We start from the raw sequence: 114,110 nt of genomic DNA, 5'->3' as shown, positions 1-114,110 counted from the left end.
GACATTCCGGAACGCTCCTTCGGCAAAAGAATTGCAACTTTCACTGTCTTTCAGCATTGAAGGACGAGATATGGCGCTTTGGTGGCGTCGTTACGGTTGAGGCGGCAATCCTGTGGGGCGAAAGGAATAAACCTTGTATCGCGCCCAAAAAAATCGTCTTTTCCTGCTTGACGTTCACTTTATAAGAACCACGGCAATATTAATTGCCCAAGAAACGAAAAAGCCAAAAAATCTGAAGGGATGATCTCCATGATGGAAGATTTTATCGGCGCTTATGGAAACCGTCTCATCGTCGCCGTCGTCGGCGTGGGTGTGGCCCTGCTTGTTCTGGCGATTGCGCTGTGGCTTCTGCGCAGGCGCAGCGGTTCTGCCCCTTTCATCCGGGGCGGGCGCAACCGGCAGCCGCGACTGCAGGTTCTCGATGCAACGGCCGTGGACGCACGCCGCCGTCTGGTGCTGGTGCGCCGCGACAATGTCGAGCATCTCGTCATGATCGGCGGTCCGACGGATATCGTCATCGAAAGCGGTATAGGCGCGATCCCCATTGTCAGGGACGTGCAGGAGCCGGAATTGAAGGCGCTGCCGCGCCAGGAAAGCGAGCAGAAGAGAGCCGAGCCGGCGATCCAGCAGGAACGTCGCCCCGCCCTGCCGCAACAGCAGCCCGTTGCGGCTGCGGCTCCCGGTTCCGTGCCTGAAGAACCCGTGAAGCAAGCACAGCGGCCGGAGCCGCCGGCACCTGTGCCCTCCCCGCGTCCAGCACCCGTTGCGGCAGCCGTGGCACAGGTTCCGCCACGCCCATCGACCCCGCCGCAACCCGTACCCACGCCTTCAACGGCGCGCGAAACCGCGCCGCCGGCAAGACAGGCGGCACCCGAGCGGGAGACAGCGCGCCCCACACCGCCGCCGATACCGGTTGCAACGGCTCCGGTCGCTGCCGTCTTGCCGATGGCGGCTGCATCGCTCGACATGGCTGCGGCCCGAACGGAACCCAGGCGTGCCGAGCCCGTCGTGCCGGCTCCGGCACCTGTCACACCGCCGATCCCTGCACAGGCGCCCGTCGAGGCAAAGGCGGAAGAACGGACTGCGGAATTCGCCCCGCCCGTCTTTGCCGCGCGCGAGCCGGTGATCGACCAGTCCATCGCCGCCGATTTTCTCGACGCTGCACGGGAGCGCGTCCTTCCCGACCTGAAGCCGGGACAGACAACGCCGCCCGCACCTTTCCCGCCCAAGCCTGAAAATCCGGCTGTGGCTTCGAACGACGCCGAGCCGAAATTTTCCGATGAGCTCGCCAGCGATTTCGAAAGCTTCCTCGAGGCGGAAATCGCCAAGAGCAAGGAGGCGGATAATGAGCCGTCCATCGCCCCTGTCGCCGAAAAGCAGGTGAAGAGCCAGCCAGCTTCCCCACCTGTCACCGGCGCTTCACCGGATGGAGACATGCAGAAGGAAATGGCGCGTATCTTCGGAGAGCTTTCCGTGACCCGCGACCGTTGACGCGCGCGGGTCTTCCGACCAGAACTTTGAAATAGAAAAAGGGCACGGAAGCGATTTCCGTGCCCTTAATTTATTTGTCATGCGATTTGCCGACCTGCCGGCCGCAGCGCCTTATTCGTCGCGATAGACTTTTTCGCGACGCTCGTGACGCTCCTGCGCCTCGATGGAGAGCGTTGCAATCGGGCGGGCGTCCAGACGCTTGAGGCCGATAGGCTCGCCCGTTTCCTCACAGTAACCGTAAGTGCCGTCTTCGATCCGCTGAAGAGCTGCATCGATCTTTGAAATCAGCTTGCGCTGACGGTCGCGAGCGCGAAGTTCGATCGCCCGGTCCGTTTCGGAGGAAGCCCGATCGGCGAGATCGGGGTGGTTGGCGCTTTCTTCGGCGAGATGTCCGAGGGTCTCGCGCGCTTCTCTCAGGATGTCATTTTTCCAGGCGACCAGCTTCGCGCGGAAGTAAGCCCGCTGGCTGGCATTCATGAACTCATCGTCTTCCGAGAGCACATATTTGCTAAGATCGATCTTCTCACTCAACGCGATTCTCCTCGAAGAACATCTCAATGCGGCGGTGTATACTCCAATGATAGTGGCCGATTCAAGTCTGCAGATCAGTTTTCAGGCATTTTTAAAACTGACACAAAAATCATCTAAATGACTAATTTTTATCCTTTATTCGTATTGAAGCGAACTCTTCTTCAATCACTTCAACGCGACTTACCAACAGGAAAGAGGACTTGCGGTCCTGCAACCCTATCCTGTAGCATTCAACCCGTGCCCTGACATTCGAACGCCGGTCCCCGCCCTTGACAGCATCTTCCCCGAGCCGAGTTTATCTTCTGCGCCACGCCAAGGCCGCCTGGGCGGCGCCGGGAGAACGGGATTTCGACCGGGGATTGAACGAAGCCGGTTTTGCCGAGGCGGAGGTCATCGCCGACCTTGCCGCCGACCGGCATTACCGCCCCGATCTGCTTCTGTCATCCACCGCCGCGCGCTGCCGGCAGACCACGCAGGCTTGGCAGCGTGCCTTCAACGAGGGCATAGACATCTTCTACGTCGATGAGATGTATAATGCCCGCAGCGAAACCTATCTTTCCCTCATCGCCGCGCAGGCGCAGGCGCAATCGGTGATGCTGGTGGGCCACAACCCCACCATGGAGGCGACGCTGGAAGCGATGATCGGCGAGGATTTGCTGCATGCCGCCCTGCCCTCGGGCTTTCCCACATCGGGCCTTGCGGTTCTCGACCATGATGACAGCGCCGCAAACGGTAAAAACAGCTGGCGGCTGGTCGATTTTCTCGCGCCGGGCAAATAATCGCTACGGCCCTTCGTAAGAATTTTGCAAAGCCGCCCTGCTGAAAATCCGCTGGAGCGCTTCTTTTTTGGGCAGCCATACCTTCCTATATTGCAGCCGTGACCGTTAAACACAGCCAGGAAACTGCCATTGCCGCCTTCTCTTACGTCCCTGACAGACAGCGCGCTTATCGCATTCGATAATCTGGCCGACCGTGCGAGCAACCTCACCCACCCGACATTGCGGCTTGGCGTTACCGGCCTTTCGCGGGCGGGCAAGACGGTTTTCATCTCTTCCCTCGTCCACAATCTTCTGAATGGCGGCCGGCTGCCGCTGTTCGAGGCGATGCGGTCCGGACGCGTCTCGAATGTGCGGCTGGAGCCGCAGCCGGATGACGCCATTCCGCGTTTTCAATATGAGGATCATATTCAGGCGCTGGTGCGCGACCGGCTATGGCCGGATTCGACACGGGCGATCTCGGAACTCAGGATAACGCTGGATTATCAGAGCGCCAGCGGCTGGGGCCGATGGTTTTCGGCCGGCAAGCTTTCCATCGATATCGTTGATTATCCCGGCGAATGGCTGCTCGACCTGCCGCTTCTGTCGCAGGACTATAAACAGTTCAGCGACGCGACCGTCGCCCTTGCCGGAAGCGGCATTCGCGCCGAACTGGCGCAGGAATGGCTGGCGATCGCCTCTTCTCTCGACATCAACGCACCGGCTGACGAGATGACGGCCCGACGTTTGGCCGAAAGTTTCGCAGCCTATCTGAAGGCCTGCAAATCCGATGAAAGATCACTCTCGACCCTGCCGCCCGGCCGTTTCCTGATGCCCGGCGATCTGGAAGGATCGCCCGCGCTGACCTTCGCACCGCTTCCCGGCCTGACGGATGAGAAAGCGCCCAAGGGCTCGCTGCGCGCCATGATGGAACGGCGCTATGACGCCTACAAGTCGATTGTGGTCAAACCCTTCTTCCGCGAGCATTTCGCCCGCCTCGACCGGCAGATCGTTCTGATCGACACGCTGCAGGCGGTCAATCGCGGCCCGGAAGCCGTCCAGGATCTGGAGCGGGCGCTGGGCGATGTTCTCGCCTGTTTCCGCCCCGGCACCAACAGCCTGCTGTCGTCGCTGATCGGCCGTCGCATCGACAAGGTGCTGATCGCCGCCACCAAGGCCGATCACCTGCATCACGAAAGCCACGACCGGCTGGAGCGCCTGACCCGCCGTCTGGTGGACCGCGCCATCACCACCATCGGCATGAATGGCGCCGGCATCGAGGTCATGGCGCTCGCTTCCGTGCGCGCTACCAGAGAGGCAAGCGTGCGGCAGGACGGCCACGAGCTGCCCGTTATCGTCGGCACACCCATGGCCGGTGAAACCATCAATGGCGAGACTTTCGACGGCAATCGCAAGACAGCGATCTTTCCCGGCGATCTGCCTGAAGATCCCGAGCCGCTTTTCCGCAGCATCGACAGGGATGGCGACAAGGCGTCGCTGCCGGACGTCAATGTCGTGCGCTTCCGCCCGCCGAATATAGACGAGCCGGGCAGCGGCGGCATCAGGCTTTCCGTTCCCCATATCAGGCTCGACCGCGCCATGCAGTTCCTGTTCGGAGACAAGCTCGCATGAAGCTTCCCACACAAAACGATCCGCAGGCGCGCCGCCCGGCCGCTTTCACGCTTGAAACCGAAGAGACGGCACGACCGTCCGCCGCACAGAAACGCGCGCCGCGCAGCTTCGACGCCGAGATTTCGCTGACACCCGACGAGGACGATCCGTTTCTGGCGCCTGAGGAGATCGATGCCGCCGCCTTGCCGGTGGCGTCTCCGAAGAAAAGCCGCTTCTCCTTCGGCAAGCTTGCGCTCGGCGCGCTTGGCGTCTTGTTCTCGCTCGCCTTCGGGCTCTGGGCGGATCAGCTCATCCGCAACCTGTTCTCCCGTTCCGACTGGCTGGGTTACACGGCCACTACCGCTCTTATTGTAGCGCTTTTCGCCGTTCTCGTTCTCGTCGGCCGGGAAGTCTTCGGCATCATGCGGCTCAATGCCGTGCAGTCCCTCAAGGCGGACGCTGAAACAGCGAGCCTCGATAAGAGCCCGAAACCCGCACGCGCCATCGTCACCCGCCTGAATGCCGTTCTCTCCCACCGGGCCGAAACGGCCAAGGGGCGTGCGGCGCTGAAGGAAACCGAAAACGATGTGATCGACGGCCCACATCTGATCGAGCTTGCCGAACGTGAGTTGCTCGTGCCGCTCGACAGGCAGGCCCGCGCCCTCATTCTCAATTCGTCCAAGCGCGTCTCCGTCGTCACCGCAGTCAGCCCGCGCGCGGTGGTCGATCTCGCTTACGTGCTGTTTGAAGTGACGCGGCTGGTGCGCGCCATGGCGGAGCTTTATGGCGGCCGTCCCGGTACGCTCGGCATGCTGAAGCTGCTGCGCGATGTCGTCGCCCATCTTGCCGTCACAGGCTCGATCGCCGTTGGCGACGGGCTTGCCCAGCAGGTTCTCGGCCACGGTCTTGCCTCGAAACTCTCGGCGCGACTCGGCGAAGGCGTCATCAACGGCCTGATGACGGCGCGAATCGGCATTGCCGCGATGGATCTGTGCCGTCCGCTGCCGTTCAGGGCGGTGAAGCGGCCGGGGATCGGCGATTTCATGTCCGACCTCACACCCGATTTAAGCGGTGGAAAAACCGGTGAAAAAGCCTGATTGCCCGGGCTTGGACGGTTCAAAAGGTTACGAACGAAGCCGCAAATGAGAGCGAAATAAACCAAGCATTAACCATTCCGCCGGTAGATTGCAGCCTATCGAACAGGCATCTTCGCCGGGGAAAGTATCATGTATTCGCGCTTCTTTTCGCTTGTGGGCGGGCTTGCCGCCATATTGTCCGTCAGCGGCGGTTTCGGCATGTCTGACGTCCATGCCGCATCGCGCGATCGCGACGACGTGTTCTTCCGCTCCGTGGCCGGTGTCTGGAAAGGCCCGGGCGAAATCGTCGCCGGTAAATACAAGGGCACGAAATTCACCTGCGATCTGACGGGCGAGCCGCTCGACGACAAGCAGACCGGCATCAAGCTCGGCGGCACCTGCCGCGTCGGCGTCTTCAGCCAGCCCATGTCTGCCGTCATCAGCCAGAAGGGCAACTCTTACGAGGGCAAATTCCTCGACGGCGCCGAAGGCAAGGGACTGGACATCACCTCTGGACAGGTCAGCGGCGACAAGGTCGTCGTCGGCATCAACCGCGCCAAGCTCAACGGTGCGATGGTCGCCCGCGTCTCGAACGACAATTCGATGAACATCACCATTTCGGTCAAGGTCGCCGACCAGATGATCCCGGTCATCGGTGTGACGCTGGCGCGCGATATCGACCAGCTCGCCGTCGGTTCGATCAAGCCGTAAAAGCCATACTCTTCTCAGCCATCGCCAAGCGGGAGTGTCCACCACTCCCGTTTTTCGTTTGCGCTGACAATGCCCGTCTTGTCCGCCTGCTGAAGCCATTCCCGCACGGGCTTGCCTTTTACCTCAAGGTCGGGCGCGATATCGGCAAGCGGCATCAGCACGAAAGCGCGCTCCGTCATGCGTGGATGTGGCACTTCGATGCTTTCCGTAACGAGAGAATCATTCCCATAGGTCAGCACATCGATATCGATGGTGCGCGGACCCCAGCGTTCCGTGCGCACCCGCTTCATGCCCTTTTCGATGTCGAGGCATAGTTGCAGCAGCGCGGGCGCTGAAAGCGAGGTTTCGACCAAGGCGCAGCAATTGAAGAAATCCGCCTGATCCGTCTTGCCCCAGGGCGGCGTGCGGTAAAGGCCGGACACGGCCAGCAGGCGGCAATCGTCACGCGCATCGAGTTCGCGGAGCGCCCTTGCCATGGCGGCGGCGGGATCGCCGATATTGCCGCCGAGCCCCAAAGCGGCGACGGTCATCTTTTCAGGCACGGTGTTCAACGCTCACCTGCGCATAATCGAGAATGCCGGGAACCGGCGCCGAGGGTTTGCGTACCGTGATCCTGAGCCAGACGATCTGCGGATAACGGGCGCGAAGCGCCTTGGCGATGTCATTCGCCAGCGCCTCGATGAGATAGCGGCGCTGGCCGACGACGATTTTTTCGATGACGGCGAAAGCCACGCCATAATCGACGGTGTTTTCGATATCGTCGGTTTCCAGCGCATCACCCGCCTCGACTTCCATCTCGGCATCGACGAAAAAGCGCTGGCCCAGCACCTCCTCCTGCTCGAGAAGACCATGACGGGCGAAGAAAGAACAGTTTTTCAGGATAATGGTATAGCGGCTCATCGCATCGCCTCCATGGCAGGACTGTTTCGCCAGAAAGCCGCGCCACCTTCGGGACACGGCGTTCCGGCACTCGTTGATCTACGCATCGGCCTTTGCCGACGTTTTGGCAAGAACCGCATCGGCGATTGCCAGCGCATCGCGGGTTGCGGCGACATTATGCACGCGAAAAATCGAAGCGCCGGCAAGCCTCAGGATCGCGGTGGTCGCAGCCGTTCCGATATCGCGTTCATGGGCCGCATCCCGGCCCGTCAGCGACCCGATGAAACGCTTGCGCGACGTGCCGGCCAGAACCGGCAGGCCGAAAGCGGCAAGTTCGCCGAAACGCGCCATCAGCGCGACATTTTCGCTCTCGTCCTTGGCGAAACCGAAACCGGGATCGAGCACGACGGCGTCACGGGCAATACCCGCATCCTCGGCGATCTCCAGCGAGCGATTGAGAAATTCGAACTGGTCGGCGATGACATCGGCAAGCTTCTGCCGGTCGCGGCCGGTATGCATGATGCACACGCCGGCGCGGGTGGCGGCGACCACACCGGCCATCTCCGGGTCTTTCTGCAGGCCGAAGACATCATTGACGATATGTGCGCCCGCCCCGACCGCCAGCCGCGCTGTCGAGGCGCGATAGGTATCGACGGAAATCAGCACATCCGTCTCGCGGCGCAATTTTTCGATGACGGGAAGCACCCGGTCCTGTTCCTCGGCTTCCGTTACTGCGGCCGCACCCGGCCGGGTGGATTCCCCGCCGATATCGATGATGTCAGCACCCTCCTCCACACAGGTCAGCGCGTGGGAAAAAGCCGCATCGACGGCAAGATAACGGCCGCCATCGGAAAAGGAATCGGGCGTTGCATTGACGATGGCCATAATACGGCCACGCCCATCAAGTTTCAGGGAGCGGCCATGGGCCGCTTGCCACGCGTTGCTGCCGGCTGTTATCACGTAACACGCGCCTTTCGGGAATAACGGAGTGTTATGCCAATTCTTATAAGTTCCGCTCCGCCTATGCAGCAAACCTTTTTCAAGTTCAACCGGAAGGCCGGGTCATGACCAAATCATCACGTGCTCTTTGCGCCGCTTTAGCGGCCGCAGTGGCACTTTCCCTACCCGGATCGGCTTTTTCCGAAACCATCGTCCGCAAGACCTATTCCTATTTTTCGATCAGCGGCAAGACCGCCGCCGACCTCGATCAGCAGCTTTCCAGGCACGGCCCGCTGACGCGCAATACCGGCGCGCGCCATCCCGGCGCCACCGAAATCAAATTCGGCGGCGAGCTCACCTATGTCGAGAAAAACGGCCTTTGCAGCGTCGGAACGGCCAAAGTGGTGCTGAATACCCGCATTCTCCTGCCGCAATGGAAAAACCGCCGCCGCACCACGGCGGAACTGGCCTTCATCTGGGATACGCTGCTTGCCGATATCAAGCGCCACGAGGAGCGCCACGCGGAAATCGCCCGCACCCATGCCCGCTCGCTTGAAAGACAGCTGACGTCGCTTCGCCCGCAGAAAAGCTGCGAGACGCTGCAGGAAATGGTCGGCAAGATCACCCAGACGGTGATGGACGAACACGACCGCGATCAGTTGCGCTTCGATGTGGTGGAATCGAAAAATTTCGATGCCCGCATGACACGGCTTTTGAAGAACCGGCTCGAGCAGGGCCAGAACCGCCGCTGACGGTCGCTGGACGTACCTCCCCCAAATCCAAACGAACAACACGGGACATGACGTAACGTCATGTCCGATATCACCCGTGAATTCTCGTCATGGTGCGGCCGGCAAGACTCATTGTAGCTTGTTCATACGGTTTGAAATGGTTGCGGCCCACGGCGGGTCCGACGGTTGCAACCGTCTCCGGTTCTCCCGGTGCGCGCTTGAGGGCTCGCAGGTGTTTCCTCCCTCGCCTGCATGCTGCGTACCCGCCTCGCCCCGCTCCCCGCTACCAGGTGAGCGGGGCTTTTTCTGCGTTTAGCAATGACGAAAGATTTCAGCCCTGACGTTCGGGAACATGAACGACGAGACCATCGAGCTCGTCGTTCATCTTGATCTGACAGGAAAGACGCGAGGTGGGGCGCACGTCGAAGGCGAAGTCCAGCATGTCCTCTTCCATCGGTTCCGGTCCGCCGACACGCTCCGACCAGGCGTCGTCGACATAGACATGACAGGTCGCACAGGCACAGGCGCCGCCGCATTCCGCATCGATGCCGGGAATGGAGTTGCGCACCGCATTCTCCATGACGGTGGAGCCATTGCTCACGTCGAGTTCATGGGGCGTGCCATCAAAGGCAACGATGGTCAGTTTTGTCATGCCGGAAATCCAAAATGTGATCTAAGAACTGTTCTAAACACATAGAAAGGCCGGTCCGCCTTGGCAACCCGCTTCAAGGGCGCACAGACGCAACCGGCCTTGCAAAATGACAAATTTGATGCGTTACGCCTCAGCGGCAGAGCTTGAGGATGAAATTTTCGGCCTCGACAATGGTTGCCGCGAGTTTTGCGATCGCCGCGCTGTCATTGCCCTTGTCTTCCACCACGGCTGCGGCCGCGGAAACGGCCGCGGCGCCGACAGCCTGCGCAGACCCCTTCAAACGATGGGCCGTCGCCATGACGGCCTTGTCGTCGGCGCTTGCCATTTCATGCAGGGCGGCGCGGGCGTTGCGGCTGAAGAGTTGCAGCACCTCGATCTCCAGATCCTTGTCGCCCATCGTCTGCCGGGCGAGATGATCGAAATCGATCGGTTTTTTACCGGCGGCGGGCGCACCGCCGCAATTGTCGGGAGCTTCGAAAGCAATACTGACCGCTGCCATGGCTGAAATTCCTGTCTCGCCGTTTCCTGTTTCGTGTCACATCTGTGTCGTATTCACGCATCCGGGCCGCTGCTATCGGCTTAAATTACGGCGTGACGCGGGCGAAAATCTTCTGCTATGGTTAATTTATGTTAAACTTATGCGAAACAAGGCGTTCAGCGTGAAACTCAGGTTTAAAAACTGTTAAAAAGCCGACACTTCGCCACCGCCGCAAATCCGCATTAATTGTTTCGAACACCTAAATGTGTCACTACGGTACTGCCGTTCCCACGAGGCTTAAGCTCAAGCTTTGTTATTGCGGCACAGTGATGTAATTTCGCCCGAAAGCTGGACCACCAGCAATTCGGGATTTGGTAAATGGCGGAATTGTTCTCTCTTCAAGGGATAATGTTCCGCTGGCATGATGGCGGCAGTCCGCTTGCGGAACGCAAGTGGTCAACGGCATGAAGCCGGGCGTATGTGTAACGAGGCGTAACCGCATGGCGAATAACAAGATCAGCGACTCTGTCGACGAGACTGCATTTCAGGCGTTGGAAGACGCCCTGCAGCTTGGCGCTTTCGAAGAAAAGCCGGAGACGCGGAAAACTGCAGCGCCGAAGCAGCCGGAGGCCAGATTGAAGGAAGCAAGCAGACAGACCCCTGCTCCCGAGGCCGCCCGCGCGCCCGCCGAACAGACGCCCAGATCACCCAATCTCGAAGCGGCCAATGACGGCTCCAAGCGCAGCCCGGCCATGATCCTGAAATCGCTGGAAGGCGGCTCCATCGGCGGCGCGCTGCGCAACGCCACGATCATGTCGGTCATCTGGGCGCTCGGCGGTCTTGGCATCGCACATCTTCTTTATGGCAACGCGCTGTGGAACATCGCCTCGCTGGCCGATCTCACCGCGATCCCCGGCCTGATGGCTATCGTCGTCGGCATCCTCGTTCCCATCCTGCTGTTCTTCGCCTTTGCGATCATGATGGCGCGTGCCCGCGATCTGCGGAACGCCGCCCGCTCCATGGCCGAAGTCGCCCTTCGCCTTGCCGAGCCGGAAACGGTCGCGTCCGACCGCATCATGTCCGTCGGCCAGGCGGTTCGCCGTGAAGTCTCGGCCATGAATGACGGCATCGAGCGCACAATCGCCCGCGCGACGGAACTCGAAACCCTCGTGCATTCCGAGGTCAACGCGCTTGAGCGCAGCTATGCCGACAATGAACTGCGCGTGCGCAGCCTCGTGCAGGAACTGACCGCCGAGCGTGACGCTATCGTCAATCACGCCGAGCGTATCCGCTCCTCCATCGTCGGCGCGCAGGAGCAGATCAAGGAAGAGCTTTCCATCGTCGGTGAAGAGCTTTCGATGCGGATCGCCACGACCGGCGAGGCTTTCGCCTCGATGATCGACACCCGCTCGGCCGCGCTTTTGGAAAAATCGCGCGCCTCGACCGAAGCGATGGGCAGCCTGATCGCCGCCAAGACCGAAAACCTGCTTCAGGCGCTGAATTCCTCCGGCGCGACGCTGTCCAACGAATTCGACATGCGCCTGCACAACCTCACTTCGACGCTGGATGAGCGCGGTGAAGTCCTGCTCGAGCGTTTCGCGATCCATGCCTCGACGCTGGATAGCGGTGCGGAAAGCCTCAACAGCGCGCTTGAAGAGCGCACCCGCCAGCTCAACGAGACGCTGTCCACGCGCACGCTCGAACTCAACCGCAATATCGATCGCGGCCAGCAGATCATCGGCGGTTCGCTGGATACCGTTCTCGACAAGCTGTCCACGACGCTTGAGGAAAAGGGTCTCTCCTTCCGCCAGAGCCTGCAGAGCACGGCGGACGACGCGATCATGGATCTCGATCTTCGCTCCGGCCTCTACGAAGAGCGGATGCAGGCGACGGTCGGCCAGGTCAACTCTGCCTTCGACGAGCATGTCGCGCAGTTCGCCAGCGCCTTCGACCAGCGCGCCGGCAGCCTCGACAGCAAGCTGATGGAGAGCCTCGCCCGCATCAACGAGACCGTTGCCGGCGGCTCCGAAGCGCTCGACACCATGCTGAGCGCCGGTCTGGAGCGCATCGGCACCACCATGACCGATCAATCGCTGGCGCTCGCAACTGCGCTCGGCACGGGTCAGGAAATGCTGGAAAGCGCGCTTGAAAGCCGGACGCAGGCCTTCAGCGACGCAATCGGCCAGCGTACCGCCGAAATCACCGATGCCTTCACCAGTTCGCACGAGAAGATCGACGCCGTGCTGGCGGAACGCAGCAATGCCCTCTTCGGCGCGCTTTCGGCCAGCCAGAACCGTTTCGACGAAGCGCTCGCCAGCCGTTCGATGGCGATTACCGGCTCCGTCTCCGGCACGGCCGAACGTCTCGCCGCCATGCTCGACGAACGTGCCGCCGCAATCAACAACGTCGTCGCCGATGTCGAGCGCCGTCTTGCCGAAACGCTCGAAACCCGGGCGGCAGCCATCACCGGCGCGGTTTCCGGCATCGAAGACCGCATTTCCGACACGCTGGAAAGCCGCACGGCTGCCCTGCACGACGTCGTCTCCGGCGCGGAGAGCCGTATCGCCGATACGCTTGACGGCCGCACGGCCGCGCTTTCCAGCGCCATTTCCGGCGTCGAGGAACGCATCGCCGACACGATGGACAGCCGCACGCTGTCGCTCGACATGACCTTTGCCAACGTCGAGGAAAGACTTTCCGAGACGCTCGACAACCGTACCTCTGCCCTCACTGGCATTGTCGCAAGTGCTGAGGAAAAGATTGCCGGCGCGCTCGACAGCCGCACGGCCACCTTCGGAGACGTGGTCGCCGGTGCTGAAACCCGCATCGCGGAAACGCTGGATGGCCGCACCGCAGCCCTCAACGCCGTGGTTTCGGGTGCTGAAGAACGCATCGCCGATGCGCTCGACAGCCGTACCATGGCGCTCGACATGGCATTCTCCGGCGCGGAAGAAAAAATCGCCGAAGCGCTCGACACCCGCACCGCAGCCCTTGGCGAACTGGTGGCCGGCGCCGAGACCCGCATCGCCGGGGCGCTCGACAGCCGAACCGAGTCGCTGAAGACCGTCGTTTCCGGCGCGGAAGAGCGGATCACCGATGTGCTCGACAGCCGCACCATGGCACTCGATATGAGCTTCTCCGGCGTCGAGGAAAAGATCGCCGATATTCTCGACGGTCGCACCACAGCGCTGCAGAATGCCGTTTCCGGCGTCGAAGACCGCATTGCCGGCGCGCTCGACAGCCGTACTGCGGCCCTCTCGGGCATCGTCTCCGGTGCGGAGGAGCGCATCGCAGACGCGCTCGACAGCCGCACCATGGCGCTCGACATGGCGATTTCCGGCGTCGAGGACCGTATTGCCGAGGCTATGGATGCCAGAGCATCGTCGCTTTCGCTTGCCGCAGCCGGCGTCGGCCAGCGCCTCGAAGCCACCGCATTCACGCTTGAAAACGCGCTTGCCAGCGGCCATGAACGGCTCGAAACCATGCTCGGTTCGCAGGCTGAACGCATTGCCGGATCGCTGGAGCGCAATAGCGGCCTGATCGAGCAGAGCGTCTCGGGTGCGGCCAACCGCATCGAAAGCGTCGTTGAAGACGGCAGCACCCGTTTTGCCCAGACGGTGGAAGAAGGTGTGTCCCGCCTCGAAAGCAATCTGTCGCAATCGCATGAGGATATTCGCACCGCGCTCGATCAGCGCCAGGCGGATCTTGCCGCGACGCTCAGCTCCGCCACGACCCAGATGGGCGACATGCTCTCCGAACAGGCGATGATGATCGGCACCACGGTCGCCTCCAGTGCCAGCATGCTCGAACTGTCTCTCGAAACCCAGCAGGAAACGCTGCAGAAGGCGATCGACGGCAGCGCGCAGACGCTGGAAGAGCGCCTGCGCAACAGCGCCGGCGACATCGCCGTCAAGATCGGCGAGGCTGCCCGCGAAATCGGCGGTGCGACGGATGCCCTGTCCTCGAAAATCGAGACCTCCATCGGCAATGTCACCACCCGTCTCGACGAGACCGGCGCCCGTATCGAGACCTCGCTCGATACGCTGCAGGCACGCGTCGGCGGCGATCTGGCCAATGTAAACACCTCTATCGAAGATGCCGGCCGCCGCTTCGCTGAAGCGCTGGAAGACAAGACGGCTGTGTTCGCCCGCGCCAGCGACGAGGCGGCCGAGCGCATCACCGGTATTCTGGACGAACAGACCACGCGTGTCGCGGACACGTTCGAAAACCGTACCAGCCGTCTGGCAGAGACCTTCGATACCGGCACGGCCCGCATCGATGAACGCCTCGGCACCATGGACCGGGCGTTGACCATCGGTCTTGAAAACGTCAACCGCACCATTGAAGGCAAGGCGAGCGATCTCGCTGTCAGCCTGCGCGGCGCGGTCACCTCCGCCACCCAGAGCATCGGCGAAGAAGCCGTGCGCTCCACCTCCCTTCTCGCCAAGTCCGGTTCGGAATTCGCCGAACAGGTGCAGGCGCAGAACGAGGCCTTCACCAAGGCCATCGAGGAACGCTCCGGCGAGATCGTCAACCGCATTTCGGATGCCCAGACCCGTCTTTCCGGCCAGGCCGCCGCCGTGGCCCAGACCTTCTCCGAGGCAGGCAACATCATCGTCAACAAGGTTGCCGAGGCTGAAGCCGTCGTCCGCTCCCAGGTCGGCGTCATTTCCGAGACGCTCACCGGTGTCGAATCCGCCCTCGACGCGCGCGGCGAATCCATTCGCTCGGCGCTGGACAACCGCACCCGCGAACTCAATTCGATGCTGGCCAGCCGCTCCGCCGAGCTTTCGCGCCTGATCGAGGAGAAGGCCAAGCCTGTCGTCGACGAATATGCCACCATCGGCCGCGAAGCCGCCGAAAAGATCGTTTCCGCAGCCCAGCAGAGCGCGGACCTTCTGTCGCAGAGCAACAGCGGCATGGTCGGCATGGTGGAACAGGCGATCAGCGATTATGCCGCTGCCGGAACGGATGCGGCAAGCAAGCTCGTCGCGGCCACCCGCCAGAGCACCGACATGCTGTCCGAGACGCATACGGCCATGGCGGACGCCGTCGAACAGGGCATCGACAAATATGCCCGCGCCGGCAGCGATGCGGCCAACAAGCTGGTGGCCGCCACCCGCCAGAGCACCGATATGCTGTCGCAGACCCATAACAGCATGGCGGAAATCGTCGAACAGTCGGCAACCAACTTCAACTCCGCCGTCGAGCGCGCCGCACAGGGCTTCGGCGCGGCAGACGAGGCATTGAACGCCTCGGCGACCCGCTTCTCCGAATCCGCCTCGCAGGCCGCCGACATGGTGTCCAGCTCCAGCCGTCTGCTCGAAGGAAAGATCGACCGCCTGTCGAATATTTCCGGCCAGACGCTGGCGCAGGTCGCCGGTATCGTCGGACGCTTCGAGGAACATTCGAAGGTGCTGAGCCAGGCGTCCGAACTGCTCAATGCGGCGCAGTCAAGCCTCGTCGGCACGCTGGAAGAGCGCCAGGACGCCCTGCGCAGCCTGTCGGTCGGCCTCGTCAAGCGTTCCGAGGAAATCGAAAGCGCCATGCGCAATGTCATCGGCGTGGTGGAAACCACGCTCAACGACGCCGAAGAGCGTTCGCAGAACGTCGCCGGCAATCTGCGCGACAATCTGCAGGCCTCCTTCTCCGATATCGGCCGTTCGCTCGATGAGACCGAACAGCGCGCCCGCTCGGCGGCACAGACCATGCGGGGCGCCCTGCTGTCCGCCGGTCAGGATGCCAGCCGCTCGATTGAAAGCACGCTGTCCGACGCGCAGAAATATTCCGACGAGCTGGTCAATCGCCTGCGTGGCGGCGTCGAATCCTCGCTTTCGGAAGTCGACAATCTTCTCGGCAGCGCCTCGGAAAAATCGAATGCCGCCGCAGCCAGCCTCAAGGAGACGCTGCGTCAGGCCGTGGAAGAAGCCGTCAGCCGCTTCGCCGGTGCAACGGACGAAATCCGCCGCTCGAGCCACGACATCCGCCGCGAACTGGATGCGACCCGTGCGGAACTGAAGCGCGGCGCCTTCGACCTGCCGGAAGAAGCCAAGGAAAGTGCGGCCGCCATGCGTCGCGCCGTTTCCGAACAGATCAAGGCCCTGCAGGATATTTCCCAGCTCGTTGGTCGTTCGACCCACCAGATGGAAGTCTCCGAACCGGTTGCCCGCGCCATCGCCGCAACCCAGCCGGCGGCCGAGCGCCGTGTCGAGACGCGTCCGCAGCCGGCAGCTCCGGCTCCGGTTCAGCAGCAGCGCCCGGCCCAGCCGCAGCCTGCTCCCGCACCGGCCGCATTGCGCGGCACCCTGCCGCTTGAGAACCGTCAGGTCGAGAACCGTCAGGCGCCTGCCCCGGCCCAGCCGGGTGCTCCGGCCGGACGCCGCGAAGAAGGCGGCGGCTGGATCAGCGATTTGCTGCGCGGCGCATCGCAGGAAACGCCAGCGGCGTCCGCACCTCGCGCCGGCGCGGAACAGCAGCCGACCCGTGCCGCCGACACCCGCAATCCGCGCCACATGGTGGAATCGCTGAACTCGCTCTCGGTCGACATCGCCCGCGCCATCGATCACGACGCCTCCGTGGAGCTGTGGCGGCGTTACCAGCGCGGCGAGCGCGACGTCTTCACCCGTCGCCTCTATACGCTGAAGGGTCAGACGACCTTTGACGAAATCAAGCGTAAATATGAGCGGGAAGCGGAATTCCGCACCGCCGTGGACCGCTACATCACCGATTTCGAGAAGCTGCTTGCCGACGTGGCCCGCACCGACCGCGACCGGACCGTGACACAATCCTACCTCACCTCCGATACCGGCAAGGTCTATACGATGCTTGCCCATGCGGCGGGCCGGTTCAACTGAGCCGATTGACGCTGAAATGACAAAACCCCGGTCAAGACCGGGGTTTTTCTTTTGGCTCTGCTCGCTGTTTTATCGCTCTTCGACGACATCGAACTGAGCGGGTGACGCTGAAATCAAATCTCGAACGTGCCCGAGGCAACGCGCACCGCGTGGCCGCCGATGCGGGCGCGGGCGATTTCGCCGTCCTTGATGTCCATACGCAAATGGATATGGGACGGTCGTTCCATCTCCACGCCCTGCTCGATGAGCAGCGGATAATGGCCGTCGGTCAGGCCGTCGAAATGGTGGATGGCGCCGGAAAGGGCGGCGGCGGCGGAACCGGTGGCGGGGTCTTCCGAAATGCCCATATCCGGAGAGAACATGCGGGCGTGGAACTTCGCCGCGTGATTGACGCCGCCGCGACAGTAGATATAGGCCGCCGCCAGGCGTCCTTCGACCAGCGGCGCGGTGCGTAGCCACAGATTGGCATCGAAATCCATGTCCCTGATGGCGGCGATATGTGCAGCGGTACGATGAGGAACGGTACCCCGGCCGTCCAGATCGACGGTACATGGTTTTCAAAGCCGAGATGCGCCTCGCTGACGCCCAACGCATCGGCAAGCGCGGTGTGATCGAGCGGTAGTTCCACGCGAGACGATTTGCGCGGCAGGTCGAATTCCGCGAAGCTGACCGCGCCGGCACGCATCTTCACCGCGCAACGCACCGGACCCACCTGCTCTTCCAGCACGCAGACCATATCGATATCGTCATCGCCCTCGCCGCGATTTCGCTCGGCGATGGCGACCGCCGCGCCGACTGTCGGATGGCCGGCGAAGGGCAATTCACCCGATGGCGTGAAGATGCGCAGCGAAGCCGCATGGGCCGGATTGCTGGACCGGTTGACGAAAACCGTCTCGGAGAGGTTCATTTCCCGCGCGATCGCTTGCATCGTGGCCTGGGGAAGATCGTCGGCGTCATACATGACCGCCAGCGGGTTTCCCGCCATTTTCGTCTCGGTAAAGACATCGTAGATATCGTAGTTCAGCGCCACATCCGTCTCCTGCCACTCGTCATTCCGACTGCCTTGGCAAACTGCATCAGGCCGTCCCGCATCGCAACCCTTGTCGGCGGGCGCAAATCAAGAAGCTGTGGACCGGAGCGGTGCGGTCCGCCGTCAGGGAACGCCTGCGTCTTCGAAAGGCCTTGTCGCCAGCCGCCGTCTTCATGTACCAAGGGTGCGTCTGGCGGCTTGTTATCGACCTTCCTGTCGAGGTTTAAAGATTTCGAGCCGCTTCAACGGGTTACAGCGCCTTGCGTGGACGGTTTCCGGTCTGCGCGTTGTCGAGGGAAGCGGATGTCGCATTCTACCTATTCACTGTCCTTCGTCGCCTCCGCAACCGAGGAGGCGCAGACGGCGCTGAAAGAGCTGAAAGGCATTTACGGCGATACGCCGTTCGAAGAGGCGGAAGTGATCGTCGCGCTCGGCGGCGATGGCTTCATGCTGCAGATTCTCAACGAAACGATGAATTCCGGCAAGCGGGTCTATGGCATGAACCGGGGGTCCGTCGGCTTCCTGATGAATGACTACCGGGTGGACGGCCTGCTGGAGCGCATCGCGGTGGCGAGCGGCAATGATTTCCATCCCCTGCGCATGACGACGACGGATTCCGACGGCGACGAGTTTACGGCACTCGCCATGAACGAGGTCAGCCTGTTTCGCCAGTCGCATCAGGCCGCCAAGCTTCGTGTGGAGGTGGACGGCAAGGTACGGCTGGAAGAATTGATCTGCGACGGCATGATGGTGGCGACCCCGGCAGGGTCGACAGCCTACAATTTCTCCGCCCATGGACCCATCCTGCCGCTGGAATCGCCGCTGCTTGCGCTCACCCCGGTCAGCGCTTTCCGCCCGCGGCGCTGGCGCGGCGCGCTTTTGCCGAATAAGGTAACGGTTGATATTCATGTTCTCGAACGCGACAAGCGCCCTGTGAATGCGGTGGCCGACCACACCGAGGTGAAATCCGTTCGTCACGTTCGGATCGCACAATCGCAGGACAGGACGGCCAGAATTCTCTCGGATCCGGATCGTTCATGGTCGGACCGGGTTCTCGCCGAACAGTTCAACAATTGACGCCCACAATCGACAATGGCCATGCAACTGACAAGACCTATCCTCGCTGCCTTTCTTTTCGCCGCCGCCGCGCTTCCCGCGCGGGCGCAGACGGAAGCGATTGACGCGCTGCCGGTTTCGGCGATCTTCGTCGTCAGCAGCGGCATGTGGGAAGATCGCAATCTTGAGCCGGTGAAAGGTCCCGACGGGCAGTTGCGGCCACCGCCTGCCTCGCCCACGCGCGGCTATTACAAGGTTATCGCCATCCGCCAGGGCGACGGCACGGCGAAAATCTACCTGCAACGCATCGTCTTTACCGCCGACGGGCCGAATCTCCTGGAAAATATCGAGCTGGAAGAATTCAACCAGATGAAGTCCTATGTCACGGATATTCGCCCCGAAAGCTCGAATGGCGCACCTGCCTCGCCCGGCCTGTTCGTGACCGTCTACCTGAAGACGGACCCGATAGCCAAGGAAGCGGAAAGCTGGACGATCCTGATCGACGAGCTGGGCGAGATGAAGATCGAGAAAGCGTCCAACTGATCGGCCCGATGCGCGGGCCGGGCAAGTTTACGCTTGCAGTGCCTCCGCCCCGGCAAGAACCGCACCGAAATGATGTTTCCACAATCTCGCCCCGAGTTCACCACTGCGGTCGAGACTGGAGCCCACCGTCAGCCACGGCAACAGCGTGGGATGCAGCCCCGCATCGAAGAGGGCAAAACCGGCGGCCAGCACGCAGGTATCGGCCTGAATGCCGCAGACCAGCACCCTGTCGAGTTTCAGCGACAGAAGATGGTCGATGACCTCCCGGGGTGGCGCATAGCCGTGTTTGATGAATATGCGATCTGCCGCAACAAGCGACTCGTCGTCCCTCCCAGGTTTCCAGCCGAGTTGCCGCTCAAAGGGTGTCACGCTTTCATCATGGCGCTCGACGGTGGCAATGCTGTGCATCGTCAGGGCGAGAGCGGATATTTCCGCCACCAGCGCAGCCGGCGGATTGAAGCTTGGCTGGACGTCGACGATATAGAGCGCCTGTTTCATGCTTGTCCTCCAACGAAAAACCCCTCGCAATGGGTTTGCGAGGGGTAATCTTTTCAATCGACGCACTTGGCGCGTCAGTCGATATCCGCGACTTCCACATCCGCGCCGCCGCTGATGCGATGCGCGAGGGCCGCTTCCATGAACTCGTTCAGATCGCCGTCCAGCACGTTGCCGGGTGCGGTGCTTTCCACGCCGGTGCGCAGATCCTTGACCAGCTGGTAAGGCTGCAGAACGTAGGAACGGATCTGGTGGCCCCAGCCGATATCGGTCTTGGATGCGGCCTGGGCGTTTGCCGCCTCTTCCCGCTTCTGCAGCTCCACCTCGTAGAGGCGGGCGCGCAGCATGTCCCACGCCTTGGCGCGGTTCTTGTGCTGGGAACGCTCCTGCTGGCAGGCAACGGCAATACCGGTCGGAATATGCGTGATACGCACGGCCGAGTCGGTGGTGTTGACGTGCTGGCCGCCTGCGCCGGACGAACGATAGGTATCGATGCGGCAATCGCTCTCGTTGATGTCGATCTGGATCGAATCGTCGACCACCGGGTAAACCCAGACGGAAGAGAACGATGTGTGGCGACGCGCATTGCTGTCATAGGGCGAAATACGAACGAGGCGATGCACGCCCGATTCCGTCTTCAGCCAGCCGAAGGCATTGTGGCCCTTGACGAGGATCGTCGCGGACTTGATGCCGGCTTCTTCGCCGTCGTGAACTTCGAGCACCTCGACCTTGAAACCTTCGCGGTCGGCCCAGCGGGTATACATGCGCAGAAGCATGTTCGCCCAGTCCTGGCTTTCGGTGCCGCCGGCGCCGGAATGCACTTCGAGATAGGTATCGTTGGTATCGGCTTCGCCTGACAGCATGGCTTCCACCTGACGGCGGTTCGCCTCGCTCTTCAACGCTTTCAATGCGTCTTCGGCGTCCTTGACGATCTCGTCATCGCCTTCCATCTCGCCGAGTTCGATCAGCTCGATATTGTCCTTGAGCTGCTGCTCGAGCGCCTTGACGCCGTTGATGCTGTCATCCAGCTGCTGGCGTTCGCGCATCAGCTTCTGGGCTTCAGCTGCATCGTTCCAGAGGGTCGGGTCCTCTGCCTTGTTATTCAACCAGTCCAGTCGTCTTATCGCCTGGTCCCAGTCAAAGATGCCTCCTCAGCAGGCTTATGGCCTGCTTGATTTCGTCGACTACGTTCACGATTTCATTGCGCATTTCGCTGGTTCTTCACCTTCATTGAAACTCGTTGCTCAAATAAATGCGGGGGGCGCGGATGTAAAGACCCGCGCCCCCGCCAAACGTCAGGAGTGATATCAATAAAGACCGCCGCCACCGCCGGTGATGGCCTGCTGCGCCTGCGGCGAGGTCTTTAGAATGTCTTCCTGCGACATGTATCCGTCATCGCCGATGACAGAGAAGGTGGAAGCAGGACCCGTGCCGGGCTTAAAGGCTTCCATGATGGTGTCGGGCTCGCCCTCGACCGCCGCCATGCCGGTCTTGCGGTTGACGGCGACGAAGTTCATGCCGCTCGGTACGATGAACTTGCTCGGCTCCATGTGCTTGGCCGCATCGGAGATGAACTCGCCGAAGATCGGCGCGGACAGCGAGCCACCGGTGCCGCCACGGCCGAGCGGCGCCGGCGAATCGAAGCCGATATAGAGGCCGGCGACCATGTCCGGCGTGTAACCGACGAACCAGGCATCCTTTTCATCGTTGGTCGTGCCCGTCTTGCCGGCAACCGGCAGATCGACCTTGATCTTGCCCGCCGCCGTGCCGCGCTGCACGACGCCTTCCAGCATCGAGGTCGTCTGATAGGCGGTCATCGGGTCGAGAACCTGTTCGCGATTGTCGACGATGACAGGCTCATCCTGGTTCTGCCAGCTTGTCGCGTTGCAGCCCTCGCAGGCGCGCTCCTCATGCCGGAAGATCGTCTTGCCGTAGCGGTCCTGAATGCGGTCGATCAGTGTCGGCTTGATCTGCTTGCCGCCATTGGCGATGACCGAATAGGCCGAGACCATGCGCATCACCGTCGTTTCACCCGAACCGAGCGACATGGACAGAAGCGGCGGCATCTTGTCGTAGATGCCGAAGCGTTCGGCATATTCCGCCACCAGATTCATGCCCATGTCCTGCGCCAGACGCACCGTCATGAGGTTACGGGACTTCTCGATACCGAGACGCAGGGTCGACGGACCGGCGGAACCGCCGCCGTAATTCTGCGGCTTCCAGACCTGATTGCCGGAAACCACCTCGATAGGCGCATCGAGAATGACCGACGCCGGCGTATAGCCGTTATCGAGCGCCGCAGCGTAGATGAACGGCTTGAAGGAGGAGCCCGGCTGGCGCATCGCCTGTGTCGAGCGGTTGAATTCCGACTGCGCATAGGAGAAACCGCCGACCATGGCCAGAACACGGCCGGTATGCGGGTCCATCACCACCATGCCGCCCTGCACTTTCGGCGGTTGGCGCAGGCGATATTCATTGCCGGAATTGGCAAGCGGCTGCGCATAAACGACGTCACCGGCCGACAGGACGCCAACCGGCGACTTGGCGGTCGCCTTCTTGCCAGTCGCATCGCGGAAAGCCCAGCGCATGTTTTCAGCGGAGATATGGCCGCGCGTGCGCTTGTCGCCATCTTCCGTTTCCGTGTCCGGCTGTACGCCGATATCGACGCCATCGGCAGCGACGGCAAGCACCACAGCGACTTTCCATTCCGGAACGTCGCGCAGGCCCTTTACCTTGGCGAGCGCAGCCGTCCAGTCACCCGCAGTCTCGATCTTTTCGACGGGTCCGCGGAAACCGCGACGCTCATCATATTGCACCAGACCGTCCTGAAGCGCCTTGCGTGCTTCCATCTGTATCTGCGGATCGAAAGAGGTGCGAACCGAGAGCCCGCCTTCGAGAAGCGCTTCCTCGCCGTATTTCTCGACGATCTGGCGGCGGACTTCTTCGGCGAAATAATCGGATGCGAAGATATGCGCGCCACCGCGACGCAGATTGACGCCAAGCGGCTGCTTTTTGGCATCCGTGGCGTCGGCGACGGTGATATAGCCGTTTTCGGCCATGCGATCGATCACCCAGTCGCGGCGCTCGAGAGCCGCCTTTTCGCGGCGGATCGGGTGATAGTTGGCCGGACCCTTCGGCAGCGATGCGAGATAAGCCGTCTCGGCGATTGTCAGTTCCGTCACCGATTTATTGAAATAGGTGAGCGCCGCACCGGCAATGCCGTAGGAATTCAGGCCGAAGAAAATCTCGTTGAGATAAAGCTCGAGAATCTTGTCCTTGGAATAGGTCTGCTCGATGCGGAAGGAGAGAATGGCTTCCTTGAGCTTGCGGTCGATGGTCTGGTCGTTGGTCAGAAGGAAGTTCTTCGCCACCTGCTGGGTGATGGTGGATGCGCCGACGGGACGGCGGCCGGAGCCGAGATTCTGGATATTGACGAGAATGGCGCGGCCGAGACCGAAGACGTCGACACCCGGATGGTTGTAGAAATTCTTGTCTTCCGCCGAAAGGAAGGCCGCCTTCACCCGGTCGGGTATGGCCTGGATCGGCAGGAACAGGCGCTTTTCATGGGCGTATTCCGCCATCAGCGCACCGTTGCCGGCATGCACGCGGGTCGTCACCGGCGGCTCATACGTGCTCAGAACTGCGTAATCCGGCAGGTCCTTCGTCACGCCGTGCAAATAAATCGCACCGGCGGCGGCGGCGCACAGGAAGAGCACGCTGGCCAAGCCGAAAAAATATCCAATCAGTCTGATCATACCAAGCTACCGATAATTCGAATCGTAACCATCAACGCCCGACGATTTACGGGCGCATCCTTGCATATCGCGTGCCGTTTTGCACACCATACCTTCGATGACAAGCCGGATACGGCAGCATTCGCTGATATGTTACCGGGCGGCAGGCCCGCAATCGCGCTGCGGACGCTTTGCGGATCGCCACCGAATCCGCTTTCCGAGTAACGCGGCGAATGTGAGTAAAATAGGGCTTCGCCTTCGTAATCGTCCGCAAGACCCAAGAATTGAACAGCTTTTCGGCGGTCAATGGCAGGGCGGCAACAGCATTGCCGCTCCGCCGACTGGCCTCTCAGCCGCCATTTGCCATGGCCTTGGCGCGGTATCGCCCAACGGCGGTTGCCAGCGTATCGGCCACTTTCTTGCGCCATTCCCCATCGAGAAGCAGCTTTTCGTCGTCCGGATTGGAGAGAAAACCGAGTTCCAGCAGCACCGACGGCACATCATGGGCGCGCAGCACCATGAAACCGGCGTAACGGTGCGGATTGTTGATGAGCCCAACCTGCCCCTCGAAGGAGGAGACGATGTTTTCAGCCAGTGTCACCGAAAAGGCCTGCGTTTCACGGCGGGTGAAATCGAGAAGAATATCGGCCACTTCCGGCGGCTCGCTGGAGGCAGCGACGCCCGCGATCTGATCGGACTTGTTTTCGCGCTCCGCCAGTTCCTGCGCCTGCCGGTCCGATGCCCGGTCCGACAATGTATAGACGGTCGCGCCTCGGATGCCCTTTTGCTTCAACGTATCCGCATGAAGGGAAATAAAGAGATTGGCATTGTTCTGGCGGGCGATGGTCACCCGTTCCGACAAGGCGAGAAAAGTATCGGAATCACGCGTCAGGAAAGCCTTGATACCGGGTTCGCGGTTCAGCCGCTCGGCAAGTTCCTTGGCGAAAGTCAGCGTGATAACCTTTTCCTCGGTGCCCGTGGTGCCGCCGGTGGCGCCGGCATCGATGCCGCCATGGCCGGCATCGACCGCGATGACGAATTCCGCTGGCCGCGACGTCTTGTCATCCGGCGTGATCGCGGCAGTCGTCACCGGGGCCGCCGCCTGCCACTGCTGATCCTTCACCAGTTCCGCGAACTTGCCCTTGGTGGTGATTTCCGTATCGAGCACGAAATGGAAAGATTGGCCGTTATCGGTCTTTTTGGTTTCGGCAACCGCCACCTGAACCGGTTTTTTCGCCGTCAGCACGATGCGGGCGCTGTTCTGCCCCATGCTGCCGAAACGGATATCCGAAAAAAGACCGGTCGGCTTCAGGTCGGATGCGGGGAAGCTGAAATTCACCGCCGGAAAGTCCACAACGATGCGGGCGGGCGAATCGAGATAGTGAACGTCGAATTCCGGCTCTTCGGCGAAGTCGAGAACGATGCGCGTGCGCGCCTCATCGCCGATGATCCGCGCCTGATGGACGACGAGCGGCTCCACCGCATAGGCTGCCGGCGCGGCGGAAACAAAGGCGACGACGGAAAATGCCAGAGCCGCCGCAAGCCGCGCGATTCGCGCGCCAAGCCGCCCTCTCCCACCGAATATCGCTGCGTTGCGCGTGAAATTCATGGTCTTCAAGAAATTCCGTATTTCAGTCATTTTCGATAAACGGCGAGGAAAAACGCCGGCAACAGTGCCGTTTCAACCACGCCGTACGATAGTTTGCGCGTTTGCGCCCCACAATCGCAGGCCTTGGTGAACCAATTGTTAACCCGGAAATTCCACCAATAATATGGCATATTTAGCCAGCCTATTGCTATTATGACAGAGAAAACATACAACACGGATGAGGGTTAAAAGTGTTGACGGGATAGATGCCCGCCGGCTGCCAATCGAAAAAGACGCTGGCGCTGCAAATCGGGCAATCATCTGCCGTCGTTACATTTATCCTGAAACTCGATCAATTCCGGCCGTGGCCGGAGACCTACCCGGTGGCGCTGCCACCGCCGCTCTGAGGAGAGCAAATTCATCGGATCCCAAGGGGTCTATATATTATTGTCGTTCCGCCTGGCCAATGATGTCGCAGCAGTTTTCACATGAACCGGATACCAGGAGCAGGCCAAGCGCCTCGCCGTCGGTCCGGATGCTGCCAGTTTACAGACGCCCGGCAGGAGACTTCATTTCCGGCACATCCTTGCACTCATATGAAAGGCTCGTCCGTGTGGCGGGCCTGTTCTCGTATAAAACAAGGCTGCGCCGAGGAGCACAGCTTACATGGCAGACAAAATGCTTATCGACGCCTCCCACGAAGAGGAGACACGCGTAGTCGTTGTCCGTGGGAACCGGATCGAAGAATTCGATTTCGAATCGGAGCACAAGAAACAGATCCGCGGCAATATCTACCTTGCCAAGGTCACGCGGGTTGAACCCTCGCTTCAGGCGGCCTTCGTCGATTACGGTGGAAACCGCCACGGCTTTCTCGCTTTTGCGGAAATCCACCCGGACTATTACCAGATTCCGCTTGCCGACCGTCAGGCCCTCCTGAAAGCGGAAGCCGAGGATCATCGCCGCAGCGACGATTTCGAATCCGCTGATGCACCCGAGCCCGGCGCCCCCATGATCGACCTTTCGCAGGTGGATCAGCCGGATGTCGGCATTGTTTCCGCAAGCGAAACCACTGAAACGGTCGTCGTGGAAGAAACCGCGACCGTCGCGGAAGAGGTTTCCGAGGCAATTGCCGTCGAGGCCGTAGCCGAAGAAGCGCCCGCCGAGGAAGAAAAGCCGAAGAAGCGCACCCGTCGCCCCCGCGCCAAGAAGAAGACGGCGGAAGAAGAAGCCGCAGCGGCCGAGGCCGCCGAAGCTTCCTCCGAAGATGACGGCAGCACCGGCGGCGAAATGGCCGCCATGGTCGATACCGACACGATTTCCGAGGAAGTCGAGGGTCTTCGCCGTGGCAATGACGATGATGACGACGACGATGACGATCACCACGAAAAGGAAGTGATCGAATCCGTCGGCGCCGAAGACGCCATGGAAGAGGTTCCGGACCGTGTCGCCCGCAAGCCGCGCAAGCAGTATCGCATTCAGGAAGTCATCAAGCGCCGCCAGATCCTTCTGGTGCAGGTTGCCAAGGAAGAACGCGGCAACAAGGGCGCGGCGCTGACCACCTATCTGTCGCTCGCCGGCCGTTATTCCGTTCTGATGCCGAATACGGCGCGTGGCGGCGGTATTTCCCGCAAGATTACCCAGCCGGCCGACCGCAAGCGCCTGAAGGAAATCGCGCGCGATCTGGAAGTGCCGCAGGGCATGGGCGTCATTCTGCGCACCGCCGGCGCCAACCGTACCCGCGTCGAAATCAAGCGCGACTTCGAATATCTGATGCGCCTGTGGGAAAATGTCCGCACGCTGACGCTGAATTCCACAGCCCCCTGCCTCGTTTACGAGGAAGGCTCGCTCATCAAGCGTTCGATCCGCGATCTCTACAACAAGGATATCGGCGAGATCATCGTTTCGGGTGAAGACGGCTACCGTGAAGCCAAAGACTTCATGAAGATGCTGATGCCGAGCCACGCCAAGGTGGTTCAGCCTTACCGCGACATTCACCCGATCTTCTCGCGCTCCGGTATCGAAGCCCAGCTCGACCGGATGCTGCAGCCGCAGGTCACGCTGAAGTCCGGCGGTTACCTCATTATCAACCAGACGGAAGCGCTGGTTTCCATCGACGTCAACTCGGGCCGTTCGACACGCGAGCACTCCATCGAGGAAACCGCGCTGACGACGAACCTCGAGGCGGCGGAAGAAGTGGCGCGCCAGCTGCGCCTGCGCGACCTTGCAGGTCTTGTCGTCATCGACTTCATCGACATGGAAGAAAAGCGCAACAACCGCGCTGTCGAGAAGAAGCTCAAGGATTGCCTGAAGAACGACCGCGCCCGCATTCAGGTCGGCCGTATCTCGCATTTCGGCCTCCTGGAAATGTCGCGCCAGCGCATCCGCGCTTCGGTGCTGGAATCGACCACGCAGGTCTGCCAGCATTGCGGCGGCACGGGCCATGTTCGCTCGGAATCCTCCATCGCCCTGCATGTGCTGCGCGGCATCGAGGAATATCTGCTGCGGAACACCACGCATAACATCACGGTGCGCAGCACGCCTGAAACGGCGCTCTACCTGCTCAACCACAAGCGCGGCACGATTGTCGATTATGAAGGCCGTTTCGGCGTGTCGATCATCATCGCCGCCGATTCCGGCGTCGGTGCGCAGCATTTCGCCATCGATCGCGGTGAAGCCGTCGAAAACCCGGTGAAGATCGAAAGCCTCATCCAGATGCTGCCGAACTTCGTGGAAGAGGAAGACGATTTCGTCGCCGAGGTGGAAGAGGACGAAGACGAGGAAGAAATCGTCAAGGCGCAGACCTCTGAGCCACGCCAGCAGCAGCAGGGCGACAATGGCGAGGAAGGCAAGCGCAAGCGCAAGCGTCGCCGCCGCCGTCGCGGCAAGGGCGGTCAGGGCGAGCAGAACGGCGCGCTCGACGCCCAGTCCGGCGATGCGGAAGGCGATGATGTCGAAGGTGACGACGATGGCGTCGAAACCGATGAAGCCGATGCTGAAACCGAAAACGGTGCAGCCGAAGCGGTAACCTCCGAAGAGGACGGCAAGCGCAAGCGCCGCCGTCGCGGCAAGCGCGGCGGACGTCGCAACCGTGCGGAAGACGAGGCTCTCGATGCCGCCGGCTCGGAAGCCGAAGGTGAAAGCGAAGAGGCTTCCGCCGAAGCATCCGTAACCGAAGAGCCGACCGCCGCCGAGGTGGTGGAAGGTGCGGTTGCCGAGGTCGCGGAAGAGGACGTGCCGAAAAAGCCGCGCCGCACCCGCAAGGCAAAAGCCAAGACTGAAACCGAGGAAGCGCCGAAGGCCGAGGCCGTTGAAACGGTGGAGCCGGTGATCGTCGAGGAAACCGTCGTAGACGTTGCGATTGAAGAAGTGGGTGAGGCTTCGGCCGATCTGGCTTCGGAAGCGGAAGCACCGGCCACGGAAGAAAAGGTCCGCGCGAACCGGGGCAGCAATGTCTCGAGCTCGGAGCCGGTGGTCACCTCTTCCGGTTCCTCCACGCCCGCCGATGGCGACGAGCCGAAGCCCCGCAAGGGCGGCTGGTGGCAGCGCAAGGGCTTCTTCTGAGAGAAGCCACATCCTGAATAAAAGACGCCCGCAACGATGTTGCGGGCGTTTTCTTTTATCGGCGCAAAGAACGGGCGTTTTTTCGAGCCGCTGACATTTCCTCATTCCTGTGCTTGTCACAGGAATGAGAAGTGGGAAAGGCCAACCCGTCAAACAGACCGCGTCAGCCCGCCATCAACGCGGATATTTTGACCGGTAATATATCCGGCCCCCTCAGAGACAAGGAATGCCACGGTGGCGGCGATTTCCTCGCTCTTGCCGTAACGCTGCATCGGCACGCTCTCGCGGCGTTCCTCCGTCGCCGGCAGGCTGTCGATCCAGCCGGGCAGAACATTGTTCATGCGCACATTGTCGGCCGCATAGGTATCGGCGAAAATCTTGCTGTAGGAGGCAAGTCCGGCGCGGAAAACGGCGGATGTCGGGAACATGCTGCTCGGTTCGAAAGCCCAGGCGGTCGAGATGTTGACGATGGCGCCCGCCTTCTGTTTCACCATGACGGGGGCGACGATCCGTGTCGGGCGGATGACGTTCATGAGGTAGACATCGAGGCCGGTGTGCCATTGCTCGTCGGTGATATCGAGAATGGAGGCGCGCGGGCCATGGCCGGCGCTGTTGACCAGCACATCGATACGGCCGAATTTTTCGAGCGTCAAATCCGTGAGCCGCTGGAGATCGTCATTGGACTGGTTTGAACCGGTAACGCCGATGCCGCCCAACTCCTGCGCCAGCGCCTCCCCCTTGCCGGACGAAGACAGGATTGCGAGCTTGTAGCCATCCGCGGCCAGACGTTTCGCCACGGCAGCCCCCATGCCGCTGCCGCCTGCCGTTACAATCGCTACTTTTTCTGCCGACATCGCTTTTCTCCTTGTCCAATCCTAAGGGTGTCCTGCACCACATTGGCCTATCTATAACGGGTTTCAAAGGCGAGTTCGAACCAGAAAGCCTTGCAACGGCATGCAGAAAAACTGATGCTGGAAATATCAGCCTAGGCCATTTCCCTCTGCCGGATGGGCTTTCCGGCTGTCGGCTGGCGCTTCCTACCTCTCCTCTAGGCCATAGTCGCGGATCACCTGCGCGATACGCAGCCGGTAATCGGAAAAAACGCCGGAGCGGCCCAGCGACTGCGCGGCGCGATGCGGCAGGGTGTTGCGCCACGCCCTCACCGCCTCCTCATCCCGGAAAAAGGACAGAGACAGCATCTTGTCCGGATTGCCGATGCTTTGAAACCGTTCGACGGACAGGAAGCCGTCGATGGTTTCCAGTTCCGCCCGCAGGCCTGCCGCAATGTCGAGATAATGCTGCTTCTCGCCTTCAGCCGGCCAGACCTCGAAAATAACGGCGATCATTGTCCACCTCCGGCATGCGGAGCGGAGGCGAGACGCAGGAAAAGCCGGTCCTCGCGGCGGATGAACTGTTCGCGGCGGGCGAATTCGTAATTTTCCCGCCCCGCAGGATCGGCGGCGAGCCGTGCCCTGTAGGCTTCGTAAGCGGCGAGATTTTCGATGTTGTAGACACCGTAGGCAATGGTGCTCGATCCCTCCTTCGGCGCGTAATAACCGATCAGATCGGCCCCGCAGCGTGGTATCGCCTCACCCCATGTGCGGGCATATCGTTCGAAGGCGTCGACCTTGAAAGGATCGATCTCGTAGCGGATGAAACAGGTCAGCATCGTTTGTCTCCTCGTGGTTTGCTTCTCTCCTTTAAGCCATTGCCTTGCATCAATGCTTCGGCTACCATCGAAGCATGAAAGACGGACCTCTGATCGCCAATGTTGCCGCGCTGATCGGCGACCCTGCCCGCGCCAACATCCTGACGGCGCTGATGGACGGACGCGCGCTGACCGCAAGCGAGCTTGCCGAAGCCGCCGGCGTGACCCTGCAGACCGCCAGCGGGCATCTATCGAAGCTCTCCGAGGCGCAGCTCCTGAAAGCGGAAAAACAGGGACGTCACCGCTATTTCCGTCTTTCCGACGAGGATGTGGCGCATGTTCTGGAAGCGTTGATGGGTCTTGCCCAGCGCACGGGCGCAGTCCGCGTCCGCACGGGACCGAAGGACAAAGCGCTGCGGGAAGCGCGCATCTGCTACGATCATCTGGCCGGGGAGAGCGGCGTGGCGCTGCTTGCCGCCATCACCGCAAAAGGGCTCGTGACGTTAGGTGACGATCCTGCTCTTACGGAGAGCGGACGCGACTTCTTCTCGAACTTCGGCATAGACCTTTCGCCGCTCGAGAAGGCCCGCCGCCCGGTCTGCCTGCATTGCCTGGACTGGAGCGAACGCCGCCATCACCTCGGCGGCGGGCTTGGCGCATCGCTTCTCGAAGCCATGCAGCAGCGCGACTGGCTGCGGCGTGGAAACGGCCGTGTGCTGACCTTCACTGCAAAGGGTGAAAAGGCGTTCAACAGCACATTCGGCTGCACGCCCGCCTGATTTCCCCGACCTGATTTCCCCGAGCGGACGATCCCGGCTTATTTCAGCCAGCCGGCAATACGTCCAACGGCCTCGGCGATATCCGACACGGAACCCGCATAGGAAATGCGCAGCGCCCTGTGGCCTTCCTCGGGGTCGAAATCCATGCCGGGCGTCGCCGCCACATCGATTTCCGCCAGCATGCGCTTGGCAAAATCCATGCTGTCATTAGAAAAACGGCTGGTATCGACATAGGCGTAAAAAGCGCCATCCATGGGGGATGCCAGCGGTAGGCCGATCTCCGGCAGGCGCGCCATCAGGAAATCGCGGTTGGTGCGATAGCTTTCCCGGTAGACATCCAGTTCCTCCGCCGCCGAAAAGGCCGCTGTCGCCGCAAGCTGCGACAGTTCGGGCGCGGAAATATAAAGGCTCTGGGCCAGACACTCGACGGGGCGGACAAGGTTCTCGGGCAGCACCATCCAGCCGATGCGCCAGCCGGTCATGCAATAATATTTGGAGAAGGAGTTGATGATCACGGCATTGTCGGTGATTTCGAGCGCACTCGTCTCTTCGCCGACAAAGGTAAGGCCGTGATAGATCTCGTCGGAAATGAAAGCCATGTCGCGGCTTTCGCAATAGCTGGCCAGCCGCTTCAGCGCCTCGCGGCCGGTAACGGTGCCGGTCGGGTTGGCCGGGCTTGCCAGAAGCACGCCCTTCAGCTTGCAGCCGGCCTTGGTCTCCGCCCGCTCCAGACTTGCCGGCGTCAGCGTATAGCCGGTTTCGGCGGTGACCGGCACTTCCACGACATTGAGGCCGAGAGCCTTCAGAATATTGCGATAGGCAGGATAGCCGGGCCTTGCGATGGCGACATAATCGCCCGCATCGAAAAGGCTGAGGAAAGCGAGGTTGAAGGCCGCAGATGAGCCCGTGGTCACGGCGATGCGGGCCGGATCGATGGCGACCTGGTGGCGCAGCCGATAATGGCCGGCAATCGCCTCGCGCAGCTCGCGCAGACCCAGCGCATCGGTATAGCCGATCCGCCCATGCTTCAGCGCGGCCTCAGCCGCCGCAAGCGAGGCTTTCGGCGCGGGATGGGAGGGCTGGCCGACCGCCATGGAAATGACGGGGCGGCCCGCCTGCCTGCGCCGATTCGCTTCCGCCAGGATGTCCATGGCGTGAAAGGGTTCGACTGCGCTCCGCTTCGACATCGTAATCAAGGGCATGCTCTTTCCTGAACCGTATTTCAGAGACTTGCCGTAGAATCACAATCTTCACAATCATGCGATCATAATGCGGACAAGTATTTTTGCCGTATGGCATTTGGCTTAAAGTAAGGTAATTGCCTTCATAAGATTTGAAGAGGCTCCGGCCGCACAGAATGAGGACCGATATGGCGCATTTTCTCCGTTCCACCCTTCTCGCCAGCGTGACGGCCCTTTCGACGGTATTCGCCTCCCTGCCCGCCCATGCGCTCGACGAGCAGCAGAAGAAGGAAATGGGCGAGTTCATCAAACAATATCTGATCGAGAACCCGGAAATCATGCTTGAGGTTCAGGATGCGCTTGAGCGCAAGCAATATGCGGCGCGCAATGCCAAGGCGGCGGAAGCCGTCGCCGACAACAAGAAGGCCATCTTCGAATCGAAATTCGATCTGGCGCTCGGCAACCCGGATGGCGACGTCACGCTGGTCGAGTTTTTCGACTACAATTGCGGTTATTGCAAACGCGCCATGGGCGACATGGACAATATTCTGAAGAGCGACAAGAAGGTGCGCGTCGTCCTCAAGGAATTCCCGATCCTCGGACCGGAATCGGTTGCGGCCCACCGTGTCTCCAATGCCGTGAAGCTGCTTGCGCCGGCCAAGTATCCCGAATTCCAGCGCACGCTCCTCGGCGGCCGCGGACGCGCGAATGAGGACAGCGCCATGGAAGTCGCGACCTCGCTCGGCCTCAAGGAAGCCGATATCCGCAAATCGATGGCGGAGAACCCCAATGACGAGCAGGTGCAGGAGACTTACAAGCTGGCAACCAGCCTCGGCATCACCGGAACGCCGTCCTATATCGTCGGCGACGAGGCGGTTTTCGGTGCGGTCGGCGCCGACCCGCTGAAGGAAAAAATCGCCAATATGCGCAGCTGTGGAAAAGCCACCTGCTCCTGATTGCTAAAAAAGCCACTGCATTCCCTGTGAGATGCCTGCCAAGCGGCCGGTTTAGGGCTTGCGGGGGCTTTTCCTTGACGGCTGCGCAGTCTATAGGTGTCGCTGATTTTCTTATGGAAACGTGAATGAGCAACATCATCATCGTCATCAACGGCCCCAATCTCAACATGCTGGGAAAAAGGGAACCGGGTATCTATGGTGGCAAGACGCTGAAGGACATCGAGAATGATTGCCTTCAAGCCGGTGCCGATCTCGGTTTCGCAGTGGAATTCCGCCAGTCCAACCACGAAGGTGTGCTCGTGGACTGGTTGCATGAGGCGGGTGAACGGGCGGTGGGCGTCGTCATCAATCCCGGCGCCTACAGCCACACGTCCATCGCCCTGCACGACGCCATTCGCGCGATTTCCACGCCGGTCGTGGAAGTGCACATTTCCAACATCCACGCCCGCGAGGAGTTCCGTCACAAATCGATGGTATCACCGGCGGCGAAGGGCATGGTCTGCGGTTTCGGACCATATGGATACATCATGGCGCTTCACGCGCTGAAAAACATCACGGCATAAAAAGAAACAAAGAATAGGGTTTGTCATGTCTGAAAAGAAACAGGGTATCGACAAGGAACTGATCCGCGAACTCGCGAATATCCTCAACGATACCGACCTTTCGGAAATCGAAGTGGAGCAGGACGACCTGCGCATCCGCGTTTCCCGCGCCGCTCCCGCCGCCACGGTCTATGCCGCAGCGCCTGCTGCTTATGCGCCCGCACCGGCAGCAGCCCCCGTTGCTGCACCGGCCGCAGCCGCGCCGGCCGCCCCTGCGGCCTCCGCAGCGCCTGCCCGCAACCCGGCCAACACCGTGTCCTCGCCGATGGTCGGCACGGTCTATCTTTCGCCTGCCCCGGGCGCACGTCCCTTCATCGAAGTGGGTGCAACCGTCAAGGAAGGCCAGACCATCCTCATCGTCGAAGCCATGAAGACCATGAACCAGATCCCGGCCCCCAAGTCCGGCAAGGTCGTGGAAATCGTCGTCAACGACGCTCAGCCCGTGGAGTATGGCGAAGCCCTCGTGGTCATCGAATAAAGGCGGTTCAGCATGGTTTCGAAGATCCTCATAGCCAACCGCGGCGAGATCGCGCTACGCGTCCTGCGCGCCGCCAAGGAACTTGGCATTCCGACGGTGGCCGTGCATTCCACGGCCGACGCGGACGCCATGCATGTGCGCCTTGCCGACGAAAGCGTGTGCATCGGCCCGCCGCCCTCGCGTGACAGCTACCTCAACATCCATCAGATCGTTGCGGCCTGCGAAATCACCGGTGCGGACGCCGTTCACCCCGGTTACGGCTTCCTGTCGGAAAATGCCAAGTTCGCCGATATTCTCGACGCGCACGGCATCACCTTCATCGGACCGACCGCCGAACATATCCGCATCATGGGCGACAAGATCACCGCCAAGCAGACGGCGCAGGAACTCGGCATTCCCGTGGTTCCCGGTTCCGATGGCGAAGTGAAGCCTGAAAACGCGCTCGAAATCGCTCGCACGATCGGCTTCCCGGTCCTCATCAAGGCGACGGCGGGCGGCGGCGGTCGCGGCATGAAGGTGGCGAAGACCGAAGCCGATCTGGAAGAGGCCGTTGCGACGGCCCGCTCCGAAGCGGCAGCAGCCTTCGGCAACGATGCCGTCTACATGGAAAAATACCTCGGCAAACCGCGCCATATCGAAGTGCAGGTTTTCGGCGATGGCGAAGGCAATGCCGTTCACCTCGGCGAACGCGATTGCTCGCTGCAGCGCCGTCACCAGAAAGTGCTGGAAGAAGCCAATTCGCCGGCTCTGACCGTCGAACAGCGCATGAAGATCGGCGAGATCTGCGCGAGCGCCATGCGTAAGCTGAAATATCGCGGTGCCGGCACCATCGAGTTCCTTTATGAAAACGGCGAGTTCTATTTCATCGAAATGAACACCCGTCTGCAGGTGGAGCATCCGGTGACGGAAGCCATCACCGGCATGGATCTCGTGCAGGAACAGATCCGGGTCGCTTCCGGTCAGGGCCTGTCGGTCACGCAGGCGGATATCGAATTTCATGGCCATGCCATCGAATGCCGTATCAATGCCGAAGACCCGCGCACCTTCGTTCCCTCACCGGGCACGCTGACCTATTTCCATACGCCGGGCGGCCTTGGCGTGCGCGTCGATTCGGGCGCCTATCAGGGCTATAAGATCCCGCCCTATTACGACAGCATGATCGGCAAGCTGATCGTTCACGGTCGCGACCGTGACGAGTGCATTCGCCGCCTGCGTCGTGCGCTGGATGAGTTCGTCGTCGACGGCATCAAGACCACGCTGCCGCTTTTCCAGGACCTCCTCCAGAACGAGGACATCCTGAACGGCGATTACGACATTCACTGGCTGGAAAAATATCTGGCCGGTGACGCGTCTCACTAAGACGATATGGTTGGGCGGCGCAGCAGAAATAACGGCATAACGGTCGATATCCTGCTGCGTGCCTATTCCGCCGGCCTGTTCCCAATGGCCGATTCGGCTGACGATCCCGAGCTTTTCTGGGTCGAGCCGGAAATTCGGGGAATCATCCCGCTCAATGGTTTTCACGTTTCCAAAAGCCTCGCCAAAGCGATGCGCAGGAAGCCGTTCGAGATTCGCTTCAACACCGCGTTCGAAGCGGTGATGGCCGGATGCGCGGCGGAAGCGCCGGACAGGCCAAGCACCTGGATCAACGCCACCATCCGCAGGCTCTATACCGAGTTGCACCAGATCGGCCACGCCCATAGCGTCGAGGCGTGGGAGGGCGAGGAGCTCGTCGGCGGGCTCTACGGCGTCTCGCTGGGCGCCGCCTTCTTCGGCGAGAGCATGTTTTCCCGCCGCACCAATGCATCGAAGATTTGCCTCGTGCATCTGGTCGAGCGTTTACGGCAGCAGGGATTTACGCTGCTCGACACGCAATTTACGACCGAACATCTGAAGACATTCGGGGCAATCGATATTCCAAAGTCGGAATATGCCACGATACTTGAAGCGGCTGTCGACAGGCCGGATGTGCCCTTCGAAAAATTGTCGGCGCAAGAAAATCCACACTGAAAACAACCTGAGATTTTGCTTGCAACCCTCAAAAACATGACCTATCCGATCATGATATATGGTTCACCGGGGATTGTCATGCGCTGGATTGCGGCCTTGTTATTGATGTTGACGCCGGCGGCGAATGTCACCGCTGCCGAACAGCGCCCCAACCCGCAGGCCGCCTGGCGGGGCGAAATTTCCCGAGCCTTGACGGGCGTAACCGGCCGCCCGGAATTCAAGGTCGTGCGGACGAACAAGAAGCAGGTGCTCCTTGTTACTTTCCGCGTTGACCCGGCGGGAAAGACGCAGGCTGTTCAGGTCAAAAACATAAGGGATAGCACCTATCAGACAAGAACGGCCGTGAAGAGGGCGTTCTCGGAAATCAGGTTCCCCTCACCTCCCGCCGGCGATCAGCCCAACAAGTTCACCGTTCCGATCGTGATCGAGCCCGAACTGACACGGGAGGAAATGATCGAACAACTGGAAAGCAAAAGCAAAGCCCTGGCCGATTTGGCCGAGAAGCTCAGACGCCAGAAATAGGCGCGGTCGTGGGTTAATTACTTGCTTGCCGTAGAGGGAGCGGGAACTTCCGAGTCCTGCTTGCAGCCCGTCAGCCACACGTCGTAAATCGGGTGTTCCACGGCGTTCAGGCCTGGGCTGTCGGCGAACATCCAGCCCGTGAAAATCCGCTTGATCTTGCGGTCGAGCGTGATCTCATCGACCTCGACAAAAGCGTCGATCTTCTGGGTTTCCGTCTGGTCGCGGGAATAACAGACTTTCGGCGTCACTTGAAGCGCGCCGAACTGCACGGTCTCGTCGATATAAACATCGAAGGAAGTGATGCGGCCGGTGATCTTGTCGATGCCGGAAAACACCGCCACGCGGTTTTCGAGACGGGCAGCAGAAACGGGCGAAATGAGGATGACAGCAGAGACCGCTGCGAACAGCGAGACTGTCAGCGCACGCAAAGAACGATCCCGCGTGAATTTCCTCATACGATATGTCTCCAAATATTTGCCTGTGTCGAACCGCCGACCGGATCAACGCCTAAGGGCGGAATGTGGCAAAAACCGGTGAGGCCGGATGCAAGCGCGGCGTTTTGCACAACACCGCGCATCGCAAGATGCTTAGTTGCCGGGGGTCCAGGCGTCGTAGTCGCCGGTCACGCGCGGGCGCTCACCGGCCACGGCCAGCGATCCCTGCGGGCGATAGGCCTTGGACGAACCGGTGAGGTTCGGCTGGTGCGGCTTCTGCCAGTCGCGCGCAACGTAGCTTTCCTGGCTCGGCGGCACGTCGGTGCGGTAATGCATCCAGCCATGCCAGCCGGGCGGAATGGCCGACGCTTCGGCATAACCATTGTAGATCACCCAGCGGCGCGGCATGCCCCAGGAGGTGGTGCCGCCTTCGTAATAGGTATTGCCCAACTCGTCCTGTCCTACCTTCTTGCCGAAACGCCAGGTATGAAACCGCGTTCCGATCGTCTGGCCGTTCCACCAGGTGAAGATTTGCGTCAGGAGAGTCTTCATTCTACGTTCCTCGGGCTTGAATGCGCCGCAGCGATTTTCCGTGCACGGCACAAGACATGCTTATGCCGCCCCTCACGGCAATTGTCCAGCATTTCGAGATATATCCGCGCTATTTCAGCTTCATCCTGAAGCCTAAATGCCGCTTCTCGAAACCCAGCCGCTCATAGAAGCGGTGAGCGTCCAGCCGGGCCATGTTGGACGTCAGCTGCGCGGCGTTCAGGCCCTGCCGGCGGGCTTCTTCCAGGCAATGATTGATCATCACCGCGCCGATGCCGCGACCGCGCATGTCGGCGCGCGTCTGCACCGCCTCGATCACCATGGACTTCGCCCCTCGCCCGACGAGCTTGGTCAGAATCGCCGTCTGGAAGGTGCCGACCACCTCGCCTTCCAGTTCCGCTACATAGAGCGTTTCGCTCGGCGATGCCTCGATAGCGCGGAAAGCCGCGAGATAGTCCGGCTGCGCCGATTCTTCCGCCGTATCGCCGTGGCCGCCGATCTCATCGGCGGCAAAAATGGCGGCGAGCGCCGGGAGATCGTCTTCGCGCGCTGCGCGGATGATCAGCTTCTGCAATGTCTCATTCATCGGGTTAGGCTCTTTTCCATAACGATGCCGGGCAACCCCTCGATGCCCGCCATGCGCTCGATTCGGTCCACCTCGACAAATCCGACGCCTTCATAAAAGGCGATTGCGACAGTATTTTTAGGTTCGACTTCCAGCCGCATGATTTCCGCATCCGGAAAGCAGGTTTCGAGTTCGGCGAAGAGATCGCGGCCGATGCCCTGCCGCTGGAGGTCGGGCGCGACATAGAGCTGGTGCAGCAGGGCCGTTTTCGCCATTTTTGTGGACATGGAGCCATAGGCCATGCCGCCGATCCGCTTGCCGTCGTCAGCCACCAGAAACTCTCCGCCCTTTTTCTCGATGCGATCCTTCATGGCCTGCGGCGAATGCCATGCAAGGATCAGCTGGTTCACCTTGTCCACGCCATAGATCGCATCATAGGTCGCGTGCCACGTCGTGGCGAGCAGGGTGCGCACCGGCTCGATGTCACGCAGGCTTGCCGTGCGGATGAAGAACATGATTTGGCTCCGTCTTGAAACAGAAATGCCGGGCGTTGATCCCGGCAGAAGTGATGTCAGTCCCTCGTACCCGACGTCATCCTCGGGCCTGTCCCGAGGATCTGAGCACGTTGGACCTTGTGGGTCGTTAGATCCTCGGGACAAGCCCGAGGATGACGGATGAGAGCTTTCTGCCTCGATACCTATGAGCACGAGGCAGCGTCCGCTTACTCTTCTTCGATACCGAGCTTGGCCTTCACCAGCGCCTGAACCGCCTGCGGGTTGGCCTTGCCGCCCGTCGCCTTCATGACCTGACCGACGAACCAGCCGGCAAGCGTCGGCTTTGCCTTCACCTTCTCGACCTGATCCGGGTTGGCGGCGATGATCTCGTCCACGGCCTTTTCGATGGCGCCGGTATCGGTCACCTGCTTCATGCCGCGAGCTTCCACGATTTCCGCCGGGTTGCCGCCCTCGTTCCAGACGATTTCGAACAGGTCCTTGGCGATCTTGCCGGAAATGGTCTCGGCCTTGATGAGATCGATGATACCGCCGAGCTGTTCCGGCGAAACCGGCGTCGTCTCGATATCCTTGCCCGATTTGTTCAGCGCGCCGAGCAGATCGTTGATGACCCAGTTGGCGGCAGCCTTCGCATCGCGACCGGCGGCCACGGCCTCGTAATAATCGGCAATCGCCTTTTCCGAAACGAGGATCGAGGCGTCATAGACCGACAGGCCGAGATCGGCCACGAAACGCGCCTTCTTGTCGTCAGGCAGTTCCGGCAGATCGACCTTCAGCGCCTCGACGAAAGCATCGTCGAATTCGAGCGGCAGCAGATCCGGATCGGGGAAATAACGGTAATCATGCGCATCTTCCTTGGAGCGCATGGAACGCGTCTCGCCCTTGCCAGGATCGAACAGGCGGGTTTCCTGATCGATCACGCCGCCATCTTCCAGAATTGCGACCTGGCGGCGCGCCTCATATTCGATGGCCTGACCGACGAAGCGGATGGAGTTGACGTTCTTGATTTCGCAGCGCGTGCCGAAACCTTCGCCCGGACGGCGCACGGAGACGTTGACGTCGGCGCGCATCGAGCCTTCATCCATATTGCCGTCGCAGGTGCCGAGATAACGCACGATGGAACGCAGCTTGGTGAGATAGGCCTTGGCTTCGTCCGACGAGCGCATGTCCGGCTTGGAGACGATTTCCATCAGCGCCACGCCCGAACGGTTCAGGTCCACGAAGGACATGGTCGGGTGCTGGTCATGCATGGACTTGCCGGCGTCCTGCTCCAGATGCAGACGCTCGATGCCGATCTCGATATCTTCGAAATTGCCCTGACGGTCCGGGCCGAGCGAAATGGTGATGGTGCCCTCACCGACGATCGGGTCCTTGAACTGCGAAATCTGGTAGCCCTGCGGCAGGTCCGGATAGAAGTAGTTCTTGCGGTCGAAGATCGAGCGATGGTTGATCTTCGCCTTCAGGCCAAGACCGGTGCGCACCGCCTGCTTCACGCATTCCTCGTTGATAACGGGCAGCATGCCGGGCATGGCGGCATCCACCAGCGACACGTTGGAATTCGGCGCGTTGCCGAAAGTGGTCGAAGCACCGGAAAACAGCTTGGAATTGGAGAGAACCTGCGCATGCACCTCCATGCCGATCACGATTTCCCAATCGCCGGTGGCGCCGGGAATGAAGCGTTTCGGGTCGGGGGTGCGCACGTCTACAAGGGTCATCTGAAGCTCACGATATACGGGTTCTTTGGCCTTGGTGGGTAGAACAAATGGAGCGCGGGCGCAAGACATCTTGCACCCTCTCACGCCAGGCCCGGGATTTTCGCCGATACAGGATACGCGTTTTTTACGCTTCCCGGTTTCAATTCACGTCATGGTGACGGTCGCTCTCTGTTTCATAACCTATATCGCCTTCAATCTTTTCGTCTTTCTTGCCTATTGGTGGGACAAGGAAGCGGCGAGAAATGGCGCATGGCGCATCCGGGAAAGCACGCTGTTGTTGCTTGCGCTCATCGGCGGCAGCCTGGGCGCAATCTTGGCACAACGTCTGCTGCGGCATAAAACGCGCAAGGAACCGTTCCGCAGCATCCTGATATCGATCGTGATATTGCAGATAGGCCTTGTCGTATCGCTCGCCATCATGCCGGATTGGCCGATGCAGCTGGTGGAGGCTTTGCAAACTCTGTCTCAGAAAGCCGGCCCATAAAGACCGCTCTCGACCTCGGCCAATTGCTTCTGCAGGCCTACCGACTGCACTTCGCGGTCGAGCTTCGGCGCATAGGAGACGGAGAGCCAGCGGACGCTATAGCCATGGTGGCGGAAAAAAGCGACGGCCGGCTCATTCTGGGCATGGGTTTCAAGCCGAATGGTCTCGAAACCCCGGTCCTCTATCAGCCTTTCGACATCGCCTAACAGGTGGGTGCCGACCCGCCGGCGCTGAAAATCAGGATCGATCCAGAAATCGGAAATCGTCTCGTCGAAATGCTCCCGCGCCGCCCATCCGGCAACCGAGCCGCCAAACTCCGCCACCCTGATCGCCAGCCATGACGAGCGGGTAAAATTGGAAAAGGCGCTGGCCGCATTGTCATAAAGGGTCGGGGTGATGCCGAGAGCCGCGGTTGCCTGCCGCCATGCCCTGAGGCCGATGGCCGCCAGAACCTCCGCTTCCTGCTCATGCGCATTGCGAATGACGATCAAGCCGCACCCTCCATGGCCGTTGAAATTAAACCATTGCCAGCGCGATTCGACCAGCATGGTTTTCTCACGCCTGGCGGGACTTGACCGCGCCGGGTTCGCCCGCTACCCAAAAGGAGCAAGAACGGAGTTTTTATGTTCGCTCAATCGGAGTCCCGGTAAAGGCCCTGCCCGCAAGTTTATTGCGCGCCGGGCCATGCTGAAACCGAGCCGGTTGCCTTAACGGCACCCGGATTTGTTTTCACGCGTCTATATGACGCCGACCGGACTTCCAAAAATGGACATTTCCCGCGCCGAACAGCGCATTCTTCACCTGCTCGCCCAGGGCGGCAGAATTGAAATCGTTCGAGATGACGCCCACAAAATCGAAAAACTCGCGCTTTATACGCGTGACGGCTGGATTTTCAGCGGCCTCAATCTCCTCACCTTCCGCAAGCTGAAACGGAAGAGAGCGATCGCCTCCTCGGGCGGCAAACCTTACCGCATTACCACGCGCGGGCTGGAACTCGTGAGGGGTGAGTTGGACAACAGATAAATCGACCGGGCGGCGGCAATGCTGTCGCCCGGCATTTCGCCGAGAATCAGCCTCGACCGTAAAAGCGGGTTATGGCGAGAGCCTGCGCTCGAGCTTCACCTTTTCAAGCTCGACTTTCATGATGTCGGACCATTCCATGCCGCGCCAGACGATCTCAAATCCGCAACGCTCGTAAAGACCGATGGCTGCGCGGTTTCTGGCATGGGTGTCGATGGTGGCAAGCGGCAGGCCTTGCGCGCGCATCTTGTTGAGAAAATGAAGGATCAGGGCTTTGCCGATCCCCTTGCCTTGCCAGTTCGGGTCCACCCAGAGATCGGAAATGTGATGCGGCGCCGCATCGCATGCGCCCCAGCCGGCAACCACGCCTCCCATTTCAGCGACGACAACATCACCAGTTGGAGACTTGGCGAAACTCTCGAATTCGCCCCTCACCCGCTCGATGACATCAGGATCGAGATAGCTGTCGTCGAAGGCCTCGCCGGAACGCCAGGCGGCAAAACCGACAAAGCCGACCGCATCGCGATCGGCTTCGTTCATCTGTCTAAGCTTGAGGCCGCTTACCACCACTTGGCGGGGGTGAACTTGCCGGCTGCCTGCTCGATGGCGTGGGCCGTCTTGAACAACGTTTCTTCGTCGAATGGCTTGCCGATGAGCTGCAGGCCAAGCGGTAGGCCCTTGCCGTCAAGGCCGGCCGGAACCGAAAGGCCGGGAAGGCCGGCCATGTTGACGGTGATGGTAAAAACGTCCTGCAGATACATCTTCACCGGATCGGAGGCGAGTTCCTCGTCGCCGACTGCGAAGGCGGAGGACGGGGTGATCGGCGCCAGAATGGCGTCGACGCCTTCGTGGAAGACGTTTTCGAAGTCACGCTTGATCAGCGTGCGAACCTTCTGCGCCTTCAGGTAATAGGCGTCGTAATAACCGGCCGACAGCACATAGGTGCCGACCATGATGCGGCGCTGCACTTCCTTGCCGAAACCGGCGGCGCGGCTCTTTTCGTACATGTCGGCAATGTCCTTGCCGTCGACGCGCAGGCCGTAACGCACGCCGTCATAACGGGCAAGGTTGGACGAGGCTTCCGCCGGTGCGACGATGTAATAGGCAGGCAGCGCGTATTTGGTATGCGGCAGCGAGATATCGACAACCTCGGCGCCGGCATCGCGCAGCCATTCCACGCCCTTGGCCCAGAGCTTTTCGATTTCTTCCGGCATGCCGTCAACGCGGTATTCCCTGGGGATACCGATCTTCAGGCCCTTCAGCGACTGGCCGATGGCCTTTTCGTAATCCGGCACCGGCAGGTCGACCGAGGTCGTATCCTTGGCGTCAACGCTTGCCATGGTCTTCAACAGGATAGCGGCGTCGCGCACGTCACGGGCGATCGGGCCGGCCTGATCGAGCGAGGAGGCATAGGCAACGATGCCGAAGCGTGAGCAACGGCCATAGGTGGGCTTGATGCCAACGGTGCCGGTAAAGGCTGCCGGCTGGCGAATGGAGCCGCCCGTGTCGGTTGCGGTGGCGCCGGCGCAGAGATGCGCGGCCACGGCAGCGGCCGAACCGCCGGAGGAACCGCCGGGCACGAGCTTCTGCTCTGAGCCGTTGGCGCGCCAGGGATTGATGGCCGGACCGTACCAGGAGCTTTCGTTGGACGAGCCCATGGCGAATTCGTCCATGTTGAGCTTGCCGAGCATGACGGCGCCCTGATCCCAGAGATTCTGGGTAACGGTGGATTCATATTTCGGCTTAAAGCCATCGAGAACATGCGAACACGCCTGCGTGTGGATGTCACGGGTGGCGAAAAGGTCCTTCACACCAAGCGGAACGCCTTCCAGCTCGCCAGCCGAACCGGACGCGATACGGCCATCGGAGGCTTTCGCCATGTCACGCGCCTTTTCAGGCGTGGTTACGACATAGGCGTTCAGCGCGCCGTTCGCCGCGTCGATGGCGGAGAGATAGGCGTCGGTCAGCTCAAGGGCGGAAAACTCTTTCGCCTTCAGCTTTTCGCGGGCTTCGGCAATGGTCAGGCTCGTCAGGTCGGTCATGATCGGCAACGGCTTTCGAAATCTTGGAAAAATCGGGCGGCAAACGGCGGTCGGCTTATTCGACCACTTTCGGGACCATGAAGAAATCCCGGTCGGTCGCAGGCGCATTGGCGACAATGTCTTCCGCCTTGTTGCCGTCGGTCACCACGTCGGCACGCTTTTTCATCTCCACCGGGGTGACTGATGTCATCGGCTCGACGCCGTCGACATTCACTTCCGAAAGCTGCTCCACGAAACCGAGTATGCCGTTCAGCTGGCCGAGCATATTCTGTGCTTCTTCTTCGCTGACGGCGATACGGGCAAGGCGCGCAACGCGCTTTACGGTGGCGAGATCGACGGACATGGTTCTACTCCGGTAGGAATTTTCCTACCCGCTATAATCACCATGTCCGCCATTCGCAACGGTAGAAAGCATGTCGCGTCAAAGTGTGAGGTGCTTTTGCGTCACGACATGCCTGAGCAAAACGTCAGAAGGACAGCGTATCGCCCGCCTTAGGCGTGTGGACACGGGCTTCCGACCCCTCCATGCCGGTCACGAACTTCTCCGGCGTCTGGTCGATGATCGGGAAGGAGCCATAGTGGCAGGGAATGACATTCTCGAACTTGAAGAAGCGCTGGCAGGCGAGCGCCGCGACGGCTCCGCCCATGGTGAAGCGGTCGCCAATCGGCACGAGGCCGATATCCGGCTGGTGCAGTTCATTGATGAGCTTCATGTCGGAAAAGATGTCGGTATCGCCCATGTGATAAACGGCCGGACCGTCTTCGAAATGCAGCATCAGGCCATTGGCACTGCCGAGCGAATGGGAGACGCCATCCTCGGTGATCTGGGCGGAGGAATGCAGTGCATTGGTGAAGGTGACGGAAAAACCGTCAAAATGCACCGTGCCGCCGGTATTGCCCATATCGATCTTCGCGACGCCCTTGGCGGAAAGCCAGGCGGCGAGATCGGCATTCGCGAGCACGGTCGCGCCCGTCTCGCGGGCAAGCTGGACGGTATCGCCGACATGGTCGCCATGGCCGTGGGTCAGGAGAATATGGGTGATGCCTTCGGCTGCCGACTTCCCATCCTGCCCCGCAAAACCGGGGTTACCGGTGAAGAACGGATCGATGAGGATCTTCGCGCTACCGTTTTCAAGGCGGAAGGCGGAATGGCCGAGCCAGGTGATTTTCATGGAAAGTTCTCCTTTGTATTGCCGGTATATTATGACATAGGACGGCCTGAACAACCGCACTACCAATATTTAAGAGAGGCGACCATGGCCGCAAATGATGACGAGTACGTGTATGACGAGGCGACCGGTGAATGGCGACCGGCCTCCGAGCTGGCTGCAGAAGCGGCGCGCGCGAATGAAGTGCACGATGCGGCGGGCAATGTGCTGGCGGATGGCGATTCCGTCACCCTCATCAAGGATTTGAAGGTCAAGGGCACCAGCACGGTCATCAAGCAGGGCACCGTCATCAAGTCGATCCGCCTGACCGATAATCCGGAAGAGATCGATTGCAAACATGATGCGGTGAAGGGTCTGGTGCTGCGCACCGAATTCGTCCGCAAACGATAAAGGCAACACGCGACATGGCAACACTCACCATTGAGGAACTGGCGCAGGCGCTTCAGCCGGGACAGGCGATTGCCGGCCTCGACCTTGGCACGAAGACGATCGGGCTTGCCATGTCGGACCTGTCGCGGCGTTTCGCAACGCCGCGCCCCGTCATCAAACGGGTGAAATTCACGCAGGATGCGGAAGTGCTGCTGGCCTTCGCCGAAAAGGAAAAAGTTTTCGCCTTCATCATCGGCCTGCCGATGAACATGGATGGTTCGGCCGGTCCCCGCGTGCAGGCGACGCGCGCCTTCGTGCGGACGATGGGCGAAAAAACCGCCCTGCCCTTCATTTTCTGGGATGAGCGGCTTTCGACGGTCGCGGCCGAGCGCGCATTGCTGGAAATGGACGTCTCACGCGCAAAGCGCGCCGAACGCATCGATTCGGCAGCCGCAAGCTTCATTCTTCAGGGCGCGCTGGACAGGCTTTCCGCACTCACCCGCGCGGCCGACTGACGGCCCTGCCACCAGACCGCAATCTGCTTTCTCTTGCGGAAGGCGAGAATCGCAAAAACGATCAGGCTGTCGACGGCGATGGCGCGCGCCACCAGCGGCGGCAGGCTTTCCGGCGGCAGGCCGAGAATATTGCCGTAAATCTCGAACACCAGATCATGGGTCTGGCGTGTGAGCATGTAGAAGCCGAAGCTCATGTCGTAATAGGAAAGCCAGTACCAGCTGCCCAGCAGCGCGACGGGACCGGCCCAGAGGATCAGAAACCACTTCATGCCGCCTGCCCCCGCACAAACCTCGTATCGGGAACGCCGGCAAGCACCGCCCAGCGCACCACGGCCATAAGGCAGAGGTTCAGCGCCGGCGCGTCGATATCCAACGGCAGCATCACAAAAAACGTCATCATGACGCCTAAAGCTGTCCAGCGGCTCACTTGCGGCTCCCTTGTGCGCAGTCATTGCGCATGGTTAACATTTCGTTAATCCACACTGGACCGGCAGCCATGGCGAGGCAAACGAAAGCTGTCATTATGGTTAACGACGGGCGGCCGGTATGTGGAAAAGAACGTGATCGCGTGAACGGCCGGCTGCGCCGGGCGGTTGCCGGCCCGGTGAAAACATGACTGATTTTTCTTTAATGCACAGGCCCAAGCGCGACTGTCTTCCGCCTGCGGAAACCGGTTCAGCCGTAAACGCCGCGCACCAGCCTTTTGACGGCAGTGGCGATCTTGTCCCAGTCCCGGTCCGATTTGAGCGGTACGCCAGCGAACTGACCGCTGGTGGCAGCGGAAATGACGAGGTGCTGAATGGCAGCGAACAGTACGGCATTGACCGCCGCTGTATCCACCCCCTTCGGCGCCGCCAGCGAACCGCGCATACGCTCCAGCCATTTGCCCAGCGATTTGGCGCGGGCTTCGGCCAGTTGCCGCACCTGCGGCGAACCGTCAGACACTTCCCACGCGATGATCTTGCAGACGAGAGGATCGCTGCGCAGCGCATCCATGAAATAAAGCGCCAGCTTTTCCATGAGGTCGCCATAGGTCAAAAGGAACATGCCGCCGGTATCTTCCGGAATTCGATCCTTCACCCAGGAACCGAGGTCCTCGCCGATCGCCTCGATCAGACCATCGAGGCCGCCGAAATAACGGTAGATGAGCTGCTTGTCGCAGCCGGCGCGGCGGGCAACGGCATTGATGCCAAAACCCTGAAATCCCTCTTCGGCAAGCAGCGACCGCGCCGCATTAAAAATCGCCTTCTCGGTCTGAGCGCGATCCTTGATGCGCTTTTCCGGTCTGTCGGCTGAAATCGCCTCTGCGGTCGCCAGCATGATTCCCTACCCGTGTTTTGAAAGGCCTTCCTCAACGGGTTAACAAAGCATGAAGGGAAGAACAACGTGGCGGAGAGGATGGACGGAAGGTTTTTGTGGATGAAGGGTACGCCATGCCGTTCAGGCGCTGACACCTCCATAGCTAACCGGGAGATGCCGCTCGATTTCCATGGAATCATGAAGAATGCGACCGATGCCCACCAAATCGGGATTCAACACGCGATACAGCAACAGATGCCTCGGATATTTAACCAGGCCGGTTTCACTTCTCGCCCTCTCCCGGCTGTAACGGAGATGGTAGCTGCGCACATCGTCTGCCACTTCCGGGCGGAGACTTGTTCCGGAACGAAACGGATCCCGCGCAACATCACGCAGCGCCGTGACAAGCAATTTTTCGTAGCGTTTTCTCGCTGCGGCCCCAAATGTCGCGTGGGTCCATCCAAGAATTTCAATAATGTCCGATTGCGCGGCTTCGGACAGACGATACCTCGTCATGCCTTATCAGATTTGGCAAGGCGCGCTTCAGCGTCGCGTCCGAGAGCGGAAATGAAGTCGTCGAGATCATCCTCCGCCACATCCGTAAAACGGCCTTGATCAAGGTCGGCGAAGCCCTGTTGCGCCGCCACCCTCAAGGCTTCCAATCTGGTCACCTCAAGGCGCTCGCGCCTTTCGATCAATCGTAAGCCCTCGCGCAGCACTTCGCTGGCATTTTGATAGCGGCCAGATTTGACGAGTTCGTCTATGATCTCTTCGTGATGCTGTGTCAGAACGACGTTACGCGTTGGCATCGGAGCCTCCACCAGACACTAGAATTTTTCCGCTTTTCTTCGAATCGCGAAAACACTCTAACTCTTTATTTTAGCGCATTTCCGGACGGAAAACCGGGTTCCACTTTTCCTGGAAATGCTCTAGCGACATCCAACAATACCATCGATTGGCATAATCTGCCAATATTACTCCAGCGCCATGCCGAACCAGACGCTGCCCGGCGTTTCGTGGCTTTCGAGGCGTTTGAACCCGCGGGTTTCCCAGAAGCGCATGCCCGCATGGTTGCGTTCGCTGGCGCCGAGGTGGATGCCGTAGACGTTGTTCTGTCTCGCCATATCGAGCCAGCGCGACAGAAGCCGGGTGCCGCCGCCCTTGCCCTGGGTGCGCGGCAAGAGGTTCATGTGGATATGGGCCGGAAACGGATCGGTGAGCCAGGCGGGTGTGCGGCGCGGATAGTGGATGAACTGGGCGCGGCGCTGGTCGGCGTCCCATGTCTGCTGGTCGCCGCCGGGATCGGGGTAAAGGCTGCGCAGATGCGGCCACCATTCCCGCTCCAGCCGCTCTTCGTGCAGCGCCGTATCGAGAGCGCCGACGATATAACCGCACACACCTTCCTCATCCTCCGCCACGAAAACGGCATCGGGCCAGAGATGCAGATAGGGCGCTGAATAGATGTGCCCGACCATGCGGCCGTCATTGTAAAGGGCGGTGGCGTCCTGCCCGGCATCGCCGGTGGCGAGACTTATGGCGTAGAGCGCGTCTTCATCCTCGGAACGGGCGGAACGGAAGGTCAGCATTGGCAACCGCCTTCCCTTGCCGCGCATCGATGCGCGAAAATGTCACGACAGATCAGAACACGCTTTACGCCATTGCTGTTTTTCAAATCCGAGACCCCTCCCGCCGGGACTGCAAAACCTTCATCCGCATGCATCGGTCAAGATGCAGGCGGATAAAGAAGATCGATTATATAATTCGGATCGAAGCGGGAATCGAGCATGCCGTAAGTATGCCGCCAGCCGCCGGCCAGACGGGTCTCGAGGAAGGCATCGGCAATCTTGCCGGCGCCGAGACGGCAAAGCTCGGCGGCAGCGGCCGCAAGCGCGAACTGCTCCACCAGCAGGCGGGCCGCTCCCTCGTCACGCTCAGCAAGGGCGATTGCGGCACGCAGCACGTCGGTGGTCTTCTTGCCGGCCGCACCCAGATCACGCTCCAGCGTCTGGAAGACGAGATCGAACAGATCCTTGCCGCGCTGGAGAACCCGCAGCACATCCAGCGCCATAACGTTGCCGGAGCCTTCCCAGATGGCGTTGACGGGGGCTTCGCGATAGTGGCGGGCAATCGGCCGCTCTTCCACGTAACCGTTACCGCCAAGGCACTCCATGGCCTCATAGATAAGCGCCGGCGCGATCTTGCAGCACCAGTATTTCACGATGGGCGTCATCACCCGCGCATAGGCGGCTTCGGCCGGATTGTTGCGGGCGGCGTCGAATGCCGTCGCCAGCCGGAAGGAGAGCGCAGTGGCCGCCGCCACATCCAGCGCCATGTCGGCGAGAACGCGCGTCATGATCGGTTGCGTGACCAGCATCTTGCCGAAAACCGAACGGCCGCGGGCTAGTGCACGGCTTCGGCAAGCGAGGCGCGCATCATGCCAGCGGAGGCAAGCGCGCAATCGAGCCGCGTCAGCGTCACCATGTCGAGAATGGTGCGGATGCCGCTGCCGGGATCGCCCAGCAGATAACCGAAGGCGTCGGTGAATTCGACTTCGGCGGATGCGTTGGAGCGGTTGCCGAGCTTGTCCTTCAGGCGCTGGAAATGCAGGCCGTTCTTCGAACCGTCTTCGAGATAACGCGGAACGAGGAAGCAGCCCATGCCGTCGCCCATCTGAGCGAGCATGACGAAACCGTCGCTCATCGGCGCGGAGAGGAACCATTTGTGGCCGGACAGGCGATAGATGCCCTCGCCCACCCGCTCCGCCGTCGTGCGGTTGGCGCGCACATCCGTGCCGCCCTGTTTTTCCGTCATGCCCATGCCAATGGTGACGGCGGTTTTCTGCAGGGCCGGTTTCTGCGAGGAATCATATTTGCGCGATAGGATCTTCGGCGCCCATTCCTTCTGCACGCGCGGCGAAGCCATGATGGCCGCGACGGAGGCGTTGGTCATGGTCAGCGGGCAAAGATGCCCGGCCTCGAGTTGCGAGGTCAGGTAGAATTTCGTGGCGCGGGCCTTATGCTCATTGCCGCGTGTATCGGGAGAATTTTCCCAGACGCTGGAATGCAGGCCTGACGACATGGAACGACGCATCAGCGCATGCCAGGCGGGATGGAATTCCACCTGATCCAGACGTTCGCCGCGCGGGCCGTGGGTATGCAGTTGCGGCACGCCCTGATTGGCCATGCGTGCCAGTTCCTGCGCCTCATGCGACGTGACGTAACGGCCGAGCTGGTCGAACTCGTCTCTCAGATTGCGCGACAGGCCGGAGGTGAGATCGACGATCAGCGGATCGGAACGATAGGCGTTGATACCGGACCAGAGGCTTGGCTGGTTCAGTTCGGCGAGCGTTTCTTCTGTCCGGGAATTCTGGGTCATCCGCTGCTTCTAGCTGTTTTGTACTGGCGTTGCATAGTGGGGTGATATTGCATAATTCCACCCGCAGGAAGCGATTGAGACGATTAAACCGCCGCTTTCAGCATTTTTCGGGAGTGATCCTGATTTAGGTATCCGGCCCGCAGAATACCAAACACGTTTCCGGCAAGATCAACGACAGTCCCAAAAAAAGCCGCGCAGAAGTTGCGGCAGCAACCGGCGGGCATGCGGATAAACGCATTCTCCATAATCTGCGGCCTGACGTGGAACCTGCGGCAGGCTTTTTCGGTTGGCGACTTTGCTGAACGGCTGCATAGGGAGGAGACCATGGAGGCCAGCGTAAGAAAGCTCTTCGAGCGATATGAGCGATTTTTCAACAAGTCCCTCAAAGGTGATATGGATATGGAGGAGGTCGCCTCCCTCTACGCCTCCGACTTCATCGCCGCCTCCCCCGCCGGCGTGATGACCGGAAAGAACGATGACCACTTGAAGCAGGTCATGATGAAGGGTTACGAGCGCTACCGGACGATCGGAACGAAAGAGATGCGGATACGCGCCATCCGTATCTCGCCCATCGACGACCATCATTGCCTTGCCCATGTTGCCTGGACGGCGACCTTTGATCGCAAGCGGCAACCGGATGTCGCAATCGATTTCGATGTTCATTACTTCGTCCAGAGGCTGGATGGGGCGCCGAAAGTTTTCGGCTGGGCGTCAGGCGACGAACAGGCGCTTTTGAAGGAGCATGGCATCGTCTGATGCCTGCGCCTTCCATCGTCAGGCCGTTTGCCCTCGAGGGTTGGGGAAACATCGTCATGTTTTCATTTCAGGAGTTGCGGGCGCTTGCCCCGCGACCATGCAGTCTCTATAGAGCGCAGGACCGAATTCCGCCGCACTCCTGAGGCGTGTTCACAGCGAATGGGAGCGCGCGGATCAGCATTCGGGCGTTCCGGGCATTTTCACGGGAAAATGCGGCGCCCGTCAGGAGGCAAACCGCATGGTCTTCTTCCCCCATCGCCATCTCCTCGGCATCAAGGGGCTTTCCCACCAGGATATCACCCTGCTTCTCGACAAGGCCGACGAGGCGGTGAAAATCAGCCGCCAGCGCGAGAAAAAGACCTCGACGCTTCGGGGCCTGACGCAGATCAACCTGTTCTTCGAAGCCTCGACGCGCACGCAATCCTCCTTCGAACTCGCCGGAAAGCGTCTCGGCGCAGACGTGATGAACATGTCGGTCGGCAATTCCTCGGTGAAGAAGGGCGAAACGCTGATCGATACGGCGATGACGCTAAACGCCATGCGCCCGGATGTGCTGGTCGTGCGCCATTCCTCCGCCGGCGCCGCCGCGCTGCTCGCGCAAAAGGTCGCCTGCTCCGTCGTCAATGCCGGCGACGGCCAGCATGAGCACCCGACGCAGGCGCTGCTCGACGCACTGACCATTCGCCGCGCCAAGGGCGAACTGTCCGGCATCACGGTGGCAATCTGCGGCGACGTGCTGCATTCGCGCGTTGCCCGCTCCAACATCATCCTGCTCAACCAGATGGGTGCGCGCGTTCGCGTCGTCGCGCCAGCCACGCTGCTGCCCTCCGGTATCCGCGACATGAGCGTCGAAGTCTTCCACGACATGAAGGAAGGGCTGAAGAACGCCGATGTGGTGATGATGCTGCGCCTGCAGCGCGAGCGCATGTCCGGCTCCTTCGTGCCTTCAGTGCGCGAATATTTCCATTATTACGGCCTCGATGCCGAAAAGCTGAAGGCGGCGAAGGAAGATGCGCTGGTCATGCATCCCGGCCCGATGAACCGCGGCGTGGAAATCGCCTCCGACGTGGCCGACGGTCCGCAGAGCGTGATCGAAAGCCAGGTGGAAATGGGGGTTGCCGTGCGCATGGCGGTCATGGAAACCCTGCTTGTCTCGCAAAATCAGGGTGAGCGCGTATGAGTGCCGTTACCGTTCTCAACAATCTCCGCATCGTCGATCCGTCCCGTAACCTCGACGAGACCGGCAGCATCGTTATCGGTGCCGACGGCACCATTCTCGCGGCCGGCAAGGACGCCCATAATCAGGGCGCTCCCGAAGGGGCGACCGTTCGCGACTGCAAGGGTCTGCTGGCCGTTCCCGGTCTGGTGGACGCCCGTGTTTTCGTGGGTGAGCCGGGTGCCGAACACCGCGAGACCATCGAATCCGCCTCGCGCGCGGCAGCGGCCGGCGGCGTCACCAGCATCATCGTCATGCCCGATACCGATCCCGTCATCGATGACATCGCACTGGTCGAATATGTGAAGAAGACGGCACGCGACAAGGCGCTCGTCAATGTGCATCCCGCAGCAGCACTCACCAAGGGTCTGAACGGCGAGGAAATGACCGAATGCGGCATGTTGAAGGAAGCCGGCGCGGTGGCCTTCACCAATGGCCGCAAGGCGCTTTCCGATACGCTGGTGTTGCGCCGCGCCATGACCTATGCGCGCGAACTGGGCGCAGTGATCGCGCTCGAGACGCGCGACAAATATATCGGCGGCGGCGACATGAACGAGGGGCTTTTCGCAAGCTGGCTCGGGCTGTCGGGCGTTCCGAAGGAAGCCGAGATCATTCCGCTGGAGCGCGACCTGCGCATTGCCGGGCTGACACAGGCGATCTACCACGCCGCCAAGATTTCCGTGCCCGAATCGGCAGAAGCGATCCGCGTTGCCCGGCAGCGGGGCGTAAAAGCCACCTGCGGCATCTCGATCAACCATCTGACGCTCAACGAGAACGATATTGGCGAATACCGCACCTTCTTCAAGCTCTCCCCGCCGCTGCGCGCCGAAGACGACCGCAAGGCGATGGTGGAAGCACTGAAGGACGGCACCATCGACATTATTGTCTCCTCGCACGACCCGCAGGATGTCGACACCAAACGCCTGCCGTTTTCGGATGCGGCGAGCGGCGCGGTCGGGCTCGAAACCCTGCTGGCGGCGGCGCTGCGCCTGCACCATAGCGGCGAAGTTCCGCTGATGCGGCTGATCGATGCGCTTTCCACCCGCCCTGCGAAGATTTTCGGACTGGATGCCGGAACGCTGAAGGCGGGCGCGAAAGCCGATATCACGCTGATCGACCTCGACGAGCCGTGGCTCGTGGCAAAGGAGCAGCTGGTCTCGAAATCCAAGAACACCCCGTTCGAGGATGCCCGTTTCAGCGGCCGCGCGGTTGCCACTTATGTGGCTGGCAAAGCCGTTCATTCCTTGGCATAAGATCACCAACGGAGATCACGCGGCCAGCGCGACAGAGGGGACGTTTGAATGAGTGCTTTGACTGACTGGCAGACGGCGCCTGCCCTTCTCGCGCTTTCGGCGCTGATCGGCTATCTGTTCGGTTCTATTCCCTTCGGCCTCATTCTCACCCGCATGGCGGGGCTGGGCGACGTGCGCAAGATCGGCTCCGGCAATATCGGCGCGACCAATGTGCTGCGCACCGGCAACAAGAAGCTCGCCGCCGCAACCCTGCTGCTCGACGCGCTGAAGGGCACGGCGGCGGTGCTGGTCGCCAATGCGCTCTGGGGTTACGAAGCGTCGCTGGTCGCCGGTTTCTTCGCCTTCCTCGGCCACCTGTTTCCGGTGTGGCTCGGCTTCAAGGGTGGCAAGGGTGTGGCGACCTATATCGGCGTGCTTTTGGGTGCCGCACCGCTGATGATGCTGGCCTTTGCGCTCATCTGGCTCGCAACCGCCTTCATCACCCGTTATTCCTCGCTCTCGGCGCTTTTGGCCATGCTGGTCATTCCCGTGGCTCTCTGGGTGCTCGGACCTGAAAAGACGGCGCTGCTGGTGACGCTGCTGAGTGCGATTTCATGGTGGAAGCACCGCGAGAATATCGCGCGCCTGCTGGCGGGCACTGAAAGCAGGATCGGGCAAAAGGGCTGAGACCCATTTAAGGATATGCCATGCCGCATGAGGAAACGACACGGCAGGGCATAGAGCTTTCCGCGCGGCAGCGGGTCGCGTGGCTGAGGCTGATCCGCAGCGACAATATCGGTCCCGTCACCTTCCGCGAACTCATCAATCATTTCGGCAGCGCCGAAAAGGCGCTCGACGCCCTGCCCGAGCTTTCAAGGCGCGGCGGCTCGTCGCGCAGCCCGCGCATCGCCACGCAGGCGGAGGCAGAAGGTGAGATCGAAACGGCCGAAAAATTCGGCGCGTGTTTCGTCGGTATCGGTGAGCCGGATTACCCGCCTGCCCTGCGGCAACTGGATGGCGCGCCGCCGCTGATCGCCATGAAAGGATCGGCAGCGACCGCGACAAGACCGAGCATCGGCATCGTCGGCTCCCGCAACGCCTCCATCAACGGCGCGAAATTCGCCGCCATGCTGGCGCGCGATTGCGGCCGCGCCGGCTATAGCATCGCTTCGGGGCTGGCGCGCGGCATCGATGCGGCGGCGCACCGGGCAAGCCTTGCGACGGGCACGGTTGCCATGCTGGCCGGCGGTCTCGACCGCCCCTACCCGCAGGAAAATTTCGGGCTCTTGCAGGAGATATACGATCAGGGCGGCGCGACGATCAGCGAAATGCCCTTTGGATGGGAACCGCGCGCCCGCGATTTTCCCCGCCGCAACCGATTGATCGCAGGCGTCTCCCTCGGTGTTGTCATCGTCGAAGCGGCGGAGCGCTCCGGCTCGCTGATAACGGCAAGGCTTGCCGGAGAAGCGGGACGGCTGGTTTTCGCCGTGCCCGGCTCCCCGCTCGATGCACGCTGCGAGGGCACCAACCGGCTGATCAAGGAAGGTGCGATGCTGACCACGGGCGCGGCCGATATTCTGGAAGCGCTGCGACCGCTGATGGAGCCGCAATTGCCCTATGAACGCAAGATCGAGGAACCGAGATCCGACACCGAGATGTCACCACCAGGGGACGACGAGCGCAGCATCATCGCCGCCGCTCTCGGTCCCTCGCCCGTGGAAACGGACGATATCATCCGTCACACAGGTTTTTCCGCTGCAACCGTTCATCTGGTGCTGCTGGAGCTTGATATCGCAGGACGTCTAAACCGGCATGCCGGGGGGCGTGTGTCGCTCTTCATCGCGGATTGACAGCTTGCGCCGCCCGCTCTGGATATCGCCGACTTCGACATAGGCCATCTCGATCAGATAACACAGCATGTCGGCCCCCTCACGGTTTGCGACCTGCCGCAATTCCGCGAGCATCTGGCGAATGTAAGCCAAGTTCTCTCTGGTCCCTTCATTATCGGCATTATTGTTTGTTGCGTTGGGGACCATATATCTATCCTGCAAAATTTGCCTGAAACGAAGAGCAATAAGTCGATTCAAATGATGTTGCCCATCATAACCAATTTACCAAAGATTGCAATACAACAATAGATTATCCATAGGTTGCATTCACCTTGAAGCGATAAAATCGGCCTTGCCTCTTGACCCGCGCGCATTACCTGTCCATGTCGAAATATAAAGAAGGCGAATTGCGGCATTGCGCCGTGACCCGGCCACGTTAACGGACCAGTTCCAGAGAAAAACAATATGAATGTCGTCGTCGTAGAATCTCCTGCCAAAGCCAAGACGATCAACAAGTATCTTGGCTCGGGCTACAAGGTTCTTGCATCCTTTGGCCACGTCAGAGACCTTCCTGCCAAGGACGGATCGGTGCTGCCCGACCAGGATTTCGAAATGTCCTGGGAGGTCGACAGCGCATCCGCCAAGCGCATGAAGGATATTGCCGATGCGGTAAAATCCTCCGACGGCCTCATTCTCGCAACCGACCCGGATCGCGAAGGCGAGGCCATTTCCTGGCACGTTCTCGATCTTTTGAAGAAGAAGCGCGTCCTCGGCGACAAGCCAGTGAAGCGCGTGGTCTTCAACGCCATCACCAAAAAGGCCGTGCTGGACGCCATGGCGAACCCGCGCGACATCGATGTGCCGCTGGTCGACGCCTATCTCGCCCGCCGCGCGCTGGATTATCTCGTCGGCTTCAACCTGTCGCCCGTGCTGTGGCGTAAGCTGCCCGGCGCGCGTTCCGCCGGCCGCGTTCAGTCGGTTGCGCTGCGTCTCGTCTGCGACCGCGAATCCGAGATCGAGCGTTTCGTCTCCGAAGAATACTGGAACATCAGCGCGCTTCTGAAGACACCGCGCGGTGACGAGTTCGAAGCCAAGCTGGTTTCGGCCGATGGCAAGCGCCTGCAAAGCCGCTCGATCAAGACCGGAGACGATGCGAACCGGCTGAAGGCGCTGCTGGAAGGCGCGAGCTATGTGGTCGAAAGCGTCGAGGCGAAACCCGTCAAGCGCAATCCCGGCCCGCCCTTCACCACTTCGACGCTGCAGCAGGCGGCCTCCTCGCGCATGGGCTTTTCCGCCTCGCGCACCATGCAGGTGGCGCAGAAGCTTTACGAAGGCATCGATATCGGCGGTGAGACCGTCGGTTTGATCACCTATATGCGTACCGACGGCGTGCAGATGGCCCCGGAAGCGATCGATGCCGCCCGCCGCGCCATTGGCGAGCAGTTCGGCGGCCGGTACGTGCCGGAAAAGGCGCGTTTCTATTCGACCAAGGCCAAGAACGCCCAGGAAGCGCACGAAGCTATCCGCCCGACCGATTTCAACCGCACACCGGATCAGGTGAAGCGTTACCTCGATCCCGATCAGCTGCGTCTTTATGACCTGATCTGGAAGCGCGGCATAGCGAGCCAGATGGCCTCGGCGGAAATCGAGCGGACCACGGTGGAAATCCTCGCCAGCAATGGCGGCGAAAAGGCAGGCCTGCGCGCCGTCGGTTCGGTGATCCGTTTCGACGGTTTCATCGCCGCCTATACCGACCAGAAGGAAGATGGCGAACAGAGCGATGACGGTGACGACGAAGGCCGTCTGCCGCCGATCAACGAGCGCGAGAACCTCGCCAAGCAGAAGATCAACGCCAGCCAGCACTTCACCGAACCGCCGCCGCGTTATTCGGAAGCCTCGCTGATCAAGAAGATGGAAGAACTAGGCATCGGCCGTCCTTCCACCTATGCGGCGACGCTGAAGACGCTGAGCGACCGTGAATATATCGTCGTCGACAAGCGCAAGCTGATCCCGCATTCGCGCGGCCGGCTGGTGACGGCTTTCCTCGAAAGCTTCTTCACCAAATACGTCGAATACGACTTCACCGCCGCGCTTGAAGAAAAGCTCGACCGGATTTCCGCCGGCGAACTGGACTGGAAGCAGGTTCTGCGCGATTTCTGGAAGGATTTCTTCGCCCAGATCGAAGACACCAAGGAACTGCGTGTCACCAACGTTCTGGATGCGCTGAACGAGGTTCTGGCGCCGCTGGTCTTCCCGAAGCGCGAGGACGGTTCCGATCCGCGCATCTGTCAGGTTTGCGGCACCGGCAATCTTTCGCTGAAGCTCGGCAAATACGGCGCTTTCGTCGGTTGCTCCAATTATCCGGAATGCAACTACACCCGCCAGCTGACCTCGGACGGCTCGGAAGCCGAAGCTGCGGCTTCGAACGAGCCGAAGGCGCTGGGTGCCGATCCGATGACCGGCGAGGAACTGACGCTGCGCTCCGGCCGTTTCGGGCCCTATATCCAGCGCGGTGACGGCAAGGAAGCCAAGCGCTCCTCGCTGCCCAAGGGCTGGAAGCCTGAGGATATCGACCACGAAAAGGCGCTGGCGCTCATCAACCTGCCGCGCGATATCGGCAAGCATCCGGAAACCGGCAAGATGATTTCCGCCGGTCTCGGTCGCTACGGGCCGTTCCTTTTGCATGACGGTTCCTATGCGAACCTCGAAAGCATCGAGGACGTATTCTCTATCGGCCTCAACCGGGCCGTGACCGTGATTGCCGAAAAGCAGAGCAAGGGACCGGGTCGCGGCCGCAGCGGCACGCCGGCCGCGCTGAAGGAGCTGGGCGATCACCCCGATGGCGGCTCGATCACCGTTCGCGACGGGCGCTATGGCGCTTACGTCAACTGGGGCAAGGTCAACGCCACCATTCCGAAGGGTCAGGACCCGGCTTCGGTGACGCTGGACGAGGCGCTGGTGCTGATCGCCGAGCGCATCGCCAAGACCGGCACCGGCGGCAAGCCTGCCAAGGGCAGGAAGATGACTGCCAAGAAGGCCGATGGTGACGCCGCAGCTAAGCCGAAGGCGACCAAGGCCAAGGCGGCAACGAAGAGCAAGACGGCCGCCAAGCCGAAGGCAGCGGCCAAACCCAAGAAGGCAGCAGAGTGAGCAAAGCGCCGCGTCAGAGACAGGGTTCCGCCAGCGACGGTTTCGGACGCACCGGGCGCGGCAAGCGGGTCAGTGAAGGTGAAGGCATCATCCATGGCGAGGTGCCTCCCCGCGACGTGCTGCTGAAATTCATCGCCGACCATCCGCAACAGGCCTCCAAGCGGGAAATCGCCAAGGCTTTCGGGCTGAAAGGCGAGAACCGCGTCGTTCTCAAAGCGCTGCTGAAAGAGCTTGAAACCGACGGCATGGTGCAGAAGAGCCGCAAGTCGCTGACGCGGCCGGGCGGCCTGCCGCCGGTCACGGTCCTCGACATCACCACCCGCGACAAGGACGGCGAATTGATCGGCCGGCCAGCGGAATGGCCAGAGGATCAGGGCGCGGCACCGGCCGTGCTCATCCGCCAGTCATCGCAGGATCGCGGCAAGAAGGCCCCGGCGGCGGGTCTTGGCGACCGCATTCTGGCGAAAATCTTCCCCTCCAAGGAAAGCTCCGGCCCGGCCTATACGGCCCGCGTCGTCAAGCTGATCGACCGCCGCCAGAACGCGCTGCTCGGCGTGTTCAAGGAGACGGCCGGCGGCGGCGGACGGCTGAGGCCGATCGACCGGCGCGGCGAAGAAATGGTCATCGACCCCGATGGCGTCGGCGATGCGAAAGACGGCGACCTGATCGAGGTGGAAACCTCGCGCAACAGCGGCCGTTACGGGCTGACGCGCGCCAAGGTGCTGTCGGTCATCGGCTCCGTTGCCTCGGAAAAGGCGATCTCGATGATCGCGATCCATTCCCACGGCATTCCGCATATCTTCCCCTCGAACGTTCTTGCCGAGGCGGATGCCGCCAAGGCGGCCAGCATGTCGCACCGCGAGGACTGGCGCGACCTGCCGCTCATCACCATCGATCCCGCCGACGCCAAGGACCATGACGACGCAGTCTATGCCGAGCCCGACACATCGCCCGACAACCCTGACGGTGTCATCGTCACCGTCGCCATTGCCGATGTCTCCTGGTATGTGCGTTCCGGTTCGCCGCTCGACCGCGAAGCGCTGAAGCGCGGCAACTCGGTCTATTTCCCTGACCGTGTCGTGCCGATGCTGCCGGAGCGCATCTCCAACGATCTCTGCTCGCTGAAGGAAGGCGTCGACCGCCCTGCCCTTGCCGTGCGGATGATCTTTTCGAAGGAAGGCCGCAAGGCCGGCCACACCTTCCACCGCATCATGATGAAGAGCGCTGCCAAGCTCTCCTACAGCCAAGCTCAGGCGGCCATCGACGGACGGCCGGATGACAAGACCGGCCCGCTGCTGGAACCCATCCTGAAGCCGCTATGGCACGCCTATGCGGTGATGAAGCGTGGCCGCGACCGTCGCCAGCCGCTGGAACTCGATATGCCGGAACGCAAGATCCTGCTTCGGCCTGACGGGACGGTGGACAAGGTCGTCATTCCTGAACGCCTCGACGCGCATAAGCTGATCGAGGAAATGATGATCCAGGCGAATGTCGCCGCCGCCGAGACGCTGGAAAAGAAGAAGCAGCCGCTGGTCTATCGCGTCCATGATGCGCCCACGCTTTCCAAGCAGGAAGTGCTGCGCGAATTCCTCGGCACCATCGGCATTTCCATGGCCAAGGGTGCGGCGATGCGCGCCAATTCCTTCAACGGCATTCTGGCCCGCGCGCTCGATACGCCGCACCAGATCATGGTCAACGAGATGGTGCTGCGCAGCCAGAGCCAGGCGATCTACAGCCCGGAAAACATCGGCCATTTCGGCCTCAACCTGATGAAATATGCGCATTTCACCTCGCCGATCCGCCGTTATGCCGACCTCATCGTGCATCGCGCGCTGGTGGGGTCGCTTGGCCTTGGCGAAGGCGGCATCACACCGCAGGAAGAGGCGACGCTGGACGACATCGCCGCCGAAATCTCCACCTTCGAGCGCCGCGCCATGGCTGCCGAACGCGACACCATCAACCGGCTGATCGCGCATCATCTCTCCGAACGGGTGGGCGAAGAATTCGAGGGCCGTGTTTCCGGTGTCACCAAGGCGGGACTTTTTGTCGCGCTTCCGCAATTTGGCGCGGACGGCTTTGTTCCTATATCTACACTTGGAACCGACTATTTCCTTTACGATGAGGCCCATCAGGCCCTGACAGGAGAGAAGACGGGCCTTGGATACCAGCTTGGCGACACGGTTCAGGTGCGGCTTGCGGAAGCGGTGCCTTTGGCAGGCGCGCTTCGTTTCGATATGCTGAGCCCGGGGCGCAAGATGCCGGTCGGCTCGCGGTCGTTCCACAAGGCAGGCCGGCGGACATCGCGTCCTGCCGCAAAGCCCGGGACGCGACCGCCCAGAAGGCGACGATAACAAGACCGCTTCAGGCGGTTGAAAAACGGGAGAAGGACTTAAGGATGAGTGCACATCAGGGCTCGGAAACAGTCACCTTCGGAGACGATAGCGCGGAACGGCCGCTTGGCCGCTCGATCATGCGGGGAATGGCCAATCGCTGTCCTGCGTGCGGCAGCGGACGCCTGTTCCGGGCCTTCCTGAAGCCGGTGGACGCCTGTGCCGCCTGCGGCGAAGAAATGCACCACCACCGGTCCGATGACCTGCCGCCCTATATTTCCATCGTCATCATCGGCCATATCGCCGTCGGCGGTTTCATGATGACCGATATGGTGTTTTCCGTTCCCATGTGGGTGCATTTCGCCATCTGGGTGCCGATCACCATTCTCGCCGCACTTTTGACGCTGCAACCCATCAAGGGCGGCGTCATCGGCCTGCAATGGGCGCTGAAGATGCACGGCTTCGACCGAAAACAGCAAAAAGCGCAGATCGACGGCTCGTCTCACTGACGGCGGGCGGGACCTTGCAGGTGACTCAGCTTCCCCGGTGTGCCGAAACGGCGAGCGCGCCCATGCGGCCGCGCGACGCCGCCTCCATCATTCTGTTCGACCGTTCCGGCTCGCAGCTCAGGGTGCTGATGGGCCAGCGCAGCAGCGCCCATGTCTTCATGCCGGGCGCCTATGTGTTTCCCGGCGGCAAACGCGATCCGCGCGACCATGCGCTGCCCTTTTCCGGCGATCTGCATCCCGCCGTCCTCCACAGCCTCACTGCCTCCGCAGCGCGGCGGCTGAGCGCTGCCGGCGCGAGAGCTCTGGCGCTTGCCGCCGCGCGCGAGCTTTTCGAGGAAACCGGCGTGGATCTCGGCCTGAGCACCAGGGGTCCCGATCTTTCCCGTTTCCGATATGTGGCCCGCGCCATCACCCCACCCGGCAATGTGCGGCGCTACGACACGCGATTCTTCTGCTGTTATGCCGACGAATTGCGGCTGGATACCCGGCTAACCCGTGATTCCGACGAGTTGCACAATGTGCAATGGCTTGACATGACAGACCTTTCCGGTCTGAACATGCCGAAAATCACGCGTACGGTTCTCGAAGATGTCACAAAACTCATGATAGGTGATCCCTCATTGCCCTTTGAAAGCCCCGCGCGGCTCTATGTCACGCGCCACGGCCGGTTCATTCGAGACTTTGTATAAAGGCCGTCATGTCACAAATGAAATGCGAAGAAGCGGACGCCATTCACTGGCCCTCACTGATCGCCGCCATTTCCGCCATCAGTGCGGTCGGTGTCGCCATCGGCCTTGGCCTGCCGCTCCTGTCGATCATCCTTGAGAAGCGCGGCATCTCTTCCACCATGATCGGGGTGAATTCGGCCATGGCCGGCGTCGCAGCGATGATGGCGGCCCCCGTGACCACCAAGATCGCCCATGATTTCGGCGTAGCGCGAACCATGCTGTTCGCAGTCGTCGTTTCGGCGCTGAGCGCGCTCGGTTTTTATTTCGCCGAAGCCTTCTGGATGTGGTTTCCGCTGCGAATCGTTTTCCACGGCGCCACCACCACGCTTTTCATTCTCTCCGAATACTGGATCAACATGACCGCGCCGCCCAGGAAGCGCGGCATGGTTCTCGGCATCTACGCCACCGGCCTTGCGGTTGGCTTCGCGGTCGGTCCGCTGCTGTTTTCCGTCGTCGGCAGCGAAGGCATATTGCCGTTTCTGGTCGGCGCGGCGATCATCCTGCTCGCCGCGATCCCGATCTTCATGGCGCGCGGCGAAAGCCCGGAGCTGGATGAGCGGCCCAACCACCATTTCGTCCGTTATGTCTGGCTGGTGCCCATGGCGTCCGCGGCGGCCTTCGTCTTCGGTTCGGTGCAGGCCGGCGGCCTTTCGCTGTTTCCGATCTATGCGACGCGGGAAGGCTTCAACGAATCGCAGGCGGCACTTCTCCTCACCGTGATGGGTATCGGCAATATGGTCTTCCAGATACCGATCGGCCTGCTTTCGGACCGGATGAAGGACCGGCGTACGATGCTGGGGCTGATGGCCTTTGCCGGCGTCTGCGGCACGCTGGCGCTGCCTTTCCTGGTGGAAAGCTGGATTCTGGTGGCGGCCCTGCTGCTGTTCTGGGGCGGGCTGGTCTCGGGCATGTATACTGTCGGCCTCACCCATCTCGGATCGCGCCTGAAAGGCGCCGATCTGGTCGCCGCCAATGCCGCCTTCATCTTCTGTTACGCCGTCGGCACGATTGCGGGGCCGCAGGCCGTGGGCATTTCCATGGACCTTGCCGGAACCGACGGCTTTGCCTGGTCGCTGGCGGTATTTTTCGGGCTTTACGTGGTGCTTTATATCGTCCGTTTTGTTTTCCGGGCAAAACAGGCTTGACTTTTCAGGCGCGATACGTAGTTTCGCGCCAGATTTAGCCGAGGTGAGAAGCGCCTGCGGCTTCTCTTTTGTTTAAAGGCAGGACGACCATGGCGAAAGCTACAACAATCAAGATCAAGCTGCTGTCGACAGCCGACACCGGTACCTTCTACGTCACCACCAAGAACAGCCGTACGTTCACGGACAAGATGACGAAGACGAAGTACGACCCGGTTGTACGCAAGCACGTTGAATTCAAGGAAACCAAGATCAAGTAATTTCTTGATCGGTCTCCGACAAAAGCGCGCCCAACGGGCGCGTTTTTTGTTTGTGCCAACGGAAGAAGGCTGCCACCAGCTTCGTCGCGCTGAGAGGCTTTCCAGGCGGCCAATAAGGCCCCCGCGTCTCCGCTGCCCCCCGGAAATCGCCGCCGTTACTAGCAAAGCGCGCGAACAGCCATGGGTAAGTCCGACCATATGGTCCGACGCCCCATCCGCCGCCGCAATCATTCAGATGCTCGGAAGAAGTATCCCAAGGGCTACGGCCATCCGCCCCTGCCCCGTATCACGACCTCGCACTGACGTGAACGAAGACGACCGCACAAGCCGCTACGCTGCGACACGCGCACCACGAACAGGCAATTTTCGGGAAGAAGGCGGTCGGCCAACGATGCGATTACGGCACGAGGAACCGATTCGGACATCGTCAGCCGACCGACCCCACGATTCAGGAGATGCGGCGGACCTGAGCATCATGGGGCATTCAAACTACGCAATACCAGCCCCTGACGAGCGAAATCGCGACGGCTAAAGCCGCTATCATTCATCTTCACAAGACGGATAAACCGCCGGAAGAACTGTTACTCTCAATAGGGAGTGTGCGCAGAAGTAAAATAAAAATCAACAAATTCTTAAGCCAGAGATACATCACCTGGGAAACATGGTTAAGTATACAAAGCTGGCACACTATAGTTGCCGGAGAGATTGAATTCAACGTATTTTTCAACTTGAACTCTATTTATATCGCCAATCTGCATCTTTTCATTGCAAAGCGATAAAATACATCCAAGGTCAATGGCTTGCAGTTTCGCGACGCCCGCCCCGTATTCCCGAATAACTATTTCGCCGGGATATAACGGAGAGATTGCGCAATATTTTTAGTCAATCCGCCGCTGACGCTCAGGCAGCGGCAGCAACGACGCGGTTGCGACCGGCGTGTTTCGCCTCGTAGAGCGCCTTGTCCGCCTGCTTCAGGATTTCGTCCGGTGCGCCGAAGGCGCCGCTGCTGGTGGCGATGCCGAGGGAGGCGGTAATGCTCAATTCCCGGTCGATGGAACGAACATAAAAAGGCTTGTCCTCGACTATCGCCCGCAGGCGCTCGGCGACGCTTGCCGCAAGTTCCATCGGCGTATCGGGCATGACGACGACGAACTCCTCCCCGCCATAACGGCAGGCGAGATCCGCGCCGCGCACCGTGCTGCGAATGCGTGCTGCAAATTCCCGCAGCACCTCATCGCCGACATCGTGACCATAGGTGTCGTTGACCAGCTTGAAGCGGTCGATATCGGTCATGCAGATGGAGATCGGACGGCCGCGAACGGCAGCACGGTCGAAGAGTATCTTCAGGTGGTTGTCGAGGTAACGGCGATTGTTGAGGCCGGTCAGCCCGTCGACAATCGCGAGTTCCATCGTGTGCTGAAGATTGAGCCGCAGATGCTCGTTGTAACGCTTGCGCCTGATCTGCGTCAGCGAGCGCGCGACGAGTTCGTTCGGATCGATCGGGCGGAGAATGTAATCATTCACGCCGAGATCGAGCGCCCGCGCCACCATATCGTCCGCCCCCTGCTCCGCCACCAGAAGCAGCGGCAGGAAACGGGTGCGTTCCAGCGAGCGAAGCTGCGAGCACAGCCGTAGCGGATCGTAATTCTCGAAATTGGAATTGACGATGACGAGCTCGAACGGATTGCCCGCGGCCTTGAGCAAGGCCGCCTGCGGCTCGGTGACGGCATCGACCTCGGCAACCGGCTTCAGCGCCCGCACGATACGTTCCTGCGAGCTGGCGCGGCCATCCGCAACCAGCACGCGGCCGGGCGTCTGCATCAGGCCATCGCTGCGCAGCATCTCCTCGATGCCGATCTGCCGTGCGGTTTCGGCGCGTAGCCGCAATTCGTCGCTGACGGCCTTGAGGCGCACAAGGCTTTTGACACGGGCGATGAGCTGAAGGTCATTGACCGGCTTGGTGAGAAAATCGTCGGCGCCGGCCTTGAGGCCGCGCACGCGGTCCGACGGCTGATCGAGTGCCGTGACCATCACCACCGGAATATGGGCGGTATTCGGGTTGGCCTTCAGCCTTTCGCAGACCTCGAAGCCATCCATGCCCGGCATCATGATATCGAGCAGGATGATATCGACCTGCTCTTCGTCGCAGATCGCCAGAGCCTTGAAACCATCCTCGGCGGTGACGACATCGAAATATTCCGCCAGAAGGCGGGCTTCGAGAAGCTTCACATTGGCCGGAATATCGTCAACAACCAGAACTCTCGCCGTCATAACCGTTCCCCAGTCGCCTCACGCATCGCCCAGATAAGTCTTGATGACTTCGATGAACTTCGGAACGGAAATCGGCTTCGATACATAGGCCTCGCATCCGCCCTGGCGAATCCGTTCCTCGTCGCCCTTCATGGCAAAAGCCGTGACCGCGATGACCGGAATGACATGCAGCTCGTCATCTTCCTTCAGCCACTTCGTCACCTCCAGCCCCGAGACTTCCGGAAGCTGGATATCCATAAGGATGAGGTCCGGGCGATGCTTGCGGGCGAGATCGAGCGCTTCCATGCCGTTGCGCGTCTGGATGGTCGTATAACCGGACGCCTCGATCAGGTCGCGAAAGAGCTTCATGTTCAGCTCGTTGTCTTCGACTATCATGACCTGCTTGGGCATGGTGAGCAGTCCCCGTTTCGCTTTGAAACCTTCATCCAGACATATAAGTTGCCAGAGAACCGATTCCATCGTCCATTTGTTGCGCAAGGCTAGAGGGATTTGGTTTCAAAATAGGTAACTTCGGGGAAGAAATGCTGCGCGATACGAAAAACAAAGGCAATGCCGGCCAGGATCCGCAAGAAACGGCAGCCGCCATACTTGGCTGGCTGGCAAACGAACCGGAAATGCTGGCGCGTTTTCTGGCGCTGAGCGGGTTGCAGGCCAATATGTTGCGCCAGGCCGTCAACGATCCCGGCTTTCTTGCCGGCCTCACCGATTTTCTGATGAGCCATGAACCGGACCTGATGGCGTTTTGCGCCGCGACCGATACTTCCCCCGAAACAGTGGCGGCGGCATGGCACCACTTTTCCGGGCCGGGGCTGGATTCAGGCGTGTATTGACGGGTCGCCCCCTTGAGCCATTGTCACGGCCGGAGTATGGTCGGCAACGTTCTGGTTTTGTTTTCAGCCCATGTCCACGTCGCAACCCTATGATCCCGGTTTTTGCCGCGACTGTCTGGCCGGCCAGCCAGAAGGGCTGAGGCGTTGCCGCGCCTGTGGCAGCCCGCGGCTTGTTTATCATGCCGAACTCTACGATCTGAGCATTGCCCATATCGACTGCGACGCTTTTTATGCCTCCGTTGAAAAACGGGACAATCCGGAACTGGCCGACAAGCCTGTGATCGTTGGCGGCGGCAAGCGTGGGGTGGTTTCCACCGCCTGTTATATCGCCCGCATTCACGGCGTGCGTTCCGCCATGCCGATGTTCAAGGCGCTGGAAGCCTGTCCTGACGCAATCGTCATCAAGCCGGATATGGAAAAATACAGCCGTGTCGGGCGCGAAATCCGGGCGATGATGCAGGAATTGACGCCGCTGGTGCAGCCGCTTTCCATAGACGAGGCGTTTCTCGATCTCTCCGGCACCGAGAAGCTGCATCACGATCCACCGGCCCGTGTGCTGGCGAAATTCGCTAGGCGCGTGGAAAAGGAAGTGGGCGTGACCGTTTCCGCCGGGCTTTCCTATTGCAAATTTCTCGCCAAGGTCGCGTCCGACCTGCAAAAGCCGCGCGGCTTTTCGGTGATCGGCGAAACGGAGGCGCTGTCCTTTCTGGCGGCACGGCCGGTCACCACCATCTGGGGCGTGGGCAAGGCCTTTGCGGCGACGCTGGAGGCGGACGGTATCCGCATGATCGCGCAGTTGCAGGAGATGGAGGAAAGCGAGCTGATGCGCCGCTATGGCGTGATGGGGCAACGCCTCTTCCGGCTTTCGCGCGGCATTGACGAGCGGCATGTGCACAATAACGACCCCGTCAAAAGCGTCTCTTCCGAAACCACCTTCTTCAACGATATTTCCCGCCATGAGGATCTGGTGCCGATCCTGCGCTCGCTTTCCGAAAAGGTTGCCTGGCGGCTGAAGAAGAGCGGCATTGCCGGCCAGACGGTGGTGCTGAAGATGAAGACGGCAGACTTCAAACTCCGCACCCGCAACCGCAAGCTGGACGACCCCACGCAGCTTGCCGACCGGATTTTCCGCACCGGCCTTTCGCTGCTGGAAAAGGAAACGGACGGCACCAAGTTCCGCCTCATCGGTATCGGCGTCAGCGATCTGCGCGATGCGGGTCTGGCCGATCCGCCCGATCTCGTCGACAAACAGGCGGGGCGCCGGGCTGCGGCGGAAGCGGCGATGGACAAGCTGCGCGACAAGTTCGGCAAGGGCAGCGTCGAGACCGGCTATACGTTCGGAACGCGCAAATAACAGTTGCGGGATTGTGCGACAGGCCGCGCAATCCTGTCCTGGCCGCTTCGCGCCGGATATATTTTAGATTTTACACAAATTAGTGATGTTGCGGATGAGCGGTCCTTAAACTTCATTAAACTTCGCATGATTGAGTGAGGCAAGTTTTGTACATGTGGTGTATTGCGTCATGTCCCTCCGCCTCCGTCTTATGGCCGGCATGCTGTCAGCCAGCATTCTTGCCTTTCCGGCGCTTGCCGCTGACAGCAGGTCCCTGCAGATATTGGTATCGAAAAGCGACCAGTCGCTCGCGCTTTATGAGAACGGCGAAATCGTCGCCACCTCGAAGGTCTCCACCGGCAAGGCCGGACATGAGACACCGAGCGGCATCTTCTCCATTCTGGAAAAGCGGAAATACCACGAATCGAATATCTACTCGGCCGCGCCCATGCCTTTCATGCAGCGGCTGACATGGTCCGGCATCGCGCTGCACGAAGGCAAGGTACCGAACTATCCGGCCTCGCATGGCTGCGTGCGCCTGCCGTCCAAATTCGCCAAGTCTCTCTTTGGAGACACCAAAACCGGCGTGCATGTCATCATCACCGACCGGCCGGTCTCGCTGCGCTTTGTGCAGCATCCGGCGCTGTTTCAGCCGCGCGACGATGCCGACGACGGCAAGCTGCTTCTGTCGGATGTGGAATTGCGCCCGGCGACCTTCGATGCGGCTCTGGGGACGGTCGAGGTCGCCGTCAATGAAAAGACCCAGGCCCTCAAGCCGGCGGCGAAGACCAGGGAGCCCTCGCCCCTGCGCATTCTCATCACCCGGCGCGGCGAGCGGGAAAAGGTGATGGATATTCAGACCGTGCTGACCCGCCTCGGTTTCGATGCCGGTTCAGCGGATGGTTATGCCGGGGAGATGACGATCAGCGCCATCAATGGTTTCAAGCGCTGGAAGGGGCTGAAAACCGCCGGCCCGCTTCTGACCGATGCCTTCGTGATGGCGCTTTATGCCTCCGCCGGTGAAGACCACCCGCCGACCGGCCAGATCATGGTGCGACAGGATTTCAAGCCGCTGTTCGAAGCAGCCATCGACATCAAGGACCCGGAAGTGGCGCTCGGAACCCATTTCTTCGAAGCCGTGTCCGTGGATCGCGCCGCCGGAACCGCCGAATGGAACGGCGTGACGCTGGAAAACCATCTGCCGGCGGCGGCCCGCAAGCGGCTCGGCATCTCCGTTACCGAAGCGCCGGGCGGCTTCGATCAATTGAGCGCCGTACTCGGCCGCCTCGAAATTCCCACGGAAATACGCAGCCGGATCGAGCAGGAGCTTTCAAGCGGCAGCTCGATCACCGTTTCCGATATCAGTCACCAGCTGGAGACAGGCACTGGAACGGACTTCATCACCGTGACCAAAGAAGGGCCGGTATGAGCGACGTGTGAGGCCTCAAGCCTCACACCAGTTCCACATCGACGACACCGGGCGCGGACCGCAGCGCAGCGGCGATTTCCGGCGAGATGCGATATTTCTCCGTCAGCTCCACCTCGATCTCGCGGCTGCCCTCATCCTTGATGACGATGAAATAGACCGAGCCATCGCCTTTCGTATTGAGGTGGCGGGCCACCGTTTTCAGCGGGCCGGAATCGCGCACATAAACACGCAACGCCTTCTGCATCTGCACGGATTTCTCTTCCAGTGACTGCGCCGTCTGGATACGCAGACCGATGCCTTCCGGGCGTTCTTCCGCCTGCACGGTGATGACCAGCGATTTGCCGACCTCGAGCAGATCGCGGAACTGGCCGAGCCCTTCGGAAAACAGCACCGCCTCATATTGGCCCGATGCATCCGAGAAGGTGACGATGCCCATCTTGTTGCCGGTGCGGGTCTTGCGCTCCTGCTTGCCGGTCACGGTGCCGGCCAGACGCCCGGCAGTCGCGCCCTGTTTCACCGCGGCGGAAAAATCGGCGAAATTCTGCACCCGCAGCTTTTCCAGCACGGGGCGGTAGGTATCGAGCGGATGGGCGGTGAGGTAAAAACCGAGCACCTGATACTCGCGCAGCAGCTTTTCGGAGGCAAGCCACGGCTGGAAGGCGGGAAGGATGAGCTTTTCCGGGCCGCTTCCACCACCGGAGCCAAACATGTCCGATTGTCCAATGGTGCGGTTGTTCTGCGCCATCTGCGCATAACCGATGATGCGGTCCAGCCCGCCGATCAGTTCGGCGCGGTCGCGGCCGAAACAATCGAAAGCGCCGGCATTGATCAGGCTTTCCAGTACACGCCGGTTGATCTGCTTGGGATCGATGCGCAGGCAGAAATCCTCAAGGCTCGTGAACGGCTTGCCGTCGCGAACCTGGACGATGTGTTCCACCGCCCCCTCGCCCACGCCCTTGATGGCGGCGAGCGAATAATAGATGCGGTTCTCGCCCGTCTCGAATTGCCGGAACGACGTCTGCACCGAAGGTGCGACGACCTCGATGCCAAGGCGGCCGGCATCCTGGCGGAAATCGTTGAGCTTTTCCGTGTTCGCCATATCGAGCGTCATGGAGGCCGCCAGGAACTCCACCGGATAATGCGCCTTCATATAGGCGGTCTGGTAGGACACGATGGCGTAGGCGGCGGCGTGGCTCTTGTTGAAGCCGTAATTGGCGAATTTCGCGAGAAGGTCGAAGATGGTGTTGGCCTGCGGCTTCGAGACGCCGTTCTCGATGGCGCCGTCGACGAAACGCTCGCGCTGCTTGTCCATCTCCTCCTTGATCTTCTTGCCCATGGCGCGGCGCAGAAGATCGGCTTCGCCGAGCGAATAACCGGAGAGAACCTGGGCGATCTGCATCACCTGTTCCTGATAGACGATAACGCCCTGCGTTTCCTTGAGCAGATGGTCGATGGTGGGGTGGATGGACTCCAGCTCCTCCTCGCCATGTTTGCGGGCATTATAGACCGGGATGTTTTCCATCGGTCCCGGACGATAAAGCGCCACCAGCGCGATGATGTCCTCGATGCAGTCCGGGCGCATGCCGATCAGCGCCTTGCGCATGCCGGCACTTTCCACCTGAAACACGCCGATGGTTTCGCCGCGTGAGAGCATCTCGTAGGTTTTGGCGTCATCGAGCGGGATCGCCGCAAGATCGACCTTGATGCCGCGCTTGGCAACGAAATCGACGGCCACCTTCAGCACCGTCAGCGTCTTCAGGCCGAGGAAGTCGAATTTGACGAGGCCGGCGCTTTCCACCCATTTCATGTTGAACTGGGTGACCGGCATATCCGAGCGCGGATCGCGATACATCGGCACCAGCTTCGATAGCGGGCGGTCACCGATGACGATACCGGCGGCATGGGTGGAGGCGTGGCGGTAAAGCCCTTCGATCTTCTGGGCGATATCCAAAAGGCGGGCGACGACCGGCTCCTTGTCCGCCTCTTCCTGCAGGCGCGGCTCTTCTTCGATCGCTTTCGACAGGGGTGTCGGGTTGGCCGGGTTGTTGGGCACCAGCTTGCAGATCTTGTCCACCTGCCCATAGGGCATTTCCAGCACGCGGCCGACGTCGCGCAAGGCCGCGCGCGCCTGCAACGAACCGAAGGTGATGATCTGCGCCACCTGCTCGCGGCCATATTTGGCCTGCACATAACGGATCACCTCTTCGCGACGATCCTGACAGAAGTCGATATCGAAGTCGGGCATCGAAACGCGTTCAGGATTGAGGAAGCGTTCGAACAGCAGCGAGAAGCGCAGAGGATCGACATCGGTAATCGTGAGCGCATAAGCGACAAGCGAGCCCGCACCCGAACCGCGGCCCGGCCCGACCGGAATATCGTGCTGCTTGGCCCATTTGATGAAGTCGGCAACGATCAGAAAGTAACCGGGGAACTTCATGCGCGAGATGACGCCGAGTTCGAAATCCAGCCTGTCGCGATAATCCTGCTCGGTATAGCCGGCCGCCATGCCGAGCGCCGCCAGCCGCTGATCCAGTCCCTCCACCGCCTGGCGACGAAGTTCTTCGGCTTCGGCGTGTTCCGCCGCCTCCGGGTCGTCGCTGGCGCCGGTGAAACGCGGCAGGATCGGCCCGCGCTTCTTCAGCACATAGGAGCAGCGCAGCGCGATCTCGACGGTGTTTTCCAGTGCCTCGGGAAGATCGGCAAACAGCGCCGCCATTTCCTGTCGACTTTTGAGGTAATGATCGGGCGTGAGCCGGAACCGGCTGTCATCGGAGACGATGGCGTTATGCGCCACCGCCATCAGCGCATCATGCGCCTCATAGTCGGCCTTGGAAGGGAAAAACGCTTCGTTGGTGGCAACCAGCGGAATATCATGGTCATAAGCAAGGCCAATCATGCGCCGCTCATGGGAACGGTCATAACCGGACTGGCGCTGCAATTCGATATAAAGCCGGTCACCGAAGAGTGACTTCAGCGTCAGCAGCCGTTCCTTCGCCTGAGCAGCGTGACCTTCCTTCAAGGCCATATCCACCGGACCGCCGGAGGCGCCTGTCAGCGCGATCAGGCCGGCATTGGAGGCTTCCTCCAGCCATGCACGGGTAATATGCACGGAATGGCCGCTGCCCTCGCCTTCCAGATAGGCGCGGCTGACGATATCCACCAGCCGCTCGTAACCTTCGGCATTGGCCGCCAGCAAAACGATGGCGGGAAGTTTCTGAAGGTGGCTGTTATGGTTGCGGCGATCCTCCGCCGCATCCTGCATGTCGATCGACAGCTGGCAGCCGATGATGGGCTGCAAACCTTCATCGCGCGCCTTTTCGGAAAACTCCAGCGCGACAAAGAGGTTGTTGGTATCGGTAATGGCAATGGCCGGATGGCCATCGGCGACGGCCTTGGACATGATTTTCTTGAGGGGCAAGGCCCCCTCAAGCAGGGAATAGGCGGAATGAACCCGCAAATGGACGAAACCGGGAGTTTTCAGCGTTTCGCCAGAGGTCTCTCCACGCACAACCGCATCGCCCATATCATCATCCTGTCATTCTGAATCGAGGGGGCGATTTTCCGATTTCCGGCGCTCAAAGTCCACCGCTTTACGGCGTCCATACAGGTTTCTGCGCCGGCGTGCCCTTCACAGGGCGGTGAGGATCACCGAAAAGCTGGCTACGAAGACAGCGATGGAGGCGAAAGCGGCAACGTCACGGATGAAATCAGTCATTGGTCTCTCCTTACTCGTTATGTTCCAACTTTGTTCTCATTTTGTTCGATTGTCAACAGGGTTTTGCTGATATTCCCCTTGCTAATGCCGCAGAATCGCCTTCGGTTCCCGCAGGGGGAACAGCAAACCCCTGACTCCAAAGCGAAAAAACCCGGAGGTAAAAATACCGCCGGGTTCGGAAAAAATTCAAATATGGAGAACAGGCGTTCTCTGGAGGGATCGACTCGCCAGCTTGGCGCAACCCGTCCGGGAACCTTCGTTCACCTCAATTGGCGACAACGATCGTTTCGAGCACGACGGAAAGATTGACGCACGAGGGTCGTGCCTCGCGCATCAAGCTCAGAAATCGACGATCTTGCCGTCAGCGAGCGTCACACGCCGGTCCATGCGGGCGGCGAGTTCGTGATTGTGGGTGGCGATCAGCGCCGCGAGGCCGGATTGGCGTACCAGCGCCTCCAGCGCGTCGAAAACATAATGCGCTGTTTCCGGATCGAGATTGCCGGTCGGCTCATCGGCGAGCAGCAAAAGCGGTGCGTTGGCGACGGCGCGGGCGATGGCGACACGCTGCTGTTCACCGCCGGAGAGTTCGGCCGGGCGGTGCTCACCGCGATGCCCCACCCGCATATAGTCGAGCAGCGCACTGGCGCGCTTGTGGGCTTCGGCCTGTGTCAGACCGGCGATAAGCTGCGGCATCATCACATTTTCCACCGCCGAGAATTCCGGCAGGAGATGATGGAACTGGTAGACAAAACCGATATCGCTGCGGCGGATCGCGGTTCGCGTTTCATCCGGCAGGTCATTGCAGGGTGCGCCGTTAATATAGACCTCGCCGGCATCTGGATGTTCGAGAAGTCCCGCCAGATGCAGCAGCGTGGATTTGCCGGTTCCCGAAGGGGCGACCAGCGCCACCATCTCGCCGCTCTTCAATTCGAAATCAGCCTTGCGCAGAATGGAAAGCGACGTCTCGCCCTGACCATAGGTTCTCTCGACGCCAGTAAGCCGCAGCACTGTTTTTTTTGCCATATTGCGAAGCGGTCCTTATTCGTAACGCAGGGCCTGCACCGGATCGAGCTTGGAAGCCCGCCATGCTGGAAAGATCGTTGCCAGGAAAGAGAGCGTCAGCGCCATGATGACAACGGAAATGGTCTCGCTGATATCCATTTCGGCCGGAAGCTGGCTCAGGAAATAAAGCTGCGGGTCAAACAGCACCGTGCCGGATATCCAGGAGAAGAACTGCCGGATGGATTCGACATTGAGGCAGACGATGACGCCGAGCGCCACGCCGGCAAAGGTGCCGACCATGCCGATGGCCGCCCCGGTCATGAAGAAGATGCGCATCACGGAGCCGGAGCTTGCGCCCATGGTGCGCAGAATGGCGATGTCGCTGCCCTTGTCCTTCACCAGCATGATGAGGCCGGAAATGATGTTCAGCGCCGCCACCAGAACGATGAGGGTGAGGATCATGAACATCACGTTTCTTTCCACCTGCAGGGCGGAGAAGAAGGTCTGGTTCCGCTGTCTCCAGTCGGTGATATAAATCTGCCGTTCGGCGGCCTGTTCCACCAGCGGGCGGATTCCGTCGACATCGTCGGGGCGGCTGACATAAAGCTCGATGGACTGCACGAGGCCTTCGGCATTGAAATAAAGCTGGGCTTCGGACAGCGGCATATAGATCATCGAGGCGTCATATTCCGACATGCCGATCTCGAAGACCCCGGATATCTTGTAGGATTTGACGCGCGGATTGACGCCCATCGGCGTCACGTCGCCTTCCGGGGAAATGAGGGTAATGTCGTCACCGGCCGTTACGCCGAGCTGGGCGGCGAGCCTTGAGCCGACGAGAACGCCATCTCCGGCCATGAAGCCGACCAGATCGCCGGTCTTGATGTTGGTGGCGACTTCCTTGACCTTGTCGATATCTTCCTGACGCACGCCGCGCACCAGAGCACCGGAGCCTGCGCCGCCGCGGCCGGAGGCGAGCGTCTGGCCTTCCACCAGCGGCAGGGCCATGGTGACGCCGGGAACGGCGGCGAACTTATTCGCCAGCTCATCATAATTATTGAAGGGCTGGTCGATAGGCTGCACGATCATATGGCCATTGATGCCGAGAATGCGCGAAATGAGCTCGGTACGGAACCCGTTCATCACCGCCATGACAATGATGAGCGTCGCCACGCCCAGCATGATGCCGACGAAGGAAAAACCGGCGATGACGGAAATGAACGCTTCCTTGCGCCGCGACCGCAGATAACGCCAGGCCACCATGCGTTCAAAAGCGGAAAACGGCCGGGCAGTCTTTGCCCCGGCGGAAACAGCCGCACCCTTGTCAGCCTCGGCTTGTGCCATGTCGTCTCCCTGATCTCAAACTGCAAGGCCGGTCTTTTCCGAAAACCGGCCCATATTTCTGCGGCATCTGCGTTACGAAACCGGAGCGGACTTCGGGTGAAGCCGCTCCGTCTCCCACTCGCTCTTAGCCGAGCACCCTGTTCATCGCCGCCTCGATCGTCACGGTCTCCCGCTCGCCGGTCTTGCGATCCTTCACTTCGACTTCACCATTCGCGACCGAACGCGGGCCGACGATGATCTGCAGCGGCACGCCGATCAGGTCGGCGGTGGCGAATTTCTGGCCCGCACGGTCGTCCGTGTCGTCGTAAAGAACATCCTTGCCGGCGTTGGAGAGCGAGTAATACAGCTTTTCGCAAGCCGCATCACAGGCAGCATCGCCAGCCTTCATGTTGATGATCACGACATCGAAGGGAGCGACCGAGGCCGGCCAGATGATTCCGTTCTCGTCATGCGATGCTTCAATGATGGCGGGAACAAGGCGTGTCGGCCCGATACCATAGGAACCCATGTGGACAGGGTGTTCCTTGCCATCCTTACCCTGCACTTTCGCGCCCATCGGCTCGGAATATTTGGTGCCGAAATAGAAGATGTGGCCGACTTCAATGCCGCGCGCGGAAAGGCGCTCGCCATCGGGAATGGCGTTATAGGCGGCTTCGTCATGCATTTCGGACGTGGCGGCATAATCGGCCGTCCACTCGTCGAATACGCCCTGCAGGGCTGCGACGTCGTCGAAGTCGGTGTTTTCGGCCGGAATGGCGCGGTCGAGGAAGCTCTTGTGGCAGAAGACTTCGGATTCGCCGGTATCGGCCAGAATGATGAATTCATGGCTGTGATTGCCGCCAATCGGGCCGGTATCGGCGCGCATCGGAATGGCGCGCAGGCCAAGGCGCTCGAACGTGCGCAGGTAAGCCACGAACATCTTGTTATAGGAATGGATCGCGTCTTCCTTGGTCAGGTCGAAGGAATAGGCATCCTTCATCAGGAACTCACGCGAACGCATGGTGCCGAAACGCGGACGCACCTCGTCGCGGAACTTGAGCTGGATGTGATAGAGGTTCAGCGGCAGGTTCTTGTAGGACTTCACATAGGAACGGAAGATGTCGGTGATCATCTCCTCATTGGTGGGGCCATAGAGCATCTGGCGGTCCTGACGGTCCTTGATGCGCAGCATTTCCTTGCCGTAGTCATCGTAACGGCCGCTTTCCTGCCAGAGCTCGGCCGATTGCAGCGTCGGCATCAGAAGCTCGATGGCGCCCGAGCGATCCTGCTCCTGCCGGATGATCCTGTTGACCTTGTCCAGCACGCGCTTGCCGAGCGGCAGCCAGGAATAGATGCCAGCCGATTGCTGCCGGATCATGCCGGCGCGCAGCATGAGGCGGTGGGAGACGATCTCCGCTTCCTTGGGGTTTTCCTTCAGGATGGGCATGAAATAACGGCTGAGACGCATGACGGCTTCCATTGATGCGGACGACAGCGCGCAAAGGCGCGGGAATCGCCCCGAATAGAGGGATATTGGCGCCGGATATAGCCGTTTCCGGCCGAGATGAAAACCCGCCATGAAAAGAGCGTTAAAGGCGATTTTGCGGTATTTTCGCGATAGCTAATTCGCGTCAAAACGCTTTGATCGGAATATTATTCTTGATCCGGTGCGACAAATTGCACCACGGAGAATTTTTTGCCGACTGTAACAAATATGCAAAAAATGAGATGACAAGCATGGGGGTTTGAGCTAGCTTTAGCTTACAAAAGAGGCAGGAAGTTTAAATTCTTGTCATTTTCGCGGTCAGTCTTGGGAGGATCAGATCTTAGGCGCGCTCGTTCGCAGCCCCGGCAACGGTTACAGATCACGCGAAACCTGGAAAACAAGGCTGAAAGGCCTTGTTTTTTTTTGCTTCTACGCAAATAACCCCGCCCCGCCGCTATATTCCGGTAAAATTATGGCGGTGAATCAGGCACTGAGCACGTTCTTGCTGTGTGCACGACAGATATGACATCCATATGACAGAATCCCGGCCATATCCGCCGGAAACTGCCGCGACCATGGGCTCGCCGCCAGCCTGAGTGCGCAGATGCGCGCGAACGGCGATCACCTGCGCAGCTTTTCAATCGAAAACGGGAATAATTCTCGGCAGGTCATCGAGGCTGACGCCGAACCACCAGGTTCCGCCGTACCACAGCCCACAGATCAGGGCCGAGATCAGGGTCGTCCACAAAACGATCCGCCCGCCCTTGAACCTTGATGGCGCACTGGCGACCGTGCCCAGCGCCACATCGCCCTCCTCATCCTGAGTGCGCAGGCCAATTGGCAGCACGATGAAAAGCACCGTCCACCAGACGATGAAATAAACGGCGAAGGCCGAAAGAAGCGGCATGTGATCCTCCTGCACAATGGGCTTCTTGTAACGCATTCATCCGCAGATCGGAATCACTTCTCCGCAAGAAACCCTAAAAGAAAAACAGAAGGGCCGCGCTTTGCGGCACGGCCCTGGAATCATCGGGAAAGAGACAGACGCCCCGGCCGATTGCCGGGAGGTTCCCGGCTTAGACCTTGGTTACAAAAACCGTCACGATCGGCTTCTTGCCCCAGCTCTGGTTGGCGGCAGCGCGCACGGCGCGGCGCACCGCTTCACGCAGCAGATCCAGATCCTTGCGGCGGGCACGCGGAATGCTTTCGACGGCGCCGAGCACGGCGTCATAAAGCGTGTCTTCCATGGCCTCATCCTCGTCATCGAATTCCGGCAGGCCGAAGGGCACAACATCGGGATCGCCGAGGAAATCATAGCGGCTATCCAGCACGACATTGACGGCCACATGACCGGCGAAGGACAGCTTGCGGCGATTGCTGATGCCCATCTCGTCCATGTCTCCGACGAGATTGCCATCCTTGAAGACGCGGCCATGCGGCACGTCGTCGATGACTTCGGCCGGGCCGGGTGCGAGGCGCAGAACATTGCCGTTGCGCACTTTCGGCACCTGCGAGATGCCGGCCTGTTCGGCCAGTTCCTTCTGCGCCACCAGATGCGCCGCCTCGCCATGGACGGGCACGACGATCTGCGGCTTCGTCCATTCGTACATCTTCAGAAGTTCATTGCGGCGCGGATGGCCGGAGACATGCACCAGCGCCTCATTGTCGGTGACGATATGGACGCCCTGCTCGATGAGGCCGTTCTTGATATCGATGATCGCCTTCTCATTGCCGGGGATGGCGCGCGATGAGAACACCACCGTATCGCCGGAAGCCAGCGCCACATTGCGCATCTCGTCACGCGAAAGCTTGGCGAGTGCGGCGCGCGGCTCGCCCTGCGAACCGGTCAGGATCAGCACCACCCGGTCGCGCGGAATATAGCCATATTCATCTTCGGCGAGGAACGGCTTGATGCCTTCCATGATGCCGAGATCCTGCGAGACGTTGACGACGCGCTTCAGCGACGAGCCGAGCAGCAGCACTTCGCGGCCGGCTGCTTCCGCGGCCTGCGCAATCGAGCGGATGCGACCGACATTCGAGGAGAAGGTGGTGACGGCCACACGACCCTCGGCATTTTCGATGATCTGCCGCAGGCCTTCGGAAACCTCGTGTTCGGAGGGCGACACGCCATCGCGCACCGAATTGGTGCTGTCGCACATCAGCGCCAGCACGCCTTCTCCGCCGATGGCGCGGAAACGGGCCTCATCCGTCAACGGACCGAGCGACGGGGCTTCGTCGATTTTCCAGTCGCCGGTGTGGATGACATTGCCGAGCGGCGTGCGGATGACCAGCGACATCGGCTCCGGAATGGAGTGGTTGACGCCGACAGCCTCGATTTCGAACGGGCCGACATTGATGCGGTCGCCCGCCTTGAAGATCGTCACCGGAATTTCGGCGCGCGTGCCCTCATACGCGCGCTTGGCTTCCAGCATGCCGGCGGTGAAAGGCGAGGCATAGACCGGCACGTTGAGGCCGGGCCAGAGATCGTTCAGCGCGCCGTAATGGTCTTCATGGGCGTGGGTGATGATGATGCCCTTGAGGTTCTTTTTCTGCTCGGCGATATAGCTGATGTCAGGCAGTACCAGATCGACGCCCGGCAGGTCCGGGCCGGCGAAGGTCACGCCGCAATCCACCATGATCCATTGGCGCTTGCTTTCCGGCCCGTAGCCGTAAAGCGCCAGATTCATGCCGATTTCACCCACGCCGCCAAGCGGCACAAAGACCAGTTCGTCCTGTTTAGCCATTGTTTTTCTTATCCATTCACGAAAGCATGCAGGCGACGGCAATTGGCCGCGCCCGCCGCGCTCTTAAGCATCGGACCTGTTGAACCATCTGATCGACCGGGCCGATGCGGAACCGGTCTTCCACCCTGCTTTTCATGAGCCGCAGGAAAGCTCCAACCTGTGGGATGCGGTTCGGCGCGGCCCTTCAGCCCACACCGCGCACCTCATCCGAAAAACACGTCGCCGGCGGCGATGGAGCGCCTTGCGCCCTCGTCCTCATCCAGCAGCAGATAACCATTATCATCAATTCCGACGAAACGCCCGCCAATCGAACGGTCCGGAAAGTTGACGGTGATGTGTTCGCCGATGCCGCAGGCGGCCGCCCGCCAGCCGGCCATGATGCCGGCAACGCCCCTGCCCTCGTCCCAATCCCCCAGCACCTCCGCCGTCTCGCGGAAAAGATGGGCGAACAGCTCATCGGGCGAGCACGATGCACCATGTTCGGACAGCATGGTGACGGGATAAAGCGGGTTTTCCGGCTTATGGGCGATATTGATGCCAATGCCGATGACGATGGCGCGGCGACCGTCCGGCAGAAGCTCCGTCTCCATCAGAATGCCGCAGGTCTTGCGGCGGCCGATCAGCACGTCGTTCGGCCATTTGATTTCAAGCGGCTCACCGCCCGTCGGCAGCACCGCGCGGATGGCGCGGTAAACCGCAAGCGCGAAGGCCAGCGGCAAAGACCCGATGCGGTCCATCGAAGCGGGATCGATGAGGAGAAGCGAGGCGTAGAGATTGCCGGGTTCGGAGACCCATGGACGGCCGCGACGGCCGCGTCCGCCAGTCTGGCGGATGGCGGTGATCCACAGATTGCCGCCATCGCCCGCCCTTGCCTGGGCGAAACATTCCAGATTGGTCGATGGCGTTTCCGCCATCGCCTCGTGCCGGAAGTCATCGATGGACATCCGGCCCGTATGCTTGTGCGTGCTGCTCAAAAGAAGGTCTTCGCCGCAACTGTCACCGCGTTGCCGAGTGCACCGCCGAAGACGATGAAGGCGACAACGAAGAGGCCGGAAAGCGCGTAAACGACTTTGAGTTCGCCGGCGGGACGCTCGAATTTGTCCTTGGCCTCATCGAACCACATGACCTTGACGACGCGGATATAATAATAGGCGCCGACAACAGAGCCGATCACACCGATGATGGCGAGCGGATAGAGCTTCGCCTCGATGGCTGCGAGGAAGACATAATACTTGCCGAAGAAGCCGGCGAGCGGCGGGATACCGGCAAGCGAGAACATCAGGATCGTCAGCACAACCGCCATGAAGGGGTTGGAGGACGAAAGACCGGCCAGATCCTCGACAGTCTCAACATTGCCGATTTCCTTGCGGCGCATGGAGAGAATGCAGGCGAAGGTGCCGAGCGTCATGACCATATAAACGGTCATGTAGAGGATGACGCCAGCCACACCGGCTTCAGTGCCCGCAGCGAGACCGACCAGCGCATAACCCATGTGACCGATGGAGGAATAAGCCATCAGGCGCTTGATGTTCTTCTGGCCGATTGCGGCAAAGGAGCCGAGCAGCATGGAGGCGATGGAGATGAACACGACGATCTGCTGCCAGTCGGCGAAGACCGGCTGGAACGCCTCGATGACGATGCGAACGAGGATCGCCATGGCGCCAATCTTCGGCGCAGCCGACAGGAACGCCGTTACCGGGGTCGGCGCACCTTCATAAACGTCCGGCGTCCACATGTGGAACGGCACGGCCGAAATCTTGAAGGCGAGACCGGCGAGAACGAAGACCAGGCCGAAGACCAGACCGAGGGAACGGGTTTCCGAGGCCAGAACCTGCGCGATTTCGGTGAAGCCGGTATTGCCGGTGAAGCCGTAGACCAGCGACATGCCATAAAGCAGCATGCCGGAAGACAGCGCGCCGAGCACGAAATACTTCAGGCCCGCTTCCGTAGAGCGCAGGCTTTCACGGTTGATCGCGCAGACGACATAGAGCGCCAGCGACTGCAGTTCCAGCGCCATGTAGAGCGAGATCAGGTTGTTGGCCGAGATCATCAGCAGGATGCCGAGGGTCGCAAGAACCAGCAGCACCGGATATTCGAAACGGCCGATGGGTTCGAAACGTCCCTGACCGACGGCGAGGATCATGGCGGTGATGGAGCCGATCAGCGCCAGTACCTTCATGAAGTTGCCGAAGGCATCGGCGATGTAGACACCGCCGAAAGCCACGCCCGAAGCGGGGGCAAAGATGATCCAGAGACCGACGACGAGCAGGAGGGCAACGGCAAGGCCGGTGACCGTCGTTGTCGACTTGTCGCCCGAGAAGACGCCAATCATGAGCAGCGCCAGCGCGCCGACCGCAAGGATCAGCTCGGGCGTCGCAATGTGCAGACTGGCAAAAAGGATTTCAGCGGTCATGTCCAACGGGTCCTGTCGTCAATTCATAGAGAGCGCAACATTTTGCGCCGCCTGCAATGCAGCCGTATAGTTGTTTACCAGAAGATCACCGATGCGGCTGTCGCATCGAACACCGGCGCCGGATAGACGCCGAAGAAGATCGTCAGCACAACCAGCGGATAAAGGATGACCTTTTCGCGGGTCGACAGATCGAGCATCGACTTCAGGCTTTCCTTCTCCAGCGCACCGAAGATCACGCGGCGGTAAAGCCACAGCGCATAAGCGGCCGAGAGGATGACCCCGGTTGCCGCAAACAGCGCGACCAGCGTGTTGGCGCGGAAGACGCCGATCAGCGTCAGGAATTCACCGACAAAGCCGGAGGTGCCGGGCAGACCGACATTGGCCATGGTGAAGATCATGAAGGCGACGGCATATTTCGGCATGTTGTTGACGAGGCCGCCATAGGCCGCGATCTCGCGGGTGTGGAGACGGTCATAGACAACGCCGACGCAGAGGAAGAGCGCGCCGGAGACGATACCGTGCGACAGCATCTGGAAGATTGCGCCCTGCACGCCCTGAACGTTGGCGGCGAAGATGCCCATGGTCACGTAACCCATGTGGGCGACGGAGGAATAGGCGATCAGCTTCTTGATATCGTCCTGCATCATCGCCACCAGCGAGGTGTAGATGATGGCAAGAACCGACAGCGTGAAGACGAAGGGGGCGAAATAGTCAGAGGCCAGCGGGAACATCGACAGCGAGAAACGGATGAAACCGTAACCGCCGAGCTTCAACATGACGCCGGCAAGGATGACGGAACCGGCGGTCGGCGCCTGAACGTGGGCATCCGGCAGCCAGGTGTGCACCGGCCACATCGGCATCTTGACCGAGAAGGCGGCGAAACAGGCTAGCCACAGCCAGGTCTGCATGCCAGCCGGGAAGCCGTATTTCAAGAGTTCCGTCATGTCGGTCGTGCCGGCCTGCCAGTACATCGCCATGATGGCGAGCATGGTCAGAACCGAACCGAGCAGCGTGTAGAGGAAGAACTTGTAAGATGCGTAAACGCGATCCTTGCCGCCCCAGACGCCGATGATGATGAACATCGGGATCAGCGTCGCTTCGAAGAAGACGTAGAAGAGAACCGTATCCAGCGCCACGAAGACGCCGACCATGACGACTTCCAAGAGCAGGAAGGCGATCATGTATTCCTTGACGCGCTTCTCGATCGAATCCCAGCTTGCCAGCACGCAGAAGGGCATGAGGAAGGTGGTGAGGATGACGAACAGCATGGAGATGCCGTCGACGCCCAGATGATAGGCGGCGATGTTGCCGAACCAGGCGTGTTTTTCCACCATCTGGAAACCGGGGTTCGAATTGTCGAAACCGATCCAGACGAACAGCGACACCAGGAAGGTGAAAACGGTCGTCAGCAGCGAGACATTGAGAATGTTGCGGCGACCGTAGGGGCCGTTCTCATTCGTCAGAAGCAGGAGCACCACGCCGACGAGCGGCAGAAAGGTGACCGTTGAAAGAATGGGCCAATCGGTCATCAGAGGGCACTCCCGAGCATCATCCAGGTGACAAGCGCCGCGATGCCGATCAGCATCGCAAAGGCATAATGATAGAGGTAACCGGATTGCAGGCGGACCATGCGGTTGGTCACGTCAACCACACGCGCTGCAATGCCGTTCGGTCCATAATGGTCGATGACGGCGACGTCGCCCTTCTTCCACAGGAAGCGGCCGAGCGCCTTTGCGGAACGAACGAAGAGGAAGTCGTAGAGTTCGTCGAAGTACCACTTGTTCAAGAGGAACTGGTAGAGGCCGCGATGGGTCTCGGCCAGACGCTTCGGCGTCTCGGGCGACTTGATATACATGTACCACGCGGTCACGAAACCAAGCGCCATGGCGAAGAACGGGCTCCACTTCACCCACAGCGGAACATGGTGGAATTCCTCGAGGATTTCGTTTTCCGGAAGCGTAAAGAGCGCGCCCTTCCAGAATTCGGCATATTCATGGCCGAAGAAATAACCTTCGAAGGCCACACCGGCGAAGATCGCACCGACGGTGAGGATGAAGAGCGGGATCAGCATGACCATCGGCGATTCATGCACATGGTGCATGACGTCGGCCGAAGCGCGCGGCTTGCCGAAGAAGGTCATGAAGGCCAGACGCCAGGAGTAGAAGCTGGTGAACAGGGCCGCGATGACCAGCAGCGTGAAGGCGACGCCGGAGAGAACCGAATGGGACGCGTAAGCGGATTCGATGATGACGTCCTTCGAGAAGAAGCCGGCAAAACCGATCATCGTGCCCGGAATACCAACGCCGGTCAGCGCCAGCGTGCCAACGGTCATGGTCCAGAAGGTGATGGGGATATGCTTGCGCAGGCCACCCATGTAACGCATGTCCTGCTCACCATCGACGGCATGGATGACCGAGCCGGCGCACAAGAACAGAAGAGCCTTGAAGAAGGCGTGCGTGAAGAGGTGGAATACGGCAGCGCCATAAGCGCCGACGCCGAGCGCCACGAACATGTAACCGAGCTGCGAGCAGGTCGAATAGGCGATGACGCGCTTGATGTCGTTCTGCACGAGGCCGACGGTTGCCGCGAAGAAGGCGGTGATCGCGCCGATCAGCGTCACGACGGTGAGCGCATCATGCGACAGTTCGAACAGCGGCGACATGCGGGCGACGAGGAAGACGCCGGCGGTAACCATGGTTGCGGCGTGGATGAGGGCAGACACCGGGGTCGGGCCTTCCATCGCGTCCGGCAGCCAGGTGTGCAGCAGGAACTGCGCCGATTTACCCATCGCGCCCATGAAGAGCAGCAGGCACACGCCCGTCATCGCATTGGCCTTGTCCAGCTGCATGCCGAACAGGTTGATGACGGTTTCCGAGGAGGCAGCGCCTTCAGCCGGCAGATAGGTCGCAGCGGCAGCGAAGATCGTTTCGAAATTGATCGAGCCGAACAGCACGAACACGCCGCCAATGCCGAGAATGAAGCCGAAGTCACCGACGCGGTTGACGATGAAGGCCTTCATGGCGGCAGCCGATGCGGACGGCTTCTTGAACCAGAAACCGATCAGCAGATAGGACGCCAGACCCACACCTTCCCAGCCGAAGAACATCTGCAGCAGGTTGTCGGAGGTCACCAGCATCAGCATGGCGAAGGTGAAGAGCGACAGATAGGCGAAGAAACGCGGACGATGCGGATCGTGGTGCATGTATCCGATCGAATAGAGATGCACCAGCGTCGAGACCGTGTTGACCACAACGAACATGACGGCCGTCAGCGTATCGATGCGGAACGCCCATTCGACATCGATGCCGCCGGACTGGATCCAGCGCAGCACGGTAACCTTTATCACCTCGCCCGGCTCGCCATGGGCGAGCGCGACGGTGAAGAAGACGATCCACGACAGGATGGCGACCACGATCATCAGACCGGTGGTGACATATTCCGAAGCCTTGGCGCCGATGGAGCGGCCGAACAGGCCGGCGATCAGGAAGCCGATCAGTGGAAGAAAGACGATAGCCTTGTAGATCATAGCCTTATCAGCCCTTCATCATATTGACGTCTTCGACGGCGATCGATCCGCGGTTGCGGTAGAAGACAACGAGTATTGCAAGACCGATGGCCGCTTCAGCGGCTGCGACGGTCAGAATGAACAAAGCGAAGACCTGGCCGACGATATCGTTCAGGAAGGCCGAGAAGGCCACCATGTTGATGTTGACCGCAAGCAGGATGAGTTCGATCGACATGAGGATGACGATGACGTTCTTCCGGTTGAGGAAGATGCCGAAAACGCCGATCGTGAAGAGGATCGCGCTGACCGTCAGGTAGTGGGAAAGACCGATTTCCATGTTCTGTTTCCTTGGATCCGTTCGCGCCTCAGATGCCCTGGCCCGGCTTGACCTTGACCGTGGTAACGGCGGTCTTCGGGTCGCGGCCGACCTGCGTGGAGATATCCTGCCGCTTGATGTCGGTGCGATGACGCAGCGTCAGCACGATGGCGCCGATCATGGCCACCAGCAGCACAAGGCCGGCGAGCTGGAAGAAGTAGACGTAATTGGTATAGAGCACGTCGCCGAGTGCGGCCGTATTGGTGCGTTCGGTGACAGGCGGGATCGGCATGGTGATGGACTTGGCCGCAATCGGGTTCAGCATGCTGCCACCGACCACGACGATCAGTTCCGCCGCCAGGATGACACCGATCAGCGCCCCGACCGGGGCATATTGCAGCACGCCCGAGCGAAGCTCGGCGAAATCCACATCCAGCATCATGACGACGAAGAGGAAGAGCACCGCCACGGCGCCGACATAAACCACCAGCAGGATCATGCCGAGGAACTCGGCGCCCGTCAGCAGGAACAGCGCGGCTGCGTTGAAGAAGGTCAAAATCAGAAACAGCACCGAATGAACAGGGTTCTTCGATGCGATGACCATGAACGCAGACGCCACGGCGACGAAAGCGAATATATAAAAGAATACAGCGTGCAGACCCATGTTGGTGCCTTCTTGTCCTCATCGGGCAAAGATGGCTCGAAGGCCCCTCACCCGTTTCGTCCCCGCCGGCGAAAACCGCGCAGGCATTTTACTTTTCATCGCTCTCCGGGGTCTCCCCCGGAAAGACGGTTGCGCCTTAACGGTAAGGCGCATCCAGTGCGAGGTTGCGTGCGATTTCACGCTCCCAGCGGTCGCCATTGTCGAGAAGCTTCTGCTTGTCGAAATAAAGCTCCTCGCGGGTTTCCGTCGCAAATTCGAAGTTCGGGCCTTCGACGATGGCATCCACCGGGCAGGCTTCCTGGCAGAAACCGCAATAGATGCACTTCACCATGTCGATATCGTAACGCACCGTGCGGCGGGTGCCGTCATTGCGGCGCGGGCCGGCTTCGATGGTGATCGCCTGAGCGGGACAGATCGCTTCACACAGCTTGCAGGCGATGCAGCGCTCTTCACCGTTCGGATAACGGCGCAGCGCATGTTCGCCGCGGAAACGCGGAGAGACCGGGCCCTTTTCGAAAGGATAGTTCACCGTTGCCTTCTGTTTGAAGAAGTGGCGCATCGTGAGCAGGATCGCACCCACGAACTCCTTGAGGAACAGCGAATTGACGGCTTGGGAGAGGCTTGCCATCTCAGTCTCCAGATTTCTGAGCGAGGAGTACGGACATCAACCGGCCCACCCCGTCAGCTTCAATACGAATGCAACAATAACGACCATGGCGAGCGACAGGGGCAGGAACACCTTCCAGCCGAGACGCATGAGCTGGTCATAACGGTAACGCGGAACGAAAGCCTTGGTCAGAGCGATCATGAAGAAGACCATGCAGCCCTTCAACGCGAACCAGACAATGCCCGGAACCCAGTTCAGGAACCACACATCCACGATCGGCAGCCAGCCGCCCATGAACAGGATCGTCGTCAGGCAGCAGATCAGGACGATCGCAGCATATTCGCCGAGCATGAACATCATGTAAGGCGTGGAGCCATATTCGACCATGTGACCGGCAACCAGTTCCGATTCCGCTTCCGGAAGGTCGAAGGGCGGGCGGTTGGTTTCGGCAAGGCCCGAAATGAAGAACACGATGAACATCGGGAACAGCGACAGCCAGTGCCAGTCGAGGAACGAGGCCGGCAGGCCGAGCATGGTGCCGAGGCCGGTCTTCTGGGCAAGCACGATGTCCGTCAGGTTCAGCGAACCGACGCAGAGCAGAACGGTCACGATGACGAGGCCGATCGACACTTCGTAGGACACCATCTGCGCGGCAGAACGCAGCGCGCCGAGGAAAGGGTACTTCGAGTTCGAAGCCCAGCCGCCCATGATGATGCCGTATACTTCAAGCGAGGAAATCGCGAAGATATAGAGAATGCCGACATTGATATTGGCGACGACCCAGCCCTCATTGAAGGGAATGACGGCGTAGGTGGCGAGCGCCAGCGTCACCGCAACCAGCGGCGCCAGAAGGAAGACGGCCTTGTTGGCGCCGGCCGGAATGACAGGCTCCTTCAAGATGAACTTCAACAGGTCGGCGAAGGACTGGAAGAGACCGAAGGGACCAACGACGTTCGGACCACGACGCAGCTGCACCGCCGCCCAGACCTTGCGGTCGGCAAGCAGCAGGAACGCGATGGACACCAGAAGGCAAACGAGAAGCAGCAGGGACTGGCCGACCATGATCAGCGCGGGCCAGACGTAGCTCCAGAAAAACTGTTCCATAAATCCCCTACCCTTACTCTGCCGCAGCCTGGAAATTGTTGCGGGCCAATGCGGAGCACTCGGCCATGACAGCGGATGCGCGCGCAATCGGGTTCGTCAAATAAAAGTCTTTTACCGGCGAGGCAAACGCCGACTTGTTGAGCGAGCCGGTCTTGCCGGCCAGCGCTTCGATATCCGTGGCCGTGCCGGCGACGATCTCGTCGGTTTCCGCCAGATGCGGATGCGCGACATAGAGCTGGCCGCGGAGCGCCGGCAGCGAATCGAACGGCAGCTTCTTGCCGAGAACATCGGACAGCGCACGCAGGATCGCCCAGTCTTCGCGGGCTTCGCCCGGTGCGAAACCGGCGCGGTTGCCCACCTGCACGCGGCCTTCGGTGTTGACCCAGATACCGGATTTTTCGGTATAGGCCGCGCCCGGAAGGATGACGTCGGCGTTCATCGCGCCCTGATCGCCATGGCTGCCGATATAGACGGTGAACTTCGCACCCTTGTTCGACAGGTCGAGTTCATCGGCGCCGAGCAGGAAGAGAACGTCCATGGACGCGACCATTTCAGCGGCGGCAACACCGCCCTCGCCCGGCACGAAGCCGATATCGAGACCACCAACGCGGGCAGCGGCGGTGTGCAGAACCGAGAAGCCGTTCCACTCTTCGGTGACAGCACCTACCGAGGTAGCGAGCTTCGCGGCGGCAGCCAGTACGGCTGCACCATCGGCGCGCGCCAGCGCACCCTGGCCGATGATGATCAGCGGGTTCTTGGCGGATTTCAGCTTGTCAACGAAGCTGTGCGAACCGTTGGCCAGATCGGACAGCGTTTCAGCGCCGGAACCGAGATATTCGTAATTGTAGCGAAGCTCACCGGCTTCGCCGATCACGCCGATCGGGAAACCGCCGCGACGCCAGCGCTTGCGGATGCGGGCGTTGAGCACGGCCGCTTCGTAACGCGGGTTGGAACCGACGATCAGCAGGGCGTCTGCCTGTTCGATACCTTCGATGGTGGAGTTGAACAGGTAGCTTGCGCGACCGAGCGACGGATCGAGTGCAGCGCCATCCTGACGGCAATCGACATTGGCCGAGCCGAGTGACGCCAGAAGCGACTTCAGCGCGAACATTTCTTCAACGGAGGCCAGATCGCCGGCAATCGCACCGATCTTTTGGCCGGAGGTCGCGGCAACCGCCTGCTTGATCGCACCGAAGGCTTCACCCCAGCTTGCGGGCTGCAGACGGCCATCCTTGCGGACGTAAGGGCGGTCGAGGCGCTGTGTCTTCAGGCCATCCCAGATGAAGCGGCTCTTGTCGGAAATCCACTCTTCGTTGATCGCCTCGTTGACGCGCGGCATGACGCGCATCACTTCGCGGCCACGGGTATCGACGCGGATGGCCGAACCGAGCGCATCCATCACGTCGATGGTTTCGGTCTTGTTCAGTTCCCACGGACGGGCGGTGAAGGCGAAAGGCTTGGAGGTGAGCGCGCCGACCGGGCAGAGGTCAACGACGTTGCCCTGCAGTTCGGAGGTCATGGCCTGCTCGAGATAGGTGGTGATTTCGGCATCTTCGCCACGACCGATAAGGCCCAGTTCGGCGATACCAGCCACTTCCGTGGTGAAACGGACGCAGCGCGTGCAGTGGATGCAACGGTTCATGACCGTCTTGACGAGCGGTCCGATATATTTGTCTTCAACCGCGCGCTTGTTTTCCGCGTAACGCGAACCGGCGATACCGAAGGCCATGGCCTGGTCCTGCAGGTCGCATTCGCCGCCCTGGTCGCAGATCGGGCAATCGAGTGGGTGGTTGATGAGCAGGAATTCCATCACGCCTTCGCGGGCCTTCTTGACCATCGGCGTGTTGGTGAAGATTTCCGGCAATTCGCCGTTGGGGCCACCGCGAACGTCGCGAACGCCCATGGCGCAGGATGCGGCAGGCTTGGGCGGTCCGCCCTTCACCTCGATGAGACACATGCGGCAGTTACCCGCGACCGACAAGCGCTCATGAAAACAAAAGCGCGGAACTTCGGCACCAGCCTCCTCGCACGCCTGCAACAGCGTGAAATGATCCGGAACCTCGATCTCTTTACCGTCAACCTTGAGCTTTGCCATGGTCCTACTTACGTCCTGTTGCCTGTTCGTCCCATGTCTCACACGGTCCGCAACAAATCCTTAATCACGCCCGGCACTCGTATCGTCTGCCAGACGCTTCATGGTGTCGCGAGGCCGGAAAATTCCGGCTCCGCCTGAAGCCTCAATGCTTATTCAGCGGCTTCCAGAACAGCGCCATCATCCATGGCCCTGTAGGTATATTGGTCGATGCGCTTTTCGATTTCCGGACGGAAATTGCGTATCAGCGCCTGTACCGGCCATGCTGCGGCGTCGCCGAGCGCACAGATGGTGTGGCCTTCGATCTGCTTCGTGACTTCGAACAGCATGTCGATTTCGCGCTTCTGCGCGTTACCCTTGACCATGCGCTCCAGCACGCGCCACATCCAGCCCGTGCCTTCGCGGCACGGCGTGCACTGACCGCAGCTTTCATGCTTGAAGAAGGCCGCGATGCGGGCAATCGCCTTGATGACGTCGGTGGACTTGTCCATGACGATCATGCCGCCGGTGCCGAAGGAGGATTTCACTTCGCGCATGCCGTCGAAATCCATGATGGCGTCCTTCATGTCCTCACCACGAACGATGGGGCAGGATGCGCCGCCGGGGATGACGCCGAGCAGATTGTCCCAACCGCCGCGAATGCCACCGCAATGGTGCTCAATCAGCTCGCGGAAGGACAGGCCCAACGCGTCTTCGAAGGTGCAAGGACGCTCGACATGGCCTGACACCATGAACAGCTTGGTGCCGACATTGTTCGGACGGCCGATGGACGAGAACCAGGCCGCGCCGCGACGCAGGATGGTCGGCGCAACCGCGATGGATTCGACGTTGTTGACGGTCGTCGGGCAGCCATAAAGACCCATATTGGCCGGGAACGGGGGTTTAAGGCGCGGCTGGCCCTTCTTGCCTTCGAGGCTTTCGAGCAGAGCCGTCTCTTCGCCGCAGATATAGGCGCCGGCGCCGTGATGGACATAGATGTCGAAATCCCAGCCGTTCTTGTTGTTCTTGCCGAGCAGGCCGGCATCGTAGCACTCGTCGATGGCTGCCTGCAGCGCCTCACGCTCGCGCATATATTCGCCGCGAACGTAGATATAGGCGGTATGCGCGCCCATGGCGAAACCGGCGATCACGCAGCCTTCGATCAGCGTATGCGGATCGTTGCGCAGGATTTCGCGGTCCTTGCAGGTGCCGGGCTCGGATTCGTCGGCATTGACGACGAGATAATGCGGGCGGCCGTCATTTTCCTTCGGCATGAAGGACCACTTGAGACCCGTCGGGAAGCCAGCGCCGCCGCGACCGCGAAGGCCGGAAGCCTTCATCTCGTTGATGATCCAGTCACGGCCCTTTTCGATGATCTGCTTGGTGCCGTCCCAGTGGCCGCGCGCTCTCACGCCCTTCAGGGACTTGTCCTTGAGGCCGTAGAGATTGGTAAAGATGCGATCCTGATCTTTTAACATGCTTCACCTCTTACCGCGGCTTCTTGCCGAAGACCTTGATATACTCGGCTTCGCCACCCTTGGCGAGCGCCTCGGCCTGCTTGATCCACTCGTCGCGTTCGATGCGGCCCTTGAAATTCAGATAACCGTCAACCCAGTCGCATTCGGCTTGTCTCCAGCCGGCGATCTGCGCATAGGTAAAGATGCCGAGCTCGTGCAGCGTGCCTTCGATCTTCGGACCGACGCCGGAAATGAGCTTCAGGTCGTCGGGCGTTGCCGGCTTTTCGATGCCGGCCGGACGATCCTTGGAATCGAGCGACGGCTTCGCAGATCCCGAAGCTTCCTTTTCGGCGGTCTTTACATTGGCTTCGGCAGCCTTTGGCGCGGTCGCCGGCGTCTTCAGCTTCGGATCGGTTTCCGGGGCGTCCGTCTTCGGCTTGGCGGCGTTGGACGGCGGAACCGGTGCGGCATCCGCAACCACTTCGGCCGGCTTGTCGAGATTGGAGCGATCCGGCTTGATCTCTTCCGTCAGCGTCGTCAGGCCGCCGACCGGGACCGACTGGTGACGGTCGGTCTGCGGGCCGGTCTTGACGGTGTCGCCCTTGCCTGCCTCGAACGTATCGATGATCTCTTCCAGACGCTCGGGCGTCAGGTCCTCATAGGCATCCTTGAAGATGATGACCATCGGCGCGTTGACGCAGGCGCCCTGACATTCCACTTCTTCCCAGGAGAGCGTGCCGCTCTCATTGGTGTGCAGCGGATCGTGGTGGATCTTCTTGCGGCAGACATCCATCAGCGCTTCCGAGCCGCGCAGCATGCAGGGCGTGGTGCCGCAAACCTGAACGTGGGCGCGCGTGCCGACCGGCTTCAGCTGGAACTGGGTATAGAAGGTCGCCACTTCCATGACGCGGATATAGGCCATATCCAGCATGTCGGCGATTTTCTCGATGGCGGCGCGGGTAACCCAGCCGTCCTGCTCCTGCGCACGCATGAGCAGCGGGATGACCGCCGATTGCTGGCGTCCCTCGGGATATTTCAGAATCGTCTTTTCAGCCCATGCGGTATTTTCCGCATTGAAGGCAAACGCCACGGGCTGGAACTGATCTTCGGCTAGTCGACGAACGGACATACTTCCTCACGCCTTTTCAGTTTAACGTCTCACAACGCGATCTCGCCACCGTGACGAATTCGCAGGCGTAAGCCGCCTTGTCTTTCTGCATGAACACGATGAACTTGCTGCCATTGGGAACCGAGGCCTTGATCTCGTATCCCGACGACAGAAGCTGCTTGATGGTCGAAGAGCCGCCGCTCGACAGCGATATGCCGCCCTCGTCCGTCGCCGTCTGGGCGAGAACGGGGGTAGACATCGCAGCGAGAAAAGCCGGTATGGCCAGCGGCAGACGCATCAGCGGTCGACCTCCCCGAACACGATGTCGAGGGAGCCGAGCACGGCTGTAACGTCAGCAAGCTGATGGCCCTTGCAAAGGAAATCCATGGCCTGCAGGTGTGCGTAGCCCGGCGCGCGAATCTTGCAGCGATAGGGCTTGTTCGAACCGTCTGCGACCACGTAAACGCCGAACTCGCCCTTCGGCGCTTCGACGGCGGCGTAAACTTCGCCGGCCGGAACGTGGTAACCTTCGGTGTAAAGCTTGAAGTGGTGGATCAGCGCTTCCATCGAACGCTTCATCTCGCCACGCTTCGGCGGAACCACCTTGCCATCGAGCGAGGAAACCGGGCCGATGCGGTGCTTGCCGGAGAGAAGATCGACGCATTGCTTCATGATCTTCACGGATTCGCGCATTTCCTGCATACGGATCAGGTAACGATCATAGCAATCGCCGTTCTTGCCGACGGGAATGTCGAATTCGAGATCGGAATAGCACTCATACGGCTGCGCGCGGCGCAAATCCCAGGCAGCGCCCGAGCCGCGTACCATCACGCCCGTGAAACCCCAGGCGAAGGCGTCTTCAAGCGAGACGACGCCGATATCGACGTTACGCTGCTTGTAGATGCGGTTGTCGGTCAAAAGGCCCTCGATATTGTCGAGAACGGTGAGGAACGGGTCGCACCACTTGCCGATATCATCGACCAGCTCCGGCGGCAGGTCCTGATGCACGCCGCCCGGACGAACGTAAGCCGAGTGCATGCGGGCGCCGCAGGCGCGCTCATAGAACACCATCAGCTTTTCGCGCTCTTCGAAGCCCCAGACCGGCGGCGTCATCGCGCCGACGTCCATGGCCTGGGTCGTCACGTTCATGATGTGCGACAGGATGCGGCCAATTTCCGAATAGAGAACGCGGATCAGCTGGCCGCGCATCGGGATTTCGAGGCCGAGCAGCTTTTCGACGGCGAGCGCGAAAGCGTGTTCCTGGTTCATCGGCGCGACGTAGTCGAGGCGGTCGAAGTAAGGAACGGCCTGCAGATAGGTTTTGGTCTCGATCAGCTTTTCGGTGCCGCGATGCAGGAGACCGATATGCGGATCGACGCGCTCGACGATTTCGCCGTCCAGTTCCAGAACCAGACGCAGCACGCCGTGCGCGGACGGATGTTCCGGACCGAAGTTGATCGTGAAATTGCGGACGTTATGCTCAGTCATTCTAGTGCTCCGCCGAGGTGATCATGGCGATGAATTCGGGGCCGGTCATGTTCTGCGTGGTTTCAGCGAAAGAGTAGCTCGAGGGCTTCTCATCCGTGAAAATCTGCGACGCGAACTTGAAACTGGAAGGGTTATCGAACGCCTGCAGCGAAACGGCGAAATGCTTGCCGTCCTTGGAACGCCACATCAGCGTGCTGCCGCAGTTCTTGCAGAAGCAGCGCTCACCCCATTCCGACGAGGAATAGACGCCGAGGTTCTCTTCGTTCTCAACGGAGATATCAGCGCATTCGACAGCCAAAAACGCACCGCCGGACCAGCGGCGGCACATGGAGCAATGGCAAACGCCGAATTCGCGGGCACCGATGACGGCATTGAGGCCGACGGCGCCGCAAAGACATTGCGCATGCTCTGTCGCGGGGGCTTGGCTCATTGCTTGGCCTTTTCGTCACCCGGGAGAACATATTCGGTTCCTTCCCATGGGGAGAGGAAATCGAAGTTGCGGAATTCCTGCTTCAGTTCGACCGGTTCATAAAGAACCCGTTTCAGCACGTCATCGTAACGCACTTCCACAAAGCCGGTAACCGGAAAATCCTTGCGCAGCGGATGGCCTTCGAAACCGTAATCCGTGAGGATGCGGCGGAGATCCTTATGGCCTTCGAACGGAATGCCATACATGTCCCAGGCTTCGCGCTCGAACCATTCGGCGCCCATGTAAACGGAGGTCGAAGACGGTACGCCCTCGTCTTCCGCCACCTGCAGCTTGACGCGAACGCGCAGGTTCTGGCGCGGCGACAACAGGTGATAGACGACATCGAAACGCTTTTCGCGCTGCGGCCAGTCAACGCCGCAAATATCGATGATGTTGACGAAACCGCACTGCACGTCGTCACGCAGGAAGGTCAAAAGCGCGATCACGCTTTCAGGCGTCGTGTTCAGCGTCAGCTCGCCATAGGCGATATCGGCTGAGGCCACGAGGGAACCGCGCGCTTCCTTAACGTAAGCAGCAAGATCGTTGAGAGCTTCGCTCATTCTTAATCCGTCCTTTGCCCTTAGCGCTCGATCGTACCGGTACGACGAATCTTCTTCTGCAGCAGAAGCACGCCGTAAAGCAGCGCCTCCGCCGTGGGGGGACAGCCCGGAACGTAGATATCCACCGGCACGACGCGGTCGCAGCCGCGCACCACGGCGTAGGAATAGTGATAATAACCGCCGCCATTGGCGCAGGAGCCCATGGAGATGACGTAACGCGGCTCGGGCATCTGGTCATAGACCTTGCGCAGAGCCGGCGCCATCTTGTTGGTCAGCGTGCCGGCGACGATCATCACGTCCGACTGGCGCGGTGAGGCGCGCGGGGCAACGCCGAAGCGCTCCATGTCATAACGCGGACCGGAAGCCTGCATCAGGCCTTCCACGGCGCAGCAGGCGAGACCGAACTGCATCCACATCAGGGAGCCGGTACGCGCCCAGGTGATCAGCTCGTCGGTCGAGGTAACGAGAAAGCCCTTGTCGGCCAGCTCGTCATTGATTTCCGTGAAGTAGGCGTCGTTGCTGCCAACCGGCTTGCCAGTCGAGGGATCGATGATCCCCTTCGGCTGCGGCGCAACGAGCGTGGTGTTGTTCTGGCTCATGCCCATTCCAGCGCTCCCTTCTTCCACTCATAGATAAAGCCGATGGTGAGAACGATGAGGAACACCATCATCGACCAGAAACCGAACCAGCCCATCTCGCCGAAAGACACCGCCCATGGGAACAGGAAGGCGACTTCCAGATCGAAGATAATGAACAGAATCGACACCAGATAAAAGCGGATATCGAACTTCATGCGGGCGTCGTCGAAGGCGTTGAAACCGCACTCGAAAGCGGAGAGCTTTTCCGGGTCCGGCGCCTTGTAGGCGACAGCGAAAGGCGCAATGAGAAGCGCCAGGCCGATGACGAGAGCGATACCGATGAAGATTGCGATCGGAATGTAGGAACTGAGGAGTTCAGTCATGGTCTCTTCCCTGCCCGGCCGGGTGCCGGACCTGCCTTTGTGACCCGAAGTCTCAAAGAGCGCACAAATATGTTGCAACGCCAAAGTCGTTAGCGCAGCCGCGCTCTCTCTGCAAGAGTTTAGGCACCATTTCAAGACACCTGCCGCATTGATTGGCAACAATATTGCCGGAATTGACGCAAATTTGGGCCACAATTCCGGCCTAAGCCACTCAAATACAATAATAATCGATTGAACGACGCAACCGCAAAAAAGTCACACGAATTTTACGTCCGGATGGCGGTGAAGTGACGATATTCGGGAATCGAAACTTGACTAAAAAATGCAGGAAAAATCGTGTTTAAAAAGCCCGGAATCAGGTCCCGGAATCGTCAATAGACGAGCGCGCAAATCGCGCGTCGATCTGTTTTTGAGGAGACATTTCAGGAGAAAGAAATGGCGCGAGTGACGGGGCTCGAACCCGCGACCTCCGGCGTGACAGGCCGGCACTCTAACCGACTGAGCTACACCCGCGCACCACAGACATTCATCTGCGTTTTCCGAGGGACAGGATGGCGCGAGTGACGGGGCTCGAACCCGCGACCTCCGGCGTGACAGGCCGGCACTCTAACCGACTGAGCTACACCCGCATCTCCTGACGACAGGAACCAGTCCCGCCGCTCGAACCAGCCTCGGCTGTTCGATGAGCGGCTAACTACGGCGTTCGTGCGGGGGTGTCAAGCAGGTTTCACGACAAAAGAATAAGCTTCTTCATTTTGATCGGGAAAAACCGGAAGGCCTTGGAACGCGATTGCGGCAAACGCCCTGTTTTGCGGGCTTTTCCCAACGAAAACAAAAAACTTGTCCACAGCCGCAGGCTTCCGTAACGGGATTTCCACATGGCCATCAAGGCGTCCTCGGGTCCTGTTTCAGGCAAAAAGCCCGCAGTTCCCGGCTTTTTGCCCCGCCCCCCGGCGACGGAAAATTCTCTCGGCAAAAAAAACAAAAAAACTTCACAAAAGCCCTTGCGGTTTTTTTCCGATCCGAATACATCACGGCCATCGACGCGGCGGACATGATCCGAGACACGCGAAGGGCGATTAGCTCAGTTGGTAGAGCGCCTCGTTTACACCGAGGATGTCGGGAGTTCGAGTCTCTCATCGCCCACCATTTTCCCATAGATAAGTCAACCATAGCGTTTACGCCTCAATTTTTTTTCCTATTGACGTCATAAATCACATTACAAAATGGGTTTCGGCGCGTGTCGTGGTTCCGCCTTATCTTAGTCCTTACCTCGACAACAAAGCAGAGCTGGAAATTCATCTCGGTGGCGACCGCCGGACAGCCATTCGCAACCATGCCGCACCCGTGGCATCGATCCAGCGCCAGATAGGAAATGCCCGGTAAAGCACGAGGCGGCCAGCAGCGCCCTACCCACTCTCCATCCAACACATTGCAATCCGTGACGAGTAGAGCCAAATCAACTTTGATGCAGACATGCAGCGACAAGAGCCAAACTATGCGCGATGGGGCGTTGACCTCGACCAAACAGAGCGTTTCGCGACGGCCTCGCCGAGAAGCACCGACGCCGTAAAAGGCGCCCGCGAGTGGCGTATCATCGCCCAAGCCCTATACGTTTCCAGGTATGCGACATTCGAACGCGAGGACGAGCGCAACCAAGGCGATTTCGCGGGCATGCCGACTCATCCACTCTTAGCCGACGCGCCGCCCATAAATAATAAACGAGCTGAACCCGATCACCTTCGGCTCTATAATTGATGACAAGGTGAAGCTGCGATGGATCGAATTGCTATTATGATTTGAGATTCTTCGTTCCACCGGACGCTTTCGGTTTCTTGAAACCTTGAGCTTCAGCTAGGAACACGGACAGCTCAAGAATCGATTTGTCGCCGAACATATCGACAAACATGCTGAGAACATCGCTCTTGGTTACAATCAAAGTGGCAGCGTAGTCCCCGCCCATAGTCGATGCGCCAATGTCCATCTTGAACTTGTAGCGCAGAACTGGTGCAGGTCCGCTCATCAGCGTTGCATCCTCGGCCTGCATTACATGATCCTTGTTCGCTCCCCGCCAAGCGAAACTATGGCCTTCGGCGCTTTCCGCAAGGTCGATATCCCATACAGTTCGCTCATATACATACCTACTCCAGCCGTGCGCGTGTAACTTCACGTTTGCGATCTCCTCTGCTGGGTAAATGATGATTGGACGCGATCATCGTGTCAAACAAACGCATGACCGGCATATTAAGGACGGACGCTTGAACTTCCCCGGCGTTGTTTCAGCGCGAAGAAGGCGCTCGACCTTGCGCTCTGAACCTGGGTGTTCGTTTTTTTCGGCCCGTTTCTATTTCAAATCGGCACTGCTGTTCCATATTCCGACAGCTTGGCCGCCGCCTGTATCACCCCGCAACATACCGGAAAATAAGGAAGATTCAGACTTTCTAAAGAGATTTCAGGCATTGTTTACGCACCGTTTCATGATGAACGGTTGAACTGATGGATGAAACCATGTCGATCGACGCGTTTGTAACACTCGCGCTTATTGCGCTGCCTGTTTATATTTTTTTCCGCTGGGTCCAGCAGGACTCGGAAAAACAAGATACTCCCAAAAGCAAGAATTCCCTAGGGCGGTGATCCGTTACGATCGATCCGCAGCATTTTCCCGGATGGCTTCCAGACGAAATCCTCCACAATCCGATATCGAAGCGGCAATGCCGATTTTAACGGCTTGCATCGTCAGGCATCGTGCAAGATCGGAAAACCCGGCCAAGGGGCCCTCGCCATACAAAAAAGCCGGGCATAGCCCGGCTTTTCTCATTTGCGGCGCCAATCGGCCCGATCAGTTGATCGCCTTCATATTGACGGTGAAGAACAGTGTTTCGCCGGAAGAATCGTCCACGCCGTCATTGTCGGTCACGGCATAGGCCATTCCCGCCTTGTCGAAGGCGAAGCCTTCCAGCTTGTCGACGACATAACCGTTGGTCTGGGCCTTGAGGTCGGGCAGGAAGTCATGGGCTTCCTGCTTGGCCACCAGCGGCAGTTCGCCGCCGATCTTGCCCGGCTTCAGGTCCGCGATCGCAACGCGGTAGAGCTTCTTGATCTTGGCCTTGTCGCCGATCTGGTTGTCGCGCTCGACGATATAGACATAGTCGCCCTGCGCGGCGATTTCGGAGAGGCCGACCCAGCCTGCCTCGGTCTTGTCGAGCGGGTAACGGACGGCGCCCCATTCCTTGGAATTCGGATTGTAGGAGACGAGCTTGACGAAGCCCTTCTCGTCCGTGCCCCATTCACGCTGCACGGCCATCCACAGCGTCGCGTCGTCGCCCTTGCCGATCATCGTCACGCCTTCGAAACCGAAGCGGGTGTCGCCGGCGAGAAGTTCCTTCGGCAATGCGATCTCAGCCTTGATCTCGCCCTTGGCGTTGACGTTATAGAGCGCGTGGGGCACGAGCTTGGCGCTGTCGCCTTCAGAAGCCAGCCAGAAACCGCCCTTGCCGTCCAGCGTGATGCCTTCGATGTCGAGCTTCTGAGCGGCGATGCCGTCACGCTTGACGCGCAGGACGCTGGTGATGGTGGCAGGCTTTTTCGTCGCATCGATGGTGAAGATCGACGGCTGGTTGCCATAGACCGAGTCGGACACGGCGTAGAGAATGCCGGGCTTTTCGGCATCGCCGACCAGACCCGAAAGAGCGCCCCAGCCGATCGGTGCACCATCGACGGTGGCGGAAACGAGCTGCGGATAGGCTGCTTCACCTTCACCGCGTTCATAGAGCATGACATGCGAGCGCACGCCGCCGTCTTCGATCAGATCGACCTCATTGGCCGTGGCAAGGAGGTTGCGCGACGGGATGGCGACAGCACCCTCCGGCGAAACGCCCGAAGGCAGGAGCTGCGTCAGTTCCGGCTCCTTGCCGGTGTCCTTGTAGACAGCGACGACAGAGGCGCGTTCGGACAGTACGAAGAAATATTTCTGATCGCCGAAGGTCGCCGCTTCCAGACCTTCAGGCTCGATGCCCTTGGCCTTGGAGCGCTTTTCCGGATAGTGGCCGATGGCCGCAACCGCATGTTCGAGCGAGGAGCCGGATTCGTAAACGAGCTTGCCGGTCTTGTCGAAGATGGTGAAACCACGCGAACCGCCCTGCCAGTCGCCCTCATTGGCGATGACGATACGGTCATTGTCCAGCCACTTCACGGCGTCCGGCTCGCGCTTGCGGCCTTCCTGCTTGTCGGTGAACTTCAACTGGCCATCGGTCTTCGTATCGATGCCTTCAAGATCGACCTTGCCGGCGGAGAAATGCCTCTTCACCGTGCCGGTCTTGCCGTCGAGAATGACGATATGATTGTTTTCCTGAAGCGTCAGCGCGATCTCGCCATTGGCGTTGATCGACACGAATTCCGGCTCCGGATCCTCAGGGGAAATTTCGGCAAGGCCGGTGAGTTCGATCTTCTTCAGCGTCGCGCAATCGGCAACGCCGTCTTTCAGGCCGACAGTCACCAGATAACCGGCTGGCATCTGCGGCAGCGCGCCTTCGTTCACCTCTTCATCGCGCTCGTTTTCGATGGCGATGGCGGCGAAGGTCTTGTCCGGGGAAACGGCGACGGAATCGGGCTGGCCGCCGAGATCGCAGCTTGCTTCGATCTTTTTGGTAGCAATATCGACCGTCACCAGCTTGCCGGAGGGCTTCGCGCGATTTTCCGACGTATTGACGCCGGCCAGCACCTTGAGACCGGCAACGGCAACGGAGGTCGGCTCGCCTTCGAGCAGCAGCGCGCCGCCGGCCTTGGGATCCTTGGCGTCGGTGATGTCGATGAAACCGATGCCGCCAAGCGGGCTGTCCGAATAGATCAGCGTCTTGCCGTCTTCGCTGGCGGTAATGATTTCAGCCGAGGTGACGGACTTGGCGTCCTTGTCCGCGGGAAGGTTTTTCGCCACCGGGAAAGATGCGATGCGGTTGAAAACCGGCTCGGCAGCGGCCGGGATGGCTGCGGACGTGAGCAGAGCAGCGGTCAAAGCCATTTGAGAAAATCGGAACGCCATTTTAATCCCCCTTGGGTCCAGAAATACCCCAAGGCTTCTGCGTTACAGACATGACAGTGGCATGACACTTCCTGACCGCTGAATCAAAAAGCCCGGCCTAGAAGGCCGGGCTTTCGTGTTTATGCCCACATTCCGCGTAGAAAAACGCCGTGTGTCCGGATGGAAGCTACACAGGCGCTTCCCTGCTTTCATTCACATCTTGACCGGGAGAACCCGGCCTGTCCGCAAAGAGTTTTTCGAAACACCGCCCACTTTTGGCGGCGATGTGACGGCGTCAGGGCGTCAAAACATGTTTCCTCGTGAACCTGAAAAGCCGCCCGCCCGCCGCCGGGCGCTGCGGCTTTCCGGAAACCTTACGAGTTGACAGCGTCCTTCAGGCCCTTGCCTGCGGAAAACTTCGGTACGTTGCGAGCCGGGATATCGACTTCAGCACCCGTGGAAGGGTTACGGCCCTTGGAGGCTTCACGACGGCTGACGGAGAAGCTGCCGAAGCCGGCCAGACGAATGTCGCCACCGTTCTTCAGTTCGCCCTGTACAGTTTCGAATACAGCATCAACAGCGGAAGCAGCATCTGCCTTCGTGAGACCAGCCTTTTCGGCAACAGCAGAGACGAGCTCGTTCTTGTTCATGTTTCCACCCCTTTCAATGGTTTGAAACGACTCAAATTAAGCCGGCGCAGAATACGTTCGCATCCGCGCGCAGCAACCCAAAAGCGCTGGAATCGCCTGAAAAACAAGGGGTCTGCGTTTTTTTTCACAAAAAAGGCCGACATTTCTGCCGGCCTTCCACATATTCGTGCCAAATTCGCATCACTTGTGCGCAGCTTTGCGCCACATGCGCCTTCAGACACCTAACACATTGAATCTATGCAGCAGCCGTCGCGAAAGGCGATTCCCGCCCCTCGCGGCGATGCATTATCAATGCGCGATGGTCTGGCTGCCATCGTCGACGCCTTCGACGGTTGCGATCACCGGCGTCTCGATGCTGCCGTCCCACTCGATGGGCTCCGGCTGGCGGATAAGGGCGTGCTTGATGACCTCGCCCATGCGCGATACCGGGATGATTTCCATCTCGTTCTTAACGTTGTCCGGAATCTCCGCCAGATCCTTGGCGTTTTCTTCCGGAATCAGCACCTTCTTGATGCCGCCGCGAAGGGCCGCAAGCAGCTTTTCCTTCAGGCCGCCGATCGGCAGCACGCGACCGCGAAGCGTGATCTCGCCCGTCATCGCCACATCCTTCGAGACTGGGATGCCGGTCATGATGGAGACGATGGCGGTCGCCATGGCAACGCCGGCGGACGGTCCGTCCTTCGGGGTCGCACCTTCCGGAACGTGCACGTGGATGTCGCTCTTGTCGAAGCGCGGCGGCTCGATGCCGAAGTCCACGGCGCGCGAACGGACATAGGATGCCGCCGCCGAAATGGATTCCTTCATCACTTCCTTGAGGTTGCCGGTAACCGTCATGCGGCCCTTGCCCGGCATCATCACGCCTTCGATGGTGAGCAGCTCACCGCCGACTTCCGTCCAGGCAAGACCCGTGACGACGCCGACCTGATCCTCGCGCTCGGCCTCGCCATGGCGGAACCGCGGAACGCCCAGATAATCCGGCACGTTGGCAGCGGTGACTTCCACGGACTTGACCTTGCCCTTGATGATCTCGGTGACAGCCTTGCGCGCCAGCTTCATCAGCTCGCGTTCGAAGCTGCGCACGCCGGCTTCACGGGTGTACTGCTGGATGACGACCATCAGGGCATCATCGGTAACCGAGAACTCTTCCGGACGCAGGGCATGTTCCTTGATCGCCTTCGGCAACAGGTGACGCTTGGCGATTTCGCGCTTTTCGTCTTCCGTGTAACCGGCGATGCGGATCACTTCCATACGGTCCATCAGCGGGCCGGGAATGTTCAGCGTGTTGGCCGTGGTTACGAACATCACGTCGGACAGGTCGTATTCCACTTCAAGGTAATGGTCCATGAAGGTGGAGTTCTGTTCCGGATCGAGCACCTCGAGCAGGGCCGACGACGGATCGCCACGGAAATCCATGCCCATCTTGTCGATTTCGTCGAGCAGGAAGAGCGGGTTCGCCTTCTTGGCCTTCTTCATCGACTGGACGATCTTGCCCGGCATGGAGCCGATATAGGTACGGCGGTGACCGCGGATTTCCGCCTCGTCACGCACGCCGCCAAGCGCCATGCGCACATATTCGCGGCCGGTCGCCTTGGCGATCGACTTAGCGAGCGAGGTCTTGCCGACGCCGGGAGGGCCGACGAGGCACAGGATGGGGCCGCGGATCTTCGAGGCGCGCGCCTGTACGGCGAGATACTCGACGATGCGTTCCTTGACCTTGTCGAGACCGAAATGATCCTGATCGAGGATTTTCTCGGCAGCGTTGAGGTCGGCCTTGATCTTCGACTTCTTGCCCCAGGGCAGACCAAGCAGCCAGTCCAGATAGTTACGCACGACGGTCGCTTCCGCGGACATCGGGCTCATCTGGCGAAGCTTCTTCATTTCCGCCTCGGCCTTTTCCTTGGCCTCCTTGGAAAGCTTGGTCTTGGCGATGCGCTCTTCCAGTTCGGCCATCTCGTCACGGCCGTCCTCGCCGTCGCCGAGTTCCTTCTGGATCGCCTTCATCTGCTCGTTCAGGTAATATTCGCGCTGCGTCTTCTCCATCTGGCGCTTGACGCGCGAGCGGATGCGCTTTTCGACCTGGAGCACGGAAATTTCGCCTTCCATGAAGCCGAGCGCCTTTTCGAGCCGCTGCTTCACGCTGACGGTTTCCAGCATTTCCTGCTTTTCGGTGATCTTGATCGACAGGTGCGAAGCGACCGTATCGGCAAGCTTCGAATAATCGTCGATCTGGCCGGCAGCGCCGACAACCTCGGGCGAAATCTTCTTGTTGAGCTTCACATAGCTCTCGAATTCAGACACGACCGAACGCGACAGCGCCTCGATCTCGACCGGATCTTCGGCAGGCTCCTGCAACGGCGTCGCGGTGGCTTCATAGAAGTCTTCACGGCCGGTGTAGCTGTCGATCTGGGCGCGGCCCTTGCCTTCCACCAGCACCTTCACGGTGCCGTCGGGAAGCTTCAGAAGCTGCAGGACATTGGCGACCGTGCCGACCTTGTGGATGGCCTCCGGGGCCGGATCGTCATCGCTGGCGTTGATCTGGGTGACAAGCATGATCTGCTTGTCCGAACCCATGACTTCCTCGAGCGCACGGATGGATTTTTCCCGCCCGACGAACAGGGGAACGATCATATGCGGGAAAACGACAATGTCGCGCAGGGGAAGTACCGGATAGGTACCGCCAGATGCCGCAGACGTGATGTTCGTCATATCATTTCCTTTCCATGGTCCCTTTCGGGACACTTTGCCGGACAGCTTGGGGCATCCGGCACATTCATTTCTCGAGACTGAAAGTGGAGTTTCGAAACACCGATTTCAAGTCGCCGGAACAGACGGTCCCGCTAAGCCGCAAGACCGTGAAATTCAACAAAACCCAGCGCCGGCTAGTACTCCCGACATTTCCGGTTATCCCGAAGGACATGGGAACCGGGTCGCCGACGGGAATTCACATTTCCGTCATATCGCGCTGCAAATCAGTTGTAAGACTTTATCAGCAAAGCGCAATCCGCTCCAAACGCAAAATCGGGCTTCGCCAAGTTAGGCGCAAGTTTCACACCCGGCGATAACAGAAAAGGCCCGCACGGAGGCGGGCCTTCTAACTTCATCGAAGCACCGGATCGGCCGATCAGGCCGAAACGTTGGTCTTTTCTTCCTGACGGTCCGCATAGATGTAGAGCGGGCGCGCAAGGCCGCTGACGACCTCGTCGGAAATGACCACTTCGCGCACGCCTTCCAGCGTCGGCAGTTCGAACATGGTATCCAGAAGGATCTTTTCCATGATCGAGCGCAGGCCGCGGGCGCCGGTCTTGCGGGTGATCGCCTTGCGGGCGATTTCGCGCAGCGCGTCCTCGTGGAAGGTCAGTTCCACATCTTCCATCTCGAACAGGCGCTGATACTGCTTGACCAGCGCGTTCTTCGGTTCGGACAGGATCTGGATCAGCGCATCCTCGTCAAGGTCTTCCAGCGTGGCAAGAACCGGCAGACGGCCGATGAATTCCGGGATGAGACCGAACTTCACCAGGTCTTCGGGCTCCAGCTCGCGCAGCACCTCGCCCACACGGCGATCGTCTTCCGCCTTGACGGTCGCACCGAAGCCTATCGAGGTCTTTTCACCACGGGCCGAGATGATCTTGTCTAGGCCGGCAAAGGCGCCGCCGCAGATGAACAGGATGTTGGTCGTATCCACCTGCAGGAATTCCTGCTGCGGATGCTTGCGGCCGCCCTGCGGCGGAACGGAAGCGACCGTGCCTTCCATGATCTTCAGAAGCGCCTGCTGAACGCCCTCGCCCGACACGTCACGCGTGATCGACGGGTTGTCCGACTTGCGGGAAATCTTGTCGACTTCGTCGATATAGACGATGCCGCGCTGGGCGCGCTCGACATTGTAGTCCGCAGCCTGCAACAGCTTCAGGATGATGTTTTCCACGTCCTCGCCGACATAACCGGCTTCGGTCAGCGTCGTTGCGTCCGCCATGGTGAAGGGAACGTCGATGATGCGGGCGAGCGTCTGGGCAAGATAGGTCTTGCCGCAGCCCGTCGGGCCGACGAGCATGATGTTCGACTTCGCAAGCTCGACATCGCCATTCTTGGAGGCGTGCGCGAGGCGCTTGTAGTGGTTATGAACGGCAACAGACAGGATCTTCTTCGCCTGCTTCTGGCCGATGACATATTCGTCGAGGATCTTGATGATATCCTGCGGGGTCGGAACACCCTCGCGCGACTTCACCATCGACGTCTTGTTCTCCTCGCGGATGATGTCCATGCACAATTCGACGCATTCATCGCAGATGAATACCGTCGGTCCGGCAATGAGTTTCCGGACTTCGTGCTGGCTCTTGCCGCAGAATGAACAATAGAGTGTATTCTTAGAGTCGCCGCCGTTGCTGCCGCTGACTTTGCTCATATCTCTTTCCTTCCAGCACGCCGCAGGTCCGCCAAACGGATCGCGGTCAACTTACCGCCCGCCGATACGGCAGCCCTTGGGGTGCATCGCCGTATCCGCCTCGTTTCCCGGGGTACTAACCGGTATCAGATACATGAGCTGACAACCGGCTGCAACGAATTCCCCATCAAACCAAAGGCCACGTCATAAAAATTCAACATAGCCTTTATATATACTAATATCGCTTTCTGTTGCGGTTGAAAGCCCCGAAATTACTTTTGCGGGTTCAAACAAACGTCAAAAAGCGGCGCGCCTCAATTCGCGGCGGCGCCTTCGATTTCCTGGCGCGAGGTCAGGATCTTGTCGATCACGCCCCAGTCCTTCGCCTCGTCTGCATCCATGAAGTGGTCGCGATCGAGGGTTTTTTCAACCTCTTCGAGCGTACGGCCGGTGTGCTTAACGTAGACTTCATTGAGGCGACGCTTCATCTTGATGATGTCGCGAGCATGGCGCTCGATGTCCGATGCCTGCCCCTGGAAACCGCCGGAGGGCTGGTGCACCATGATGCGGGCGTTCGGGGTTGCGAAACGCATTCCCTTTTCACCGGCGGCCAGAAGCAGCGAGCCCATGGATGCGGCCTGGCCGACGCAGAGCGTGGAGACCGCAGGACGGATGAACTGCATCGTATCGTAGATCGCCATGCCGGCGGTCACGACGCCACCCGGCGAATTGATGTAAAGCGCGATTTCCTTCTTCGGGTTTTCAGCCTCGAGGAAAAGCAGCTGCGCGCAGACGAGCGAAGCCATCTGGTCTTCCACCGGGCCGGTGAGGAAAATGATGCGTTCCTTGAGAAGACGGGAAAATATGTCGTAGGAGCGTTCGCCGCGATTGGTCTGCTCAACGACCATCGGCACCAGAGCCATGGCGGTATCAACTGGATTTTTCATGTCCGTCCTTTGTCAAACTCTGCCCTTCGCGGAAAGCCGCTCCGGAATCACTTCTAACCTTCATACTCCCTACATAGAGTGTCCCTGCCCCGTACTTCAAGACACGAAGCCGCATATCCTTAACGGCTCAACAGCGTTTGCAGGCCTTTCGGGCCGAGGTTGACAGGGCTTTCGGACCGGGCGGCGCCAGCCGGGCCTCTTTCCCCCGCCGCCACCATTTTTTTACTATGGCAGGCGACGACGGCAAAAATCGCCCGCCATGCACAGATATAACTTCTCACCGGCAAGAACTCGTTAGTATTTGCTGCCGATACTGGCCAGCGAATTTCCGGTTCCCGTTGGGGAATGGGCCCATCCGGGCGAAATGGCAGCTCAACAATTCCAGCGGGCATAACGCACCTCGTGCGAGAGAGCCCGCTTTTACCGCATTATGGCGCAGATAGGATTTTGCAATGCTGGATGCAAAGACGAGCACGCTACTGTGGGCGGCGGAGACGCTCACCCTTGCCGTGCTTTTGGGAACGCTGTGGCTGCACCGCCCTTCCCGCCGGCATAATCTCTATTTCGCAGCCGGTTTCCTCACCACGGGCATCGGCACGGTAATGGTGGCGCTTCGCGGGGATATTTCCAGTTTTCTGTCCATTCAGGTCGGCAATACGCTCGCACTTTCCGCCTTCGGTTTCTGGCTTGCGGGCCTGTTGTGCTTCGAGCAGCGGAAAATCGGCGGCTGGGTCGCCATTCCGGCTCTGCTGTGGATCGCCGGAATGTTCCTGCCGCCCGTGCGTGAAAACATGGTGGCCCGCATCCTGCTTTATCATGCCAGCGCGGCCACCGGTTATTTCATGCTCGCCGGCGTCCTTCTGGCCAGCAAGGCGCGCGCCTCACGCAGCCGCCGGGTTCTGGCCGCGATCCTGGTCCTGCAGGCTTTTGCCGGGGCGTTCGTCGCATCCATCGTCATCCCCGCCAATGCCGCGGCCCCCAACGCCATTCCGCTGACATCGGCGCTTGCCTTTTCCGGCATGCTCGGTTTTACGGCCATCATCATGATCAGCGCCAAGATCATCATGGAAGACACAGAGATCCGTCTCCATCGCCTCGCCATGACCGATCATCTGACCGGCGTTCTCAATCGTCGTGGTCTGCTGGAGGAGTTCGAGCGTATCAAGAAAAGGTCGCCGGCCTCCAGCCGTTACGTGGCGCTGGTGCTGTTCGATATCGACCATTTCAAGAAGATCAACGACAGATACGGCCACCAGTCCGGCGATGCGGTGCTCGTGCATTTCTGTCATATCGCGCAGCGCGCAATCGGCGATCGCGGCCTTTTCGTCAGGATGGGAGGCGAGGAATTCGCGCTGGTTGCCGAAGTGGAAAGCCCTTCCAGCACGGCGACGCTTGCGGAAGCCATCCGCAGCAATCTGCGCCTTTCGAAGATCAGTTCGCGCGGTGAAGCCATCGAGGTGACCACCAGCGTCGGCATATCGGAAGCCATGATAAAGGATGCCGACCTCAACACGATGATGACGGAAGCCGACCGCGCGCTCTATGCCGCCAAGAAGGCCGGGCGCAACCGGACCGTCATCCACGTCAACTCGGCCAATGTCGTCGTGCCGGCCTCGGACCGCGACGAAAGCCCGATGGACAACAATGCCGACCGTCAGGTCGCGGCGCTGAACCGGATATCCGCCATCGCCAGCCGATGACGATGTAACCACCCAGTGACAGGCATAGAGGTATCCGGAAGGGATTTCCCTCCCTTCCCAAAGCGCCGCGCGCGGAATAGACCATGGGCATGACAGCGACATTTCCGTTTCTCAAAATCGATCCCGCCACCCGCCGCGTTTCCCTTGATGCCCGCGACCCGGCTTTCTACAACGATCCGAACCCGGTCTATGCGGCCCTGCACGCTGAATGTCCCACCTTCTACTGGGAAGAACAGCGGCAATGGTTTTTCACCGGATACGACCATGTGAGCGCGCTTTTGCGCGACCGCCGCTTCGGACGGCAGATCCTGCATGTGGCAAGCCGCGAAGAGATCGGCCTGGCGGAGCCGCTCGACCATGTGAAGCATTTCGACGCCGCCGAGCAGCATTCGCTGCTGGAACTGGAACCGCCGGAGCACACGCGCCTGCGCACGCTCATCAACCGCGCCTTCGTGTCGCGGCATGTCGACAAGATGAAGCCGGAAATCGAGGAACTCGCCAACCGTCTGATCGACGCTTTCGAAAGCAAGGGCGAAACGGAACTGCTCTCCTCCTATGCCGATGTAATTCCGGTGACGATGATCGCCCGCATGATCGGCATTCCCGAGGAGATGGGGCCGCAGCTTCTGAAATGGTCGCATGCCTATGTCGGCATGTATATGTTCAAGCGCACGCCGGAAGACGAGCTGCTGGCCGACAGGGCCGCGCATGAGTTTTCAGACTATGTGCGCAGCGTGATCGCCGAGCGGCGGGCGGAACCGAAGGACGATCTGCTGAGCCACATGATCCACACGGAACACAAGGGCCAGTACCTCACCGACGACGAGCTGGTCTCCACCACCATCGTGCTGCTGAATGCCGGGCACGAGGCGACCGTGCACCAGATCGGCAATTCCGTGCGCATCATTCTGGAAAGCGGCATCTCCCCCGAGGTCCTGTTCCACGACGATGCCGCCACGGAACGGACGGTGGAAGAAACCCTGCGCATCTGCGCGCCGGTGCATATTTTCCAGCGCTGGGTTCTGGAGCCGGTCGAAATCGACGGCGTCGCGTTCAAGCGCGGCGACAAGGTCAGCCTCATTCTGGCCGCCGCCAATCTCCATCCGGCAAAATTTTCCGATCCACTGACCTTCCGGCCGGACCGCAACGAGGGCGCCAACGTCTCCTTCGGCGCCGGCATCCATTTCTGCATCGGCGCGCCGCTGGCGAGGCTGGAGCTCAATCTTGCCCTGCCGCTGCTTTTCAAACGCCTGCCGGGCCTGAAGATCGCCGAGCGGCCGAGGATCAAGGATGTCTATCATTTCCATGGTCTGGAGCGGCTAGATCTGGCGTGGTGAAGTAGTTTTTTTATCATCCCCGATGCGCTATGGTATTTTCGTCCAATAGTGATGAGGCAAATGCCTTGGCAACCAAGTCGAAGAAAAAAACGGATATGACGCCGCCCCCTCCGGTCGTTTTTACCGAACTGGAGGCGCATCTTGAGAGACTATCGCGTCAATTGGATGCGGTGGGTCTTTCGGAGAGTAAATCGGGCTCTGTTCCACACGAAAAACGCCGACGCGTTCCGGGCCGTTTTAAGGGCGTGCTCGTGGTAGGGCCTGAGTTCTTCGAACCGCTGACGGAAGACGAACTTAAAGAGTTCGCGACCGAATGAAATATCTACTGGATACCCATGCACTGCTTTGGTGGCTGAATGACCATGACCGGCTTTCGCCGGATGCGCGCGAAATCATCAGCGACCCCAATAATGACCTCTATGTGAGCGCGGCTTCAGCATGGGAAATTGCCACGAAATTTGCACGAGGTCGTTTGCCCGGTGCGTCGCTCATACTTCCCGATTTTGCGGGTGTGATTGAACAGGAGGGCTTTCTCGAACTTCCCATCAACAGCGCTCATATGGTTCGAAGCGCCATGCTGCCGGGCGAACACCGCGATCCGTTCGATCGAATTCTTGCGGCTCAATCTATTTTGGAAAACATGGCATTGATATCTATCGACGAGAAAATTCCATCGCTCGGCGTCATGACACGCTGGTAGCGCGCCATCAGAGCCGGATGACATAATCCTTGCGTGTCGTTTCCACCACCTCCCACGTGCCCGTAAAGCCCGGACGCAGGATAACGCGGTCGCCCGGCCTCAGATCGCGCGGCGCACCGCCGTCTTCGGTCAGGATGGAGTGGCCTTCGAGAATGTTGAAATATTCCCATTCGTCATAGACCACCCGCCATTTGCCGGGCGTGGACTGCCAGATGCCGGCATAGATTCCGCCGGGAGCTTCCTCGATATTCCATGTGGTGAATTTAGGATCGCCGGAAATCAGTCTTTCCGGCGCTGGCGCACCGTATTCCAGCTCGGCGATATCATCGAAGGACAGAAAATTCGTCATGACGTCCCCTGTCCGTCAAATATGGTTGGCCATACAGCTTTGCTCAATTGTGGGCGCTTCGTCAAATAGTCTCGGGTGTGCCGGTTGGGCGTTGCCACCGAGGAAACGAGGCACCTACTCCATCTTCGTCCAGCCGAAAACCAGCCAGGTGTATTTCGATTTCTTGTCGGGTTCGGCGGTGTACGTCATCTGTATATCGCCATCCTTCGCGTAAATATCGAGCCGGGGCGCGGTATCCAGCTTCAGCCACAGCGAACTCTTGTCAAAGGACCATGTGCCGCACCAGACGCATGAACCTGAAGGATCGCCGGGTTGATGGAAATTGTAGCGACCGTCCGCCGTGATCTCCAGATAATCAAACGCGGAGTAAAATGTCGTCACCGTTTCCTGGAACAGTGTCGCATCCGCTTCCTGCTGGGCGGTAGGCTCAGTCTTCATGTCGCGCGGCGGGCGGCTGGTCGCGCCGGTGAGCTTCCATTTCCCGACAAAGTCCTGCTGCGTCGGGAAATATTCCGCCTCTGCCTTTGCCGGCGAAACCGAAGCTACGACCGGTATATCAGCCACACCCGCGACCCCGATTGCAAGGAGAAGGGTGACAATGCGGAGCATTCCGGTTCGGTTTTTCATATGGCGTATCTTTCGCGATGGGACGGCAGGGCCCGTTCTAGGCGGATTCGGCGCTTTGAGTAAGATGGTCGCGGATGAACGAGAGAGCGCGCCGTTCAACCTGGCACCGAGGTTTTCTCCACGGACCGGTGGAAACTGGCAGCGTAAGACCTCAGTTTCCCGCTGATTTCGCGAGCGCGATGAACAGGAGAATCACCGCAAGAAACTCGATGGGAAGTCGCCAGCGGCTCAATCGGACCCATCTGGCCGCAGCATTGGAAGCGGCCGTTGCGTCACCGGCCAATCCCGTCTCAAACCGAAGCGCCATTGGGATGAAATATGCAAAAGACCAGATCCGCGCGACAAGATGCGCGGCGAGCGCGGACCATATCCAGACGCGAATTGCGGGATGAGCCCATGTCAGCCAGACAGCGAGGAGCAAGGCCACCTCAAACAGCCCGTGAGCGGGCCCCCAGAAAAGCTTTCGGTCGATCCCGCCCCGTTCAGGCTGGATCAGCATCGGCTGCGAAGGCCACACCCGATCGACAAGAAGTGTCTCGTAGATGCCGCCGCCCAGCCCGACGCTCCCAAGAACACCGGCGACGACAATCGCGTAGAAAACCAGCGGCTCGAACATCATTCACCTCTTCCAGAAATCGCCGTGACGCCTGCGAGAGCATGGCCACCACACATTTTCCACTTTTCGACGCTCACAGGCGTAACGAGCACATTTAACGCTGGTGAAATCGCATCCGGCCAATTATCTTGATGACTATCATTTCTTAATTATTGAGATATTCAAATGTCAAGAGATATCCTGGATCGCCGGTTGACCGACGTACTTCGCCAGGCAAGCGCGCAATCATTGCTCATCAGCCAGTCCATCGCGGCAAAGGCTCGGATGAACACCACCGATCTGGAGTGCCTAGACATCCTTCAGATGCAGGGCCAGGCAAGCGCGGGTGAACTTGCAAGATCGACCGGCCTGACGACCGGAGCGGTGACGGCGCTACTCGACCGGCTGGAGAAGGCCGGCTTCATAAGACGTTTGCCCGACCCTACGGATCGCCGGCGCGTGCTGGCAGCGCCTCATCCTGAAAAAATGCGGGAATTGTTTCAGATCTATGCGCCCCTTCAGGAAAAAATGGAGGCGCTCTATGGGGAATATGATGAAGAGCAATTGCAGCTCATCATCGGTTTCATCGAAAAATCATGTGCCGTTTCGAAGGACTTCATTGGCACTTTGCAGAAGAAATAAGCTGGATGCAGCCGAGCGAGTGCACCTCGCCGCAACGCGCAAATCCGCTGCCGCCGAAAGCACCCTGTTTCCATGGTTTTCCAGCGGCCGCTCAATCACACTAAAATATGCTTGGTGTCACGCGGGCACCAAACTCGCGTGAGCCACCACATCAGACCTTGGCGAGCGATTGCTTGAGATCGGCGATGATGTCCTTGACGTCCTCGATGCCGACCGACAGG

107 protein-coding genes, 3 tRNA genes and 3 pseudogenes (2 of these 113 running past the window's edge) are annotated in these 114,110 nt (G+C 60.1%); 42 read left to right on the top strand and 71 right to left on the bottom strand.

The window, feature by feature from the left end:
* A protein-coding gene (locus tag L901_RS26820; protein WP_156430040.1) for a hypothetical protein crosses the window boundary here: on the top strand, window positions 1–60 show its 3' end. Its footprint begins 234 nt before the window's first position; only the last 60 of its 294 coding nucleotides appear in the window; the start codon falls outside the window, past its left edge; it ends in the stop codon at window positions 58–60.
* Window positions 61–240: 180 nt separating this feature from the next.
* The gene (locus L901_RS01675; RefSeq protein ID WP_059752776.1) at window positions 241–1,491 is read left to right on the top strand and encodes a flagellar biosynthetic protein FliO; all 1,251 of its coding nucleotides are present in this window, start codon (window positions 241–243) and stop codon (window positions 1,489–1,491) included.
* 111 nt (window positions 1,492–1,602) lie between these two features.
* On the opposite strand, the gene dksA is transcribed toward L901_RS01675, so the two are convergent.
* Window positions 1,603–2,022 (bottom strand): RNA polymerase-binding protein DksA, encoded by a 420-nt coding sequence (gene dksA / locus L901_RS01670; RefSeq protein ID WP_003496274.1) that lies wholly within the window; start codon window positions 2,020–2,022, stop codon window positions 1,603–1,605.
* A 302-nt stretch (window positions 2,023–2,324) separates the two neighbouring features.
* Between dksA and L901_RS01665 the strand changes: the two genes are divergently transcribed.
* The 4 genes from L901_RS01665 to L901_RS01650 all read left to right on the top strand — a co-directional run bounded on the left by L901_RS01665 (window position 2,325) and on the right by L901_RS01650 (window position 6,175).
* Window positions 2,325–2,801 carry a histidine phosphatase family protein gene (locus L901_RS01665; RefSeq protein ID WP_059753198.1) on the top strand — a complete coding sequence of 159 codons (477 nt, stop codon included), beginning with the start codon at window positions 2,325–2,327 and terminating at the stop codon, window positions 2,799–2,801.
* Between the two features lie 129 nt (window positions 2,802–2,930).
* Window positions 2,931–4,409, top strand: a complete 1,479-nt coding sequence (locus L901_RS01660; protein WP_059752773.1) for a YcjX family protein — start codon at window positions 2,931–2,933, stop codon at window positions 4,407–4,409.
* Window positions 4,406–5,485, top strand: coding sequence for a YcjF family protein (locus L901_RS01655; RefSeq protein WP_020810822.1), 1,080 nt, complete (start codon window positions 4,406–4,408; stop codon window positions 5,483–5,485). Before L901_RS01660 ends, L901_RS01655 begins: the two co-directional genes overlap by 4 nt.
* A gap of 129 nt (window positions 5,486–5,614) precedes the next feature.
* Entirely contained in the window at window positions 5,615–6,175 is a 561-nt protein-coding gene (locus L901_RS01650) for a hypothetical protein (protein ID WP_003521427.1), read from the top strand.
* 14 nt (window positions 6,176–6,189) lie between these two features.
* Here L901_RS01650 and folK read toward each other — a convergent pair whose 3' ends face one another.
* The 3 genes from folK to folP form a co-directional block, all read right to left on the bottom strand.
* On the bottom strand, window positions 6,190–6,705 hold the full coding sequence (gene folK, locus L901_RS01645; RefSeq protein ID WP_174056904.1) for a 2-amino-4-hydroxy-6-hydroxymethyldihydropteridine diphosphokinase: 516 nt from the start codon (window positions 6,703–6,705) through the stop codon (window positions 6,190–6,192).
* Between the two features lie 4 nt (window positions 6,706–6,709).
* Complete coding sequence (folB, locus tag L901_RS01640) at window positions 6,710–7,075, bottom strand: dihydroneopterin aldolase (protein ID WP_003502532.1); 366 nt, start codon at window positions 7,073–7,075, stop codon at window positions 6,710–6,712.
* A gap of 78 nt (window positions 7,076–7,153) precedes the next feature.
* Complete coding sequence (folP, locus tag L901_RS01635) at window positions 7,154–7,939, bottom strand: dihydropteroate synthase (protein WP_082710408.1); 786 nt, start codon at window positions 7,937–7,939, stop codon at window positions 7,154–7,156.
* Window positions 7,940–8,118: 179 nt separating this feature from the next.
* On the opposite strand from folP, the gene L901_RS01630 reads away from it, so the two are divergent.
* A complete protein-coding gene (locus L901_RS01630) occupies window positions 8,119–8,745 on the top strand; it encodes a DUF922 domain-containing Zn-dependent protease (protein ID WP_020810826.1) in 627 nt (208 codons plus the stop codon).
* Window positions 8,746–9,055: 310 nt separating this feature from the next.
* On the opposite strand, the gene L901_RS01625 is transcribed toward L901_RS01630, so the two are convergent.
* On the bottom strand, window positions 9,056–9,376 hold the full coding sequence (locus tag L901_RS01625; protein WP_059752764.1) for a 2Fe-2S iron-sulfur cluster-binding protein: 321 nt from the start codon (window positions 9,374–9,376) through the stop codon (window positions 9,056–9,058).
* A 130-nt stretch (window positions 9,377–9,506) separates the two neighbouring features.
* The gene (locus L901_RS01620; protein WP_059752761.1) at window positions 9,507–9,875 is read right to left on the bottom strand and encodes an Hpt domain-containing protein; all 369 of its coding nucleotides are present in this window, start codon (window positions 9,873–9,875) and stop codon (window positions 9,507–9,509) included.
* A 479-nt stretch (window positions 9,876–10,354) separates the two neighbouring features.
* Between L901_RS01620 and L901_RS01615 the strand changes: the two genes are divergently transcribed.
* On the top strand, window positions 10,355–16,708 hold the full coding sequence (locus tag L901_RS01615) for a hypothetical protein (RefSeq protein WP_059752758.1): 6,354 nt from the start codon (window positions 10,355–10,357) through the stop codon (window positions 16,706–16,708).
* Window positions 16,709–16,821: 113 nt separating this feature from the next.
* On the opposite strand, the pseudogene L901_RS01610 reads toward L901_RS01615, so the two are convergent.
* A pseudogene (locus L901_RS01610) lies at window positions 16,822–17,738 on the bottom strand (PhzF family phenazine biosynthesis protein).
* A 303-nt stretch (window positions 17,739–18,041) separates the two neighbouring features.
* Here L901_RS01610 and L901_RS01605 point away from each other — a divergent pair.
* Window positions 18,042–18,815: an NAD kinase gene (locus L901_RS01605; protein WP_020810264.1), complete on the top strand. Its 774-nt coding sequence runs from the start codon at window positions 18,042–18,044 to the stop codon at window positions 18,813–18,815.
* A gap of 21 nt (window positions 18,816–18,836) precedes the next feature.
* Entirely contained in the window at window positions 18,837–19,337 is a 501-nt protein-coding gene (locus L901_RS01600; protein ID WP_031233881.1) for a hypothetical protein, read from the top strand.
* A 27-nt stretch (window positions 19,338–19,364) separates the two neighbouring features.
* Here the strand turns inward: L901_RS01600 and L901_RS01595 are convergent, their stop codons facing one another.
* From L901_RS01595 to L901_RS01580, 4 genes are all read right to left on the bottom strand, one after another.
* Window positions 19,365–19,835, bottom strand: a complete 471-nt coding sequence (locus L901_RS01595) for a cysteine hydrolase family protein (protein ID WP_020810262.1) — start codon at window positions 19,833–19,835, stop codon at window positions 19,365–19,367.
* Between the two features lie 74 nt (window positions 19,836–19,909).
* Window positions 19,910–21,041, bottom strand: a protein-coding gene (prfB, locus tag L901_RS01590) for a peptide chain release factor 2 (protein ID WP_174056705.1) whose coding sequence is annotated in 2 segments (ribosomal slippage) — window positions 19,910–20,971 and window positions 20,973–21,041 — 1,131 coding nt in all. Because the reading frame shifts where the segments join, the coding sequence is not laid out codon by codon here.
* A 98-nt stretch (window positions 21,042–21,139) separates the two neighbouring features.
* The gene (locus L901_RS01585; protein ID WP_035260697.1) at window positions 21,140–23,587 is read right to left on the bottom strand and encodes a penicillin-binding protein 1A; all 2,448 of its coding nucleotides are present in this window, start codon (window positions 23,585–23,587) and stop codon (window positions 21,140–21,142) included.
* Between the two features lie 328 nt (window positions 23,588–23,915).
* Window positions 23,916–25,175: an N-acetylmuramoyl-L-alanine amidase gene (locus L901_RS01580; protein WP_059752753.1), complete on the bottom strand. Its 1,260-nt coding sequence runs from the start codon at window positions 25,173–25,175 to the stop codon at window positions 23,916–23,918.
* 645 nt (window positions 25,176–25,820) lie between these two features.
* Between L901_RS01580 and L901_RS01575 the strand changes: the two genes are divergently transcribed.
* Window positions 25,821–28,715, top strand: coding sequence for a ribonuclease E/G (locus tag L901_RS01575; protein ID WP_059752752.1), 2,895 nt, complete (start codon window positions 25,821–25,823; stop codon window positions 28,713–28,715).
* A 149-nt stretch (window positions 28,716–28,864) separates the two neighbouring features.
* Here the strand turns inward: L901_RS01575 and L901_RS01570 are convergent, their stop codons facing one another.
* The 3 genes from L901_RS01570 to L901_RS01560 all read right to left on the bottom strand — a co-directional run bounded on the left by L901_RS01570 (window position 28,865) and on the right by L901_RS01560 (window position 30,384).
* A complete protein-coding gene (locus L901_RS01570) occupies window positions 28,865–29,569 on the bottom strand; it encodes an SDR family oxidoreductase (protein WP_059752749.1) in 705 nt (234 codons plus the stop codon).
* 183 nt (window positions 29,570–29,752) lie between these two features.
* A complete protein-coding gene (locus L901_RS01565; protein ID WP_059752746.1) occupies window positions 29,753–30,061 on the bottom strand; it encodes an antibiotic biosynthesis monooxygenase in 309 nt (102 codons plus the stop codon).
* Window positions 30,058–30,384 (bottom strand): NIPSNAP family protein, encoded by a 327-nt coding sequence (locus L901_RS01560; protein ID WP_003521451.1) that lies wholly within the window; start codon window positions 30,382–30,384, stop codon window positions 30,058–30,060. The genes L901_RS01565 and L901_RS01560 overlap by 4 nt, the downstream gene beginning before the upstream one ends.
* 74 nt (window positions 30,385–30,458) lie before the next feature.
* On the opposite strand from L901_RS01560, the gene L901_RS01555 reads away from it, so the two are divergent.
* Entirely contained in the window at window positions 30,459–31,142 is a 684-nt protein-coding gene (locus L901_RS01555; RefSeq protein WP_059752744.1) for a helix-turn-helix transcriptional regulator, read from the top strand.
* A 38-nt stretch (window positions 31,143–31,180) separates the two neighbouring features.
* On the opposite strand, the gene L901_RS01550 is transcribed toward L901_RS01555, so the two are convergent.
* A complete protein-coding gene (locus L901_RS01550) occupies window positions 31,181–32,338 on the bottom strand; it encodes a pyridoxal phosphate-dependent aminotransferase (RefSeq protein WP_003521454.1) in 1,158 nt (385 codons plus the stop codon).
* A gap of 173 nt (window positions 32,339–32,511) precedes the next feature.
* Here L901_RS01550 and L901_RS01545 point away from each other — a divergent pair, with 173 nt between their 5' ends.
* The 6 genes from L901_RS01545 (at window position 32,512) to L901_RS01520 (ending at window position 36,891) form a co-directional block, all read left to right on the top strand.
* The gene (locus L901_RS01545) at window positions 32,512–33,279 is read left to right on the top strand and encodes a DsbA family protein (RefSeq protein WP_003521455.1); all 768 of its coding nucleotides are present in this window, start codon (window positions 32,512–32,514) and stop codon (window positions 33,277–33,279) included.
* 125 nt (window positions 33,280–33,404) lie between these two features.
* The gene (gene aroQ, locus L901_RS01540) at window positions 33,405–33,842 is read left to right on the top strand and encodes a type II 3-dehydroquinate dehydratase (protein WP_035217571.1); all 438 of its coding nucleotides are present in this window, start codon (window positions 33,405–33,407) and stop codon (window positions 33,840–33,842) included.
* A 25-nt stretch (window positions 33,843–33,867) separates the two neighbouring features.
* Window positions 33,868–34,359 carry an acetyl-CoA carboxylase biotin carboxyl carrier protein gene (gene accB / locus L901_RS01535; protein ID WP_059752742.1) on the top strand — a complete coding sequence of 164 codons (492 nt, stop codon included), beginning with the start codon at window positions 33,868–33,870 and terminating at the stop codon, window positions 34,357–34,359.
* Between the two features lie 12 nt (window positions 34,360–34,371).
* Entirely contained in the window at window positions 34,372–35,718 is a 1,347-nt protein-coding gene (accC, locus tag L901_RS01530; protein WP_059752741.1) for an acetyl-CoA carboxylase biotin carboxylase subunit, read from the top strand.
* A gap of 6 nt (window positions 35,719–35,724) precedes the next feature.
* Window positions 35,725–36,369 (top strand): leucyl/phenylalanyl-tRNA--protein transferase, encoded by a 645-nt coding sequence (gene aat / locus L901_RS01525; protein ID WP_059752738.1) that lies wholly within the window; start codon window positions 35,725–35,727, stop codon window positions 36,367–36,369.
* A 78-nt stretch (window positions 36,370–36,447) separates the two neighbouring features.
* A complete protein-coding gene (locus L901_RS01520) occupies window positions 36,448–36,891 on the top strand; it encodes a hypothetical protein (protein WP_245289573.1) in 444 nt (147 codons plus the stop codon).
* A 17-nt stretch (window positions 36,892–36,908) separates the two neighbouring features.
* Here L901_RS01520 and L901_RS01515 read toward each other — a convergent pair whose 3' ends face one another.
* The 5 genes from L901_RS01515 to gatB form a co-directional block, all read right to left on the bottom strand.
* Window positions 36,909–37,346: a DUF2155 domain-containing protein gene (locus L901_RS01515; RefSeq protein ID WP_003521462.1), complete on the bottom strand. Its 438-nt coding sequence runs from the start codon at window positions 37,344–37,346 to the stop codon at window positions 36,909–36,911.
* A gap of 132 nt (window positions 37,347–37,478) precedes the next feature.
* The gene (locus tag L901_RS01510) at window positions 37,479–37,877 is read right to left on the bottom strand and encodes an NADH:ubiquinone oxidoreductase subunit NDUFA12 (RefSeq protein WP_003521463.1); all 399 of its coding nucleotides are present in this window, start codon (window positions 37,875–37,877) and stop codon (window positions 37,479–37,481) included.
* A 109-nt stretch (window positions 37,878–37,986) separates the two neighbouring features.
* Window positions 37,987–38,460 carry a GNAT family N-acetyltransferase gene (locus L901_RS01505; RefSeq protein WP_059752735.1) on the bottom strand — a complete coding sequence of 158 codons (474 nt, stop codon included), beginning with the start codon at window positions 38,458–38,460 and terminating at the stop codon, window positions 37,987–37,989.
* Window positions 38,457–38,954: a GNAT family N-acetyltransferase gene (locus tag L901_RS01500; protein ID WP_003521465.1), complete on the bottom strand. Its 498-nt coding sequence runs from the start codon at window positions 38,952–38,954 to the stop codon at window positions 38,457–38,459. Before L901_RS01500 ends, L901_RS01505 begins: the two co-directional genes overlap by 4 nt.
* Window positions 38,955–39,160: 206 nt before the next feature.
* Window positions 39,161–40,666, bottom strand: coding sequence for an Asp-tRNA(Asn)/Glu-tRNA(Gln) amidotransferase subunit GatB (gatB, locus tag L901_RS01495; RefSeq protein ID WP_003521466.1), 1,506 nt, complete (start codon window positions 40,664–40,666; stop codon window positions 39,161–39,163).
* Between the two features lie 151 nt (window positions 40,667–40,817).
* On the opposite strand from gatB, the gene L901_RS01490 reads away from it, so the two are divergent.
* Entirely contained in the window at window positions 40,818–41,150 is a 333-nt protein-coding gene (locus tag L901_RS01490; RefSeq protein ID WP_059752732.1) for a DUF1294 domain-containing protein, read from the top strand.
* Here the strand turns inward: L901_RS01490 and L901_RS01485 are convergent.
* On the bottom strand, window positions 41,132–41,641 hold the full coding sequence (locus tag L901_RS01485) for a GNAT family N-acetyltransferase (RefSeq protein ID WP_035238364.1): 510 nt from the start codon (window positions 41,639–41,641) through the stop codon (window positions 41,132–41,134). The two genes, L901_RS01490 and L901_RS01485, sit on opposite strands and share 19 nt — an antisense overlap.
* Before the next feature lie 274 nt (window positions 41,642–41,915).
* Between L901_RS01485 and L901_RS01480 the strand changes: the two genes are divergently transcribed.
* A complete protein-coding gene (locus tag L901_RS01480; protein ID WP_059753193.1) occupies window positions 41,916–42,173 on the top strand; it encodes a YjhX family toxin in 258 nt (85 codons plus the stop codon).
* 69 nt (window positions 42,174–42,242) lie between these two features.
* On the opposite strand, the gene L901_RS01475 is transcribed toward L901_RS01480, so the two are convergent.
* The 4 genes from L901_RS01475 to L901_RS01460 form a co-directional block, all read right to left on the bottom strand.
* Window positions 42,243–42,740 (bottom strand): N-acetyltransferase, encoded by a 498-nt coding sequence (locus tag L901_RS01475; protein ID WP_256381337.1) that lies wholly within the window; start codon window positions 42,738–42,740, stop codon window positions 42,243–42,245.
* A complete protein-coding gene (gatA, locus tag L901_RS01470) occupies window positions 42,731–44,212 on the bottom strand; it encodes an Asp-tRNA(Asn)/Glu-tRNA(Gln) amidotransferase subunit GatA (protein ID WP_059753190.1) in 1,482 nt (493 codons plus the stop codon). The genes L901_RS01475 and gatA overlap by 10 nt, the downstream gene beginning before the upstream one ends.
* 55 nt (window positions 44,213–44,267) lie before the next feature.
* Window positions 44,268–44,555, bottom strand: a complete 288-nt coding sequence (gatC, locus tag L901_RS01465) for an Asp-tRNA(Asn)/Glu-tRNA(Gln) amidotransferase subunit GatC (RefSeq protein ID WP_003496362.1) — start codon at window positions 44,553–44,555, stop codon at window positions 44,268–44,270.
* Between the two features lie 124 nt (window positions 44,556–44,679).
* Complete coding sequence (locus tag L901_RS01460; RefSeq protein WP_059752727.1) at window positions 44,680–45,384, bottom strand: metal-dependent hydrolase; 705 nt, start codon at window positions 45,382–45,384, stop codon at window positions 44,680–44,682.
* Window positions 45,385–45,468: 84 nt separating this feature from the next.
* Between L901_RS01460 and L901_RS01455 the strand changes: the two genes are divergently transcribed.
* Window positions 45,469–45,771 (top strand): alkylphosphonate utilization protein, encoded by a 303-nt coding sequence (locus L901_RS01455; protein ID WP_059752725.1) that lies wholly within the window; start codon window positions 45,469–45,471, stop codon window positions 45,769–45,771.
* 14 nt (window positions 45,772–45,785) lie between these two features.
* Entirely contained in the window at window positions 45,786–46,265 is a 480-nt protein-coding gene (ruvX, locus tag L901_RS01450) for a Holliday junction resolvase RuvX (RefSeq protein WP_003521476.1), read from the top strand.
* On the opposite strand, the gene L901_RS01445 is transcribed toward ruvX, so the two are convergent.
* From L901_RS01445 to L901_RS01420, 7 genes and pseudogenes are all read right to left on the bottom strand, one after another.
* Complete coding sequence (locus L901_RS01445) at window positions 46,217–46,534, bottom strand: DUF6105 family protein (protein ID WP_059752722.1); 318 nt, start codon at window positions 46,532–46,534, stop codon at window positions 46,217–46,219. The genes ruvX and L901_RS01445 overlap by 49 nt on opposite strands.
* On the bottom strand, window positions 46,531–46,662 hold the full coding sequence (locus L901_RS27810) for a hypothetical protein (protein WP_256381338.1): 132 nt from the start codon (window positions 46,660–46,662) through the stop codon (window positions 46,531–46,533). The genes L901_RS01445 and L901_RS27810 overlap by 4 nt, the downstream gene beginning before the upstream one ends.
* Window positions 46,663–46,940: 278 nt before the next feature.
* Window positions 46,941–47,585 (bottom strand): TetR/AcrR family transcriptional regulator, encoded by a 645-nt coding sequence (locus L901_RS01440; RefSeq protein ID WP_003521480.1) that lies wholly within the window; start codon window positions 47,583–47,585, stop codon window positions 46,941–46,943.
* A gap of 120 nt (window positions 47,586–47,705) precedes the next feature.
* On the bottom strand, window positions 47,706–48,080 hold the full coding sequence (locus L901_RS01435; RefSeq protein WP_059752719.1) for a type II toxin-antitoxin system RelE/ParE family toxin: 375 nt from the start codon (window positions 48,078–48,080) through the stop codon (window positions 47,706–47,708).
* On the bottom strand, window positions 48,077–48,373 hold the full coding sequence (locus tag L901_RS01430) for a type II toxin-antitoxin system ParD family antitoxin (RefSeq protein WP_059752717.1): 297 nt from the start codon (window positions 48,371–48,373) through the stop codon (window positions 48,077–48,079). The genes L901_RS01435 and L901_RS01430 overlap by 4 nt, the downstream gene beginning before the upstream one ends.
* A 165-nt stretch (window positions 48,374–48,538) precedes the next feature.
* Window positions 48,539–49,150, bottom strand: coding sequence for a GNAT family N-acetyltransferase (locus tag L901_RS01425; RefSeq protein WP_059752714.1), 612 nt, complete (start codon window positions 49,148–49,150; stop codon window positions 48,539–48,541).
* A gap of 137 nt (window positions 49,151–49,287) precedes the next feature.
* Window positions 49,288–50,939 (bottom strand): annotated as a pseudogene (locus L901_RS01420) (acyl-CoA dehydrogenase family protein).
* A 324-nt stretch (window positions 50,940–51,263) separates the two neighbouring features.
* Here L901_RS01420 and L901_RS01415 point away from each other — a divergent pair.
* The 5 genes from L901_RS01415 to dprA all read left to right on the top strand — a co-directional run bounded on the left by L901_RS01415 (window position 51,264) and on the right by dprA (window position 55,993).
* Complete coding sequence (locus L901_RS01415; RefSeq protein ID WP_031233434.1) at window positions 51,264–51,695, top strand: hypothetical protein; 432 nt, start codon at window positions 51,264–51,266, stop codon at window positions 51,693–51,695.
* A gap of 238 nt (window positions 51,696–51,933) precedes the next feature.
* Window positions 51,934–52,875: an aspartate carbamoyltransferase catalytic subunit gene (locus L901_RS01410; protein ID WP_003521487.1), complete on the top strand. Its 942-nt coding sequence runs from the start codon at window positions 51,934–51,936 to the stop codon at window positions 52,873–52,875.
* Window positions 52,872–54,164: a dihydroorotase gene (locus L901_RS01405; protein ID WP_059752711.1), complete on the top strand. Its 1,293-nt coding sequence runs from the start codon at window positions 52,872–52,874 to the stop codon at window positions 54,162–54,164. The genes L901_RS01410 and L901_RS01405 overlap by 4 nt, the downstream gene beginning before the upstream one ends.
* Window positions 54,165–54,212: 48 nt before the next feature.
* Complete coding sequence (gene plsY / locus L901_RS01400) at window positions 54,213–54,830, top strand: glycerol-3-phosphate 1-O-acyltransferase PlsY (RefSeq protein ID WP_020808929.1); 618 nt, start codon at window positions 54,213–54,215, stop codon at window positions 54,828–54,830.
* 20 nt (window positions 54,831–54,850) lie between these two features.
* Window positions 54,851–55,993 (top strand): DNA-processing protein DprA, encoded by a 1,143-nt coding sequence (gene dprA, locus L901_RS01395; protein ID WP_059752707.1) that lies wholly within the window; start codon window positions 54,851–54,853, stop codon window positions 55,991–55,993.
* On the opposite strand, the gene L901_RS01390 is transcribed toward dprA, so the two are convergent.
* Window positions 55,946–56,179 (bottom strand): hypothetical protein, encoded by a 234-nt coding sequence (locus tag L901_RS01390; RefSeq protein WP_059752705.1) that lies wholly within the window; start codon window positions 56,177–56,179, stop codon window positions 55,946–55,948. The two genes, dprA and L901_RS01390, sit on opposite strands and share 48 nt — an antisense overlap.
* Window positions 56,180–56,437: 258 nt before the next feature.
* Here L901_RS01390 and topA point away from each other — a divergent pair, with 258 nt between their 5' ends.
* From topA to rpmG, 6 genes are all read left to right on the top strand, one after another.
* Window positions 56,438–59,122 (top strand): type I DNA topoisomerase, encoded by a 2,685-nt coding sequence (gene topA / locus L901_RS01385; protein WP_059752702.1) that lies wholly within the window; start codon window positions 56,438–56,440, stop codon window positions 59,120–59,122.
* A complete protein-coding gene (gene rnr / locus L901_RS01380) occupies window positions 59,119–61,473 on the top strand; it encodes a ribonuclease R (RefSeq protein ID WP_059752700.1) in 2,355 nt (784 codons plus the stop codon). Before topA ends, rnr begins: the two co-directional genes overlap by 4 nt.
* Before the next feature lie 44 nt (window positions 61,474–61,517).
* Window positions 61,518–61,961 (top strand): DUF983 domain-containing protein, encoded by a 444-nt coding sequence (locus L901_RS01375; RefSeq protein WP_059752697.1) that lies wholly within the window; start codon window positions 61,518–61,520, stop codon window positions 61,959–61,961.
* 62 nt (window positions 61,962–62,023) lie between these two features.
* A complete protein-coding gene (locus tag L901_RS01370; RefSeq protein ID WP_003521495.1) occupies window positions 62,024–62,650 on the top strand; it encodes an NUDIX hydrolase in 627 nt (208 codons plus the stop codon).
* A gap of 17 nt (window positions 62,651–62,667) precedes the next feature.
* Complete coding sequence (locus L901_RS01365; RefSeq protein WP_183044066.1) at window positions 62,668–63,834, top strand: MFS transporter; 1,167 nt, start codon at window positions 62,668–62,670, stop codon at window positions 63,832–63,834.
* Window positions 63,835–63,923: 89 nt separating this feature from the next.
* Window positions 63,924–64,091, top strand: a complete 168-nt coding sequence (gene rpmG, locus L901_RS01360) for a 50S ribosomal protein L33 (protein WP_003496403.1) — start codon at window positions 63,924–63,926, stop codon at window positions 64,089–64,091.
* 900 nt (window positions 64,092–64,991) lie between these two features.
* Here the strand turns inward: rpmG and L901_RS01355 are convergent.
* Together L901_RS01355 and L901_RS01350 are read right to left on the bottom strand one after the other, a co-directional pair.
* Window positions 64,992–66,362: a PleD family two-component system response regulator gene (locus L901_RS01355; RefSeq protein WP_020810655.1), complete on the bottom strand. Its 1,371-nt coding sequence runs from the start codon at window positions 66,360–66,362 to the stop codon at window positions 64,992–64,994.
* A gap of 18 nt (window positions 66,363–66,380) precedes the next feature.
* Window positions 66,381–66,752, bottom strand: a complete 372-nt coding sequence (locus L901_RS01350) for a response regulator (RefSeq protein WP_003521498.1) — start codon at window positions 66,750–66,752, stop codon at window positions 66,381–66,383.
* Window positions 66,753–66,883: 131 nt separating this feature from the next.
* On the opposite strand from L901_RS01350, the gene L901_RS01345 reads away from it, so the two are divergent.
* The 3 genes from L901_RS01345 to L901_RS01335 all read left to right on the top strand — a co-directional run bounded on the left by L901_RS01345 (window position 66,884) and on the right by L901_RS01335 (window position 69,954).
* Window positions 66,884–67,192 (top strand): DUF3572 domain-containing protein, encoded by a 309-nt coding sequence (locus L901_RS01345; protein ID WP_003521499.1) that lies wholly within the window; start codon window positions 66,884–66,886, stop codon window positions 67,190–67,192.
* 70 nt (window positions 67,193–67,262) lie between these two features.
* Window positions 67,263–68,546 (top strand): DNA polymerase IV, encoded by a 1,284-nt coding sequence (locus L901_RS01340; RefSeq protein ID WP_059752691.1) that lies wholly within the window; start codon window positions 67,263–67,265, stop codon window positions 68,544–68,546.
* 169 nt (window positions 68,547–68,715) lie between these two features.
* Complete coding sequence (locus L901_RS01335; protein WP_059752689.1) at window positions 68,716–69,954, top strand: L,D-transpeptidase family protein; 1,239 nt, start codon at window positions 68,716–68,718, stop codon at window positions 69,952–69,954.
* Window positions 69,955–69,976: 22 nt separating this feature from the next.
* On the opposite strand, the gene dnaE is transcribed toward L901_RS01335, so the two are convergent.
* From dnaE to L901_RS27300, 26 genes and pseudogenes are all read right to left on the bottom strand, one after another.
* A complete protein-coding gene (gene dnaE / locus L901_RS01330; protein WP_059752686.1) occupies window positions 69,977–73,477 on the bottom strand; it encodes a DNA polymerase III subunit alpha in 3,501 nt (1,166 codons plus the stop codon).
* Between the two features lie 531 nt (window positions 73,478–74,008).
* The gene (locus L901_RS01325; RefSeq protein ID WP_003521506.1) at window positions 74,009–74,692 is read right to left on the bottom strand and encodes an ABC transporter ATP-binding protein; all 684 of its coding nucleotides are present in this window, start codon (window positions 74,690–74,692) and stop codon (window positions 74,009–74,011) included.
* A 15-nt stretch (window positions 74,693–74,707) separates the two neighbouring features.
* Entirely contained in the window at window positions 74,708–76,015 is a 1,308-nt protein-coding gene (locus tag L901_RS01320) for a lipoprotein-releasing ABC transporter permease subunit (protein WP_059752685.1), read from the bottom strand.
* A gap of 124 nt (window positions 76,016–76,139) precedes the next feature.
* Complete coding sequence (gene proS / locus L901_RS01315) at window positions 76,140–77,462, bottom strand: proline--tRNA ligase (protein ID WP_003521508.1); 1,323 nt, start codon at window positions 77,460–77,462, stop codon at window positions 76,140–76,142.
* A gap of 655 nt (window positions 77,463–78,117) precedes the next feature.
* The gene (locus L901_RS01310) at window positions 78,118–78,423 is read right to left on the bottom strand and encodes a DUF1467 family protein (RefSeq protein ID WP_003521509.1); all 306 of its coding nucleotides are present in this window, start codon (window positions 78,421–78,423) and stop codon (window positions 78,118–78,120) included.
* A 133-nt stretch (window positions 78,424–78,556) separates the two neighbouring features.
* Window positions 78,557–80,224, bottom strand: coding sequence for a ribonuclease J (locus L901_RS01305; protein ID WP_059752680.1), 1,668 nt, complete (start codon window positions 80,222–80,224; stop codon window positions 78,557–78,559).
* Between the two features lie 203 nt (window positions 80,225–80,427).
* The gene (locus L901_RS01300; RefSeq protein WP_059753187.1) at window positions 80,428–81,168 is read right to left on the bottom strand and encodes a biotin--[acetyl-CoA-carboxylase] ligase; all 741 of its coding nucleotides are present in this window, start codon (window positions 81,166–81,168) and stop codon (window positions 80,428–80,430) included.
* Between the two features lie 26 nt (window positions 81,169–81,194).
* On the bottom strand, window positions 81,195–82,637 hold the full coding sequence (gene nuoN, locus L901_RS01295; protein ID WP_003521512.1) for an NADH-quinone oxidoreductase subunit NuoN: 1,443 nt from the start codon (window positions 82,635–82,637) through the stop codon (window positions 81,195–81,197).
* An 18-nt stretch (window positions 82,638–82,655) separates the two neighbouring features.
* A pseudogene (locus L901_RS01290) lies at window positions 82,656–84,166 on the bottom strand (NADH-quinone oxidoreductase subunit M).
* A complete protein-coding gene (gene nuoL, locus L901_RS01285; RefSeq protein WP_035261474.1) occupies window positions 84,166–86,163 on the bottom strand; it encodes an NADH-quinone oxidoreductase subunit L in 1,998 nt (665 codons plus the stop codon). Before nuoL ends, L901_RS01290 begins: the two are co-directional and overlap by 1 nt.
* A 7-nt stretch (window positions 86,164–86,170) precedes the next feature.
* Window positions 86,171–86,479: an NADH-quinone oxidoreductase subunit NuoK gene (gene nuoK, locus L901_RS01280; RefSeq protein WP_003521516.1), complete on the bottom strand. Its 309-nt coding sequence runs from the start codon at window positions 86,477–86,479 to the stop codon at window positions 86,171–86,173.
* A gap of 28 nt (window positions 86,480–86,507) precedes the next feature.
* Entirely contained in the window at window positions 86,508–87,122 is a 615-nt protein-coding gene (locus tag L901_RS01275) for an NADH-quinone oxidoreductase subunit J (protein WP_003521517.1), read from the bottom strand.
* A 136-nt stretch (window positions 87,123–87,258) separates the two neighbouring features.
* The gene (nuoI, locus tag L901_RS01270) at window positions 87,259–87,750 is read right to left on the bottom strand and encodes an NADH-quinone oxidoreductase subunit NuoI (RefSeq protein ID WP_003496449.1); all 492 of its coding nucleotides are present in this window, start codon (window positions 87,748–87,750) and stop codon (window positions 87,259–87,261) included.
* Between the two features lie 36 nt (window positions 87,751–87,786).
* Window positions 87,787–88,833, bottom strand: a complete 1,047-nt coding sequence (gene nuoH / locus L901_RS01265) for an NADH-quinone oxidoreductase subunit NuoH (protein WP_003521518.1) — start codon at window positions 88,831–88,833, stop codon at window positions 87,787–87,789.
* A gap of 13 nt (window positions 88,834–88,846) precedes the next feature.
* Window positions 88,847–90,928: an NADH-quinone oxidoreductase subunit NuoG gene (gene nuoG, locus L901_RS01260; protein WP_059752678.1), complete on the bottom strand. Its 2,082-nt coding sequence runs from the start codon at window positions 90,926–90,928 to the stop codon at window positions 88,847–88,849.
* 149 nt (window positions 90,929–91,077) lie between these two features.
* On the bottom strand, window positions 91,078–92,382 hold the full coding sequence (nuoF, locus tag L901_RS01255; RefSeq protein ID WP_020012329.1) for an NADH-quinone oxidoreductase subunit NuoF: 1,305 nt from the start codon (window positions 92,380–92,382) through the stop codon (window positions 91,078–91,080).
* A 10-nt stretch (window positions 92,383–92,392) separates the two neighbouring features.
* A complete protein-coding gene (locus L901_RS01250; RefSeq protein WP_059752674.1) occupies window positions 92,393–93,490 on the bottom strand; it encodes an NADH-quinone oxidoreductase subunit E in 1,098 nt (365 codons plus the stop codon).
* Between the two features lie 16 nt (window positions 93,491–93,506).
* Window positions 93,507–93,767, bottom strand: a complete 261-nt coding sequence (locus tag L901_RS01245; RefSeq protein ID WP_059752671.1) for a hypothetical protein — start codon at window positions 93,765–93,767, stop codon at window positions 93,507–93,509.
* A complete protein-coding gene (locus L901_RS01240; protein WP_003496461.1) occupies window positions 93,767–94,957 on the bottom strand; it encodes an NADH-quinone oxidoreductase subunit D in 1,191 nt (396 codons plus the stop codon). Before L901_RS01240 ends, L901_RS01245 begins: the two co-directional genes overlap by 1 nt.
* A gap of 1 nt (window position 94,958) precedes the next feature.
* Complete coding sequence (locus L901_RS01235; protein ID WP_059752670.1) at window positions 94,959–95,387, bottom strand: GFA family protein; 429 nt, start codon at window positions 95,385–95,387, stop codon at window positions 94,959–94,961.
* The gene (locus L901_RS01230) at window positions 95,384–95,986 is read right to left on the bottom strand and encodes an NADH-quinone oxidoreductase subunit C (protein ID WP_059752667.1); all 603 of its coding nucleotides are present in this window, start codon (window positions 95,984–95,986) and stop codon (window positions 95,384–95,386) included. Before L901_RS01230 ends, L901_RS01235 begins: the two co-directional genes overlap by 4 nt.
* A 20-nt stretch (window positions 95,987–96,006) precedes the next feature.
* Window positions 96,007–96,591, bottom strand: a complete 585-nt coding sequence (locus L901_RS01225; protein ID WP_003521524.1) for an NADH-quinone oxidoreductase subunit B family protein — start codon at window positions 96,589–96,591, stop codon at window positions 96,007–96,009.
* Complete coding sequence (locus L901_RS01220) at window positions 96,582–96,947, bottom strand: NADH-quinone oxidoreductase subunit A (protein ID WP_035259670.1); 366 nt, start codon at window positions 96,945–96,947, stop codon at window positions 96,582–96,584. Before L901_RS01220 ends, L901_RS01225 begins: the two co-directional genes overlap by 10 nt.
* A 436-nt stretch (window positions 96,948–97,383) precedes the next feature.
* A tRNA-Asp gene (locus L901_RS01215) sits at window positions 97,384–97,460 on the bottom strand.
* A 39-nt stretch (window positions 97,461–97,499) separates the two neighbouring features.
* Window positions 97,500–97,576 (bottom strand) — tRNA-Asp (locus L901_RS01210).
* 98 nt (window positions 97,577–97,674) lie between these two features.
* Entirely contained in the window at window positions 97,675–97,932 is a 258-nt protein-coding gene (locus L901_RS27300) for a hypothetical protein (RefSeq protein ID WP_183044062.1), read from the bottom strand.
* 88 nt (window positions 97,933–98,020) lie between these two features.
* Between L901_RS27300 and L901_RS01205 the strand changes: the two genes are divergently transcribed.
* Window positions 98,021–98,096: transfer RNA gene (locus tag L901_RS01205), tRNA-Val, on the top strand.
* 643 nt (window positions 98,097–98,739) lie between these two features.
* On the opposite strand, the gene L901_RS01195 is transcribed toward L901_RS01205, so the two are convergent.
* The 6 genes from L901_RS01195 to clpP all read right to left on the bottom strand — a co-directional run bounded on the left by L901_RS01195 (window position 98,740) and on the right by clpP (window position 107,939).
* On the bottom strand, window positions 98,740–99,117 hold the full coding sequence (locus L901_RS01195; protein WP_059752661.1) for a hypothetical protein: 378 nt from the start codon (window positions 99,115–99,117) through the stop codon (window positions 98,740–98,742).
* Between the two features lie 669 nt (window positions 99,118–99,786).
* On the bottom strand, window positions 99,787–101,985 hold the full coding sequence (locus L901_RS01190; protein WP_059752646.1) for an esterase-like activity of phytase family protein: 2,199 nt from the start codon (window positions 101,983–101,985) through the stop codon (window positions 99,787–99,789).
* Window positions 101,986–102,338: 353 nt separating this feature from the next.
* Window positions 102,339–102,614 carry a DNA-binding protein HupB gene (gene hupB / locus L901_RS01185; protein ID WP_006312721.1) on the bottom strand — a complete coding sequence of 92 codons (276 nt, stop codon included), beginning with the start codon at window positions 102,612–102,614 and terminating at the stop codon, window positions 102,339–102,341.
* A gap of 288 nt (window positions 102,615–102,902) precedes the next feature.
* A complete protein-coding gene (gene lon / locus L901_RS01180) occupies window positions 102,903–105,320 on the bottom strand; it encodes an endopeptidase La (RefSeq protein ID WP_059752644.1) in 2,418 nt (805 codons plus the stop codon).
* 415 nt (window positions 105,321–105,735) lie between these two features.
* Window positions 105,736–107,013 carry an ATP-dependent Clp protease ATP-binding subunit ClpX gene (clpX, locus tag L901_RS01175; RefSeq protein WP_059752638.1) on the bottom strand — a complete coding sequence of 426 codons (1,278 nt, stop codon included), beginning with the start codon at window positions 107,011–107,013 and terminating at the stop codon, window positions 105,736–105,738.
* Window positions 107,014–107,306: 293 nt separating this feature from the next.
* A complete protein-coding gene (gene clpP / locus L901_RS01170; protein WP_003521529.1) occupies window positions 107,307–107,939 on the bottom strand; it encodes an ATP-dependent Clp endopeptidase proteolytic subunit ClpP in 633 nt (210 codons plus the stop codon).
* Window positions 107,940–108,391: 452 nt separating this feature from the next.
* On the opposite strand from clpP, the gene L901_RS01165 reads away from it, so the two are divergent.
* The 4 genes from L901_RS01165 (at window position 108,392) to L901_RS01150 (ending at window position 111,676) form a co-directional block, all read left to right on the top strand.
* The gene (locus L901_RS01165; protein WP_059752634.1) at window positions 108,392–109,639 is read left to right on the top strand and encodes a diguanylate cyclase; all 1,248 of its coding nucleotides are present in this window, start codon (window positions 108,392–108,394) and stop codon (window positions 109,637–109,639) included.
* An 83-nt stretch (window positions 109,640–109,722) separates the two neighbouring features.
* Window positions 109,723–110,976 carry a cytochrome P450 gene (locus L901_RS01160; protein ID WP_059752631.1) on the top strand — a complete coding sequence of 418 codons (1,254 nt, stop codon included), beginning with the start codon at window positions 109,723–109,725 and terminating at the stop codon, window positions 110,974–110,976.
* A 65-nt stretch (window positions 110,977–111,041) separates the two neighbouring features.
* On the top strand, window positions 111,042–111,293 hold the full coding sequence (locus L901_RS01155; protein WP_142779070.1) for a hypothetical protein: 252 nt from the start codon (window positions 111,042–111,044) through the stop codon (window positions 111,291–111,293).
* Complete coding sequence (locus L901_RS01150; protein WP_059752628.1) at window positions 111,290–111,676, top strand: type II toxin-antitoxin system VapC family toxin; 387 nt, start codon at window positions 111,290–111,292, stop codon at window positions 111,674–111,676. Before L901_RS01155 ends, L901_RS01150 begins: the two co-directional genes overlap by 4 nt.
* A gap of 7 nt (window positions 111,677–111,683) precedes the next feature.
* Here L901_RS01150 and L901_RS01145 read toward each other — a convergent pair whose 3' ends face one another.
* From L901_RS01145 to L901_RS01135, 3 genes are all read right to left on the bottom strand, one after another.
* On the bottom strand, window positions 111,684–112,025 hold the full coding sequence (locus L901_RS01145) for a cupin domain-containing protein (protein ID WP_059752625.1): 342 nt from the start codon (window positions 112,023–112,025) through the stop codon (window positions 111,684–111,686).
* A 114-nt stretch (window positions 112,026–112,139) separates the two neighbouring features.
* Window positions 112,140–112,652, bottom strand: coding sequence for a hypothetical protein (locus L901_RS01140; protein ID WP_059752622.1), 513 nt, complete (start codon window positions 112,650–112,652; stop codon window positions 112,140–112,142).
* A 151-nt stretch (window positions 112,653–112,803) separates the two neighbouring features.
* The gene (locus L901_RS01135) at window positions 112,804–113,271 is read right to left on the bottom strand and encodes a hypothetical protein (protein WP_245289572.1); all 468 of its coding nucleotides are present in this window, start codon (window positions 113,269–113,271) and stop codon (window positions 112,804–112,806) included.
* Window positions 113,272–113,460: 189 nt separating this feature from the next.
* Here L901_RS01135 and L901_RS01130 point away from each other — a divergent pair, with 189 nt between their 5' ends.
* Window positions 113,461–113,889, top strand: coding sequence for a MarR family winged helix-turn-helix transcriptional regulator (locus L901_RS01130; protein ID WP_245289571.1), 429 nt, complete (start codon window positions 113,461–113,463; stop codon window positions 113,887–113,889).
* Between the two features lie 151 nt (window positions 113,890–114,040).
* On the opposite strand, the gene L901_RS01125 is transcribed toward L901_RS01130, so the two are convergent.
* Window positions 114,041–114,110 carry the end of an O-acetylhomoserine aminocarboxypropyltransferase gene (locus L901_RS01125; RefSeq protein ID WP_059752617.1) on the bottom strand. The gene runs 1,214 nt beyond the window's last position, so the window shows 70 of its 1,284 coding nt (coding positions 1,215–1,284); the start codon falls outside the window, past its right edge; its stop codon occupies window positions 114,041–114,043.

Origin of the sequence: Agrobacterium sp. D14 (genome assembly GCF_001526505.1) — a bacterium.
GTDB classification, from domain to species: Bacteria; Pseudomonadota; Alphaproteobacteria; order Rhizobiales; family Rhizobiaceae; genus Agrobacterium; species Agrobacterium leguminum.
Note: the sequence above shows the minus strand (reverse complement) of the source record. Positions and strands in the feature narration are given on the sequence as shown.

Bases quoted from the DNA above. Each gene is read 5' to 3' on its own strand.
- L901_RS01675 (WP_059752776.1), top strand. From the start codon at position 241: ATGATCTCCATGATGGAAGATTTTATCGGCGCTTATGGAAACCGTCTC.
- L901_RS01655 (WP_020810822.1), top strand. From the start codon at position 4,406: ATGAAGCTTCCCACACAAAACGATCCGCAGGCGCGCCGCCCGGCCGCT.
- L901_RS01650 (WP_003521427.1), top strand. From the start codon at position 5,615: ATGTATTCGCGCTTCTTTTCGCTTGTGGGCGGGCTTGCCGCCATATTG.
- folK (WP_174056904.1), bottom strand. From the start codon at position 6,705: ATGACCGTCGCCGCTTTGGGGCTCGGCGGCAATATCGGCGATCCCGCC.
- folB (WP_003502532.1), bottom strand. From the start codon at position 7,075: ATGAGCCGCTATACCATTATCCTGAAAAACTGTTCTTTCTTCGCCCGT.
- folP (WP_082710408.1), bottom strand. From the start codon at position 7,939: ATGGCCATCGTCAATGCAACGCCCGATTCCTTTTCCGATGGCGGCCGT.
- L901_RS01630 (WP_020810826.1), top strand. From the start codon at position 8,119: ATGACCAAATCATCACGTGCTCTTTGCGCCGCTTTAGCGGCCGCAGTG.
- L901_RS01625 (WP_059752764.1), bottom strand. From the start codon at position 9,376: ATGACAAAACTGACCATCGTTGCCTTTGATGGCACGCCCCATGAACTC.
- L901_RS01620 (WP_059752761.1), bottom strand. From the start codon at position 9,875: ATGGCAGCGGTCAGTATTGCTTTCGAAGCTCCCGACAATTGCGGCGGT.
- L901_RS01615 (WP_059752758.1), top strand. From the start codon at position 10,355: ATGGCGAATAACAAGATCAGCGACTCTGTCGACGAGACTGCATTTCAG.
- L901_RS01605 (WP_020810264.1), top strand. From the start codon at position 18,042: ATGTCGCATTCTACCTATTCACTGTCCTTCGTCGCCTCCGCAACCGAG.
- L901_RS01600 (WP_031233881.1), top strand. From the start codon at position 18,837: ATGCAACTGACAAGACCTATCCTCGCTGCCTTTCTTTTCGCCGCCGCC.
- L901_RS01595 (WP_020810262.1), bottom strand. From the start codon at position 19,835: ATGAAACAGGCGCTCTATATCGTCGACGTCCAGCCAAGCTTCAATCCG.
- L901_RS01585 (WP_035260697.1), bottom strand. From the start codon at position 23,587: ATGATCAGACTGATTGGATATTTTTTCGGCTTGGCCAGCGTGCTCTTC.
- L901_RS01580 (WP_059752753.1), bottom strand. From the start codon at position 25,175: ATGAATTTCACGCGCAACGCAGCGATATTCGGTGGGAGAGGGCGGCTT.
- L901_RS01575 (WP_059752752.1), top strand. From the start codon at position 25,821: ATGGCAGACAAAATGCTTATCGACGCCTCCCACGAAGAGGAGACACGC.
- L901_RS01570 (WP_059752749.1), bottom strand. From the start codon at position 29,569: ATGTCGGCAGAAAAAGTAGCGATTGTAACGGCAGGCGGCAGCGGCATG.
- L901_RS01565 (WP_059752746.1), bottom strand. From the start codon at position 30,061: ATGATCGCCGTTATTTTCGAGGTCTGGCCGGCTGAAGGCGAGAAGCAG.
- L901_RS01560 (WP_003521451.1), bottom strand. From the start codon at position 30,384: ATGCTGACCTGTTTCATCCGCTACGAGATCGATCCTTTCAAGGTCGAC.
- L901_RS01555 (WP_059752744.1), top strand. From the start codon at position 30,459: ATGAAAGACGGACCTCTGATCGCCAATGTTGCCGCGCTGATCGGCGAC.
- L901_RS01545 (WP_003521455.1), top strand. From the start codon at position 32,512: ATGGCGCATTTTCTCCGTTCCACCCTTCTCGCCAGCGTGACGGCCCTT.
- aroQ (WP_035217571.1), top strand. From the start codon at position 33,405: ATGAGCAACATCATCATCGTCATCAACGGCCCCAATCTCAACATGCTG.
- accB (WP_059752742.1), top strand. From the start codon at position 33,868: ATGTCTGAAAAGAAACAGGGTATCGACAAGGAACTGATCCGCGAACTC.
- accC (WP_059752741.1), top strand. From the start codon at position 34,372: ATGGTTTCGAAGATCCTCATAGCCAACCGCGGCGAGATCGCGCTACGC.
- aat (WP_059752738.1), top strand. From the start codon at position 35,725: ATGGTTGGGCGGCGCAGCAGAAATAACGGCATAACGGTCGATATCCTG.
- L901_RS01520 (WP_245289573.1), top strand. From the start codon at position 36,448: ATGCGCTGGATTGCGGCCTTGTTATTGATGTTGACGCCGGCGGCGAAT.
- L901_RS01515 (WP_003521462.1), bottom strand. From the start codon at position 37,346: ATGAGGAAATTCACGCGGGATCGTTCTTTGCGTGCGCTGACAGTCTCG.
- L901_RS01510 (WP_003521463.1), bottom strand. From the start codon at position 37,877: ATGAAGACTCTCCTGACGCAAATCTTCACCTGGTGGAACGGCCAGACG.
- L901_RS01505 (WP_059752735.1), bottom strand. From the start codon at position 38,460: ATGAATGAGACATTGCAGAAGCTGATCATCCGCGCAGCGCGCGAAGAC.
- L901_RS01500 (WP_003521465.1), bottom strand. From the start codon at position 38,954: ATGTTCTTCATCCGCACGGCAAGCCTGCGTGACATCGAGCCGGTGCGC.
- gatB (WP_003521466.1), bottom strand. From the start codon at position 40,666: ATGACCCTTGTAGACGTGCGCACCCCCGACCCGAAACGCTTCATTCCC.
- L901_RS01490 (WP_059752732.1), top strand. From the start codon at position 40,818: ATGGTGACGGTCGCTCTCTGTTTCATAACCTATATCGCCTTCAATCTT.
- L901_RS01480 (WP_059753193.1), top strand. From the start codon at position 41,916: ATGGACATTTCCCGCGCCGAACAGCGCATTCTTCACCTGCTCGCCCAG.
- gatA (WP_059753190.1), bottom strand. From the start codon at position 44,212: ATGACCGACCTGACGAGCCTGACCATTGCCGAAGCCCGCGAAAAGCTG.
- gatC (WP_003496362.1), bottom strand. From the start codon at position 44,555: ATGTCCGTCGATCTCGCCACCGTAAAGCGCGTTGCGCGCCTTGCCCGT.
- L901_RS01460 (WP_059752727.1), bottom strand. From the start codon at position 45,384: ATGAAAATCACCTGGCTCGGCCATTCCGCCTTCCGCCTTGAAAACGGT.
- L901_RS01455 (WP_059752725.1), top strand. From the start codon at position 45,469: ATGGCCGCAAATGATGACGAGTACGTGTATGACGAGGCGACCGGTGAA.
- ruvX (WP_003521476.1), top strand. From the start codon at position 45,786: ATGGCAACACTCACCATTGAGGAACTGGCGCAGGCGCTTCAGCCGGGA.
- L901_RS01445 (WP_059752722.1), bottom strand. From the start codon at position 46,534: ATGAAGTGGTTTCTGATCCTCTGGGCCGGTCCCGTCGCGCTGCTGGGC.
- L901_RS27810 (WP_256381338.1), bottom strand. From the start codon at position 46,662: ATGACGTTTTTTGTGATGCTGCCGTTGGATATCGACGCGCCGGCGCTG.
- L901_RS01440 (WP_003521480.1), bottom strand. From the start codon at position 47,585: ATGCTGGCGACCGCAGAGGCGATTTCAGCCGACAGACCGGAAAAGCGC.
- L901_RS01435 (WP_059752719.1), bottom strand. From the start codon at position 48,080: ATGACGAGGTATCGTCTGTCCGAAGCCGCGCAATCGGACATTATTGAA.
- L901_RS01430 (WP_059752717.1), bottom strand. From the start codon at position 48,373: ATGCCAACGCGTAACGTCGTTCTGACACAGCATCACGAAGAGATCATA.
- L901_RS01425 (WP_059752714.1), bottom strand. From the start codon at position 49,150: ATGCTGACCTTCCGTTCCGCCCGTTCCGAGGATGAAGACGCGCTCTAC.
- L901_RS01415 (WP_031233434.1), top strand. From the start codon at position 51,264: ATGGAGGCCAGCGTAAGAAAGCTCTTCGAGCGATATGAGCGATTTTTC.
- L901_RS01410 (WP_003521487.1), top strand. From the start codon at position 51,934: ATGGTCTTCTTCCCCCATCGCCATCTCCTCGGCATCAAGGGGCTTTCC.
- L901_RS01405 (WP_059752711.1), top strand. From the start codon at position 52,872: ATGAGTGCCGTTACCGTTCTCAACAATCTCCGCATCGTCGATCCGTCC.
- plsY (WP_020808929.1), top strand. From the start codon at position 54,213: ATGAGTGCTTTGACTGACTGGCAGACGGCGCCTGCCCTTCTCGCGCTT.
- dprA (WP_059752707.1), top strand. From the start codon at position 54,851: ATGCCGCATGAGGAAACGACACGGCAGGGCATAGAGCTTTCCGCGCGG.
- L901_RS01390 (WP_059752705.1), bottom strand. From the start codon at position 56,179: ATGGTCCCCAACGCAACAAACAATAATGCCGATAATGAAGGGACCAGA.
- topA (WP_059752702.1), top strand. From the start codon at position 56,438: ATGAATGTCGTCGTCGTAGAATCTCCTGCCAAAGCCAAGACGATCAAC.
- L901_RS01375 (WP_059752697.1), top strand. From the start codon at position 61,518: ATGAGTGCACATCAGGGCTCGGAAACAGTCACCTTCGGAGACGATAGC.
- L901_RS01370 (WP_003521495.1), top strand. From the start codon at position 62,024: ATGCGGCCGCGCGACGCCGCCTCCATCATTCTGTTCGACCGTTCCGGC.
- L901_RS01365 (WP_183044066.1), top strand. From the start codon at position 62,668: ATGAAATGCGAAGAAGCGGACGCCATTCACTGGCCCTCACTGATCGCC.
- rpmG (WP_003496403.1), top strand. From the start codon at position 63,924: ATGGCGAAAGCTACAACAATCAAGATCAAGCTGCTGTCGACAGCCGAC.
- L901_RS01355 (WP_020810655.1), bottom strand. From the start codon at position 66,362: ATGACGGCGAGAGTTCTGGTTGTTGACGATATTCCGGCCAATGTGAAG.
- L901_RS01350 (WP_003521498.1), bottom strand. From the start codon at position 66,752: ATGCCCAAGCAGGTCATGATAGTCGAAGACAACGAGCTGAACATGAAG.
- L901_RS01345 (WP_003521499.1), top strand. From the start codon at position 66,884: ATGCTGCGCGATACGAAAAACAAAGGCAATGCCGGCCAGGATCCGCAA.
- L901_RS01340 (WP_059752691.1), top strand. From the start codon at position 67,263: ATGTCCACGTCGCAACCCTATGATCCCGGTTTTTGCCGCGACTGTCTG.
- L901_RS01335 (WP_059752689.1), top strand. From the start codon at position 68,716: ATGTCCCTCCGCCTCCGTCTTATGGCCGGCATGCTGTCAGCCAGCATT.
- dnaE (WP_059752686.1), bottom strand. From the start codon at position 73,477: ATGGGCGATGCGGTTGTGCGTGGAGAGACCTCTGGCGAAACGCTGAAA.
- L901_RS01325 (WP_003521506.1), bottom strand. From the start codon at position 74,692: ATGGCAAAAAAAACAGTGCTGCGGCTTACTGGCGTCGAGAGAACCTAT.
- L901_RS01320 (WP_059752685.1), bottom strand. From the start codon at position 76,015: ATGGCACAAGCCGAGGCTGACAAGGGTGCGGCTGTTTCCGCCGGGGCA.
- proS (WP_003521508.1), bottom strand. From the start codon at position 77,462: ATGCGTCTCAGCCGTTATTTCATGCCCATCCTGAAGGAAAACCCCAAG.
- L901_RS01310 (WP_003521509.1), bottom strand. From the start codon at position 78,423: ATGCGTTACAAGAAGCCCATTGTGCAGGAGGATCACATGCCGCTTCTT.
- L901_RS01305 (WP_059752680.1), bottom strand. From the start codon at position 80,224: ATGGCTAAACAGGACGAACTGGTCTTTGTGCCGCTTGGCGGCGTGGGT.
- L901_RS01300 (WP_059753187.1), bottom strand. From the start codon at position 81,168: ATGTCCATCGATGACTTCCGGCACGAGGCGATGGCGGAAACGCCATCG.
- nuoN (WP_003521512.1), bottom strand. From the start codon at position 82,637: ATGACCGCTGAAATCCTTTTTGCCAGTCTGCACATTGCGACGCCCGAG.
- nuoL (WP_035261474.1), bottom strand. From the start codon at position 86,163: ATGATCTACAAGGCTATCGTCTTTCTTCCACTGATCGGCTTCCTGATC.
- nuoK (WP_003521516.1), bottom strand. From the start codon at position 86,479: ATGGAAATCGGTCTTTCCCACTACCTGACGGTCAGCGCGATCCTCTTC.
- L901_RS01275 (WP_003521517.1), bottom strand. From the start codon at position 87,122: ATGGGTCTGCACGCTGTATTCTTTTATATATTCGCTTTCGTCGCCGTG.
- nuoI (WP_003496449.1), bottom strand. From the start codon at position 87,750: ATGGCAAGCCTCTCCCAAGCCGTCAATTCGCTGTTCCTCAAGGAGTTC.
- nuoH (WP_003521518.1), bottom strand. From the start codon at position 88,833: ATGGAACAGTTTTTCTGGAGCTACGTCTGGCCCGCGCTGATCATGGTC.
- nuoG (WP_059752678.1), bottom strand. From the start codon at position 90,928: ATGGCAAAGCTCAAGGTTGACGGTAAAGAGATCGAGGTTCCGGATCAT.
- nuoF (WP_020012329.1), bottom strand. From the start codon at position 92,382: ATGTTAAAAGATCAGGATCGCATCTTTACCAATCTCTACGGCCTCAAG.
- L901_RS01250 (WP_059752674.1), bottom strand. From the start codon at position 93,490: ATGTCCGTTCGTCGACTAGCCGAAGATCAGTTCCAGCCCGTGGCGTTT.
- L901_RS01245 (WP_059752671.1), bottom strand. From the start codon at position 93,767: ATGCGTCTGCCGCTGGCCATACCGGCTTTTCTCGCTGCGATGTCTACC.
- L901_RS01240 (WP_003496461.1), bottom strand. From the start codon at position 94,957: ATGACTGAGCATAACGTCCGCAATTTCACGATCAACTTCGGTCCGGAA.
- L901_RS01235 (WP_059752670.1), bottom strand. From the start codon at position 95,387: ATGAGCCAAGCCCCCGCGACAGAGCATGCGCAATGTCTTTGCGGCGCC.
- L901_RS01230 (WP_059752667.1), bottom strand. From the start codon at position 95,986: ATGAGCGAAGCTCTCAACGATCTTGCTGCTTACGTTAAGGAAGCGCGC.
- L901_RS01225 (WP_003521524.1), bottom strand. From the start codon at position 96,591: ATGGGCATGAGCCAGAACAACACCACGCTCGTTGCGCCGCAGCCGAAG.
- L901_RS01220 (WP_035259670.1), bottom strand. From the start codon at position 96,947: ATGACTGAACTCCTCAGTTCCTACATTCCGATCGCAATCTTCATCGGT.
- L901_RS01190 (WP_059752646.1), bottom strand. From the start codon at position 101,985: ATGGCGTTCCGATTTTCTCAAATGGCTTTGACCGCTGCTCTGCTCACG.
- hupB (WP_006312721.1), bottom strand. From the start codon at position 102,614: ATGAACAAGAACGAGCTCGTCTCTGCTGTTGCCGAAAAGGCTGGTCTC.
- lon (WP_059752644.1), bottom strand. From the start codon at position 105,320: ATGACGAACATCACGTCTGCGGCATCTGGCGGTACCTATCCGGTACTT.
- clpX (WP_059752638.1), bottom strand. From the start codon at position 107,013: ATGAGCAAAGTCAGCGGCAGCAACGGCGGCGACTCTAAGAATACACTC.
- clpP (WP_003521529.1), bottom strand. From the start codon at position 107,939: ATGAAAAATCCAGTTGATACCGCCATGGCTCTGGTGCCGATGGTCGTT.
- L901_RS01165 (WP_059752634.1), top strand. From the start codon at position 108,392: ATGCTGGATGCAAAGACGAGCACGCTACTGTGGGCGGCGGAGACGCTC.
- L901_RS01160 (WP_059752631.1), top strand. From the start codon at position 109,723: ATGGGCATGACAGCGACATTTCCGTTTCTCAAAATCGATCCCGCCACC.
- L901_RS01150 (WP_059752628.1), top strand. From the start codon at position 111,290: ATGAAATATCTACTGGATACCCATGCACTGCTTTGGTGGCTGAATGAC.
- L901_RS01145 (WP_059752625.1), bottom strand. From the start codon at position 112,025: ATGACGAATTTTCTGTCCTTCGATGATATCGCCGAGCTGGAATACGGT.
- L901_RS01140 (WP_059752622.1), bottom strand. From the start codon at position 112,652: ATGAAAAACCGAACCGGAATGCTCCGCATTGTCACCCTTCTCCTTGCA.
- L901_RS01135 (WP_245289572.1), bottom strand. From the start codon at position 113,271: ATGATGTTCGAGCCGCTGGTTTTCTACGCGATTGTCGTCGCCGGTGTT.